Raw genomic sequence first — 111,720 nt, 5'->3', positions numbered from 1 at the left:
CGGCTAATCAGCCTGTCTGAACACCAGCGCCTTCAAGCCGCTTTCAGCATCGATATCTGGAAATTCCGGTGGGTTTTCCAGGCGTTGTTCGAAGTGCAGGCTCGGGGCTTCGCGGGTCACGCCGTCGATGAGAAAGTCCGGGCCGAAGGCCGGGTCGTTCATGCAGGCCAGTACCACACCATCGCTGGTGAGCAGTTCCGGCAGGCGGCGTAACACGCGCTGGTAGTCCTTGGTCAGCAGAAAGCTGCCTTTCTGGAACGATGGTGGATCGACGATCACCAGGTCGTAAGGGCCGCTGTTGATGACCTTGCCCCAGGACTTGAACAGGTCATGGCCGAGAAAGCTGACCTTGCTCAGGTCGTGCCCATTCAGCCGGTGATTGTCGCGTCCGCGGCTCAGGGCGCCGCGGGACATGTCCAGGTTGACCACATGCTCCGCGCCACCCTCGATGGCGGCCACCGAAAACCCGCAGGTGTAGGCGAACAGGTTCAAGACGCGTTTGCCCTGGGCATTGGCGCGCACCCAATTGCGGCCGTAGCGCATGTCGAGAAACAGGCCGCTGTTCTGTTTTTTGCCCAGGTCGATACGATAACGCAGGCCGCCCTCGGTGATCGTCCATTCCTCGACCATTTCCCCCAGCAACCATTCGGTGGTGCTTTGGGGCAGGTAGCGGTGTTGCAGCAGCAACGTATGCGCGCCGGATTTCTCCCACTCAGGCGACTGCGCGATCCCCATCAGCAACTGCTTCAATGCCTCCAGCTGCGCCGGGTCAGGCTCCTTGAACAGCGAGACCAGCACCACGCCCTGCATCCAGTCGACGGTCAGTTGTTCCAACCCCGGCCAGCATCGGCCCCGGCCATGGAACACGCGGCGGGTTTCTTCAGGGACAGTTGTCAGAGCCGTCAGTAAATGCTGGCGGAGGATGGTGAGGGCGTCAGGGTTCATCGGGCAGGGCCGGCAATATGAAAGGGGCGGCATTTTAACCACAATTGTGGCGCCAGGGGTTCTGCGAGGCAAAAGGCGATTGCGCAGGCAAGCTTGCCGTCAAAGCATTTGCGCAAGTACCGGTCCGGATCAACAATGTACCGGCAGTCAGGCAGTGAGGTTTTCACCCGGTCACGTCGTCAGTCGACACGGAGCGCTCATGAACGATCGTTACACCCGCACGGCGATTTGCCTGCACTGGCTGATAGCCCTCGGGCTGATCGGCACCTTCGCGCTCGGCTACTACATGCCTGAACTTGCGTTCTCGCCGACCAAACTGAAGCTGTATTCATGGCACAAGTGGGCCGGGGTGACCTTGTTTTTTCTGGTGCTGCTACGGCTCGGCTGGCGCCTGGGCCATCCTGTTCCGCCCTTGCCGACGACCGTGTCGCCCGTGATGCGGCTCGCGTCCCACCTTTCGCATGGGGTGATGTACGCACTGATGCTGGCGATTCCGCTCAGCGGCTGGCTGATGAGTTCGGCAAAAGGCTTCCAGACGTCATGGTTTGGTGTCTTGCCGCTGCCGGATCTGCTGCCCAAGGACGACGCGCTCGGCGATCGTCTCATCGATGTGCACAAAGTCCTCAACTACACATTGCTGGTGCTGGTGATCATTCATACATGCGCGGCGCTCAAGCACCACTTCATTGATCGCGACAACGTGCTGACGCGCATACTGCCGTCAAAGCGCCAGCCTGACCCTCGGCATCTCAAGCCATGAAGCAGGCCACTGACCGGATAATCCCATGACCCACCGATTTCCACGTTCTGTCATCCTGGCTGCAGCCCTTGTATTCGGTACCACGGCGGGCGCCCAGGCCGTCGAATACAAGAAAGTAAATGCACGCGCGAGCCAGATCAGCTTCACCTATAACCAGATGGGGGCGAGGGTGTATGGCACGTTCGGCAAATTCGAGGCCACCCTCGATTTCAACTCGGCGAACCCCTCGGCGGCCCACGCCACATTGACCATCCAGCTTGACAGCATCGATGCCGGGAACAGCGATGCCAACAGCGAGTTGAAAAAGCCCGCCTGGTTCAACACGGCGGCTTATCCAGAGGCGAAGTTTGTATCGAGCAGCGTGAAGGCGCTCGGCAACAATCGCTACGAGGTCTCTGGCCAGCTCACGCTCAAGGGCATTACCCGCGAGGTCGGCGCACAAATCACCTTGAAGCCTGAGAGCGCCATCGGCGTATTCGATGGCGAGTTCATTCTCAAACGCGGCGACTTCAAGATCGGTGAGGGCGAATGGGCCGATTACGGGGTTGTCTCCAACGAGATCAACATCAAGTTTCGGGTGGTCGCTCCCGAGCAGTAGCCTGTGCTCGAACCTGGATACCTGACGATGGATTGGCCGCGCCGTGAAGGGAAAACACCCAAAAGCGCTACGCCCTCGGCTACACTCCGGCCATGCCGAATAACTCTCATATGCCCTTGAATTTCACCCGAATCTTCAACAGTGTCGTCACTCGGCTGTTGGGATTGGCGCTGTGCATTGTCGTGTTTGGGGCGGTCGTGCGTTATTACGTGCTAACCGACTTTCTGCGTGAGGATTTGAGCGCGGTCGTGGAAGGCCAGCAATTAGCGTTGGCGACCTATGTCGCTCGCGACATCGACGACAAAATCATTCAGCGTCAGCGTTTGCTTGAGCTCCTTGCCACCTCCATTCCTGTTGATTTCCTCAAGCAACCCGAGCGACTGCGTGCCTGGCTGAAAGAGCATTACGCCTACCAGACGTTGTTCTCGACAGATGTGTACATCGTGAACGCCAATGGGGATTTACTCGCAAGCTATCCCGACCTGACACCGCCACTCAATACCCCTTACGCAGAGCGTGATGACATTCAAGCCGGATGGGCAGGACGTTCATTTGTCGGGCGTCCTGCGGTGGATCAAACAACCCAAAAACCGCTGCTGCCGATGTCCGTGCCCATCAGGGATGAACACGGCAGGGTTCAAGCCGTTCTCGTGGGCGTCACGGCACTCGCAGCGCCAGGGTTTCTGGATTCCTTGCTCCAGAGCCGCATGGGGGAGACGACGGGCGGATTCCAGCTGGTTTTCCCGGAAAGTCGATTGTTTGTCGAATCCTCGGCGCTTGATATGACGCTCAAGCCAACGCCGCCTCCCGGCGCCAATGCGCTGCATGATCGGGCCATGGCCGGATTTCGCGGTGCGGGGGTAACGCTCAACGCCGAAGGGGGCGAGGAGGTCTCAGCAATGGCGTCGGTTCCAAGTACCGGCTGGTTCGTCGTTGCCCGTTTGCCCAGCAGTGAGGCTTTTGCAACTGTCGATCGAACACAGCATTTTTTGATCAGGGGGGCGTTTATATCCATTTTGATTTTCGCCGTGTTCTCGTCCATTGGCCTGTACTTTGTCTTTCGTCATCTGTTTCGTGCCGCCGCGCAGGCTGACCGCATGACGCGTGATGAACGACCACTGGCTCCCTTGCCAGTCACTCGCAATGATGAAGTCGGTCACTTGATCTCGGCCTTCAATCGTTTGTTGATCAAGCTGGATGACAAACAGGCCCAGCTTAAAAAAATTGCTCATCACGATATGTTGACGGGTTTGCCCAATAGGCATCATCTCTCGGGCCAGCTTCGTCACGTGCTGGCTCTGGCACAACGCAAAGAGACGAGTGTGGGCCTGTTGTTCATGGACCTCGATGGCTTCAAGCATATCAATGACACCCTTGGCCACGAGGCGGGTGACGAGGTGCTGCGGCAAGTGGCGAGGCGCTTTCGCCGGGTTGTCCGGGAGACCGATACCTTGGCGCGCATCGGGGGTGATGAGTTTGTTGTTCTGCTGAGTGACCTTGGGGACGATGCCGAAGAGATCGTGAGCACCGTCGCGACTAAATGTATTGAAGCACTGGGAGCGCCGTTTTTTATTTCCGGTACGGTCTGCATCGTGGGTGTTTCGATTGGCATTGCACTGGGGAACGGGGAAAGCTCTGCGGATATGCTTCTGCTGGCCGCAGACCGCGTCATGTATCAAGCCAAAAAAACCGGGCGAGGTCGGTATGTGACCTACAAGCTTTAGGCAACAGTGCCCGAGAGCCCGCCTGGGCGTCGAAGTCGTCGCCGAGAAGACAGGGTTGCGTGCATTGATTGCTCCCACACGATGGGGTTGTAAACTGGCCGCGGCTTACACGATCACCCCTTTAGCACTTCAAGCAAGAGATCCTCTCATGGCAAACCAAGACCTGACCTTTATCCCCGACCCGGACCCGGAATCCATCTCCTCCGATGTTGTCGGTTTCGGCGGCCTGCTGGTCTCGACCCAGATCCCCACCCGCGCTGACGGTAGCCTGGAGCTGGGCGGCATCACCGAGCAGAGCGAGTGCACGTTGCAGGCACTCAAGGTCGCGTTGGAACGGGCTGGCAGTTCCATGGACCGGGTCATGCATTTGACCATCTACCTCACCGACATGGCTGATCGCGCCGCCTTCAACGAGGTTTATCAGCGCTTTTTTGCCAAGCCCTGGCCGGTGCGCGCCGCCGTTGGCGTAGCCGCCCTGGCAGTCGAAGGCATGCGCGTGGAAGTCACCGCGATGGCGGCCAAGGGCTGAGTCCGCGGGTCATCGCGACAGATCAAGCATTGCGGCTCATTCTATTGATACAAGGAGAGGTCTTCAGAGGAGTCGACCTCTCCCCATTCTCCTGTGTAAGGAAGGGCGTGTATCGGGACCCGACCCGCATCAATGACTTGCTGAAGGGTGTTCGTCATATGCACTTTGTCACACTGCTCCGGGGTTAATGCTGAGCGAAGCCGGACGACTTCTGCCCAACCCTCAGGCGTGAAGCGCAAAAGCCCCATGTATTGGCCCTGAATATCGTCTGCTGATTCTGGTTTGTTGCCGATTTCAGCCAAAGTGTCAGCGGGTGTCAGGCGGAACGTTTCGGCATCCAGTAATGGATTGCCAAAACGCTGTGTCCAAAGCTCCAGCCAATTCGGGTCATAGGTGACAGCCAGGGAAGCCTTGCATGTCATCAACGACTGGACCGCTGCCGGGCTGTAGAAAATATCGGAATAACTCACGATGCACGGCTCTGCCTGCAACCAGGCTTCAGCACACGCCAATGACGACACCATATTGGTTTGCGCCCAGCGTGAATTATGGAACTCGATCAGCCCTTGGTCTGCCAACAGCTCGCGTTTGTAGCCGGTAACGATGGCTATCTCGCTAACGCCAGCAGCGCGCAGCGCCACAAGCTGCCACTCCAGCAGTGTCTTGCCACGCAACTTGACCATGCACTTCGGACGTTCATCCGTGAGGCTTTTCATGCGGCTGCCACGTCCGGCAGCCAAAATAATGGCTTTCACAACAGTTCTACCTCATGAGTTTTCGAATGGAATTCGTCTCGGCGAGTGGGGTGCCAAGTACCAGCTCTCAGGCCGGGTACAGGTTTTATTCACCGAACAACTTCTTCAATCGTTGAATGTCGTGCGATGCAAAAAACGCCTCTCGTTCCGGGTGCCACATCCAGCCTTCCCAAGGCAGGCTGAGGTGTCGAATGGCTTCGATTTGCCCATCTTCACTTCGCGCCAAGACCTCAAACCCTTTCGGGCAGTCGGCAAGGGCAAAACTGTGATAACTGTTCACCTCGGCAACAATCTGTCCCGACAACTTATGCCGGGTTCGCACATGACCTGTAACCGGTTTTAGTTCGCTGCCTTCCGAGTGCGCGATCATCTGCATTCCCCGGCAAATTCCGAGTACTGGCAAGTTGTGGGATCGTGCATGGTCAAGCAGTCTGCCTTCGGTCAGGTCGCGTGCCGAACACTGACCGATGTCATTTCCGCCCGAAACAACGATGGCCTGTGGTGATACCGCGTTCAGCCAGTCATCCAGGGCATCGTGAATCACTTCTCCATCGGGTGTTTGCAGGTACAGCCCGTTGGGTACCGGCACCGGTATAAATCCGGCAACCAGAAGCAAGGTGACCAGACGCTGATCCAGTGCATCACGGTTTTCGCCGCGCTCAGGAATTACGTCCACGCGCTGGCTGACGGCAACGACCTTCATGCCATCATCTCCACCCAGCGCCCGGGACAGTCCAGATGTAAGCGCTGAGCCGACGACCAGCGGCGGTAGAGCACTTCACCGGCACCGATGACCGCTGGCAGGCCGAGCTCACCGGCACGAATCGCCATGTGCGAGTTAGCGCCGCCCCATGCCGTTATCAACCCGGCAATCGGGTAGGCAAATAACCAATCAAAACCTGGGTCCGCATTGGGAATGCAGACAATCGCCCCGGCGAGCTTTTCCCGGTCGTCGCTGAGCACCACGGGGGCTGTTACCTGCTTCTGGGTGATGAAGTTGGGTGCTGTTTCAGGCCACTCGAAGGACCAGACATCCTCCGGTCGGGTAATCACCGGCGGCAGCGATATCTTGAGGGTCTTTTCGTAGCGGGCCTTGCCCTGTTCAATACTGCGCAAAAGCACATCTTTCGGATCTGCTGCAGCGACGTGCAGCTCCTTCAAGGCGCTGATGTCGCAATAGGCCATCTCTTCGCGTTCAATGCCATGCTGGGCGCCGACTTCAGCAATCAGTGCCAGGGCATCCGAGAGATTGCGGGTGAAGTGGAACTTGGCCAGCTCGCGTAGTTCGATACCGGCTTGCATGAAGTCCAGCAAGCCAACCGGATCAGGCTCCAGGCCGTGTGCCTCCTGCTGCTTCACGATTTCGCGCATTTGTGGAAGGGTCAGCGAAAAGGGTTGTACTGGCTCTGGGGTGGATGGACGCTGGGTCCAGTCAAAGTAGAGTTCCGGTGCTTCATCGTAACGAGGCGAAAGGATGTCGTAGGTGCCCGGGCGCAAGTGTCCGTAGCGCGCGAGGAACGTCGCCTTGTCCAGTGTCGCCCGGTCACGTGCCAACTGGCCGCTGACGGTCGAGACACCCCCCATGAAGCAATCGTAGTCAGCCTGCGAGAACACGCCCACCGTCACCAGCGATCTAAGCATCTGCACCGCGACGAAGCCTGCGCGGGCCAGGCCGGCGAAGGGCAGGGTGCCGTAGCGTTTTGCATCCTCCAGCAACCAGTAAATCCGCTCCAACGGGTCGGCGTTGGAGGCCAGCAATTCTTCGCGTCGCGCATTTAGCATGTCGAGCTTATTGGCATCGGCGCGCCATAAGCCGTCCTTGGGATGAACGATGCGGTTGGTCAGCTTGCGCAAACTGGTGCTGATGGCCTCTAGCTCGTGCTCCAGGAAACCGGCACTGGCCAAGCGCTCCAGTCGCTGCGACAAATCCAATGTGTAGCACGAGAAAACAATCTCGAATTCCACCTTGTCGTGCAGCGTCGGTTCGGCCAGCAGTCGATCGATATAGTGATCGACCAGCCGCCCGGCCAGTCCCTCATCGAGGTCTGCAGGAATGAAGGAGTTGAACGACAAGCGCACATCGATGTACGGCAGCCCGAAGAAATGCGGCATCAGCGGGAAACTGCGTAAGTTGCGATAGCCGTAATTGTGGCGCTGGTAAGCCCAGATTGAGTCGGTCACCAAATCCCGGTACAGCGAGAGCGCCAGCGGTTTGGGACGGATTCCGATAATCTCGGCCGGATTCCAGTCCGGCATTACGCCATAGACGGTACGCTGGCCAATCAGGAAGGGGTGCGGCTGCATGCCTCGCGCCACCTTGCGCTGAATACTTTCCAGCCGGGCGGCCTGCGTTGTTTCGGATTCCGGGCGTGATGGCAAAATTAATGGTCGGGCCTGTAACAGCCACAATACCTCGCCTTCTTCTTCGCGTGTGACAGCGAACTCGCAATCGATCGGCGCGCCATCGAACAACGCCAGCAATTCTTCGAGCAAGGCGATCAAGGGTGCGAATTCTGGTGGCGGCGGCACTTTGCTAAGTGCCGCCTGCTGCCAAAGCCGACCGCCCATGCCGCCGGTGACTGATGCCGTGTCACTGCCTTCCGACCAGTTCACAACCCGGTACGGCGCACAGGTATTCGGGTCGTGGGAAAAGGCAACGCCGGAACGAACCACGTTACCCAGCATCGGTTGAATCAGTACCTCGTCTGCCAGGTGTACTTCGCCATAACTTGCGATCACCTGTTCAACGGCTGATACCAATCCTGCTTCATTGACGCCAGGGATCGAGAGAAAGGCCCCTGCACAGGAAGCTTGCGCGCCATCTTCGCGCAGACAACTGGAGCGCACGATCCAGGGACCGGCTCCCAGCTGTCCCTGGATATCACGAAAACAGGCTTGCCCACCGATTTGCCAGTCCCTCACGGTGAACGACAACAGCGGAGCAATGCGAGCCGACTTGAGCCGCTCTTGTAGGCTGGCCAATGTGCCAGCCTTGGTAGAGAAATGCAGCGCCATCGGCATTATCTCAACTGAGCAACCCAGATATTGGTCGAGTACGGAATCTGGATCGAGGACGTCTGAAGGCTTTTCAGATAGTCATCGATTGCGCTGATCACCTCATGGAAATTCGCACCGGCTTGGCGCTCCAGCGTCGCGTGCGAACGCCAGGCTTCCAGACACTCTTCAATGCTTTGTTCGTGAATGACACGCGCATCAAGATGAACAACAGGGCCGAAAAGCGCACTGGCATCGATCACGGCAGTTTGATCTTCACGACGAGTACCGTAGCCATAACCCTGTACCCGTTCTTTGATGATGGCTTCGATGCGGGCCTGGATCGGATCATCAAGATGACGATGATTCCACATGCAGGCGAACCAGCCTCGAGGCTTGAGAATGCGCGCGGTTTCCTTGAGTGCCTGCTGGCGGTCGCAGACATTGAAGGAACTGCCAAAGGTGACCATGTCGAAAGCGTGCGACGTTTGTCCTGTGACTTCGCCCGTCCCTTCATGCCAGCTTACGTTGGCCAGGTCTGCGGTACGCTTGATGCCATTCGCGCGCATCGCATCATTAGGTTCCACCGCAACAACATCCAGACCACGCGCAGCCAGCATCATGGTCAGGTGTGCGACGCCTGCTCCGACATCGCAAAACCTGTCGCCTTTCTCGGCACCAGCAATCGAGAGCATCGCATCGATCGCGGCGTCAGCGTAATCAGGACGTTTCAAATAAGCATCAGCCAGCGCGGTGTAATCCCATTCGGTTTTCATACCAACTTCCTTTTATAAAAACGATGTAGTAAATCATCTGTCAATGTTTGCAGGGGACGGTCAGGTTCGAACTCAACCACCCAGTCTGCCGCTGTCGGTTCATCAATCGATACATCGAGCCCCGCGACATTCTGCAACTCGCCCGCATAAAACCGGCGATATATATCCTTGGGGTCCCGGCGGCGGAGTTCCTCCACCGGCACCTTCAAGTAAACCTCGAAATAACCAGGCAGGTGGGTACGGTTCCAGGCATGAACTTCGCGGAACAGCGAAATCGTTGCAATCACCACCGTGAGCCCCTGCGCGGCAATCACTTTGCACAGGTGGGCGTATTGCATGGCCAACGCCAATCGCCCCTCACGCCCATGGTTTTGAGAGTTAGCAACTGTAGCGCCAAATACGTCGCGCAATTCATCGCCATCTAACATGACAACCGACTGGCCACGGCTTCGTAGTTCGGCAACGAATTCATGGGCCAAGGTTGATTTGCCAGCACCCGAAAGACCTGTAATCCATACTACCCGCCCGGTGCAATCATCTGTCATATCGACCTGGCTTGTTTTCAGTTTAGAAGTGTTAATCAGCAGAGACTCATGATGGTTGCAGGATGCTTTCTTGATTGCTGATTTCGTTCTTGTCGATTTCTCCAAAAGAATCGATCGAACAGTAGCGGAAATCAGACTCATGCTGTTTCTGAACCAGGTCTTGAAAAACTTCATTCGGGTGATGCAGGTCGCTGTATTCTTCTTCATGGAATTTCTGATACCTGAGAAAATGCTCATCAGGCGTAAGCGATTCGATTTCAATGGCTATTTCTTTAAGGCGGTCGCCACTATTGGCTATTGGCAGCAAACCACTCATTTGTTTCAGCCAGGCCTTGACGATAGGGTTGCTCTCGCTGGCTGCCGGAACATAATAGATTGGCAGTCTGCAGGTGTTCAGCATAAAGGAAACACCACCGCTCGAGGCGTCGGTAATGAGGGTGTCACAGCGTTGGTAGAATTCTTTACTGCTTTCTTTGGATTCATCAATTGAGATCCATTGGTACTGAGAAAGCAGTCCACACAACTCTTTTACATACGGCGCTTCAACGTCAGTCATGTACGGGCGTAAAATAAATGTCGCATGAGGAATAGTGGACTTGACCGAGTTGATAATGGTCTCCATATTTTCATATAGAGTAGCACCGCTCGGGCATATTCCTTTTTGGGTCGGCAGAAGGCCTACGACATACTCATCGGCTGTTCGCAGATAGTCAGGGGGGAACCTGAAAGGCTCGGGGATTTTGACTGGCAGTGTAGATATTGCACTTGTTTTTCGAAGGTCCGAGCGCAATGATCTTCCTTCAAACACTTTACGCAGCGCGTGCCTGTCATGCCGGTAAAGCTGTAGACCTGCTTTAATCAGGTCAAAAAGCGATCGGGATGAAGAAACAATCGCGTCCCAATGTGATGTCCAATCGGAGCAATAGTATTTGTCGTCGATGGGCATGCCGACATTGCCATGCGCAATAAAAATGCCAAAATTTGACTCGTCCAGCAGTCGCCCAATCGAGGCGTCATTTGAGATGACTGTTTGCGATCTAAGCATTGCGATAAACGTCAGTTCCACCTCCTCAACCGGACTGTTGAGGATCTGTTCTGCTTCGTGCTTGCTGATACCGACAGTCTTGGTCTGGAGTACTATGCAGTTGTACTTGTCGCGAAGAGCATTTAGCGCTGGCAGCAAGTATTCAAGGTATGTTTTTCCGCCATTATTGACGTTGCTGATCAAGTAAACGGTTTTCATGATAAAAGATGCACCTTCAATACTTCCCTAGGTAAAACCAGATTTAGACCATGTAAATGCACGAAAGCGGAGAAGCTTTTCGGTCTAACCCTGGCGCTTCTCCTTCAGCGCGTGTACACCCTTGTCGTGATGCAAATCAAACTAAAATCGTATCGGATTTTCTTGGAAAATTAACGACAGCACTTGATCTGTAAATGCGAAGGATTCTCCAATATACCACGCGATTGGCGTATTGCCATCATTTCGAGCGGGCATGATATGGAGCAGGACAGTAAGCTTATCGGCAGTGATCAAGCGGGCTTTACATCGGTAGTCGTTAATTTTGGTGATGCTTGACCACAACAACACCAACCTTCTCTCCGGACACGTCAGTTGCCATTCGCGGTGAGGATGTCGGTCCCCAGATGTGGTCGACAGTTGAGGTAGGCCGAGGCTTTCAGCCAGTGCTGGTCGGGATACCAGGAAAACATGAACTGGCCGTCCTTGAGTTTATCGATCACCTGGCGCGCCACTTGCGGGCGCACTGCCGGGCAACCCTGGCTGCGACCGATACGTCCCTGGCGTTCATTCCATAAGGGATTCACGTAGTCGGCCGCGTGAATCACGATGTCGCGATCACGTGCGCGGTCATTGAAGCCCGGTTCCAGGCCATCCATGCGCAGCGAGTAACCATGGCTGCCCTGATAGCTTTCCTGGGTGCGAAACAGGCCCAGACTGGACTGATAGCTGCCGACGCGATTGGAGAATTGCGTGGCGAAATTTTCCCCGGATTTTTGCCCATGAGCGACCAGATCGCGCAGTACCAGGGACTTTTTGCGCAGATCGAAGATCCAAAGACGACGAGCCGTGGACGGTTGCGAATAGTCGATCACGGCCAGGCGCTCGGCCTGCTTCGCGCCACTGTTGACGGCGCATTGCATGGCGTCCAGGGCACTTTGCAATGCTTGGGGATTGAGTTCCGGAGCGGCGTGCGCGAGGCTGTTATATAACGCTTGATTGTGGGTGTCGGCGGCGAATGCCGGACTGCACATTGCGCCCAGCGTCATAGCTGCCAGACAGTGTCGGCGTAAAAAGGTCAGCATGCGCAGAGAGTCCTGTTGTTATTGTTGGCTCCCGACCTCCTGTTGTTCCCTCGGCAGGCCTGTGCATACGCTGGCCTTGGTGCTTGCCGCGCCTGCTGCAGAGGTTGACCGTCTACTTGACGGCCATGGAGTGGAGTGAAGCAGTTGATCAAAAAGCACGCATGTTACTTGAGCCTTTTCCTGCTCGCTGCGCCATTGGTCGCGACTGCCCAGAACGAGCTGGCTGATCACGACAGCCCATTGAAACTGGCGCTCACTCAATTGCCGGTCGATTGCCCGCGCCTGGCCGCGCACCTGAGTGCGTCGGCGAAAACGCTGTTGCAGGCTTTTTATCAGCAGCAGGACTATGTCCTGATCTGGACGGCCAACGGACGCTTGTCGGCCTTGCAGGCACAGGTGCAGCAGTTGGCCGATGACGGACTGGACCCGAAGCGCTACAGCCTGCCCACGGGTGCTGCCGAAGGGGATGCAGTGTGTGCCGATATCGGCATCAGTCAGCGTTATCTTCAAGCCCTGCAGGACCTGCGTTACGGCCGCTTGCGGCAATCGCGTTTCGAGCCGTTGTGGCATGCACAGGCAGTGCCGTACGACCGACCCGCCGAGGTGCTGGCCATCGCCGGGCCGGGTCTGCAAGACATGGCGACGGCTTTTCAACTGGCGCGTCCAAGCCTTGAGCAATACCAGAGCTTGCGCCGTGTTTATGCCCGACAGCGTCAGCAGCCGTTGCCCCATTGGCAGGTGCTCGCCAGTGGGCCCTTGTTGCAACCCGGCGCACAGGATGCGCGAGTACCTGAACTGGCGACGCGACTCTTCAGTGAAGGCTATCTGGCCAACGTTTCCGCGGGTGTCGGCACGGTCTACAACAAGGAGCTGGTGAGCGCGCTGAAAAGCTTCCAGCTGAGCCATTCGCTGCAAGCGGATGGCGTGCTGGGGGAGGGCACCTTGACCGAGCTGAACGTCAGCCCGGCGCTGCGGCGCGAGCAGTTGCGGATCAACCTCGAGCGTTTTCGCTGGCTGGCGCAGGATCTGGAACCCAATGGTCTGCTGGTCAATGTGGCCGCGGCGACGTTGACCGTCTATCAGGGCGGTACGCCGGTCTGGCAGACGCGCACTCAGGTGGGGCGTGCCGAGCGGCAGACCCCGCTGCTGAAGTCGTCGGTTACGCGCCTGACCCTGAACCCGACCTGGACCGTGCCGCCGACCATCATGCGTGAAGACAAGCTGCCGGAAATTCGCCGGGATCAGGCGTTCCTCGGTAAACAGAACCTGCAGGTACTGGACAGTGACGGCCATCCGTTGGCGGTGGACGAGATCGACTGGGATAACCCCGGCAACATCCTCCTGCGCCAGGACGCGGGGCCGAAGAATCCGCTGGGGCAAATGGCGATCCGCTTCCCCAATCCGTTCGCCGTGTACCTGCACGACACCCCCAGCCAGGCGCTTTTCCAAAAGGCGCCGCGGGCGTTCAGTTCAGGCTGTGTGCGGGTCGAGCAGGCAATGCAGTTGCGCGATCTGTTGTTGAGTCCGGCTGAGCGTCAGCGGACCAATGAGTTGCTGGCAACGGGGCTGACCCACGAATTCAGGCTGGCTACGCCGGTGCCGATCCTGCTCAGTTACTGGACCGTGCAAGCCGACCGGCAAGGCCAGTTGCTGTATGCCCCGGATATTTATGGGCGGGATGCCGCATTGTCGGCCGCGCTCGGCGGCAAGTCCTGAGCGTTACTCGCACTCCAGTCGGGAGGTACACGGCATGAACAATGGACCGCGTGAGCAGGGCGAACCGTTCAAGCGATTGTTTTTCGCGCTGCCCTGCGCCACGGCACAACGTCGAGCGATCGCCCAATGGCGAAGCGCTCTGCGGCTTACTAGCGGACGTCCGGTGCCAGCGGAAAATTTTCATCTGACGCTGATGTTTCTGGGGGCTGTGGCGGTGACGCAGATTCCTGATATCTGCGCGGCTGCCGCGCAAGTCAGAACGCCGGGCGAGCGCTTGACGGTCTCTCTCGACCAGTTGGATGCCTGGCGTCGTGCCGGTGTTTTGTTACTCGCGCCAACGCAGACGTCGTTGCCGTTGCGTCAGTTGGTGTATGCCTTGCAGCAGGCGATGCTGCCGCTTGGGTTTGCCGACGCGCCTCGGGAATATCGTCCTCATTTGACCTTGATGCGTGACTTTCGAGAGCCTGTTCCGGAGTCTGAAACACCCCCGGACTTTCATTTGAGTGCTGGGAATTTTGTGCTGTTCGAGTCGCATAAAGGCCGCTATCGGGCGCTGGCTGAATGGCCTCTGGTGTCGTAGGCTGCGATCTCTTGACCTTGGCGGCCTGGTAGCCGACCTATCTCTTGCGGATGTACACCAATCTACTGTGGGAGCCGGGCTTGTCCGCGATGGCGGCCTGACAGCCGACCAATCTCCCGCTGGTGTACATATTCATTCCTGCGGTAACGGCCACTTACGGTTTCGCTCTTACAGCGACTCCCTTTGGCAGACGCCCCAAAGGAAGCAAAGGTCTTCGCCCCAAGCGTACGGCACCTCGCCTAGGCTCGGCGTCCCCTCGCTCCGGCATTCATCAGGGGGCATCGCCTACGGTCTGCTTCGCGACGACCTCCTCTCGATGTGTTCGACTGCGTCGAACGGCGCTGCGCGCCTTCCCCCTGATGAACGCCTCCACTCGGCCTCCCGATAGGGGCGGGTGGATCAAGATCAACGGCGGCAGGCGAGCTAACGCTCGGCCTGTTGAGTGGTGGGGCGGGTGTATCACTTCGTTGTGGTGGGTGATATCTGTGGAGCTGCCGCAGGCTGCGATCTTTTGGAAGCAGGCATCAAACAATAGCGGGAGAGCGTGCTTGCTTGAACGATCCCACGTAGCCATTTGTCTGTAATGCATCAGCCTTGAATGCTCGCTGTCCGGTCAATTGGTTGTACACCTTGACCCTGCGGTGGTTATTCGCATATCCGCCCATCGCTGAAACCGTCCCGCTTTGAATATGGTCCAGATAACGGAATATCGTGCGTGGCGAAATGAAGCTGATCTTGTAGTTCAGCGCCGCCATTCGATCTTGCAGTTCGTAACCGGGATTGCGCCCATCCATTTGAAAGTGCAGGCCGTGTTTTTTAACCAGGTGCACGTTCCACAGGGTGCAGAAGCTTTTCAAGTGAACTTCCCTGAACGGTTTCGGTGCCCGAGCATTCAATCCCAGGGCCAGCAAGCTGCGCCGGGTGTAGTGCTTGAAAAACCGTGAAGTCAGGCGCCAGGCCGTTCGGGCCACACCTCGGTTTAGCTGTTCCAGGCAGCCGACCGCCGCCACTTCCTGCGGGCCAGCGCACAGGCTGAGCATCAGGCTGAACACGGCCGGGTCGTAAATGAACGTGTCGGTGTGCAACAAAAACAGGTACTCGGTTTCAACCTGCTCCAGGGCAAGATCCAAGGCCCGGCCATGAGCAAAACTCCCGGCTTCAGGAGCGTTGCTTTTGCGTTCGATCAGGTTGATCCAGTCGAGCGTGCGCAGGTATTCGCTGCTCGCATCGTTCGAATAGTTGTCCACCACAAACACCGGCACGCCAGCTGCTTGCACATGCTCGCGCAGCAGTTCCAGGCAGGTCCTGGTCAGTTCAAGCGATTTATAGTTGACCAACACAATGCTGTAGTTGGCCTTGGTCGAAAGTGGGCGCGTCATAGGTTATTTAGCCTCGAATGCTGCCTGAACTTCAGGCGTGCGCTCATCCTAGAGAGGTCAATCTTTCGGCCTGTTCTCGGCGGGATAAATTTTTTGACAGGGTTGTTTCTGATCCCGATAAACGCGGAGGCGCGGGGGCGGAGGGGATGGATCTATTCGCGAGAAGGCGAGGACAGGGCAATGAACCTGTCCTCGCTTGTTTCAAGGCATCACGTTGCGTAGCCGCCGAAACTCAGCGCACCAGGCAGGGTTTCTTGTTATCGAACTTCCAGCCCGGAATCATGAACTGCATCGCCACGCTGTCGTTGCGCGCGCCGAGGCCCATGCCTTTGTAGAGTTCGTGAGCCTTGGCGACCGCGTCCATATCGATGTCGACGCCCAGGCCGGGCCTGGCTGGAACCTTGATATGACCGTCGACGATTTGCAGCGGCTCCTGGGTCAGGCGTTGCCCGTCCTGCCAGATCCAGTGGGTGTCGATTGCGGTGATCTCGCCGGGTGCAGCCGCCGCGACCTGGGTGAACATCGCCAGTGAAATGTCGAAGTGGTTGTTGGAGTGAGAACCCCAGGTCAGTCCCCACTCATGACACATCTGCGCCACGCGTACCGAGCCTTGCATGGTCCAGAAGTGCGGATCGGCCAATGGAATGTCTACCGATTGCAACTGGATGGCATGGCCCATTTCGCGCCAGTCGGTGGCGATCATGTTGGTCGCGGTTTTCAAGCCCGTGGCGCGGCGGAACTCAGCCATGACTTCACGGCCCGAGTAACCGTTTTCTGCACCGCATGGGTCTTCGGCGTAAGCGAGAACATGATGCTGATCGCGGCACAAACGGATGGCTTCTTTAAGCGACCAGGCGCCATTCGGGTCAAGAGTGATACGTGCATCAGGAAAGCGCTCGGCCAAAGCAGTAACGGCTTCAATTTCTTCCTCGCCGCGCAGCACACCGCCTTTGAGCTTGAAGTCGTTGAAACCGTATTTGGCCTTGGTGGCCTCGGCCAGGCGCACGACGGCTTCAGGCGTCATCGCCTGTTCGTGGCGCAAGCGGAACCAGTCATCGGCGTCGGGTTCGCTGCGATACGCCAGATCGGTCTGGTGACGGTCGCCAATGTAGAACAGATAGCCGAGCATCTTCACCGCATCGCGTTGCTGGCCTTCACCGAGCAAGGCCGCCACCGGGACTTCGAGGAACTGACCGAGCAAATCCAGCAGGGCCGCCTCCATGGCGGTCACCGCATGGATGGTGATGCGCAAGTCAAAAGTTTGCTGGCCACGGCCGGCCGAATCGCGGGCAGCGAACGCACTGCGCATGGCGTTGAGGATGCTTTGGTAGTTGCCGATCGGTTGCCCGACCACCAGGCTGCGGGCGTCTTCCAGCGTTTCACGAATGCGCTCGCCGCCGGGGACTTCACCGACGCCGACGTTGCCGGCGTTGTCCTTGAGAATGACGATGTTGCGGGTGAAGAACGGGCCGTGGGCGCCGCTGAGGTTCATCAGCATGCTGTCATGGCCGGCAACCGGGATGACCTGGAGGCTGGTGATCAGCGGGGCTTTGCCGGTGTGGTGCAGGTGTTCAGTGTTCATGTTCAGTTCCTGTCTTGTCAGTTCGAGCCAAGCGCCGATCAGTGCGATTTACCGAGCACGGGCTGGTGAATGTCCGTGTTGGCTGTGTCCGTTACCGTGGGTTTGGTCTTGGCGAAAAACACCAGCAGCGCAGCAATGATCGAGGTGCCTGCCAGGCCATACAGCCCGCCCTGAATGGAGCCGGTGGTTTGCTCCAGAAAGCCGAAGGTGGTGGGGGCGACGAAGCCGCCGAGGTTGCCGATGGAGTTGATCAGGGCGATGACTGCGGCAGCGATCCGGGCATCGAGGTAGCCCTGGGGAATCGGCCAGAACAGCGATGAGGCTGACTTGAAACCGATCGCCGCAAAGCAGATGGCGATAAACGCGAAGATCGGCCCGCCTGTGGTCGACAGGAACATGCCCGCGGCGGCGATCAATAGCGCAGCCGCAACCCAGGCCTGCTGGAACTTGAACTTGCCCGACAGTGCAGCGAAGGCATACATGGCGACAATCGAAATCAGCCAGGGAATCGAGTTGTAGAAACCCACCTGAATGTCGCTGAGGTCGCCCATCTTCTTGATGATGCTGGGCAGCCAGAAGGTCGCGGCGTAGATCGTCAGCTGAATGCAGAAGTACAGCGCGCAAAACAGCATGATCTGACGGTCCTTGAGCAACTTGCCCAAGGTCGGCTTGACCGTGTGGGCGGCGTCGCGCTCACGTTGTTCGCGATCGATTTCGCCCACCAGAGCATCTTGCTCTTCACGGCTCAGCCACTTGGCGTCATGCGGTTTGGAGTCCAGCCAGAACCAGACAAAGAAGCACAGGAACACCGACGCCATGCCTTCAATGATGTACATCCATTGCCAGCCATGCATGCCCAGACCGTTGATTTGCAGCAGCATGCCGGACAGCGGGCCGGAGATCAGCGAGGCGAATGCCGAGCCGCTGAGGAAGATCGCGATGGCTTTACCGCGCTCGACGCCGGGCAACCAGCGAGTGAAGTAGTAGATGACGCCAGGGAAGAACCCGGCTTCGGCCACACCCAGCAGAAATCGCAAGATGTAGAAGTGGGTTTCGTTCTGGATGAAGGCCATCAGCGTGGCGGTGATGCCCCAGGTGAACATGATCCGGGTCAGCCAGAAACGCGCCCCGACTTTTTGCAGCAGTATGTTGGAGGGCACTTCGAACAACGCATAACCAATGAAGAACAAACCGGCACCGAGCCCGTAAGCCGCGGCACCGATGCCCAGGTCGTGTTCCATGTGGGTGCGGACGAAACCGATGTTGACGCGGTCGATGTAATTGACGATGAACATGATGACGAAGAGCGGGAGCACATGGCTCTTCACTTTCGAAATGGCGCGTGCCAGGACAGGATCGTCCGGCGAGACGGCAGGTGCAGCGCTTGAGTTGCTCACGGTTCATGACTCCCACTGATTATTGTTATGCGGGTGTGGTGCTGCAGCGTTGTTTTGCGACTTAAGTTGCCAGTCATCATACAAGTGAGATTTTTGAGTCGCAATACGAGTCTTGTGACCAAATGGCTATAAAAAATTGGTTTGTAAGATTTAAATGGATGAAATTGAGGTGTTTTAGGCGGTTAAGGCTCGATTTTGACTCGGGGTTCAGTTTTTCAAGATAAGCATTTCGCTCGCTATGCAAACGAGATAGTCGAATAAAACCACTGAAACAGCTATGTTGTCTGACATGTTGAAGCGCAAAATCAGCACCAGGGCGAATACCGCTAACCTAAGCCGTCACACATCCCCTGTAGTAGCTGGCGAAGCCGGCGTTCGGCCGCGCAGCGGTCGTAAAATCAGACACCACGTTTTTTCAGGTTAACCGTGGAGGCAGGATTTACGACCGCTGCGCCCGAACGCGGACCGAGCCGAACGCAGGCTTCGCCAGCTGCTGCGGATTGTGTAATGACGGTAGTATTCTGAAGCCTCCTTTGAACGGGTCGGACCACATGCAAAACCAATCCAGCGGTTCAGGCCGCAAGCGTGCGCCAGGCCTGGCGCACGACATTGTTGCCGAGCTGACTCAACGCATCCTGCTTGGGCAGATCGCACCGGGTGAAAAACTGCCTTCCGAGTCGACGATTGTTCGGGAGCACGGAGTCAGTCGCACCGTGGTTCGCGAGGCCATTTCCAAGTTGCAGGCGTCCGGTCTGGTTGAAACCCGGCATGGCGTGGGAACGTTTGCCCTGGAACGTGACTCGCATCAGGGGTTTCGCCTGAGCAGCGACACCGCCATCAGCGTGCGGGGGATTCTCGAACTGCGCATGGGGCTGGAGACGCAAGCCGCAGCCCTGGCCGCGAAGCGCCGAACCGACGATCAGCTTGTCCGGATGCGCCAGGCGCTGGACGACTATCAGAACTCGTTGGCCAATAACGACAGCAGCGTTGAGCCCGACATGCGTTTTCACCGATTGATTGCCGAAGCTACCGGGAATACGTACTTCACCGACATCATCTATCACCTCGGTAACTCGGTCATACCGCGCACGCGGATCAACGCGCAGGAGCGGGGTGACACCGACCTGATGAAGCTGGGTCAATCCGCCAGTCTGGAGCACGAAGCGATCTTCAATGCGATTCGCCGGCAGGACCCCGACGCGGCCAGAGCGGCCATGTTGCTGCATTTGAGCAACAGCCTGGAACGTATGGCGGTTGAGTGACGCGGTGCTGCGTCACCTCACACCAACAACCGCAGCGTTTCAAACAGCTGCCGGTCTTCCTTCTTCGCCGAGCGCGCATGGCGTCGAATCACCTGTAGCAGGCAATCGGTAAAACACAGCGCCGGATTGCTCAGCGAACCGTTGCGGCGAGTGACGATGCTCAGCTGTCTAGGTTCGAACTGCTCGATCAGGTTCACGGACACCAACCGGCCGAGGAAAGGTGAGGCGGTGCTGAGGACGGTCGGGCCCCAGGTACACATGTCGGCCCGTTCCAGCATCATTTGCAGGATTGCCAGTGAATGGGCGCGCACGATGCGTTGCTCATCGATCTGCGCGTTGTGCCTCCAGAACAGCTCCTGCATCAGCGCATCGTGACCGTCTGGCGCGTAGTTCAGGGTCCAGTCCTGGTCCAGCAGCTCGTGAATCGACCGGGCGTTCTGTCGCGGATGACCTTGGCGAACCAGCACCGACGTCTGGTATTCGAGCAGGGTTTCGCAGGCAAATTCCGCGGTCGCTTGTGCCGGATTAAGCTGGCCGATGGCGAAATCCATGCTGCCGTCACGCAGCAGTGGCTGGGCCACCGCCATCAGGCTTTCGAACAACTCCAGATGAATCTCCGGCATGCGTGCCCGAAAAGCCAGGACCACTTCGGGCAGGAAGGTTAACGCGACCCAGGGCGTGACCCCGACGCAGAGCCGCCCCTGGGCCTTGCCGCGCAGGTGATCGAGTTCGGTCTGCGCATGCTCCAGTTGCTTGAGCACCAGCCGGGCGTGCATCAGCAGCACCTTGCCGAACTCGGTGAAATTCAGGCCGCTGGGGGTTCTGACGAACAGCGGCAACTGTTGTTCGGTTTCCAGCTCGCGCAGGGCTTTGGTCACCGCGGCCTGGGAGATGTCCAGCGAACGCGCGGCGGCGCGGATGCTGCCGGTCTCGGCGCTGGCAATCAGGGCTTGTAATTGATGCAGTTTCATCTGCTCACCGTGGTGACAACTGTTGGTTGTCATCATAACCAAACTGCGCCTCCCCAGCCTACGGCCCATTCCCTAAGATCGACCCGACAGCGCCCAGGTTGAATCGCCGGCAGCTGAATATTCTTATCGAGGAGCACACCCATGAATGCTGGCCACGTCCTGCCAGGAGTCGCTGCGCTGCAGGATGAAATGATCACCCTGCGTCAGCGTATTCACGCGCACCCCGAACTTGGCTTTGAAGAGTTCAGCACCAGTGAGCTGGTGGCGCAGTGTTTGACGCAGTGGGGATATGACGTCAGCACCGGCGTGGGTAAGACCGGCGTGGTCGGGACCTTGAAAAATGGCGAGGGCCGATCCCTCGGGCTGCGCGCAGACATGGATGCGCTGCCGATCCAGGAAGCCACCGGGTTGCCTTATGCCAGCCGGATCGACGGCGTGATGCACGCCTGTGGCCACGACGGTCATACCGCAACCTTGCTCGCGGCGGCCAAATACCTGGCGCAAACGCGGGAATTCAACGGCACGCTGAATCTGGTGTTCCAGCCGGCCGAAGAAGGGCTGGGCGGTGCGAAGAAGATGCTCGAGGACGGGCTGTTCGAACGCTTCCCGTGTGATGCGATTTTTGCCATGCACAACATACCGGGCTATTCCGCCGGGCAGTTGGGGTTTTACAGCGGGCCGTTCATGGCCTCTGCCGATACCGTCACGATCAACATCATCGGCACCGGTGGCCATGGCGCGGTGCCGCACAAGGCGGTCGACCCGGTGGTGGTCTGCGCATCGATCGTGATCGCCCTGCAAAGCATCGTCTCGCGCAACGTCAATCCGCAGGAAACGGCAATCATCACGGTCGGTTCGATTCATGCCGGGAACGTTTCAAATGTGATTCCCGCGTCCGCGGAAATGATCCTGAGCGTACGCGCCTTGACGCCTGAGGTTCGCCAGTTGCTCGAACGCAGGATTACCGATCTGGTCAACGGTCAGGCGGCGAGTTTTGGCGCGCGGGCCGAGATCGATTATTACCGTTGCCACCCGGTGTTGATCAACGATCCGGAGCAAACCGCGTTCGCCCGTCAGGTCGCACGGGAGTGGCTGGGTGAAGGGCAACTGATCGAAGACCTGCGGCCCTTCACCGCCAGCGAGGATTTCGCGTTCATCCTGGAACAATGCCCCGGCAGCTATCTGGTGATCGGCAATGGCCAGGGCGATGGCAGCTGTTTGCTGCACAATCCCGGTTACGACTTCAATGATGCTTGCCTGCCAATCGGCGCAAGCTATTGGGTAAAGTTGGCCGAGGGTTTTCTGCGTTGAGGCGCACGGTTTTTTAACATCACGGTTATACAAAAAACGGTCGGTAACCCGACTCGGCGAACCCCTGGAGGACAATAACAATGAATAAGATGATCGCGGCGGTTTCACTGGTCTTCATGACGGCATCCGGCCTGGCCGGTGCGGCCGACTGGTCCGGTAAAGTGTTGAGGTTGGGTATTGACCCGACGTACCCACCGTTGGAATACAAAAACCAGGATGGCACGCTGACCGGTTTTGGCGTCGACATCGCCGACGCGCTGTGTGCAGAGTTGCACGCTAAATGCGTCTGGGTTGAAAGCAGCTGGGACGGGATGATTCCAGGGCTGCTGGCGCGCAAGTTCGACGCTATCGCGTCGTCGATGACTGTCACCCCCAAGCGTCAGGAGCAGATTGCGTTTAGCGACAAGGTATCGAATGCGCCGGCACGTTTGGTGATCAAGCGCGGATCGGACCTGCAGCCGACTGTTGAGTCGCTCAAAGGCAAACGCATCGGCGTGGAGCAGGGCTCGACCCAGGAGGCTTTTGCGAAAGCCGTCTGGGGCAAGCAGGGGGTAGAGATTCTTTCTTATCAGAATCAGGATCAGGTCTACGCTGACCTGGTGGTCGGGCGCCTCGATGCGTCGTTGCAGGGCTCGATTCAGGCCAGCTATGGTTTTCTGAATAAGCCGGTGGGCAAGGATTACGAGTTTGCCGGCGGCACCCTGGACAACCCGGACTTCTTCGGCGTCGGTGACGGCATCGGCGTGCGCAAGAGTGACGTTGAACTGCGTGAAGACCTGAACAAGGCCCTGGCGACCATTCTCGCCAACGGCACGTACGCGAAGATCAACAAAAAGTACTTCGACTTCGACATCTACGGCGCGAAGTAAACCCCGCTCGATACGTTGAATAGAACAGTCGCCTGGACTAACGCCGGCCATTTAAGAAAAAGGTGCGCCGAACGCAATACCTGTGGCGAGGGGGCTTGCCCCCGTTGGGTCGCGAAGCGGCCCTGAAATCGATGATCGTACTGTGTCAATGAGAACGCATCTGCCGGTTTTACGACGGCTTCGCCGCCGAGCGGGGGCAAGCCCCCTCGCCACAAGTTGTCGGTTTGTTCCGGGGCAGACCAACAGCTTATTGATCGTTCCCATGCGTGGGAACGATCAATGATGTGCGTCTTTGCAGGCGCCGACCGTTACTTGCCAAGCGCCGCTGCCAGCAGCGGAGCCGCCTGTTCATCCGTCAATGCAGGGTGAATCTCCATGGCCAGCAGGTCGCTCCATTCGAGCACCCATTTCTGTATCAGTGTGACATCACTGGCCTCTGCCACACCAAAACCGGTCATGCGTCCTACGGCATGCCAGCGTCCCAGCATCTTGACGCCTGCAGGTGGGGCTCCACCTGTTTTGAGAAAACGTTCGATCGCGCTATTACGGCGTTCCGGAGTGATTGACCAACTGACGATGTAGAGCATCTGCCACCTCCTGTCAGGGGCTGGCACCGGTTTTTCTCTGCGCGCACAAGGTAGGTGCCGCGACCCTGGCCACGCATCTGTTTTCAGCGCCTCCCTCGGCTGACTTGATCGACAGCTCCCATGAGAAGGCATAGCAGCCTGCTGAATGCGGCGTATGACCGCTGATCTTCTTTATCGCCTCTGCAACAAATCCCGGGCACTTCAATATTCGGCAAGGCAGGTTTATGTTGAATCATTGAGGCCATTGAAGAGGAGATCCGTCATGCAAGGTTTTCTGGTGATTTTCTTTACTCAGCAAAACCGGCGTCATCACGGAAAAATGCTCGGTGACTGGCTCATCGATCTGGCGAAAGAAATGGGCCTGCACGGGGCCACTCTGGCAACCGGTATCGAAGGCTTCGGGCATTCCGGGAAACTGCATTCCGCGCATTTTTTCGAGATGGGCGATCAGCCCGCCGAGATCCGCCTGGCGATTACCGAAGAAGAGTGCACTCGCCTGTTCGAGCGACTCGAAGCCGAAGACATTGCCTTGTTTTACATCAAGGCACCGGTTGAATTTGGAATCGTGGGCAAAAGAGCCGAGCCGTCCGGCCACCAGGTTTGATAGTGTTGGCCGAGCCAGGAAGGCGCCGACGTCTAAACTCAGCGGTATATCCCGGTCCTGGGGGCATTCGTCGAATGTGCCTTTGCCAGCACCGGTACCAGCCTTCTATTTATCCGTTTTTTTTGATCAGGATGCCCGTGATGCTGCATATCAGAACACCGTTGATACTCCATCCGGGGCTCTCGACGCCCAGCCGGCGCATCTGGCTCAAACTGGAAAACCTGCAACCCAGCGGTTCATTCAAGCTGCGCGGCATGGGCTTGCTCTGTACCCGCGCGGCCGAGCAGGGGATGAAGAAAGTGGTCTGCCCATCCGGCGGCAATGCCGGCTATGCGACGGCAGTGGCCGCCGCGGCGTTGGGGCTGGAAGCGAGCATCATCGTGCCGCACACCACCCCGGAAAGCACCCGGGCGCGAATCGCCAAAACCGGAGCGCAAGTGATCGTGCACGGTCAGGTGTGGGACGAGGCCAACCAGTTGGCGCTGGAACTCGCCAAGGCGCCCGATACCGAATACGTGCCGGCGTTCGACCACCCGACGCTGTGGGAAGGGCACAGCACGATGATCGATGAAATTCTGCAGGACTGCCCTCAGGTCGACACGATAGTGGCGTCGGTGGGCGGCGGTGGTTTGCTGGCCGGGATCCTCACCGGACTGGAACGCCACGCCCGGCTGGATTGCCGGATTATCGCCTGTGAAACCGAAGGCGCAGCGTCATTCGACGCCGCGGTCAAGGCCGGGCATCCGGTCAAACTCTCTGAAATCAGCAGCATTGCCAGCTCACTCGGGGCGCTGCAAGTTGCGCAATGGCCGGTTGAGCACATCCAGCACTTCCCACACACCTGTGTCGTGCTGACGGATGCCGAGGCCATCATGGGCGTCGTCCGTTATGCCGATGACCTGCGTCAACTGGTGGAGCCGGCGTGCGGTGTTTCGCTGGCCGTGGCGTATCTGGATCACCCGGCGATTGCCGGTGCCCATGATGTGGTGATTATCGTGTGTGGCGGGATCAGCATCAGTGCGCAGAAGGTTGCCGGCTGGCAGAACCTTTGACATCACGGGTTCAGGCTGGCGTCAGGCGCAGTCGCCAACGGCCGTTGTAGCGTAGTTCGACGGCGGCCAGCGGTTCGACGTCAATCGTATTGAATAGCGCGGGCGGGCATTGCATCACGTGCATCAGTGCGGCACGAATCACGAACGGGTGAGTGACGGCAAGGAGGTGCCCGGGTTGGTTGACCAGGGTCTCCAGCCAGGCAGCGGTCCGCTCGCAGAGTTGGGCCACCGATTCACCGCCATGTGCAGCATGGGTGCTGTCGCTCAACCAGGCATGCAGCAGCTCGGGTTCGTCTCGTTGCAGGTCATTGATCCGCAGCCCCTTCCAGCGACCCAAATCACAATCGCGCAGCGCCGGGACAATTTCCATGTCCGCGCCAAACAGCGCGGCGGTCTCTCGGGTCCGGGCTTCCGGTGCGCTGAGCAGGCGTGGCGCTCGTTTGAAACGCTTGGCCAATGAGCCTTTTGCGTTCTGCCAGTCCATGTCCACTGATTCATCCTCGGCAAAGCGCGCCAGTTTCTGGGCTGCTGTCCGGGCGTGACAGATCAGGGTCAAACGGGTGCTCTGCACTGGAAATCACTCAGGCTGTGTTGGAGGGAGACGTATCGCGAAAAGGGAAGAAAGACCCGGAACCGCACGGTTCCGAGCCTGTCGACGCGAGGGTTTTTAGCTGATGACCTGATAGCAGGGCACATACTCTGCGCCACCGGGCAGTTTCATCCGGTGTTGCGCGACAAAGGCTTTCAGCAGTTTGTCCAGCGGTTGCATGACCGCTGCGTCGCCGTGGATCTTGTAAGGACCGTATTGCTCGATCAGGCGGATGCCCTTGTCCTTGACGTTACCGGCAACGATGCCGGAAAACGCCCGGCGCAGGTTTGCCGCCAGTTCGTGCGGTGGCAGGTCGTGGCGCAGTTGCAGGCTGGCCATGTTTTCGTGGGTTGGATCGAACGGGCGCTGGAAGCCTTCGTCGATCTTCAGCAGCCAGTTGAAATGGAACGCATCGTTGCGCTCGCGGCGGAACTGCTTGACGTCCTTGAGCCCTTTAGTCATTTGCCGGGCCACCTGGGCCGGGTCGTCGATGATGATCTCGTAGTGACTCTGCGCCTCTTTGCCCAGTGTCGCGCCGACGAACGCGTGCAGTTGCTGCAAGTACGGCTCCGCGCTCTTCGGCCCGGTCAGGATCACCGGGAAGGGCAGGTCACGGTTGTCCGGGTGCATCAGGATCCCGAGCAGGTAAAGGAACTCTTCGGCAGTACCGGCGCCGCCCGGGAAAATGATGATGCCGTGGCCGACGCGGACGAAAGCTTCCAGGCGCTTCTCGATGTCCGGCAGGATCACCAGTTCATTGACGATCGGGTTCGGCGCTTCAGCCGCAATAATCCCGGGCTCCGTCAGCCCCAGGTAGCGACCGTGGGTGATCCGTTGCTTGGCGTGGGAAATGGTTGCGCCCTTCATCGGGCCTTTCATCACCCCGGGCCCACAGCCGGTGCACACATCCAGACTGCGCAGGCCCAGTTCGTGGCCGACTTTCTTGGTGTATTGATATTCCTCAGAGCTGATCGAGTGACCGCCCCAGCACACGACGATTTTCGGCTCCACGCCGGCACGCAGGGTGCGGGCGTTGCGCAGCAGGTGGAAGACGTAATCGCTGATGCCTTGGGATGAGCTCAGGTCGATGCGCTGGCTGTCCAGTTCGTTCTCGGTATAGACGATGTCGCGCAGGGCGCTGAACAGCATCTCGCGGGTGCTGGCGATCATTTCGCCATCGACGAAGGCGTCTGCGGGTGCGTTGAGCAGCTCCAGGCGGACACCGCGATCTTGCTGATGAATGCGAATCTCGAAGTCCCGATAGGCTTCCAGAATGGTCTTGGCGTTGTCGACATGGGCGCCGGTATTGAGGATGGCCAGGGCGCACTGGCGGAAGAGAGAGTAGATGCTGCCTGATCCTGCGGCGCTCAGTTGCTGAACTTCGCGTTGGGACAGCGTCTCCAGGCTGCCTTTTGGGCTCACCGAAGCATTGATAACTTGTCTTGCGGTCATTCGATATTCCCTGAGAACGATGTTATCGAGCCCGACAGGCTCAGTAGCATCAGGATAGTCAGTGCCAGAGCGATCGTGCTGCTTTCATCTTCTCCGGCGACCGGGCATGAATGCAAACATCATGGCCGATGCGCGCCGGATGGTTCGTTTGATGATGAACCGGACAGCCATGAAACAGGATTCCTGGCAGGTGGGCAATTGGGTTTTTTCCTGCGCGTGTCTGGACTTGGCGTAGAGCGGGGGATTTTGGCGAGGACCGGTGTGAGGAGCCGGCTCGCCGTCTTAAGACTTTGCGCAATACTCAGTGGCACGTGAGCGGCAACCACCCTGAAGAGGACGACAACCATCATGAAGAAGGAAAAGCTCGGCGCAATTGACGGGGAGCAGGAGGGCTCTGCCTCTCAGCTGATAGAGGCGAGGATCAAGGAGCTGGGGGATTGGCGCGGCGAAACGCTCGCCCGGGTCCGGGCGCTGATCAAGCAGGCCGTTCCTGACGTGGTCGAGGAATGGAAGTGGAGAGGGGTTCCGGTATGGTCGTGCGGTGGAATCATCTGCACTGGTGAGACGTACAAGCAGGTCGTGAAGATGACCTTCGCCAAGGGCGCTTCGCTGGAGGACCCTTCAGGCCTCTTCAACTCCAGCCTCGAAGGCAACACCCGGCGTGCCATTGATATCCACGAAGGCGACAGGCTTGATGAAAAAGCGCTGACGGCGCTCATTCACGCTGCCGTGGCGCTCAACATGTCGGTGCGGGCGGGCGCTCGCGCCAAATCGGCTGGATGAGCGGTCCTCCGGGATCAGGCTGTGCTCATCTGCACAAAGTGCCAGGGCGAATAATGTAAAACGGTTTCTAAAAGTCGCTGCTAGTCTTGGTAGATATGTCGCCAGATCGGCGCTGTTTGCGACTCCATTGGAGTTGCCGGTTAACCATGGGGGATTGAGCCAACACACGTCGTGGTGGTCGTGGGGATTTTACCGGCGCGTTGCCGGCAGGGCAGGCATCATGAGTAGTTCGCAAACTATTCACCCGATCTGGCTACGGCTGACCCACTGGATCAACGTCATCGCCGTGGTCATCCTGGTGATGAGCGGCTGGCGCATCTATAACGCCTCGCCGATTTTTTCCTTTCAGATTCCCGCCAGTATCACCTTGGGCGGTTGGTTGGCCGGTGCACTGCTGTGGCACTTTGCGGCGATGTGGGTACTGTTCATCAACGGTATTGTCTACCTGCTGCTGAATATCTTTTCCGGGCGTATCGCCCACAAGTTCTTCCCCATACCCCCCCGCGAAGTCCTGCATGATTTCCTCGCCGCCCTCAAAGGCAAGCTCGCCCATGCGGACTTGCGGCACTACAACACCCTGCAAAAGCTCGCCTACCTGTTTGCCGTGCTCGATCTCATTGTGCTGGTGCTGTCGGGGCTGGTGATCTGGAAGTCAGTGCAGTTTCCATTACTGAGGGAGCTGATGGGCGGCTACGACTCGGCGCGCATCGTGCATTTTGTCTGCATGGCGTTGCTGGTCGCTTTTACCGTGGTGCATTTGGTGATGGTGGCGCTTGTGCCACGCACCCTGATTGCCATGCTGCGGGGGCGCTAACTCATGAACAGAACGACTGGTAAAGACCGGATGGATGACCCCGCCATCATCAAATCGGTGGCGCAGGAGCTTGAATTGCCCGCACGCAGGCAATTTCTTCGGCATGCCTGGACGCTGGGTGGGATTGCCTTGCTGACAGGCTGTCGCCTGGACGACAGCAACTCGGTGGAGTCCATGCTGAAAATGGTCTCGCGCTTCAATGACAAGGTTCAGGCAGCGCTGTTCGATCCGGCCCGATTGGCACCGACCTACCCCGAGTCGATGATGACGCGTCCGTTTCCGTTCAATGCCTATTACGACCGCAACGGCATTCCGGACATCGAGGAAGATGAGTTCTCACTCACGGTGGGTGGTCTGGTCCAGGACAAACACAGCTGGACCCTCGCCGAATTGAACCAGTTGCCGCGCACCACTCAGGTCACACGGCTGATTTGCGTGGAGGGCTGGAGCGCCATTGGCAAATGGGGTGGGGTGACCTTTTCGACTTTTCTGCAACGGGTGGGCGCCGATACCGGTGCCAAATATGTCGGGCTCAAATGCGCTGACGACTATTACACCAGCATCGATATGCCGACGGCCCTGCATGCGCAAACGCTGCTGACCCTGAGCTATGACGATCAGGTATTGCCGCCGGAATACGGTTACCCCCTGCGCCTGCGTATGCCGACAAAGCTGGGCTTCAAGAACCCGAAACATGTGGTGGAGATTTTCGTGACCAACGATTACCCCGGTGGATATTGGGAAGATCAGGGTTACAACTGGTTCAGTGGCAGTTGAGCAATCGGCTGTTCTGAAACGCGGCGCATTGCCGCTGTCCTTAACGCGAACTGCACAGGAGTAGTGACATGAAGAAGCTGATTGCTGCGGCGATTGCTGCCGTAGTCCTGGTGGTGGCCGCCCCGTTGTTTGCGGCTGAAGCCAATACGAATGACATGTCCAAGGATCAGATGGACAAGGACACGATGAAAAAGGACACGATGAAAAATGACGAAATGAAAAGTAATGCCACCAAGACCACCAAGCACCACTACAAGACCAAGGGCGAGAAGACCAAGAGTGCCACCATGAAAAAAGAAAGCATGGAGAAAGGTGGCGAGATGAAGAGCGAGGGCATGGAGAAAAAGAGCGATATGGGCACTGACACGATGAAGAAATATTAAGGCGCCCGGTCGCGCCGCCGTGGCGCACAACACGTCGGTGCGGGCGGGCGGACGCTCGCACCCGGCGGTGTGCCGATTACATGTCGCGTCGCCATTGCCGTTGAGCACAGGGAGGCCGTCCTGGTGAACTGATCCGTATTTTCCCGCGCTATCTGCTTCTGTAATGAATCCAGTTCAAGCCTCACAATGGCGCTGCAACCACAGACGTGTAATTTTGGAGGCCAAATGCTGAAGATGGCGATTTTCCTGGGTGGATTTCTGGCATTGACCATCGTGATCGGTGCGCTTGCCACCATCTCTCCGATGTAACCAAAAGACGATAGCGCCGCGTTTTTCCGGATCCTCCCGACCTTGCATACGTGGCGCTTTTCGAACGTTGCCGGCACAGCCTTTGTTGCGGCCTCTAGTGTCCGGTTACGGGCCGGTCAGGTGACGGTGGGAATGTAGTCGATGTACGCCAATCGCTCGCCATTTTGGTAAATGTCGACGGCGGTGTAATGGGGTGCGCTGGGGGGCATTACCCGGTCGTACCTGGCCTGCGTACAGGACAGCATTTGTGCCCAGTTTCCAGGCCGTTGGATCAAGTGCAGATCCAGCATGAGGATCGACGGATTAAAGCCTTGCGGGGCTCGCATGGTCAGATAGGCCTCGATCCCCGGATTGGCAACTTCAACATCACCTACCACGTGGAAGTCATCCGGTTTCGGTGGCATCGCGTTCAGCCATGCATGCCAGTTGTTGCTGCTAGTGGTCATTTTTCTATCCCTTGAGAAATGAAACCCGAAGCTTGAAGTGCTGCCGTTCGGTATGGCGCTTCGTATGCCATCGAATGAAATACCCGGTGTCCAATTGACCGTAAAAGGTCTCCTGTCTAAAGGTGTAGACGAGGAAAGGGCGTTCCCTCTTTAGCTTGGACGAACGGTAGCCATGGGTTCTCAGTGCATGAAGCCTGCGGCTGAACTCAACGTGTGGCGCTCAGGGTTCAAGGAATGAAACGGTAACCGACACCGGTTTCGGTCACGAGATGGCGCGGCTGCGACGGGTCTGCTTCGATCTTCTTGCGTAGGCCGCCCATGAACACCCGAAGGTACGGCGTATCGGTGGTGTGCGAAGGGCCCCATACCGCTTTGAGCAGTTGCAGGTGCGTCAGGACCCGGTCCGGGTGCGAGCACAGATGAACCAGCAAACGGTATTCCAGCGGCGTCAGGTGCAAAGGCACACCGGCGCGCTCCACGACGCGTCGATCCAGATCAATTTGAATGTCGGAGAAGCTCAGTACCGCACGGTTCTCGGCATCTTTCACACGCCTGCGTAACAGGGCACGCACGCGCGCGAGCAGTTCGCCAGTGCCGAAGGGTTTTACCAGGTAATCGTCGGCCCCGGTGTCCAGGGCGAGGATCTTGTCGGATTCGGCGCCACGGGCCGACAAGACAATGATCGGCACCTCTGACCAGGTGCGCAGATCCCGGATGAGGTCAACGCCATCACCGTCAGGCAGGCCGAGATCCAGCACGATCAGGTCCGGCCGACGCGTTCCCGCGTCGATCAGGCCGCGCTGAAAGGTCTCGGCTTCATGCACTTCCAGGCCATCGGCTTGCAGGGCCATCCGCACAAAACGGCGAATGTCCTTTTCGTCTTCAACCAGCAGAACACGCAGCACCGGTTCGCTCATGATGGGTCCTCGTCAGTTTGCGGCGAAAGCGCTTCGATGTTCGGCGGCTCTTCTCGAGGCAGACGCAAGGTGAAGCGCGCACCGCCTTCCGGGCGGGTCACACCGAGCATGGTTCCGCCATGTGCCTGGGCAATCGCCCGGCAGATGGCCAGGCCCAGGCCGACGCCGGGAATCGAACTTTCCTTTTTGCCGCGCATGAATTTGTTGAAGATCGCCTCTTCGTGTCCGCGGGGCAAGCCCGGTCCCTCATCGGCGACCCACAACTCGATGCTCTCGGGCGTGGCGCTGGCGCCCAGGCTGATCGGCGTGCCGGCTGGGGTGTACTTGATGGCGTTTTCGATCAGGTTGATGAGGATACGCTCGATCAGCACCGCATCGATGCGAACCGGTGGCAAGTCCTCCTCGAGTGCGACCTGCACCGAACGCCCGCCCAGAATCGGCTGGATAGCCCTCAGGGCGCTACCGACCACGTCTTCGATGGGCTGCCATTGACGATTCAACACCACGTTGCCGGACTCGAGGCGAGCCATGTCCAGCAGGTTATTGACCAGCGTATTCATGCGCAACGCGGATTCGCCCACCGCCGTGGCGATCTCGGCGGCATCGCCGGTCAGGGGCGGTTTGGTCAGCTTGAGCGCTTCGGCGAGCCCGACCATGACCGACAGCGGGGTGCGCAAATCATGGGAGATGGCCGAGAGCAGCGAGTTGCGCAACCGCTCGGATTCCATCTGAACCGTGGTGTCCTGGGCGACGTTGATGTAGTGAATCCGTTCGAGCGAGATGGCCAGCAATGACGCGCAGGTGTCGAGCAGGCGGCGCTGTTCCGGCACCGCCAGCCGGGTCGTGTCCCGCGGTTGCACGGCCAATACTCCGCGCACCCGCATGGGCGCCGACAAGGGCAGGTAAAGCGTGGAGCTGGAGGGCAGGGTGTCGGTGCCGTATCCGGCCGGTTCGGTTTTGTCGTACGACCACTGGGCAATCGCAACGTCGACTTGCGGTGCGTCCCCCGTGACCATCGGCGCCTGCAGTTTATTGTTGTCGTCAGCCACCAACAGTGCCGACCGGGCGCCAAACTCGGCCGCGAGGAACTGCGCGCCGATTTCCGCAACCTGTTCGGTCAACAGTGCGGCGGACAACAGGCGCGACATCTCGTAAAGCCCGCGCATGCGGTCTTCGCGCCGTTGCGCCACCCGTGCCTGGTAGGTCAGGCTGGCGGTCATTTGCCCGATCACTAGGGCCACCACGAGCATGACGCTAAAGGTCACCAGATACTGGATATCGGCGATGGCGAATGAAAAACGCGGCGCCACAAAGAAAAAGTCGAAGGCGCCGACCGAGACGAAGGCCGCCATGATGGCCGGGCCACGACCAAAGCGCACCGCCACGGCGACGACCGCCAGCAGGAACAGCATGACGATGTTCGCCTGTTCCAGCACCTGGAACAGCGGCATGGCCAGCAGGGTCGTCACCGCACAGATCGCGCCGCTCCAGAGATAGGGGCGCCAGGTGATCGGGCTGTCGCTGGCGGTGGAGGTCGTCTCGGCTGGTGGGCGGCGGCTCTCCGGCAGCGAGATTTGAATCACGTCAAGATCGGCGCCCAGCACACCAATCCGATCCGCAAGCACCCGCCGCCAGAGTCGTTGGCGCGGACGTTCATCACGGCCCAGCACGACTTTTGAAAGGTTGTGCTGCCGGGCGTACTTGACCAGCGTTTCGGCAATGTCCTGGCCCGCCAGGGTGGAGATTTGCGCGCCCATGTCCTGAGCCAGTTTCAAGGTTGCCAGCACCCGACGCCGCTTGACCTCGGGCAGGCGCTGCAAGGCCGGGGTTTCGACATACACGGCGTGCCACGGCACATTGAGCTGAGCGGCCAGGCGCGCCGTCGAGCGTACGGTTTTTTCGGCCTGATCATTGGGGCCGACGCAGGCAAGCAATGACTCGCGGGTGCCCCACACCGGTTTCACCGCGCCGCTTTGGCGATACTGCAACATCTCGCTGTCGACCCGGTCGGCGGTGCGGCGCAACGCCAGTTCGCGCAGCGCGATCAGGTTGCCCTTGCGGAAGAAGTTCTGCACCGCGCGCTCGGCCTGTTGCGCCATATAGACCTTGCCTTCCTTCAAGCGCTGCAACAGATCGTCGGGTGGCAAGTCGACGATGACCACTTCATCGGCGGTGTCGAAGACATGGTCGGGCACGGTCTCCCAGACGCGAATCCCAGTGATGCCGCCGACAATGTCGTTCAGGCTTTCGAGGTGCTGAACATTCATCGTCGACCAGACATCGATACCGGCACTGAGCAGTTCTTCTACGTCCTGCCAGCGCTTTGGATGTCGGGAACCTGCGATATTGGAGTGAGCCAGTTCGTCGATCAGGATCAGGCCCGGTTTGCGCGCGAGCGCGGCGTCCAGATCGAACTCGGTCAACGTACGGTTCTTGTCGACCACCTGCTTGCGAGGCAATAGTTCAAGGCCCTCTGTCAGGGCCTGAGTCTCGGCGCGGCCGTGGGTTTCGATCACGCCGACCAGCACGTCGATGTTTTGCTGTTTTGCAGTCTGGGCCGCCGCGAGCATCGCGTAGGTCTTGCCGACACCGGCGCTGGCGCCGAAAAAAATCTTCAGCCGACCGCGTTTGGCCTGCGCTTCTTCTTCGCGAATCCGGGCCAGTAGCTGGTCCGGATCAGGACGTTCTTCGGCCATCAAGCTCACCGTGTGTTAACGCTCAATGTGCGGCGTCGAGTGCCAGGTTCAGTTGCAGAACGTTGACCCGAGGCTCGCCGAGAAACCCGAGCAGCGTGCTTTCGGCGTGTTGGTTGATCAGCTCGCGAACCTTGTCGACGGGCAGGTTGCGCACCCGCGAAACCCGGCCCGCCTGGTACAGCGCCGCGGCAATGCTGATATGCGGATCAAGGCCACTGGCGGAACTGTAGACCAGGTCGGCGGGCACCGTGGCGGTGTTGCCGGGATCGGCGGCGTGCAACGCGTCGATGCGGCCCTTCAGCGCATCCGCCAGCGCCGGGTTCAGCGGACCGAGGTTCGAGCCGCCCGAGGCCAGCGGGTTGTAGGGCATGGGGCTGGTGGCGGAAGGGCGGCTCCAGAAATACTTCGGATCACTGAAGCCCTGGCCGATCAACAGCGAGCCCACGGTTTTGCCGTCTCTCTCGATCAGGCTACCCGCCGCCTGATGCGGAAAGACCAGCCTGGCAATGCCGGTCGTGACCAGTGGATAGGCCAGGCCGGTAAGCAGTGACAGTGCGATCAGCAGGGTCAACGCCGGACGCAGCAGAGATAACATAGCCATACTCCCTCAAGTCAGACCGACAGCGGACAGCGCCATGTCGATCACTTTGATGCCAATGAATGGAACGATTACCCCACCCAACCCATAGATCAACAGGTTGCGGCGCAACAGCAGCGCGGCACCGACCGGGCGGTACTTCACGCCTCGAAGCGCCAGGGGAATCAGGAAAATGATAATCAGCGCATTGAAAATCACCGCCGACAGCACCGCCGAATTCGGGCTCGTCAGGCCCATGATGTTCAGTGCGGCGAGCTGCGGGTAGGTGCTGACAAAGGCTGCCGGCACGATCGCGAAATACTTGGCGATGTCGTTGGCAATCGAGAAGGTGGTCAGCGAACCCCGGGTCATCAGCATCTGTTTGCCGGTTTCCACCACCTCGATCAACTTGGTCGGGTTGCTGTCGAGGTCGACCATGTTGCCGGCTTCCTTGGCCGCCTGAGTTCCGGAGTTCATCGCCACGGCGACATCCGCCTGCGCCAGCGCCGGGGCATCGTTGGTGCCGTCGCCGGTCATGGCCACCAGCCGGCCTTCGGCCTGGTAGCTGCGGATCAGTTCGAGCTTTTGTTCGGGTGTGGCTTCCGCCAAAAAGTCATCGACACCGGCCTCGGCGGCGATGGCGGCAGCGGTGATCCGGTTGTCCCCGGTCACCATCACGGTCTTGATCCCCATGCGCCGCAGCTCGGAGAAGCGCTCCTTGATGCCGCCCTTGACGATGTCCTTGAGTTCGATGACGCCCAGCACCCTGGCCCCATCGGCGACCACCAGCGGCGTACTGCCGCGCTGAGCCACTTGGTCGACGATGGTTTGCACCGCTTCCGGAAAGTGTCCGCCCAGGCTTTGGACATGCTTGAGGATCGCCTCGCCGGCGCCCTTGCGCAGTTGCCGCTCATCCATGTTGACGCCGCTCATGCGGGTCTGCGCCGAAAAGTGCACGAAGTGCGCATGCAGCGCGCTGATGTCGCGTTCGCGCAGGTTGAACCGTTGTTTGGCCAGGACCACGATGCTGCGCCCTTCAGGCGTTTCGTCGGCCAGTGACGCCAGCTGTGCGATATCCGCCAGCTCCGCTTCCTTGATCCCCGGTGCCGGCAAGAACGCCGAGGCGTGGCGGTTGCCCAAGGTGATGGTCCCGGTCTTGTCGAGCAGCAACACGTCAACATCACCGGCAGCCTCCACGGCCCGCCCGGAAGTGGCAATCACGTTGGCTTCCATCATGCGGCTCATGCCCGCCACACCGACCGCCGACAGCAGCCCGGCAATGGTCGTGGGAATCAGGCACACCAACAACGAGATGAGCACGGTGATCGACACCGGCGAGCCGGATTTGGCGGCTGCGACCCCAAACAGGGAGTAGGGCAGGAGTGTCACCGTCACGCCGAGGAACACGATGGTCAGTGCGACCAGCAGGATCGACAGGGCGATTTCGTTCGGGGTCTTTTGCCGCTTGGCATTTTCGACCATGGCAATCATGCGGTCGACGAAGGTCTCGCCGGGGTTGGCGGTCACGCGGACGACGATCCAGTCCGACAGCACCCGCGTACCGCCGGTCACCGACGAGAAGTCGCCGCCAGACTCGCGAATCACCGGAGCCGATTCGCCGGTAATCGCCGACTCATCCACCGAGGCCGCGCCTTCGATCACCTCGCCGTCGGCGGGGATCACCGAGTTCGCGAGGTCACCGGCTTCAACCACCACCACGTCGCCTTTGCACAGGTCACTCGACTGAGCCAACTGCCACTCGGCGCCGTAGTGCGGTTCGCGCAGTTTCTTGGCCCAGGTTTGCTTTTTCAGGTCGCGCAGGGAGGCCGCCTGGGCCTTGCTGCGACCTTCAGCCAGCGCTTCGGCAAAGTTGGCGAACAGCAGGGTAAACCACAGCCACAAGGCGATGGCGAGGATGAACCCGCTGCTGGCTTCACCCTTGCCGCTGAGGGCCTGCCCCCAGAGGGCGGTGGTGATGATCGCGCCGATGTAGACGACAAACATCACCGGGTTGCGCCACTGGATTCGTGGGCTGAGTTTGCGCACCGACTCGACCATCGCAGGCCTTATCAGTTTCGGGTCGAACAAGGAGAACGCTTTACGTGTCATGTTCGTGGTCTCACTTGATCATCATGAGGTGTTCGACGACGGGCCCCAGCGCGAGCGCCGGTACGTAGTTCAGCAAGCCGACCAGCAACACCGTGCCAATCAGCAGTACAACGAACAGCATCCCGTGGGTCGGCATCGTGCCGCCGGTGACCGCCAGGCGTTTCTTCGCCGCCAGGCTGCCAGCGACGGCGAGCACCGGTACGATCACGCCAAAGCGCCCAAACCAACAGGCGATGGCCAACAGGATGTTGTAGAACGGGGTGTTGGCCGACAGCCCAGCGAAGGCGCTGCCGTTGTTGTTGGCCGCCGAGGTGAAGGCGTAGAGGATTTCCGAAAAGCCATGGGCGCCAGGGTTGGCGATTCCCAGCTTGCCGGCCTCGGCCATCACCGCAATGGCGGTCCCGAACAGCACCAGCAGCGGCGTCACCAGGATCGCGATGGCGACCATTTTCATCTCGAAGGCTTCGATCTTCTTGCCCAGGTATTCAGGCGTACGGCCGATCATCAAACCGGCGATAAACACCGCGAGAATGGCGAATATCAGCATGCCGTACAGACCGGAACCGGTGCCGCCAAACACCACTTCACCGAGTTGCATCAGCACCAGCGGCACCGCACCGCCCAGTGGGGTGAACGAGTCATGCATCGCGTTGACCGCACCGCATGAAGCCGCCGTGGTCACGGCCGCAAACAGGCTGGAGGCGCTGATACCGAAGCGCAGTTCCTTGCCCTCCATATTGCCCGCCGCCGTATCAATGCCCAGCGCTGAAAACTGCGGATTGCCCAGCTGTTCGTAATGGGTCACGGCCACCACCGCAATCACGAAGATGATCGTCATCGTCGCCAGCAGCGCCCAGCCCTGGCGTATGTCACCGACCACATGACCGAACACGAAACACAGCGCGGTCGGGATCAGGAAGATCGCCAGCAACTGGAAGAAGTTGGTGATGGCGGTCGGGTTCTCGTAAGGGTGCGCCGAGTTGGCGTTGAAGAAACCGCCGCCATTGGTGCCGAGCATCTTGATCGCTTCTTGCGAGGCCACCGGCCCCATGGCAATCGTCTGCTTGTCGGTGCTGGCGGCCTTGGTCACCGGGTTACCCTGGGCATCGAGGGTCGGCTGGCCGGCGTCATTCAGCACCGGGTTCTGGTACTGCATGACCTCCAGTGTCGAGACGTCTTTATACGGGTCAAGGTTTTGAATCACACCCTGACTGACAAAGAACAACGCGAGTATCAGCGACAACGGCAACAGCACCCACAAAGTGACGCGGGTGAGGTCAGTCCAGGCGTTGCCGATGCTGTCTGCGCTGTGGCGTGCGAACCCGCGGATCAGCGCCACCGCCACCACAATGCCGGTGGCGGCGGACAGGAAGTTCTGCACCGTCAACGCGAGCATCTGCGTCAGGTAACTCATCGTCGACTCGCCGCTGTAGGCTTGCCAGTTGGTGTTGGTCACAAAGCTGAAAGCGGTGTTGAACGAGGAGTCGGGAGTGACGGCCGCAAACCCCTGCGGGTTGAACGGCAGCACGCCTTGCAACCGTTGCAAGGCATAAACCGCCAGCACCCCCAACGCGTTGAACAGAATCAATGCCAGCGCGTACTGAAGCCAGCCCATCTGCGTTTCAGGCTTGACGCCGGCCAGGCGATACAGCGGCGACTCGATGCGTGAGCCGAAGGCAAACCGGCCCTCCATCACCGTGGTCAGCCAACGCCCCAGTGGCCAGGCCAGAAGGCCCAGCGCCAGGAGAAAGGCTGCGAGTAGAACCCAGGCTTGAATAGTCACAGGAAGTCCTCCGGAAACAGCAGCGCGGCGACGAGGTAAACCAGCAAGCCGGCCGCAATGATGCCGCCGAAAAGATAGAAGCCGGTCATGACCGCCTCCTGTTGAGCGCCGCGCAGCCGTAGGTCAGGCCGACCAGAATGATGAGAAACAGTGCACCGAGTAGCAGATAGAAGAAGTCCATGGCGTTTCCTCCGGGAATGAGGAAAGCCTAAATGGACGCTTAACAAGTTGTTGATAGAAAGGAGGGGCGGGGAATAAAGATTTGATAAAGATGTGGTTCAGGTAGAACAGGCTGTTTAACGGTCCGGGACCGTATCAATACTGTTCGTACATAAACTCAGGAATCCGTCACCTTGCCCCTTGATGGGGTGAGGCTTATAGTTCGCCCCGTCGCCCACATGGCGATTCAGGTTTGGCGACCTGACCACAGAGAATGCGAAGGCTATCCGCTTTATTGCAGGAGCCAACGCACCCGCAAAGCCGCTTTTCATGGCGGCTGTGCGCGGGAGATCTTCGGGTCTGCCGGTCTCTCTGTGCCGGTTCGCCAACCTGCGCACAGCTGCCACCCATTCGTTTGGCGACGACTGTGTGACGGCCTCGAGCCAATCAAACAGAGATCTTCAAAATGAATCGATACATGCCCCTCACCGGAATCGACCTGATCCCGGCCTCCCTGCTCATCGACACCCAAGCCCCACTCGACGTACTGCAAGCCACTGCCGACTACCGAATCCGCACCGTCACTCAGGTGCTGGAAAACATCGCCTTTCGTGCTGATATCGAGAGCGACACGGTGGTGCTGGCCGACTTCGCCAAACTGCTGGCCATTCCGTTGCGCGATGGGTGCGATTTGATGGATGTGATTGGTAGACGCTTGCGGGAGGCGGCGGGGGAGTGAGTGAAGGCGGGTGGTTTGAAGGTGTGATGCCTGTCTGTCTGTTAAGCGTTTAAAAGATTGCGGCCTGCGGATTTACGTACGGACTTGACTGCTTGGCGTAGGAGTCTGCTGTGGGCTGCGATCTTGGCTATTCTGCATGCACCGATGACTGCTATCGGCCGATTCTGTTGAAAAAGTCGGCCATGGTTTGCGCATCAAAAAAGTACGCGTCCGGGATTGAAATCTTTACTTTTGGCAGAGGCTTCCGGACTCGGATTTCACGTAGCAGCGTGCAAAAAAGGCGTTTTCACCGGTCAATGATCGGACAGTTTGGGCAGATCGACTTTTTCAACACAATCGGCCAGAAGCGGTCACTCAGTGTCTCAGCAAGCTTTCCTGGCTAACGCTACGCCACATCAGCAACATGCAAATCGCGTTCGGTCAGTTGCTTGACTGCTTCAATCTTGAATTTTTCCGGGTAACGCCGATTTCTGTTGGCACCTCCTGATGGGCATGATTATGAGGCCTGGAGGTATCTACAAAACCAGGGGAGATTCACAACATCAACGTAAAGACAAAAGAGGGCGGATTAATTTAAGCGACAGCCGACTTAACAACGTAAATAAATCCGTCCCCTTTTCGGTCCCGGCAAATGGTTCTAGCGCTTCAATTCAGACCGACCTTGACAGAACGCTCGGACGACCAGGATTTCTGGCCTGACGGCAATATCGGCTCGGCAGGAATTCGATATTTACCGAATTCGTTGACTACGGCCTGGTCGACGTCAGCGTTGCCCGAACTTTCGACCAATACGATTTGCGGCACATTCGAACCAGATTTTCCTTGCACTTGCAGAGTCACCGGTTTACTGACGCTGCCGTGTTTGACTTGCTGATTTAAGGCAATCTCGGTGTACATTGTCGTGCGATTGAGACTCTTGCGACTGGTATCACTCCAGACCTCGTTATAGCGCTGGATCTGTTCAGTCGTCAGCACCAGCCCTTGGGCGCGGATCCGCTGAATGCCCTTCCAAGAGACATCGCCGGCATTCTGGCTGGCCTCCACGTAATACATCATTGCCCCGAACAAGTCCTGCGAGCCACCGCGACCCTCCTCCATCAATCTGGCCAATGCGAGTTTACTTTTATCGCTGTCGCTGTTGGTCAGTGCCAACTGATAAAGCCGTCGCGCTTCGACGTCGTTATGCGCCTGCCCGTGGCCATTCTCGGCCATGCGTGCCAGTCTCTCGTTACCGACGCCATCCACGGCGGCGACGGACTCATATAGCGATCTAGCCTTGCCAAAATCTTGTGGCAGGCCGCCACGACCGAACTCATACAAACCACCGAGCGTGGTCTTACAGCGCACGTTGCCGTTATCGCTGGCGTTACGAATGTATTGGACCTCGTCCGCAGTGGGGTCTTTAGCGCCCTCAAACAGCATACATTGGACGTTGGCCATACTATTTTCCATGGGGCTTAGTGGCCTGGAGGTTTGACACCCTGCGATGAGCCCGGTGATTGCCATTACAACAATTGCCTTTTTCATGTGATGCATCCGTGGAATCCTGAGGGTTTAAGTATGATCATTATCAAGGCACGCAGCGTCGCTGATAGATCGAATGAGATTGACGTCGCATGGTTTACCAGATCATCTCCTGCATGAACGCAATCACGATCAATTGCGATTGTCCACTAGATCTAACGGCAAATCGCTCAGAAACACTGATCCTCCTTGAGGCCCTACTCACGTATGTGCACCTCGACCAAGCCAGCGCCATAACTTCATTTTGGCTAACCAAAGGCCATCCGGCGTACCCGGTATTCTAGGACTTCTCTTTCGATATTAGAGAAAAAGGGGACAGATTTATTTACCACTGTTGTCGAGGCTGGTGATAGAGAAATAAGACTGTCCCTTTTTCCCCGAGCACAACTACGTAGGCTCATTGAAGGGATCGCCCTTAAACCAAGGTGAGTATCAAGGCCAAATCAAATGAAGCCTCAATGATCACCTCTGCCCACCCTCTTAGGGTTGATAAATCCTCAACGCCTCGGCAGTAGTTAACGCCCGAAAGCATGCCCCTTGGCGATTGGGAAAAAGGGGACGGCTTTATTTTCTGATATTAAATCCGCCCGCCTTTCTCGCTCAGCCAACCTACTCAAACCGCCGCCGCTTCATGAACAATCCCATCCCCATCGCCACGGCAAAAACCGACAGCAACCCCAGATCAAACCCCAACAAGCGGATCTGACCTGCCACAACGCAGCCAACCGCACCCGCTGCCACCAACAACACTCCTAGCCACTTGCGTAGCAGATACGGTTTGAGGAATTGATCGAGCAGAAAGGACAACACCAAGGCAATGACCAATTGAGTAATTACGGACATGTACGTCTCCAGTCAGGTCTTGATGATCAATGTCGAGAGGGTGCGTTGCGGGCCGATACCGCCGTTGACCTGCGCCTCGATGCTGACCAGTACGTCGCCAGCATGGTAGGTGGGTAGGATTTCATTGGCATACGTGCGCACACCGGCCCCTACAGATATCGCCACGTAAGAGGGGGCCACGGCCTTGGCGGCGGCAGTGAAGGCCGTGGCTGCAAGGTTGGCGATCGTGGTGCGCTGGGCGTTGAGGGCATCGCCCTGTTGCCGGGTCAACGGCTTGGAGATGCCGATCATCATCACACACGGCAGGTTTTTGGCCAGCATCTTGTCGTACACCTCGACGACCTTGCTGTTGACCTCATAGTGGGCGTTTTTTGCCTCGCCAAAATGCAGCTCGCGCAGGCGCCCACGTTCGCTGTCGGTGAGGGTGATCTGCGAGATGTTGAAGACAATCCCGTGATTGCCCATGTATTGGAAAGTCCCTTCGAACTTCATCGCTCATTTCCTTTTGAGGTAAAGGTGGCGATTCTCTACAACGAGCGTATTGGATTCAAATCATTTCATCTGGCTGGAGCGGGGAGCGGTGAATGCCGGTCAGTTAAGCAGGCACCCTTGGCGAGCATTTTTTCCAGGGAGTCGAGCATAGCTGCGTCCTTATCAGTTTTGGCAGTGATTGACCGGTTGGGAGTTGGACCGCTATCGCGAGCAAGCCCCAGCTCCAGAGCAGAACAAGCCGCCCGCATCACCAAAAAACCTCTCTCCTACAGCTTCCACCTTTGAGATCGGCGCAATGTGTAGCGAGGATCATATAAAAATAGGGGACAGATTTATTTCCGGAAAAATCAATCCGTCCCCCGTTGTAGGGACTCGCCTGCGACCTGTGACCGCATTCAAGGCAAAATCCGCTGCGGCATAATGGCGACTGTCATTTATTGCAGGGTTCGCCGATGTTGCTCGTCGTCTTCAAGGTTCTGCTGACCCTCCCCGTGGCCTGGGCGTTGGCGTGGCCCTTGGTGCATCCTTCGGTGGCCGGGGGAATCTTCAGCGAACTGGAGGCATTGGGCAGCATCGGGGCGTGGATATTGACGCTGGTGTTCCTGATCGCCGTATTCTTTTATTGCCGCGACCTTCAGCGTTCGCTGACCTTGGTCAAACCTTCATCCAGGGTGGCGTCGCCTCGAAGTGTATGGCTGATGTTTCTGCTACCTTACAACTTCATTGAAGACTTTTTCATTGTCGCTCACGTGGCCCGATCGCTACGGCGTGAAGCCAGGCATAACAAAGCGCTGGGCTCGTTCAAAAGCTTTGGCCTGTTCTCAGGGCTGGGGTGGTGTACCGCGCAGATTGTTTCATTGCTGCCCAACGAACTTGGTTCGCTGGGAGGAGCTTTGGCGTTGCCGCTGTGGATCGTCCACTGGCAGTTGGTGAGGCGGGTAAACAGGCTGATGGCGCTCGCTTGAGCGGTGGCGGATCTAAAGAATGAGCATGGGGCAGACTTATTTATCTGCCATCTGCCTCGACGCAATGAAAAATAATTCTGTCCCCTTTTCGTTAGATGATTGAATCCACAGTCGATTTCGGTCAGTCGTGACAGATAGGAATCGGCCAGAAGCTACCTGTCACGAATCGCCAGTAGCGGAGATTCGGTCTGCGAAATTAAGGGCGGCTCAATCCTCAGTGTATGGCGCGTAAGGTTGGCGTTTATGATCGGTGATTTTCGGCAGGGATGCTCCACATCAGCACGGCCAAAATAGCTGCAACGATGATGCTGGGCGCAAATAACGCGATGCTGACACTAAGAGGATGAACACCGAAAATCATGACCGCAGCTGCAAGCATTCCGCACAACAAGCCAACCATCAGCCTGACCTTGCTTCCGAATCTGGGACGCGACCTCAATAGTCCAAAGTAGATGCGCCACCCCGAATAAACCCCAAGCCAACCGAACACTACCATTGGGAGTGTCAGCGGAGCCGAGAAATCGCCTTGTAACAAACTCGGGATTGAAACCATCAGCCCCATAACACCGAAAAACGCAGCAGCCATTGTCGGTGGAACCATTACAAGCAACGCTATTGCTGTGAGTAAAACTCTACGTTTTGTGAGGGGAGGCATTGACCGACTCCTTTTGGCTCTATGACCGAAAAGAATAGTCACGATATTCGATTGCAGCTATGCGCGACCCAGTTCTCGGCCAGTAATCGGAATATTGTCCGCCATGGGTCGGTTTCAGCCGGGTCGTGAAAGACAGAAATCGGCTGTGGATTCAACCGGTCAATGCAGATAACGAAAACTATGCATGTCAGTCGGAGTATCGGCTTTAATGTCGCTGCAGATTCACCTGCTCACGGCGCTGGATTTCTATAATTTGCGAGATGTGATGCACGCTATCGTTGGGTTTCAGGATTCTGAATCCCTCTCTAAATCAAGGAAGACAACCCCATTGAAAACAGCTCTCGGCGTCCTGCTTTTAACCTGTCTGACGACCAACGCTCTCGCTGACGTAAACTCTGTCGGCTTCCAATCCTCCACCTTGCCGGACCCACACAATGAGCGTCCGCTGGAGATGGTCGTCTGGTATCCCAGTACAACGACCGTCACCCCACAGTTGATCGGCGACGATGTGGTGTTTGTCGGTGCTTCTGCGGTTCGCAACGCGCCACCCTCTGCTGGCGAGCACCCATTGGTGGTGCTCTCCCATGGATTCAGAGGCAATTGGAACAATCAGAACTGGTTGGCGAGTGCATTGGCCCATAAGGGTTACATTGTCGCAGCGGTCAACCACCCCGGCACCACGACCCATGATCGCAGCCCGCAAGCGGCGGCGCAGTTATGGCAGCGGCCCATTGACCTGCATCGGGCTATTGAGGCGGTCACCACTCAACCTGAAAAATTTGGCGTGGTCGCAAAGCGTCAAATTGCTGTAGTGGGCCATTCACTCGGCGGCTGGACTGCAATGGAGATCGCCGGCGCTCGTTTCGACCCGGCCCTGTTTGCCCGTGACTGCAAACTCCATCCGCAGTTATCCAGTTGCACCAATTATCAAAAGATCAACCCTGAGAGTACTCCGGCATTAAAGGCTGGTCTGGCCGGCGATTTGCGCGATCAACGCGTCACCGCTGTGGTTTCTTTGGACCTGGGTCTCTCGCGCGGGATGACCGATGAGAGCCTTGCGGCACTGCCGGTGCCGGTGCTAGTTATCGCTGCCGGCGCACCATCGGTGGAACTGCCTGCTCAGTTGGAGTCCGCCAATCTGGCCACACGCCTGCCCCAAGCGTCCAGCCGCTATGTCGAGATCAGTGACGCCAGCCATTTCAGCTTCTTGTCGATTTGCAAACCAGGTGCAGTGGCATTACTCGAAGAGGACATTCCTGGCGATGGCATCATTTGCGGGGATGGCGACAATGCTCGCCCACGCGAGGTAATCCAACAGCAGGTTACGTCACTGATCACCGAGTTTTTGACGCAGTCCGCGAACAACAAAGTGGAGCTCTAGGAATGCTGGCACTCGGCAACTCAGCAGACCTGAAATTTGCGTAGGAGCGCAATTTTTGTGTCGAATCCAGCGACCTATTACGATCAAAAAAGTTTTTACACAGCCTCGGCCGTAAGCGGTCGCTTTTAAGCGACTGCTATCGGCCAAAAGCTGCAAGTCACGAAAAGCTGCTTTCGACCCAAAGCAAACATCATGTGTCTAGCAAATCCGGAGCAATTCACTGATGTGGAAATCAAATCCGGCCATGGGTTTTCGGGCGTTCAAACTGGCTATTCGCGGGCTCCTTACGCATCGGTACACGTGCGGCTGCGATTATGAGTTTGAACCAGTCGGCACGGCTTAACGGCCATGATCCGTATGCGTATTTAAAGGGCGTGCTCACGCGACTGCCGATGCAGCAGCCGAGCGAGATTATCGAATGGCTGCCGCATAGATGGCGCCCGTTTAACCACGCAAGGTCTTTTGGGCGGACGCTTACTGTCTAGGGCCTGGCCACAAAGTTTGAGAAAATGCGTAAGCGATGGACTTTAAACTGTAAGCAGGCTGCAGCTTCCGTTTCCCGGATGCTGACCGTTCAGTTGGAAGCGTTGTTCAGCTGCTGAAGCTCAAGTTGCCTGGCAGCACTGGCTTCGAGGTTTGCACGCTCTTGATCCAGGTACCGATAAATGCTTTGGAAGTTGGCGATTTTCTGTTTGATTTCTGCCATCTTCTTTTCAATTAGCTTAGCGCCGTCAGCACAATCGATCAGCTTGTTGCGCTGCGCATCCAGAATCTCGCCTATTTCCCCCAGGGAAAATCCCATGCTTTGCGCGCGCTGGATAAAGTCCAGATCCTGCAGAGTTTGCGCTGTATAAACGCGATAGTTGTTAGTTTGCCGCAGCGATGAGATCAGGCCGATTTGCTCGTAGTAACGCAGCGTATGGCGGCTGGCGCCGCTGCGGGCCTCGAGTTCGCCGATTTTCATGAAAACACCGCTTGACTATAGAGTTGGGTCGATAGTTTACGCTTGATTTCTCACCTTGAACAAGGAACAGGGAAATGAGCGTGGAGTGCTTTGTCACAGGGGGTACCGGCTTCGTCGGTCAACATTTGGTGGCGTACCTGAGTGCAAAAGGTCACACCATTCACGTGTTGATGCGTCGCCCAGAGCGACTAGCTGCACTGCGCGAGCAAGTCGATAATTTGGGAGGGTGCGCAACCCGGGTATTTGCCGTAGCTGGCGATCTGGAACGGGACAACCTCGGGCTGAGTCTTGCTGACCGAGAAGTGCTAAGGCACGCCAGAGTCATATTCCACCTGGGCGCCCACTTCGCATGGGGGCTTTCAGTGGAGCATTCTCGTGCGGTGAATGTGGAAGGGGCAAAGCGTGTGGCGCTGTTGGCGGCTGAGCAAAAAAGCCGTTTAGTGATGATCGGCGGCTACATGCTGAAAAATCATGAACATCTGCAACGCATCGGAATTGATCCTCGTTATCCGGAGTCGACGAATTGGCCTGCCGTCTACCGACAGGTCGGTGGTTACGAGGGGAGCAAGCTGGAGGCGCATTTTGCGACCCTGGAGGTCATGTCCGCCAAGGGCGGGGAGATTACCGTTGTCCATCCTGCGACGGTCTGTGGCCACAGCCGCACGGGGCATATCCTTGATGGTCAGCCGCTGGTGGAGCTGATACGCAACCTTGTTCAGGGAAAGCTGACTGCAGTGCCCGGTACCGCCGAGCACTGGCTGCCACTGGTCACCGTGGATTACCTGGTTGAGATAGTGGCGGTTTGCGCTTTTGATCCTGCCATGGTGGGCCAGGAACTGCTGGCGCTTGATGACCAAACTCCCAACTTGCGAGAACTCCTGGTACAGGTGGCACAACCTTTGGGCTTAAAGTCTCCCAGGCATTACATTTCACTCCGATTGCTGAAGTTGCTACTGAGTATTCCTCCCGTCGCGTGGTTTTTGAATACAAAACCCGAAGCCCTGGACTTTATCCAGACCACTCGTTTTGATACAGCGGCGGTCGAGCAATTTGCCAACAGGCATGGAATAGCCAAACCGGATATACGTCAGTCTTTGCAGCACACTGCAACGTTCGTCAACTCATATTGCATAGCCAAGGGCCAGGCCCTCTGACTGCTCGCTTGGCGGCAAGATGAAGGCGAATGGCGTCCTGCTGGGCGATCCAGCTATGCCACAATAAATACTGGAGTTGGTGGGAACTTCGTATCCTCCAACTTTGCGCCGTCGATATAGGGCGGCATTCTATCGAACGACAATTCAGCGACAGGGATCGTCATCAATGCAATCTACTTTCAGCAAAGGCGTCATATTTGCACTCTCTGCTGCGGCACTGAACGCAACGATCGGTGTACTCAGCAAAGTACTCATGAGTCATGGTTTCACCGCTAGCAGTGTCGCTGTCATCAAGACCGTACTGGGTTGCATGCTTCTCTCGATCTTGCTGTTTTTCCTCAAGCGCCCGGCGGCGTCGACTAAATGGACTCAGGCGGCTATTTGCGCATTCCTTGGCATCTTTGTGCTGTTCCATTTCGAAACGTCCGCCTATCGACACTACGCTGCGGCAGGTGTGGTGGTGGTGCTGATGGCCAGTGCCTCAATTTCCTCGATCATTCTGGGGCGCATTTTCCTCAAGGATGCCATCACCGCGAACGCTACCGTTGGCGCTGCACTGGCTATTGCCGGGATCTCGGTGATCTTCGGCGGCGACCTGCAGCAGGGCTTTACCCTGCAAGGTGCTGCGCTCGCCTGCATGGCCGGCTCCGGCTATGGGGCCTTTTCGGTTGCCATGAAGCGTATGGGTGTGTCGGGGGGGCTGCACTTCACACGACAATTGTTGTTCTTTGGCAGCCTGTACCTGCTGATGCCGGCTGCGGCCGATGGTTTCGCGATGGGCGAGTTGTCGCCGTTGGCGATCGCCGCGCTGCTGGCGCTGGCCACGCTGCCGACAATCCTGGGCTTCTTCTGCACCACCAAGGCCATCGAGTATCTCAAGCCATCCCAAGTGCAAGCGCTGGAGCTGACCGAGCCACTGTTCGCCGCGCTGCTGGCTTTTGTGGCGCTCAATGAAGTACCGCGCGAAAGCCTGTACGCGGGAGCGGCACTGATCATCCTCGGCCTGTGTTTCTCCAATGAACTAGTCCGCTTGGGCAGCAAAGCATCCGTCCCTTCGACCGAGTGAGCTATTTTCGGATCCTGATTACTTTAGCAATCAGTGGTTTTTGAGTGTTTTGAGCGACTGACTGCTTCTGGCCGATTGCTGGCTGTCTCGTCCGGCCGGGGGCCGACGCTGGCTTGCGCCCTGTCCACCAGCCGTTGCACCCACTCGGCATCCTGGTTATTGACCACGGCATAGCGGTCCGGGGGGAAAAAGGTCCAGTGATGGGCGACCTCGACAAGGCGCTTGAGTTCATCGGCAGACACCCAATACGGCGTGTCGACCAATGGCATCGGCGCGCCGCCGAAACGCCGGCCGAGAGGGAGGTTGGTGCCGGGGGCAAAGGCGATCGCCAGTTCCTGGCAGGGTTGCATTTGCTTGTCCGGCGTGGGCATTTTCCCAACCCGTCCATAGTTGAAGCTGCCCGGATATTCTTCCTTGAGCACCAGCCAATGGCCCGCAGTAGTCTTGGCCAGGACCCATTGCGACACACCGCTGTCTTGCACGCACTCAAGCTTGCCGTTTGTCCATTGCATGAGGGTGTTGCAGTCCGGATCATAATCGGAGGACCACAGGCTGGTGCCAGATACCAGGCTATGGTGCTCAAGCTCGGCCAACCCTTGGTCCGGCATGGACTGCCAGTAGCGTTTGGTCGGGTCGTGGGCATCGCGCAAGAAGTTGCGTAACCCCCAGGCAGCCATGAATAGCAGCGTCGCGAGGGCAAGCCAGCCAAAGGAGGCTCCGACGATCCGGTCAATGTCCAGGCCGGGGGCGAATAACGAGCGATAGAGCAACAGGCCCAGTAAAAACGCGATACCCGGCAGAACAGGGCCAAAGCACAACGGCGGCACTAACACCTCGATCCAGCTGAAGCGGTGCCTGGACGCGTGCTCCCGCGCCCAGGCTTGCTCCTGGGCGAGCATCGGCGCCTGTTCGCGTGGGGCAATGCCAGGGGCGGGTGTCTGAAAGCGCATGGACAGTGTGTAGGGGGCATCTCTCATGGATCAAATCATGCTCTTGAAGTAATCGCTCTTCGGATACTTGAGTCATTCCTGCAACTCAGATCCAGTGACGTCCGACGCAGAATAAGGCGTAAGAATGAAATGCATACCTTCGAGTGACCGCTTTTGGCCGATAGCAGCCGCTCAGTTGGGGAAGGATCACTTGGGATGCCTCTGTCACACGTCTGGCGGATAGAATGCACCCAGGTCAGACTGGAGATCGCCTGCAAATGCACTGCCCTTACTGCAATTCGAATCTTGTGGATGCCGACGATGGCGCGATGCAGTGTTCTTCGTCAGGAGCCTTGCTCAGCGAACCTGTGAGCAAAATCTTCCGCCTTCGTTACAGCCATTGCGAGACCATAGGTGAGGCCCCCGCGATGCGGGAGCCCGGTAAGTGGTTTTGCCCTGGCTGTGGCATCCCGATGGCGGCAACAGGATGTCGATCATGTGGGCAATCCTTTGAACCGGCGCTTCTGCGACGCATCATAGAACTCAATCCCCATGTCGTATAACTGCGAATAGATCAACTGCCGCCTTCGACCCATCCTGGTCAATCAAACTTTTATCCCGTAGCCGCCGCTTTGCGGCAGGGGATGCGGCGTGTGGCTGAGCCGGGGCGCTCGGGTAGAAGGCAGCTTCTGGCCGACTTCTGCCCGTCGTGAGGGGCAGAAATCGACCCAGAGCTGCCGGTGGCGAACGGCAGAAAACGGCCATTACGGGTACGAGCACGCGCTAACAACTTGGTGGCCCAGTGCATATACCTTTAGCGGGATTTTTCGGGTGATGGCCCGCTGCATAGAACTGTCCCATCCTGCAACGTAAGCGCCAGTGAATGACCTCGACATGAGGATATCCGGGCCATCCTCGTAAAGCCCCAGATCGAGCATAAAGTGAAGGTCTTTTCAAGAATCTTTTGCCAGGATATCGCTCATTTTTCGGGCTTGCGTCCGCAGCGCCTCACTGAACAAATCCACCGCCGCCGAGCCTGGCCGGTGGTTGGGGCGAATCATCATCACCTGGTAACGAACGCAGACACCTAGCTGGCGAATCGACAGCCCACTCTGCGCGGCTTCCAGCCCACTCAGCGGGTTGATAACCGCCACGCCCAGCCCTTGCCTGACCATAGCGCACACTGATGCCGCGTTGGTGGTCTCGATGACCGTGCGCCTGTTGACTCCGGCGATTCTGAAATGCTGATCCAGCTGCTGCCGGTAGGTATCGAGGCTGGATAGGTTGATGAAATCCACCTCGTGAAAATCACTCAGCTCAAGCTGAGTCTTCTGTAACAAGGGGTGCCGGTTCGGCAACACGCAGACCATCCTGGCGCTGAACAGCAATTCGCCGGACGTCCCTCGGGGAATCTGCTCGACTTCGGTCAACCCAAGGTCATGTTGTTGGGCGACCAGCGACTCTTCCAGTAATGGTGACTCCTGAGCCGTAATGCCTACGCTCACGCCTGGGTGATGCTGATGGAATTGCCGACATACCTCGGGTAGGAGAGTCTGGGAGAAGAGTGGCAGGCAGGTGATGGCCAGCCTCCCATGTTCGAAGTTGCGAATGGCCTGAGCGTACCGGTCGATACGTTCTAGGCCAATGTAGGAAAGCTCAACTTCCTCGATCAACAGCAACGCCTGCGCCGTTGGCTTCAAGCGGCCACCCTCGCGATCGAACAAACGTAGCCCAAGCAGCTGTTCCAACCGTGACAGTTCACGGCTGATGGTGGGTTGTGAGGTGAAGAGCAGATGTGCGGCACCCGTGACGCTTCCGGCTGACATGACGGCTCGAAAGATCTCGATATGGCGAAAGGATAGCTTCACAGCGGTACCAGAAAGAATGGAATGGTCATATCAGATATGAATCTATTCCCGAACAAAAGCTATTTTTATGAATGCTCTTCTTGCTCCATCCTCATGGTCCCCCTGAACGAGGACTATTCATGATCGACTCTGCACCGTTCGAAGTATTGGCCGACGCGGTTCGCCGACACGGCTCGCCCCTATGGGCATACGACGCTAAAACCATCATCGATCGTATCGAAAATCTGAAAGACTTCGACACGGTTCGCTACGCGCAGAAGGCCAATCCAAATGTGCATATCCTGCGCTTGATGCGGGCACGAGGCCTGGTCCTCGATGCCGTTTCAATAGGTGAAATCGAACGGGCCCTGGCTGCGGGGGCATCGTTCGATGGCCACCCAGCGGGGGTGGTGCTGACGTGCGATTTGCTGGACCAGGTGACACTGGCCCGGGTGATCGAGTCAAGGATAGAAGTGAACGCGGGCTCAATTGACATGCTCCGGCAGTTGGGCGAGCGCTCCCCAGGACACCGGGTTTGGATTCGGATCAACCCTGGGTTCGGCCATGGACACAGTCGCAAGACCAACACGGGTGGTGAAAACAGCAAACATGGTATTTGGCATGAACAATTGGGCGAGGCGCTTGACTGTATCAGGACCTACGATTTGCATCTGGTAGGCGTGCACATGCACATCGGCTCAGGAGTGGATTACGAGCACTTGGAGCAGGTTGCTCGATCGATGATTGAGCTTGTTGGTCAGCTAGATAGGGATATCGAGGCTTTCTCGATTGGCGGAGGGCTGTCTGTTCCGTATAGACGCACCGACACGCCGGTCGATATCCAGCGCTACGCTCGGACATGGGGGGCGGCCCGGAAGGAAATCGAGGAAGTACTTGGCCATTCCGTGCGAATGGAGATAGAGCCGGGCCGGTATCTGATCGCAGAGTCGGGCTACCTGGTGACCGAGGTCCGCGCCGTGAAACAAATGGGCCGCAATACTTTCATCCTGGTTGATGCCGGCTTTAACGACTTGATGCGGCCGGCCTTGTACGGCAGTTACCACCGCATGACGTTGCTAGACGCTAACGGGATTCCGGTGTCTCGCCCTTTGCAACCCACCATGGTAGCTGGGCCGCTGTGCGAGTCCGGCGATGTTTTCACCCAGGATGAACACGCCCTGGCTGCCCAAGACCTGCCGCAGGCCCATGTCGGTGATCTTCTGGTGATCCATGATTCGGGCGCCTATGGTGCTTCGATGTCTTCAAACTACAACAGTCGGCCTTTGTTGCCCGAGGTCCTGATTGAGAACGAAAGTTTTCGGATGATTAGGCGGCGACAAAATATACAGGACCTTCTGAACATGGAGTTGTGCATATGAGGCGTTCCACCCTGGATCATTTGGTCATCGTGTCACCGACCCTTACGTCAGGCGCGCAACTCGTCGAGCAACAACTGGGGGTGCAGTTGCAGTCGGGAGGTAAGCATGCGCGTATGAGTACACATAACTTGCTGCTGCGGTTAGGGGAGTTTTTTTATCTCGAGGTAATTGCCCCCGACGGTATGGCGCCCTTACCCACTAGACCAAGGTGGTTCGGCCTAGATGAGCTGAGTGCACAAGCAGCTCCATATCTAGCCCATTGGGTCGCGCGTACAGAGCATCTAGATGCCGCAGACGAAAGGCTCAAGAAGGCTTTTGGAATGATCGAGCCGATGAGCAGGGGAGCGCTGTCGTGGAATATTACGATTCAGCCTGACGGCCACTTACCGCTGGGTGGGGTAGTGCCTAGCCTGATCGACTGGGGCGACTCGGAGCATCCAGCACAGAGGCTCGCTGATAAGGGCTGCCAATTGCAACGCTTGGAGATCGTTCATCCCGATCCAGAGGGAGTAGAACACCACCTTGAGACTATCGGCTTTTCCGGCCCGGTCAGTGTCCTGCGGAGTGAGCGATATGGTTTGCAGGCATACATCGAGACTCCCAATGGTCTTAAAGTCCTGTAGCCCTAGCGATGTTCAGGCTGGACCTTACGATTAGGCTCTCCCGGGCGAAACCAACAGCGTCAGCATGTAGTAGAAGCGGACAGGCCAGGGAAGTCCGCTTTGGGTCGTTGACAGCCACTCGCGAACGTCTGCTATTGGCCGATAGCTGCCTGTCGTGAAGGGCTGCATCCGACCCAAAACGGTCATTCGTGACGGCGGAAAACGGCCAAAATCTTCCCGTCACAACAGACCGGAAATGGCCTAAAGCGCTCATCGTAAATCCACAAGAGGAGGGCATGGTTTTCACTGTTTTCAGCGTCGCGCAGACAGCTGTTGCGGCGCCAAAAATGCATCGTGGAAATAGTTACGAAACGCCTGCATCGCCGGGCTGAATTCGCGCTCGCGATGCCACGCCAGTCCGACACTCATCGGCGTCACCTTGTCGGTGACTGTCAGGGTTTCGATGCGTTTTCCTTCCAGTGACCAGGGGCGGTGCACCAAGTCCGAGAGGATTGCCACGCCGCTGCCATTGGCGACCATGCTGCGCACCGCTTCGACTGAACTGGTGCGAACCCGCACGTTTGGCTGCTGTCGCGCGTGTTCCCAGTAGCGCATGGCACTTTGTTCGGCTTCGTCGACGGTCAGCAGAATGTAAGGTTCCTTCGCAACGTCGGCGAGGCTGACTGCCGAACGCTCGCACAGGGGATGGCGGCTGGGCAGCCATAATCGGCGCTCGGAGTTGAAGAGAATCTCCGAGACGATATCCGGGTGGGTGAGGTTCGCGGTGAGCACCACTGCCATGTCGAATCGACCTTCCAGCAGACCCTGCTCGATGGCCGTCCGTTCTTGTTCGTGGACTTCGATGGCCACGTCCGGATGCCAGTGTTCAAGCCGTTGCAGGTGATGCGGCAGGAAGTAACCGATCACCGTGTAACTCGCCGCTAAACGCAATACACCACTGGCGCGGATGTCCGGCAACGGGCTGTTCAACGCGTCATCGACGCTGCGCAAAATCACGTAGGCCCTATTCAAAAAGTGCCGCCCGGCGTCGGTCAGGCTCATACCCTGGGCCGAACGCTGGAACAACAGCGTGCCGAGGATGCTTTCCAGTTCCTTGATCGCCGTGGTCACCGCCGACTGGGAAATATTCAGATGAATCGCGGCTTGAGAGATTTGCCCGATCTCGGCGGTGGCGACGAAATAACGGACTTGGCGCAGGGTCAGGGACATGAGCACTCCGGGTGACGAGGTATCTGTTTTATAGAAGATACCCCATCTGATAATAGATCTTCCCAAGGGGTTAACAGGAATCTAACTTGGCCTGCATGAAGTCACAAGCGTCGGGAGCAAGCATCATGCAGGCAGTAGATTTCAACTCGGACATGGGCGAAGGCTTTGGTCCCTGGACCATCGGCGATGGCGTCGACAATGAGCTGATGGGCTTTATCAGTTCGGCCAACATCGCCACCGGTTTTCATGCCGGCGACCCCAGCACCATGCGTCGCACCGTCGAACAGGCCAAGTGCCTGGGCGTGGCCATCGGCGCGCATCCGGGGTTTCGCGACCTGGTTGGTTTTGGCCGTCGGCACATTAATGCGCCGGCCCAGGAACTGGTCGACGACATGCTCTATCAGTTGGGCGCCTTGCGTGAACTCGCCCGGGTTCAAGGCGTGGCCCTGCAACACATCAAACCCCACGGCGCGCTCTACATGCACCTGGCCCGAGACGAAGAGGCCGCCCGTTTGCTGGTGGAGAACCTCCAACGTCTGGAACCGGAGTTGCTTCTGTATTGCATGCCCGATTCGGTGATCTGGCGGGTTGCCACGGAACTTGGCCAACCGGTGATCCGCGAGTTCTACGCCGACCGAGAGTACGACCTCACCGGCTCCATCGTCTTTACCCGCAACGTGCGGGCTTACGACCCGGTCCACGTCGCCGAGCGAGTGCTGCGTGCTTGCCAACAAGGCGTGGTGCGCACCGTCGAGGGCGAAGACCTGGCGATTGAATTCGATTCCATCTGTTTGCACAGCGACACGCCGGGTGCCCTGGCGTTGGTCGAAGCCACGCGTTATGCACTTGATGGCGCGGGCATAGAGGTCCGACCACCGCGCTGAGAAACGAAAGCACCTGGCACAGAGACGCCAGGGTTTGCCCACCGATTCACTTTTTGCCTGCCTTTCTACAACTATTCCAAGAGGAACAGACATGGCCGAACACACTGTAATCACCCCGTTGCCGGGGACCTTCTACCGCAAAGCCACCCCGGAATCGGCGAACTTCGTAGAGGTCGGCGCGGGGGTCAGCGCCGACACGGTAATTGGCCTGATCGAGGTCATGAAGCAATTCTCCGAACTGACCGCCGGGACGGCCGGTCGCCTCAGTGCCTTTTTGGTAGAAGACGGTGATCCGGTGGAGCCGGGTCAAGTCGTCGCAACACTCGACGACGAGTGAGGGCGCGATCATGACCCAAGCCATTCATAAACTGCTGGTCGCCAACCGTGGCGAGATCGCCGTGCGGATTATCCGCGCCGCCAAAGAACTGGGCATTCCCACCGTTGCTGCGTGCAGCGAGGCGGACGTCGATTCCCAGGCCGCGCGCATGGCCGATGAGGTGCACATTCTTGGCCCGGCCCGTGCCGACAAAAGTTACCTGAACGTCGAGGCCTTGCTCGGCGCCTTGAAAGCCACGGGCGCCAACGCGGTGCATCCCGGTTACGGCTTTCTGTCTGAGAACGCCGATTTCGCCGAAGCGGTGGTGGCTGCCGGCGCCATTTTCGTCGGCCCGAGCGCGGAGACGATCCGGCGCATGGGCGATAAAGCCGAGGCACGGCGTACCGCACAAGCCGCTGGCGTGCCGGTGGTGCCGGGTTCGCCGGGTGAACTGTTCGACGTCGAGTCGGCGCTCAAGGCTGCTGAATCCGTTGGCTTCCCGTTGTTGATCAAAGCTTCGGCCGGGGGCGGCGGGCGCGGTATTCGGCTGGCGGAAAACGCCGAGCAACTGAGCGAAGAATTCCCCCGTTCCCAGCGCGAAGCCCAAGCAGCATTTGGCAATGGCGCGGTGTACCTGGAGCGGTTTATCAGCCGGGCCCGGCATATTGAAGTGCAGGTGCTGGGCGACGGTCAGCACGCCGTGCATTTGTTTGAGCGCGAGTGTTCGCTGCAACGGCGCCGGCAGAAAATCTTCGAAGAAGCGCCGGCGCCAGTCCTTAGCCAGCAGCAACGGGAAACGCTGTGCGCCAGCGCCGTGCGCCTGACCGAATCCCTGGGCTACAAGGGCGCCGGCACCCTGGAATACCTGTATGACGATGCTACCGGTGAGTTCTTCTTTATCGAGATGAATACGCGGATTCAGGTAGAGCACCCAGTCAGCGAACTGATCACGGGCATCGACCTAGTCCAAGCCATGTTGCGCATCGCTGGCGGCGAGCCGCTGGGCTTCAAGCAAAGCGACATCCGACTCAACGGCGCCGCCCTGCAAATGCGCCTGAACGCTGAAGACCCGGCGCGGGATTTCTTCCCGAGTCCAGGCCTGGTCGAGGAACTGATCTGGTCGAACGGCGAGGGCATTCGCGTTGATACGCATCTGTATCAAGGCTACCGCGTGCCGCCGTACTATGACTCGCTGCTAGCCAAACTGATTGTTCACGGTGCGGATCGCGCCGAAGCCTTGGCCCGTGCGCGGGTTGCGGTGAAGCAAACCACGCTCACGGGCATGGCCAGCACCTTATCGTTGCACGGCGAATTGCTGGAACAACCGTGGCTGCACAGCGCCGACTTCCACACCGGCACCCTGGAAACCTGGCTGGCCGAGCGCCGCCTCGGAGGTGAAGCGTGAGCAATCCCATCCGCTACAGCTTTGGCGCCGATGAGCATTTGTTTGCCGAAGTCAGTGACAGCATGTCTCTGGAAGCGTTTTTCAAAGGCATGGCGGTCACCCGTGCGGTAGAACGGCTGGCGCTGGATGGCGTGCTCGATGTGTGCCTGGCCAACGCGTCATTCCAGATTCGTTTCGACCCGGATCGCATCGCCCCTCATACCTTGCTCGAAGCGGTAAAAATCGCCGAAGCCGGGGCCGTCGCCGAGCGCACGTTGCACACGCGGATCATCGAGATTCCCGTGCTCTACAACGACCCCTGGACTCACGAAACCCTGATGCGTTTTCGCGACCGCCATCAAGACCCGAGCGCCACGGACCTGGAGTACGCCGCACGAATCAACGGTCTGGCCGACGTCGATGCATTCATCGCGGCTCACAGTGGCGCGCCGTGGTTTGTCTCGATGGTCGGCTTCGTTGCCGGGTTGCCATTCATGTTCCAGATGGTCGAGCGCGAGCGTCAGTTGCAGGTGCCAAAATACCTGCGTCCGCGCACCGACACACCGAAATTGACCCTCGGTCACGGCGGTTGCTTTGGTTGCATTTACTCAGTGCGCGGCGCCGGCGGCTATCAGATGTTTGGCGTCACGCCTGCGCCGATCTACGACCCGCAACAGAACCTTGCGTACCTGAAAGAACACATGGTGTTTTTCCGTCCAGGCGACATCGTGCAGTTCAAACCGATGGACCGTGAAGCCTACGACCGCGCGGTGGCCGAAGTGGAAGCCGGTTGCTTTGATCTGCGGATTCGGCCGGTGGAGTTTTCGCTGGACGCGTTCCTTGCCGATCCCGTTGGCTATCCCAAGTCGTTGCAGGAGGTATTGGCATGATCAAGGTCCTCAAACCCGGCCTCGCCACTTCGGTACAAGACCTGGGCCGCGAAGGGTATTACCACTTGGGCATTCCGCCGTCCGGCGCGCTTGATCAATACGCTTTGAGCGCGGCCAATCAATTGGTCGGCAACCCAGCAGGTTTGGCGGCGCTGGAATGCACGCTGCTCGGGCCTGAGTTGGAGTTTCAGCAGGATGCATTGGTGGCGGTCAGCGGCGCGCACATGACGCCACGGGTCGATGGCGTGGAAATGCACCACGACACCGCGTTCACCGTGAAGGCCGGGCAAGTGCTGCGCTTTGACTTTCCCAAGGCTGGTGCCCGCGCTTATGTGGCGGTGGCCGGCGGCATTGATGTGCCGGTGGTGCTCGGCAGTCGCTCCACCTATGCGCTGGGCGCGCTCGGCGGTTTTCAGGGGCGACGCCTGATTGCAGGCGACGAATTGCCGGTGGGCATCGCCAGCGGCAAGAGCCGCGCCGGGGCCAGTTTGCCCATGGCGTTACGGCAATCATTGGGTGGCGAAATCACCCTGCGGGTGGTGCCAGGTTTGTACTACCACCGCTTGACCGAATCGGCGGCGAAGAGCTTTTTCGCCGAGCCGTGGACGGTCGGTTCGGAAGCCGACCGCATCGGCTATCGCTTCAAGGGCGGCAGCGCGCTGAGCTTTCAGCCCCGGGAGCAGCCGTTCGGCGCCGGTTCCGATCCGTCGAACATCGTCGACAGTTGCTACCCGATCGGCTCGATCCAGGTGCCCGCCGGGCTCGAACCCATCGTGCTGCACCGTGATGCGGTGTCCGGTGGCGGCTACGCGATGATTGGCACGGTGATCAGCGCTGACCTCGATTTGATCGGCCAGATGCAACCCAACCAGAAGGCCCGCTTTGTCGCGGTAACCCTCGAAGAGGCGCTGGAAGCGCGACGTTCCTATAAGAAAAAACTCAGCTGCCTGAGCAAGCTGTTCCCTTCCTGATTCTGTCCGCCGTCTAGCGCGGGCCATGCCAAACGGTACGCCAACGCCGCACTTCGGTGCGGTGACGGCTGCCCGCGCTTCAACCTTTGACTGGTTTTGGAGTTCACGCATATGGCTGCTTTATCGCAATCGAGTCAAACCGGGCAAGACCCGGCGCATCATCCTGTTCCCACCGAAGCGCGCATGGGTCGACTGTCCCTGACCATGGCCTGGTGGGCCGTGTGCAGTGCGATGTTTTACATCGTGGTGGGTGCTTCATTGGCGTTGTCGTTCGGTGCGCGCAATGCGCTGATCGGCATGGTCCTGTCGGTGATCAGTTATGGACTGGTCAACAGCGTGCTCAGCCGCTTTGCGATTCGCAGCGGTTTGTCGGTGGCGTTGTTTTCACGGCTGTTGTTCGGCAGCACCGGGGCGTGCCTGGCGACGTTGATTTTCTTCTCGACCGCGATCTATTACGCGGTGTTCGAAGGTTCGGTGATCGCCGTCGCGCTCAATCACCTGTACCCGGAACTGGTCTATCCGCTGGCGGCATTGGCGGTGGTGCTCTACAGCGTGCCGATGATCCTGGGCAGCGTGCAGCACTGGCTGGACAAGCTCAACGGCGTGTTGCTGCCGGTGTACCTCGGTGGTTTGCTGGTGGCGGTGGGGCTATCGATCAGCCGTTATGGCTACCAGCCGCAATGGCTGGATTTCGGCCCGGCAAGGCCTAGTGCATTCGGCTGGTGGGATTGTTTTGTCGCCTACATGGGGGTCTGGGTGTTGATGCTGTTCACCTTCGACTATGCGCGTTTCGGCAAGCCTGAAGACGCCGAGTACCACGGTCGCTGGAACTTCGGCATGCCGTTCTACGCGGTGACGTTTCTGCTCAACGGCGCGGCGGGTATTTACCTGGTCAGCAGCATTCCCCACGAAGGCGCGCTGAACGAAGTCTCGGTGGTGATGGCGATTTTGCAGTTGATGGGCCTGTGGGGATTGCTGTTTGTCTGGGCCACGCAAACCCGGATCAACACCGCCAACTATTACTTGGCGACCCTGAACATGCAGGCGTTCTTTGGTCGATTTGGCCTTCGCGGTTCGTACCTGATGTGGGCAGTGGCGGTGGGGGTGATCGTCTACGGCTTGATGCTCGCGGACGTGTTTGCCTACATCCTCAAGGCGTTGGCCTATCAGGGAATTTTCGTGGTGGCCTGGGTGGGTGTGGCGTTGGCGCAGATTGTCTACGGACGTAGTGACGTCGCAGTGCTCGAACGGGTAGTCGCGTTTAACCCTGTGGGCTTGACGGCCTGGTTTGGCGCCACCGCGTTAGGTCTTGCGTTGATGTTTTCCGGCGGCGGACTGAGCAGCTTTTCCGCGCCATCTACCGTGATAGTTGCATTTGCCTTGCAAGCAGGCTTATCCCATCGAAGCCGATTGCAGTTACGGCTGGCAGAGTAGAGTTTTGCAATCACTCATCCCGTACCCGCCTGCTCTAACAAGGTAGAGCGGGCAATGGGAAGCTCATTACGAATTCGCTGATGGGTTTCCAGTGACTGCTTCTGGCCGATTTCTGCCTGCCGCGAAGTACCGTAAACGGCCTGAAGCAGCCGGCGAGTACCAACAAGCGTCGGAGATCAGTGGGGCGTTCGGTTGCGTCTACTAAGCCAGGGGCTATTCAATGCTACGCTTCCTGTGATTCGTACTCGAACCTCATCCAGGGCCAAAAAATGACAGCACTGAGGTTCTTTTTCGTGAAGTACAGATATCGCCTCAAGTCGTCGCTCGATAGCGAGTCCTGGTCCGAAGACACAAGGACGATACGGGCGGATAGCCAAGAAAATGCCAATGACAGTGCTAGGCAAATGCTCCCGCAGGAGATGCCAGATCATGTGGTTGAAATTTTAGACCTCAGAAACGAACCATAGGCCGCATACATGTCAACCGAACACCATCACGCAACATCTGTGTCGCTTCCTCCGGAGTCGGCGATTGCTAAAGCCTACGTATCGATGAATCTCGCCGACGCTTACTCGATCGAGCTTCCCACCGGAGCGTCAACCAATCCCGAATTGTTGGCGAGGTTCATCTTCGCTCACCAAGCGCCTTGGGTCGGCAGCCTCTTGACGGTTCGAGACGCGCTCGTAGCCGGTTTCGGCCTCAAGACAGCTAAGCATCTCGCATCACTGGATGCGGAGAGCGGAGCGGGCCGACTCGGCATCTTTAAGATCTACAGCACAAGTCCAACCGAAGTCGTTCTTGGAGAAGACGACAAGCACCTGGACTTCAGGCTCTCTGTTCTATGTTCCGGTCAGTCGTCGCCGGGAGCTAAACGTCACTTGACTCTGTCGACCGTTGTTCATTGCCACAATCGCTTAGGTCGTCTCTATATTTTTCTCATTGCCCCGTTTCATCGCTTAGTCGTTCAGTCCAATCTTCGTAGTGCGGCACGGATCGGCTGGCCGTCGGCGACGGAGGCGTAAGCCAAAGTCCAAATCATCGTGCGCGGCCAACTGAGGTCTAACCCTTCCCTCAACCCGGACCGCAACCGAAGACTGCCGCTGCGCGGCATAAGGAAAAAGGGGACAGATTTATTTTTCATTGCTGTGTCTAGTCCTGAAATAGGTTCACACCTGTAGGGGCTCGCCTGCGACCCGTGACCGCATTCAAGGCAAAATCCGCTGCGGCATAATGGCGACTGTCATTTATTGCAGGGTTCGCCGATGTTGCTCGTCGTCTTCAAGATTCTGCTGACCATTCCCGTGGCCCGATCGCTACGGCGTGAAGCCAGGCATAACAAAGCTCTGGGCTCGTTTAAAAGCTTTGGCCTTTTCTCAGGGCTAGGGTGGTGTACCGCGCAGATTGTTTCGTTGCTGCCCAACGAACTTGGTTCGCTGGGGGGAGCTATGGCGTTACCGCTGTGGATCGTCCACTGGCGGTTGGTGAGGCGGGTAAACAGGGTGATGACGCTTGCTTGAGCGGTGGCGGATCTAAAAAATGAAAAGGGGGCAGACTTGTTTATCTGTCATCAGCCTCGACGCAATCTGTCCCCTTTTCATTGATTTTCTTATTTCGCGCCGAACAGCATCGTCCAATAGATGCCGTTGTCGCTACGCGAGTTCGCGGCATAGGCCGCGCCGACCTGGGTAAACATCGGGTTCATCAGGATGGCGCAATGCCCGGGGCTGGCCAGCCAGCCTTCCATAGCCTTGTCCGGTGAACGCTGCCCGGCGGCGATGTTCTCTCCGATCTGCCGGCCACCGTAGCCGGCGGCCTTCGCTCGGTCCCACGGCATATCACCGTTGGGGTCCTGGTGCGCGAAGTAATTGTCGTTGGCCATCGCCCGGCTGTGCCCCTGCGCCGCTGTCCCCAGGGCGGCATTCCAGGTCAGCGGCGGTGCAGCGGCGAAGCGCTGTCGACCACACAGGCGCGGTTTCGCCCGTGCCGCGTTGACTTCTGCCAGCAACGTCTTGCCCGCCGCTCGCGGGTCGTCCAGATGCCTATCGAGCAAGGGCCGCGCCAGCACCACCTGCCATTCACTCTCGTCGCGATACACGCCAATATCGGTGAACTGGGTATCGAGCAGGGCCCCACAGTAGCGGCTCTCGAGCATGTCAAAGGCCTCCTCGGCATCTTCAGCGTCGACCAGACGGATAGTCCGCACAGACACCGCCTGATAGCCGGAATCCTTCAACGTCTCCCGCGTAACGCCGCCATAGCCGATCGGCAAGGCCAGGTTCGACTTCAGCGCCAGCGGCGTCAAGGCTCGGACCGTGCGCCCCGCGCAGCGCTGCGGTTGGGCGCGGTAGTCGTTGATGTCCTCCACCAGTTGCCTTTCCTCGCCGGCATGGGCGGGACTGGCGAACAGGGGGAGCAAAGGAATAAGGCAGAGCGAGAAAATGCAGGAGGAGCGAACGGTCTGGCGCATGAGGCGGGCAGCTCTGATGGGATGACGACGGTAATGGCGATAGTGGGCAGAGGAATGACCGCAGAGCGTTTTGCTGTATTGGCTTGCAGATGGATTCCAAGGCTGGGCTAAGACTGTGGGCCTCAACACAAGTTTCACGAGTAAAGGGAGGAATTTATTGTTGGAGTCGTGCGTTGGCTCCTGGCCGTTAACTGCCCGCTGAGAACTGCCATAAGCGCCCCATTCCTGGCTTGAAGGTCGCCTGTTGCTCATGTCCCCAGGACCTGATCCGCGCTTTTTCGCCTCACCTGCCACTTTCGTCACAATCGGCGTGGATCTAAAGTCAGGAGGCGCACCTTCAGGGGACTTCCAGTCATGTACAGCTCGCTTGCCATACCGAGCACCGCTCGCCAATTGCATGACCGGATCTATGCTGGCGAGATCATTCGCTTCACTGACCTGCAGCCCATGACGGCGCTGGTGGAATATACGCGTGCGCTCCTCGAAGACGCGCTGCATCCCTGGTCGCCGCAACAGATCCATCGCCATTTGAGCCACCCTGAGCAGATTGAGCGCTTTGCGAAAATTCAGAACGACTTCGCAGGCTCGGCTGAGGTCCAGCAGCGCTGGCAGGACGTCGTGCAAAGCCTTGGCATCGCCCCCGATACCCTGGCGTGCGATCGCCTGCATTTGCGTTTTCAGCCGCATTGCGAGCCAGAACAGTCGACGCCGCGTGCCCGCACGACGGCCACCATCGCGTTTCACCGCGATACCTGGGGGTCGAATATCTATGCACAAACCAATTGGTGGGCGCCCATCTATCCCATCGCGGCAGGGCGTACCTTCGCCTTGTATCCAGGTCTCTGGCAGCGACCGCTGGGTAATTCGAGCGCAGATTTCGATATGCGCGCCATTTTGCAGCGATCCCATCGAGACGGCCGCAATGCCGTGGATGCCGACGAAGCCATTCCGCATCTGCTGGAAGCGATCGACCCGCAGGAGGGGATTGCCGTCGATATCGCTCCGGGGAGCCTGATCGCTTTTTCCGGGGCTCATGCCCATGCCGGCGTCGGCAATAGCAGCGGGCTGACACGCATCTCTTTCGAGACCCGATCAATACTGATCGCCGACCTGTTGGCGGGATTGGGAGCGCCCAATGTCGATGGTCACGCGCCGTGGAAGACTATTGGACTGTTTCGCCGAATGAGCGATGCGCAACGCCTGAACGAGATCCTTGGCTGCGGCTTTATCGAGCCCTATCTGCGGCCAGCAGAGCCCTGACGCTGGCGCCGGTAGTCGCTTTGGGAAAGACCGGTGTGCTTGCGAAATACATGCCTTTTCGCGTAGTCCGGTGGAATGCTGCGTAAGCGCGCTTCTCCTGGCAACGCGTTGGCATCGCCCACACAAAAAAACTGGCTTGCTGCTCAGTAAGGTTGCAGTACTGCTTTCACTGCTTCCACCGAGCGTTCGACGTCCCTTGTTGTCATGGCATTGAACATCGGCAGCGAAACGATCAGACGGCCAACCCGTTCTGCAATCGGGAACATGCCTTCCTTGAAGCCGCGCGCGCGGTACAAGCTCAATAAGTGAATCGAGGGGTAGTGACAGCCGATGCCGACACCGTGCTTTTGCATCTGCTCCATAAACGTGGCCCGGGCCGGCTTACCGTCCTGACGCTCTGGCAGCACTAGCTGAAACATGTGCCAGTTGCTGTTATCGAAATCGGCGACCGGTAGTTGAGCACCGTATTTCGCTTCGAAATCACTGCCAAGGCACTCGAAATAGTATTTAGCCAACTCTCGACGATGGGCAGTGATCGCCTCGATATGCGCGAACTGGCCCAGGCCGATGGTCGCGGCAATGTCGGTCATATTGTATTTGCCGCCCAGGACATCCACATCCAGACCATCGAAGCCGCTGCGAGTGACACCCTGCAACCGGTGTTTCTCGGCAAGACGTGCCTCTTCGAGATTATTCAGCACCAAGCAACCGCCTTCGGATGAGGTGATGTTCTTGTTGGCTTGGAAGCTGAAGGACACAAAATCACCAAAAGCCCCGATGCGTTCGCCTTTCCAGGACGAGCCCAGCGCTTGGGCAGCATCCTCCACCACCCGCAGGTTGTGTTTTTTCGCCAGCGCATACAAACGATCCATATCCAGCGGCAGACCCGACAGATAGACCGGAATGATCGCCTTGGTCCGTGGTGTGATTGCCGCTTCGACTTGAGCCAGATCGATATTGCGAGTGACTGGATCAACGTCGACAAACACAGGGGTCGCACCCACTTCAATGATCACATTGGCCGTTGCAACCCACGAGATCGGAGTGGTGATGACTTCGTCACCAGCACCGATTCCCGCGATGCGCAAGGCGATCTCCATGGTGCAGGTTCCGGAATTGAACGTCCGTACCGGGCGTCCGCCGAAATAGTCCGAGAGCTGCGCTTCGAATAACTGGACCTTGGGCCCACTGGTAATCCAGCCGGAGCGCAAGACGTCGCCGACGGCTGCGATCGTGGCTTCGTCGATAGCGGGTTTGGTAAACGGCAGGAAGTCTGGATAGTTCATGGTGGTCGTGAAGTCCTTATATATTTGTTGGAGTAATCGACAGCCGGTGAATCAGGAGTTGGCGGGAGCACGTAGACGCTTTCGGTCGCAGCCACGTAGCCGAAGCACTGCAATGTCGGCCATCGGCATCCCGCTAGTGACTCGACAGATTGGTAGCGGGTGCGCCCGGTCGTCCGGGCGCCTTGCCGCGCGCCCGGTTTTTCACCCAACGATGACATCAGCCTGGCGGCGATAGCTCGGGGTAAAAGAATCAACGATAGACAGGATGACGGCGGCAGAGCTCCACCACCTGTTCGCGCACGTGGTGCCCGACCGTCTCGCTGTGGCCGTTTTCCAGGGCGTCCAGTACGTCGCACAACCAGCCCGCCAGTTGTTCGCATTCGAACACGCCGAAACCTCGGGTGGTGATGGCTGGGGTACCGATGCGCAACCCAGAGGTCACGAACGGTGAGCGCGGGTCGTTGGGCACAGAGTTTTTGTTGGCGGTGATGTAGGCGTTGCTCAGGGCCGCATCAGCTTCCTTGCCGGTGTAAGGCCTGTCGGACAGGTCGATTAGCATCATGTGGTTATCGGTGCCACCGGAAACGATCTTGTAACCCCGCCGTTGCAGCACGGCCGCCATGGCCCGGGCGTTGATCACCACTTGCGTCTGATAGGTTTTGAACTCGGGTGCCAGTGCTTCCTTGAAGGCGACGGCCTTGGCGGCGATCTGGTGCATCAGTGGCCCGCCCTGGACACCCGGGAATACCGCAGAGTCGAGCTTTTTGTAGAACGCTTCGTCTTGCCCCTTGGACAAAATCAAGCCACCCCGTGGGCCCCGCAGGGTCTTGTGAGTGGTGCTTGTAACCACGTGGGCGTGCGGCAATGGGTCCGGGTATTCGCCGGCAGCGACCAGACCTGCGACGTGGGCCATGTCGACCCAGAAAATAGCCCCGACCTTGTCGGCAATGGCCCGCATGCGCGCCCAGTCTTTGTACCGGGAGTAGGCAGAAAAACCACCGATCAGCATCTTCGGTCGAGTTTCCAGGGCGATGCGTTCCATCTCGTCGTAGTCGAGAAAGCCCGTCTTTGGGTCAAGGCCATAAGGAACGATCTTGTAATGACGGCCCGAGAAGTTTGAAGGGTTGCCGTGGGTCAGGTGGCCACCTTGGGCCAGGTTCATGCCCATCACTGTGTCACCAGGATTGATCAATGCCAGGAATACCGCGGCGTTCGCCTGGGCACCCGCATGCGGCTGCACGTTGGCGTAGTCGCAGTTGAACAGGGTCTTTACCCGCTCGATGGCCAGGCGCTCGGCCACATCGACATACTCGCAGCCGCTGTAGTAGCGCTTGCCTGGGTAGCCTTCGGCGTATTTGTTGGTGAGCACGGTGCTCTGGATTTTCATGACCAGAGGGCTGGCGTAGTTTTCGGAAGCGATCAGTTCTACGTGGTCTTCCTGACGATGTTCTTCGTTATGAATCGCCTCACACAGCTCGGCGTCGAATGCTTTAAGGGTCAGCGTTGAGTCGTACATAGATGAAGGGGTCCTTGGTTGAGAAAGTAAGCCGGTTTATGACAAGAGCCGAGAGACACGCGCAGCGATGTCGTCGATCTGCGAGTCCTCACAGATCAACGGCGGCAGCAGTCGGAGGGTGGTGCCGCGAGTCACCGTTATCAGCAGGCGTTGTTCGTCCAGCGCCCGGCCGACCAGTTCGGCACACTGACGGTTCAGTTCGATGCCGACCATCAGGCCCAGGCCGCGAATGGAAACGACCTCGCTGTGATTGCCCAGCGCCTCCTGCAGCGCGGCCAGCAGCCGACGGCCAGATGTGGCTGCGCGCTGCGGGATGTGATCGCGCTCCATGATGTCGAGTACGGTGCATCCCACGCGGCAGGCGAGGGGGTTGCCGCCGAAAGTGGAGGCATGATGGCCCGGGGAAAACAGTTCGGCGGCCATGCCTCGTGCCAGGCATGCGCCAACGGGAAAACCATTGCCCAGTGCCTTGGCCAGCGTGATGACATCCGGCACTATCCCCGCGTGTTGGTAGCCAAACCAGGCGCCGGTGCGGCCCATCCCGGTTTGCACTTCATCGACCATCATCAGCCAATCGTGTTCGTCGCACAGTTGCCGCAGGGCCTGTAGATAACCGGCGGACGCCGCATGCACACCGCCTTCACCCTGCACGGGCTCGACCAGTACCGCGACGATGTCGGGTGATTGCGCCGCCACCTTGCGGATCTCCTCGATGTTGTCGTAAGGCACCCGTAGAAAGCCTGGCATCAAGGGCTCAAATCCGCGCTGTACGGCCGGGTTGCCAGTAGCCGCGAGAGTGGCCAGGGTGCGGCCGTGAAAGCTGTTTTCCATCACCAGCACTTGTGGCTGTGCCACGTGCCTGGCGTTGGCGTGCAGTCGGGCCAACTTGAGCGCCGCTTCGTTGGCTTCAGCCCCCGAGTTGCAAAAAAAGGCGCGCTGCATGCCCGATAAGGCGCACAAGCGCTCACTCAATTGCTCCTGCCATTCAATGTGAAACATGTTGGAGGTGTGCAGTAACTGGCCCGCTTGCTCGGCAATGGCGGCGGCAATCTCGGGGTTGGCATGCCCAAGGCTGGTCACCGCCACACCGGCGATTGCATCCAGGTATTCGACCCCGTGCTTGTCCCACAGAGATGCCCCTTGGCCTCGACTGAAGGAGACCGGCTGGCGGGCATAGTTGTGCATGAGGTACGAGGGGGCAGAGGACATCGAAGGGCTTCCTGTAAAGGGTGAATCAAGATGTTAGGTGTTGTCAGCGGCGACTAATCATCACTTCCCGGACGGACATCCGCGGTCGGCCAGTAGTAGGCGTCAGGCATGGCTCGTGCGCCGAAGATGGCCTGACCGACACGCACCACGGTCGCCCCCTCTTCAATGGCGACTTCGAAATCGCCGGACATGCCCATGGACAGTTCCTCTAGCCCGACGCCCGCCGGGGCGTGCTGGCGCAGGCGCTCGCGCAGTTCGCGCAACCGTACAAAGCAAGGGCGGACACGGGCAACGTCGGCCGAAAACAGCGCCAGCGTCATCAGCCCGCGCACCCGTAACGCCGAGAACGCCGGCAGGGCGTACAAGAAGTCCGCGACGGCTTCGGGCGCCAGGCCGTATTTGCTGACTTCGCCGGAGGTATTGACCTGGACGAACACATCCAGTTGGCGCCCCTCGATTTGCAGGCGACGATCCAGAGCCTCGGCCACTCGCAGGCTGTCCAACGCCTGAAATTCACTGGCAAAACGCGCCACCTGCTTGGCCTTGTTGGTTTGCAGGTGGCCGATGACCGACCATTGCAGGTCGGCCAGATCGGTCATGGCCTGCCATTTGCGCTGCGCTTCCTGCACCTTGTTCTCACCCAGTAGCCGGCAGCCGGCGGCGTAGGCCAGACGCAGATGAGCTTCGTCAAAGGTTTTGCTGACCGGCAGCAGGCGCACACTCGCCGGATCACGTCCGACCCGCTGACAGGCATTGGCGATACGCTGCTGCACGGCTGCCAGGTTGCGACGAAAGTCCTCGACGCTGGTGGCCCGTGGGTAACGGCCGTGGCGCTCGTGCAGGGTGGCGGTTTCTTCCAGTTGATCGAACATCAGTGGGTGGCTCCTTTGGTCGTCACAACATCGTCGGCCGCCGGAATGACCACCGCCTCGCGACGCGGCAAGCGGCCATTGAGTAAGGCGTAGGCCGCCAGACCGATCAGCAACCCCCAGAACGCCCCACCGATTCCCAGCAAGGTGATGTTCGCGGCGGACGCCAGAAAGGTGATCAGCGAGGCTTCGCGGGATGTGACGTCAGCCATGGCGCTGGCCAGGCTGGCGCCGATAGTGCCGAGCAGGGCCAGCCCGGCCAGCGTCGTAATGAAGGTGGCCGGGAGGGCCATGAACACTGCGGCGAGGGTCACCCCGAAAATCCCGACGAGGATGTAGAACACGCCCGCGGCAACCCCGGCGATCCAGCGCTTGGACGGATCCTCCGAGGCTTCCTTGCCGGTGCAGATGGCCGCCGTGATGGCGGCGACATTGAAGGCGTGAGAACCGAAAGGTGCCATCAGCAAGGAGCCCAGCCCTGTGACAGTCAGGATAGGGTTGGCGCTGGTCCTGAAGCCATCGTTGCGCAGCACCAGCATGCCCGGCATGTACTGGCCGGTGAGTGTGATCAGAAATAGCGGCAGCGCCACGCTGAGCAATGCATTGATCGAGAATTCGGGCCGGGTAAATACCGGTGCCGCGAATTGCAGCGCCGGCCCGGAAAGATCCACACGGCCCTGCGTTAGAAGAAACGCCAGCCCCAGCACCAGAATGCCCACCACCGCGTAGCGTGCGGTAAAGCGCTTGAACACAACGTAAGCGGCAGTCAGCAACCCGACCAACACTGGATCAATACTCATGCCACCAAACGCGCCGATACCGAACTGCAGCAGGATACCGGCCAGCAGGCCCGCAGCCACGCCCGGCGGAATCAGGCGGATGACTTTTTCGAAGCAGCCGGACAAACCCAGCAGCACGAAGGCGGCGGCCGAAATGATGTACGCACCCACTGCCTCGACATAGGGCGTGGTGGACAGCGCGACGACCAGAAAGGCTGCGGCGGGTGTCGACCAGGCGGTAATAATCGGCTCACGGCTCACCCAGCTGAGAAACAGCCCGGTAATACCCACGCCAATCGACACCGACCATACCCAAGATGCCGTCAGCTCGGGGCTGAGCCCGGCGACTTTGGCGGCCTGAAAGACCAGGATGAACGTGCCGCCATAGTTGACGATGACTGAAATCAGCCCGGCGACAATCGGATGTATAAGGTCGCCTGGACGTAGGGCCGTCGGGGATGCTGAAGAAGACATGATTGCTTTGCTCCTTGCAAAACGAGGTGTTTGGCCTCGGGTGAGGGGGGATTTATAACGCTGAAATGGCATGTTTTGCCCCCGCACTTTTTCGTGGAGGACCAGACCACTTACCGGACCGCCTGCTGTGACTGACGCGATCCCTGCCTCAGCCGTGCACGCGGACAAAACCCTTCATGAAGTCGGTCAATGCCTCGACTGCCTCTAGCGTGACCGCGTTGTAGAGGCTGGCTCGTATCCCGCCGACCGAGGCGTGGCCCTTTAGCCCGTTGAGCCCGGCCTGTTCGGCCAGTTGCACAAAAGTCTTTTCCAGCGCCGCATCGGCGAGCACGAACGGCACGTTATTGATCGAACGAAACGGCGCTTGCACGCTGTTGCGGTAAAACCCGTCACTGTCGTCGATGGTGCGATACAGCAACGCGGCCTTGGCCTGGTTAAGCCGGTGAAGGGCTTCGAGGCCGCCGCGGCGCTTAATCCATTTGAGCGTCAGGCCGGTGAGGTACCAAGGAAAGGTCGCCGGGGTGTTGAGCATCGACTGAGCGTCGGTGATGCGCGCGTAATTGAGGATGTCAGGGGTGAACGCCTGCGCGCCATCCAGCAACGCCGGGTCAACGATGACCACTGTCAGCCCGGCCACTCCCATGTTCTTTTGCGCTGCGGCATACACAAGGCCATGTTTGGCCACGTCAATCGGCTTGGAAAGCAGACTTGAACAGGCATCGCACACCAAAGGCGCCAAGCCATCAGGCGCGTCGACGAATTGCACGCCGTGTACGGTTTCGTTCTCGGTGTAGTGCAGGTAGGCGGCGTTCGGGTTGAGCTTCCAGTCCGAGACGTCGGGGATACGATCAAAGCCAGACTCTTTGCCGCTGGCGACGATGCGAACGTCGCAGTAGCGCCGGGCGGCTTCAATGGCTTTGCCTGACCAGAGGCCGGTATGCAGATAATCGGCCGTGCGTTTATTGCCCAACAGGTTCATCGGCACCTGGGCAAACTGCAGCGAGGCGCCTCCTTGCAGGAAGAGCACCTTGTACTCGCTGGGTACCTGCAGAATGTCCCGCAGGTCGCGTTCGGTCTGGTAGGCAACCTCCATGAATACTTCGCAGCGATGGCTGATCTCCATCACTGACATGCCCGTGCCTGCGAAGTCAAAAAACTCCTCGTGCGCCTGGGTAAGTACTTCCATCGGCAACGCCGTCGGGCCTGCGCTGAAGTTGTGTGACCTGGCCATAGCTGAGTAATCCCTGTGCAAAATCGCTCGCAACACGCGTGCTCACCACGCACAAAGGCAGTGGTGAGGAGTGAATTCTACGGATAGACTGGCCTGCCTTTGCAGGCCAATTTATTAAAGTAAGGCAGACCACATGGCGAAAGCGTTCGAGCTGGAAACGCTGAAAATGCGCCTCAACGATGCTGAGTTTCAATTGCTGGATCTGCACCAACGGATTCAGCGTGCACTGCGTGAGCTGATCCTCAATGGCGCTCTTGACCCCGGTTTGAAGCTGCCTGCGACTCGGGTGTTGGCCAAGTCACTCGGGATTGCCCGTGACACCGTGGAGAACGCCTATGTGCAACTGCACCGGGACGGTTTTATCGTGCGGCGCGGGGGGGCCGGCAGTTATGTCTGCGAAACGGTGGGCACCGAATTGCGAGGCGCGGCACGCCGCCGCATCAAGGCGCAAGAGGTCAAAAGCAGCCAGGCGGTACCAGGGGCGGGCTTGAGCCAGCGCGGGCGGATGATCTTCGACAGTGGTGGTGTAAACGATCAGCAGGTGATCAAGGCATTTGCGACCGGCCTGCCGGAAACCCGCACTTTCCCCACCGATGTCTGGGAGCGCCTGCAACGCCAGGTCATGAAGGACTATCGCGCCAATGTGCTGTTGCATGGCGACCCGCAAGGAGCCGAGCCGCTGCGCAAAGCGATTGCCACCTACTTGAACCTCGAGCGCGGGGCCAAATGCTCCCCTGACCAGATCATGGTGTTGAGCAGCACTCGCCAGGCCCTTTTTCTGTGTGCGCAGCTGTTGGTGGATGTCGGCAAACCGATCCTGCTGGAAAACCCGGGTTACTATGGCGCCAAGAAGGCCTTTGAAACCGCCGAGACCAAGGTTCTGCCCATCGATGTCGATGAACTGGGCATACGCACCGACCTGCTGTACGCCGACCGCAGCGGCGCCAATTGCGTCTATGTCACACCGTCTCATCAATACCCCACCGGCGCGACCTTGCCGCTGGAGCGTCGTCTTGAGTTGATCAACTGGGCAGCGCAGAAGGGCAAGTGGGTCATCGAAGATGACTACGACAGCGAGTTTCACTACGACGGGCAGCCGACCGCCTGTGTACAGGGCCTGGACAAGTACCAGCGTACGCTCTACATCGGCACCTTCAGCAAGACCCTCTACCCAGGGTTGCGAATGGGCTATATGGTACTGCCCCACGAGTTGATCAAAGCCTTCACCTACGCGCGCAGCATGATGGACGGCCACACGCCACAAATCCTGCAACTGACCCTGGCGCGCTTCATGGAGGACGGCCATTACAACGCCCATGTCCGGGCCATGCGCAAGCTGTATGCCGGGCGCCGTTGCGTCATGCTTGACGCAATCGGCAAGCATTTGGACGGCATCGTTACCGCCTTGCGCCCTCCCGGCGGACTACAAATTCCCTGCCTGCTGCACGATGGCTGGTCTGAGGAAAAAACCATCCGCCAAGCGGCCAGCGCGGGCGTACAGCTTTCCGGCCTGAGCCGGTTGTACGCCGGCGAGGAGAAGAAACAAGGCTGGCTATTGGGTTATTCGTCGTTGACCGCTTATGAAATCGAAGCGGCCATGCTGCGCCTGGCCAATGCACTGAAAACCCGGTAGTGATGACGTGGGCGAACGGCACCGGCGACGGATAGGCGCCACCGGCAACCAGGCCGGCCAGATGATTCTCGGATTTATTTTTTATTGCGATCGAGACAGGTGACAGAGAAATAAATCTATCCCCTTTTTATAAGATCTGTCCCGTCCTGAATAAGGTTTACACCTATTTCAGGACTAGACAACATCAAGGGGCTGCATCATTGATCAGTTCGTGCCAGACGATCTTCGCCTCCTCATTCGACGTAAATACTTGTATTTTCGGACTCCAAAATTGCCCCTCATTAACGATGCATTCCAGCGTAGAGTCTTGGAATGTAAAGGCATAGTGGACGGCATCTTTCAGGAATCGTTCTTTATCATGTCTTGGATGAATGGCGTTTCTTTGCTCAAGCTCCGCAACCCAGGGCGAATTATCTATACGATGAACTTGGTAATGCTTGAGGCCGAGCCCGATTAGCGGATGGCCTCCCAGAGCCTCATCGTTTGGTGAGCCAAATTGAAATTTTTTGACTAGCGGAAAATGGATTACAGTAATTTCCTCGCCAGCCGTGCAGTACCGCAAAAACAACTGTGTTTCTGTGGCGAACACGATGGGTTCGGGCGATGTACTTGGCTGTGGCCAAGAGTTGAGTAGCACTACGGTCGCTAATGACATAGGGAAGCCTAGTGAAAAACAGGAACCAAAAATGAGGCGATAACACGCTAGCAAAGCGTTGTAGCCGATATTAGCTGTCCGAGGCAACTGCAATCACAAAAGAATAAATAGGGAAAGACTTATTTGTCTGTCATCAGCCTCGGCACAATGAAAAATAGATCTGTCCACTTTTCATTGCTAGGAGTACACGACGCCGGGCGGCATTTTTATGCCGCACAGAGAGCGGTAGCAAACACCATTTCCATATACCAAGCATTTATCTTGGGTTTGAGCTTTAAGCACTAACTCTCGCAGCATGTGGACAAGCCGAATTGCCCGACACCTGAATAACAGCGGTTGAATGGGCCGCCTTGCTTGCCTTGGGTACTGAATTTCACCGAGGTATTCCCGCCAGCTTGTTGGTTGCTGATTTAGCTCAATTTCGAGATTATTCAAAATTGCCAATGCGTCATTTAGATCGTCACTTCTTAGGCAGCTCATTACATTTATTGATGTAATGCTTATCTGTGCATCTCTTTGAGCATATTTCTCAAAAGCAGGAGCTATAAGGGAGAAATATCCAGACGAATGAAAGCAATCAGATCTGAAAATAATTCGGTCGTGTGGGTCTAGCAGCCACAATCGCTCTGTTTTTCTTGAGGTGTATAAGCCGATTACGTGATGCATGGTGCCTGTACCTAATTAGTGAAATGCTGTGTCGCGTTTTTGCCGTGGGAAAAGGAAACAAAATTATTTTTCATTGCGTCGAGGCTGATGGCAGATAAACAAGTCTGTCCCCTTTTTATTCTCCTGCCTCTAAGCACAAGCTATCTTTTACGTTTATCGTATTCACTGTTGCAATGCCGCTACTGATTCAAGGTGGGCAGTCATTCGGCTCACGGCCAGACTGGTGCCCGCATTCCCTTGGCGCCGCTCAACGATGGAGTAGGCGATTTCCGGCAGTTGCGGCAGCGATATACTTGATATCGCCGGTAAGCCAAATCCTGATTCAGTGCGGCAGGTAATGCCCAATCCTGCCTCGACCGCAGCGCGTAGACCATCAAGGCTCGGGGTGGTGAGCGCCATGCGCCATGGGCGTCCGGCGGCGTCCAGCACTCGCTGCGCGGCCAAAAGAAACGGGCAGGGCAAAGTGATCCCAACCAGCGGAACCACGTCACCGAGTAGTAGATCCGGGTAGCCGAACCACTTCATGGGGAGGCGCGTAACGATGTTTGCGCCGAACGGCTCGCCAGCGCACAGTGCGGCGTCGATCCGGTCCTCGCCTATCGCCTGCAACAGTTCTGCCGTGCTCGCAATGACAATTGAAAAAGCAGTTCCAGGAGCGGCGGCGAGGACGTCGGTGAGAGTCGGGCGCAATACCCCTGCCACGAAATCCTGAACGACACCGATTCGAACCGGCACTACCGTGTCCGGCGCGAGCTCTGCTCGCGCGGCGTCTATTCGGCCCAGAATCGAGCGCGCATGCGCCAGCAAAAGCCCCCCAGTATGGTTAAGCCGCAGTGCCCGGCCATCCCTGTCGAAGAGCGGCTGGCGAACGATGTTTTCAAGACGGGCGATTTGAAGGCTTAGCGCCGACTCGCTGCGCGCGATGCGCCTAGCCGCCGCTGCCAGCGAGCCACAATCGACCACCGCAACGAACGTGCGAAGCAGAGGAGAAGGGATATCCGCAATCATGAGAAAAACTCAAACCTGATACCTAGAATGTCCCAAGTATACTTTTGTTTTTCTCAAATAAACTTCGGTCTTCAACAGTGCTAGGAGAACGAAAATGCCTTTTGCCAGACTTACGCTGTCACTCGATCTTTCCCCCGATGAGGGCCGTCGCCTATGCAATGAATTGACTGACCTGATCGCCGACGAGCTTGGAAAGCGCCAGGAACTCACGTCAGTGCTGATAGATGTGCCGGGGGGCTATCACTGGACTATTGGCGGTAGTGGTCAGCGGACAGCGGCACATCTTGAAGTCTGCGTGACTGCTGGGACGAACTCTGAAGAAGAGAAAGGGGCTTTCATGGCAAGCGCCATGTCGCTGCTTCGTCGAACATTGCCGAATCTCGACCCGGTGACTTATATCGTTGTGAAGGAGAACCCGGCAACCGATTGGGGCTATGACGGAAGAACTCAGGCCGACCGTGCAAGGTGCAAGGCTTAAGTATCCGTTCGGCGAAATCATCTTTCCCGCTCTGCAAAGCCAAGACATGAAAATGGGGGCAGATTTATTTTTCATTGCGTCGAGGCTGACATGGCAGATAAATAAGTCTGTCCCCTTTTCATTTATTACAACGCCCATGTCCGGGCCATGCGCAAGCTGTATGCCGGGCGCCGTTCCGTCATGCTTGACGCAATCGGCAAGCATTTGGACGGCATCGTTACCGCCTTGCGCCCTCCCGGCGGACTACAAATTCCCTGCCTGCTGCACGATGGCTGGTCTGAGGAAAAAACCATCCGCCAAGCGGCCAGCGCGGGCGTACAGCTTTCCGGCCTGAGCCGGTTGTACGCCGGCGAGGAGAAGAAACAAGGCTGGCTATTGGGTTATTCGTCGTTGACCGCTTATGAAATCGAAGCGGCCATGCTGCGCCTGGCCAATGCACTGAAAACCCGGTAGTGATGACGTGGGCGAACGGCACCGGCGACGGATGGGCGCCACCGGCAACCAGGCCGGCCAGATGATTCTCAGATTTATTTTTTATTGCGATCGAGGACAGTGATGAAAAATAAATCCGTCCCCTTTTCAGATTGTGAAGGCTGCTGGCTACGCACCTCAAAAGGTTGTGGCAGATGCTTCGCTCAAATAGTTAAATTAAGTATAGGGAGGCTGTGGAGGTGTCTCTATCTCTGACGTTGCACGGCTTAAGGACGTCCTAACTCGTCTGCCGACGCAGAGGGCGAGTGAAATTGCGGAGCTGCTACCTCATCGATGGACACCCGCTCAATGAGTCGGGTTTTAACGGACTTACCGGAAACTTTTTCCTAGGAGGAATCAAATGGCAGACAAAGCACACGAGTACGAAGTCCAGGTAACTTGGGCTGGCAATGAGGGGACAGGAACGTCGTCTTATCGGGGTTACAGCCGGGCACACGTAATTACAGCCAACGGCAAAATACCAATTGAGGGGTCATCCGATCCTAGTTTTCGGGGAGACTCAACACGCTGGAACCCAGAGGAATTGCTTCTTGCATCTTTATCGGCGTGCCACAAACTTTGGTACCTCGGCCTTTGTGCTGAGGCCGGGGTCGTGGTGGTGGCCTATGAAGACAATGCTCAAGGAACAATGGTCGAGGAGAGTCACGGCGCTGGTCAGTTCACGTCGGTTGTTTTGAGGCCAAAGGTGGTTCTGGCACCGGGGTCTGAAATCGCAAAAGCTCAGACTCTGCACCAGATAGCTCATGAGAAATGCTTCATTGCTCGCTCGGTAAACTTTCCAGTGAGCCATGCACCCGACATATCAATAAGTCTGGACGCCTGAATAGCTAGAGAGGGTGTCCGTGTAGACGGGCACCATCTCTTATTAGCATAGCTGCCTAGATGAAATTGCCGAACGCTTACTCTCCGCGAGCTGAAGCCTGACCCGAATGGCCCAGATATCTCTGACTCGGAGCGCGAAAAGGCGAGCGCGAAAAGGGGACAGATTTATTTTTCATTGCGTCGAGGCTGATGGTAGATAAATAAGTCTGTCCCATTTTCATTGAGGTACATGCCCCTTATTCCTTTGGCGGATAACTATAGTCCCAGCGAAAAAAGCCTTGCTCTTGGAAATGAGCGCCGCGAAGTGACTCTTCTTTGCTTTTAAAGTAGTTAGGTGGTGGGCATGTTACGTTGCGCATAAAGTAACCAGGATGCCAATTTTCTATGCCGGGAAGGCTGTTGATCTCTGCATGAAATGGATTGAGTTCAGGAAGTGAAAAATAAATAAATTCACCAATGGATTCCTTCAGCCATTCTTCTGGATTCTGCTTCTCCGAAAGAGGCATGACGTGTAAGGGGGATTTTGCCAGCTCCACAAAATCTCGAATTTTTGTCATCGACCAACCGCAAAACTCTAAATTTTCTTCTGTGCCATACGCAATGTCACTGAGACGAACAATTGTGTCTTCTGGTGGAGTTGTATAAGTTTTCGGGAAGTGCTCTGTGTTCTTTTCAATGCAAAAAAGAATATACGATGCCGCTAATGATCCTAGTCCGTGGACGACTATTGCCGGATGTTCGCCAGCTCCGCCCCCGATAACCAAATTGTCGGGAGAGCATGAGAAGTTACGGTCTCCCCATCCTCCTGCTTCAATAAGCTCAAGAGGGTGATATATGGCTAAGCCATTGATGTGTCCGACCAGCTCATGTTTTATCGTGTCGATATAACTCATGTTTTCTGTCTCGAATTGTCCAAGGCTAAAGCTGTAGGGCGAAGAAAGATGGGGCGAATTTACTTTTCATTGCGTCGAGGCTGATGGCAGATAAATAAGCCTGTCCTATTTTCATTGTGTTTATAACCAACCCTGAAATGGTTCTTGGATTTTTGTGCCCAATGCCTATCTCAAAATCATCGATTTTTTGAAATCACACCACTCATGTATTGATTTAAATCGCGCAGATCCTTAATGCTCCAAGCGTGTGGCGGAATTTTTACACCATTCTCTCGCAACGTTTTTGGAATCAAGTCTCCATTTGGACGAAGTATTATCGATGACACAATAACGCCCGGATAATCATTTAGCCGTTTTTTGAAAGCGGATGTCGTAAGGTCAGGTGTAGGAGGATTGCTTTTATTAGCCAAAGGTCCTGTTCCTTTGATATCTATTCCGTGGCACATGACGCATCTCTGTAAGTAGAGATTTTTCCCATTGGCATTGTCCGCGAAGGATAGTGGTGATTGAATCAGCGATAAAGTTACTAACGAAGCGATGAATGATACTTTCATTAACATGTGGGTTTTGTCTCGTCCGTGAATGCTAGAGAGCGTCTCTGCTGAGCTAGCGCTAGTTTATCCGAAGCTGCTTTGCCATAGGCAAGTGGTTCTGGGCACGGTAGCTCTTGGCCGACTCCTGCCCGTCCCAACTGACCGAAATCCACCCCCAAAAGCAGCATCCCATGCATCCGCAAATCAAAGTGCACTAAACCAAGAGGCCGACACCCTTCAGCCCTGACCCAAAACCCTTACATCCCCCGACTCCCCGCCACCAGTTTGCCCAGCAACCACCCACTAAAACTCCGCGCCATCGGACTATTCTCACTATCACGATGGGTCAACAACGCCCAGTTGGGGCCGCGAATCGTCTCCTCAACCAAGGGCTGCAACAGCCCATTGGCGCGCGCTGGCTGACTCAGTAACTGGCTGACCAGGGCGATGCCGAGCCCCGCACACGCGGCGTCCAGCAGCAGGCCGGGGTCGGAGAAGTTCAGGCCCTGATCCTTCTGGCCTACATCGATGCCAGCCTCCACCGCCCAGTGGCTCCAGTCCATTTCCCGCTCGCCATGCAGGGTGGTGCGCTGTGCGCTGGGCACTGCCAACAGGCTGGGGTGGCACGCCGGGTAAAGGCGGTCGGCGTGCAGCACTTTGAAGCTGCATTCGGCCTGGGAGCTGATGTCGTCTCGCACGGCGAGGTCGATGGTCTGGGTCGTCATGTCCGGGACTTCGTCGGTGCTGAAGATCCACAGATCAACTTCCGGGTGCTGGCGACGGAAATCTTCCAGGCGTGGCAGTAGCCAGTGTCGGGCGAACGCCGGGGTGGTGTTGAGGACCAGTTGGTTGGGTTTTTGGTACTGCCCAAGGCGACGAACACCGACGGCCAGTTGCTGCAGCAGTGCCTGGGTGGTGCTGAGCAGGTCGTGACCGGCATCGGTCAGGCTGACGCTGCGGCCACTGCGAAAGAACAAGGGCTGTTCCAGGTATGCCTCGAGGCTGCGAATCTGCTGGCTGATCGCCGATTGGGTGAGGTGCAGCTCTTCGGCGGCCTTGTGGAAACTGCCCAGCCGGGCGGCGGCTTCAAAGCCGCGAAGGGTGCCGAGCGGCGGCCAGTGTTTGAGCATGCTGATAAGTTCCTCTAATCATTTATCTACAAAATCCATCGTTTGTTTGCCCGTTTTTGCAGCCGTAGCATGCATGCCAAGACCGCATAAGCAGTTTTCATTGAACACAATGACTTAACTTAAAGGTGCTTGTCATGCAGCAGAATGAAATTCAAAACAATGGTTGGTGGATGCCGGCGGAATGGGTCAGGCACGCAGCAACCTGGATGGTTTGGCCACACAATCAGGCGCTGTGGGAATCGGGTTGGGGTGTCACGTTGGCACTGGTGCAAGAGGATTTCGCTCGTGTGGCCAACGCCATTGCCCGTTTTGAACCGGTGAAGATGGTCGTTGATCCTTCTGCTGTCACGAGTGCCAAAGCATTGTGCGGGCCCAACATCGAACTGATCGAGCTGGCGGTGAATGACAGCTGGTGCCGGGACTCCGGCCCGAGCTTCATCTGCCACCCGCAACAGGGGCTGGCCGGTGTGAGCTGGCGTTTCAACGCGTGGGGCGGGAAGTCGGCCCATGACCTGGACGAAAGCCTGGCTCGCCGCGCACTCAATCACTTGGGCTTGGCGTGCTTCGGTACTCCATTGAGTAACGAAGGCGGCGCGATTCATGTGGACGGCGAGGGCACGCTGATCACCACCGAGTCGGTATTGCTCAACCCCAACCGCAACCCGGGCATGAGCAAGGCCGAGATGGAGGAGATATTCAAGCGTCTGCTCGGCGTGAAGAAGACCGTCTGGCTGCCGGGCGATCCCGACTACGTGACCGGCGACATGACCGACGGCCATGTCGATGGCGTGTGCGCTTTCGCCCGCCCGGGTGTGTTGCTGGTGGACGCCACTCACGACAAGCACTCGGTGTATGCCGAGGTGGTACGAGAAAACCGTCGCGCGTTGGCGCTGGCAACCGATGCCCACGGTCGACCGTTTGAGCTGATCGAACTGTATGAAGCTACCGATGCTGTGGACACCGAGGCTGACGTGTTTTGTGCTTCCTACACCAACTTCTACATCGCCAACAACGCCATCATCATGCCGGCCTATGGCATCGATGCCGACAACGCGGCTGCCGAAGTGTTGGCTCAGGCGTTCCCCGGACGCGAGGTGGTGCCGGTGCGGATCAATCATCTGGCGCATGGCGGTGGCGGGGTGCATTGCATCACCCAGCAACAGCCGGCCTGGCCACTGAAGGGGTAATGCCATGACCATTTTGACTGTTGCTACCACCCAGATGTCCTGCACCTGGGATCTGAAACACAACCTCGATCAGGCTGAGCAGTTGGTACGTGAAGCGGCGGCGAAGGGCGCCCAGGTCATCCTGTTGCAGGAGCTGTTTGCCTCGCCATATTTCTGCATCGAGCAACATCACAAACACCTGGCGCTGGCTGAGGAATATCAGCACAGCGCCGTGCTCAAACGCTTTGCCGCGCTGGCCAGGGAGTTGGGGGTGGTGCTGCCGCTGAGCTGGTTCGAGAAGGCCGGCAATGCCTACTTCAATTCGTTGAGCGTGGCCGATGCCGATGGGCAATTGCTGGGTGTGTATCGCAAGACGCACATACCCAACGCCATCGGTTATCAGGAGAAGGAATACTTCAGCCCCGGCGATACCGGCTTTCGTGTCTGGGACACTGCGTTCGGGCGTATCGGTGTGGGCATTTGTTGGGATCAGTGGTTCCCCGAGACCGCCCGCTGCCTGGCGTTGATGGGCGCCGAAGTCTTGCTGTTTCCCACCGCCATCGGCTCTGAACCCGGCTGCGTTGCACTGGATTCACGTGACCACTGGCAGATGACCATGCGCGGCCATGCCGCCGCCAACCTCCTGCCGGTGGTGGCCGCCAACCGCATCGGCCGAGAAGTGGCGACCACCGATCCAACGCTGCAGATGAACTTCTACGGCTCGTCCTTTATCTGCAACCACAAGGGCAAGCTCCTTGCCGAAGCCGACCGCGACAGCCTTGGCGTGCTGGTACACAGCCTGGACTTGTCCGCTATGCGCGAAGAACGTCTGACCTGGGGCATTTACCGTGACCGCCGTCCCGACATGTACGGGGCGCTGTTGAGTCTGGATGGTCGTTACATTAATGCTCGCTGGAATACTCAAGGGGTTTGACATGAACGTGACCAAAAAGCTTTTGCTCTGCTCCTTGGGATTGGTTCTAGGCGGTGCCTTGTCGTCGGTGCAGGCAGAGGAGAAGACCCTGCGGTTGTACAACTGGGCCGATTACTTCGCCGAGGACACCCTGTCCAGATTCACCGCCGAAACCGGGATCAAGGTGATCTACGACGTCATGGATGGCAGTGAAACACTGGAAGCCAAGCTGATGGCCGGCGGCAGTGGTTATGACCTGATCTTTCCGGGCGACACTGTTGGCGAGCGTCTGATGCACGCCGGCAGTTTGCAGCCGCTGGACAAGTCAAAGCTCACCGCCCTGGATGACATCGAGCCGGGTTTGCAGAAACTACGGACGCATTATCTCTACTCGAGCAAGGCCACCGTCCCCTATACGTGGGGCACCATCGGCCTGACCTACAACGCCGAACAGATCAAAAAGCGCATGCCGGATGCGCCGGTGAATAGCCTCGACATGCTGTTCAAACCGGAGTTGGCCGCCAAATTTGCGGACTGCGGTATCTCCCTGATCGACTCGCCGGACGAAGTGCTGGCGGTCGCGCTCAATTACCTCGGCCGTGAACCGCGCAGCGCCAAGCCGGAGGACTTGGCAGCGGCCAGTGAACTGTTGCTCAAACTGCGGCCGTACATCCGCAAGTTCCAGTCGCAACCAGTGACCGATCTGGTGAACGGCAACTTGTGCCTGTCACTCGGTTACAGCGGCGATATGACCCAGGCGCAACGGGCTGCAGATGCCGCCGGCAAGAAAACCACGTTCCAGTATCACATCCCGCGCGAGGGCACTACGGTGTGGATGGACACCATGGCAATCCCCGTCGACGCGAGGCATCCAGAGTACGCCTACGCGTTCATCAACTTCGTCATGCGCCCGGAGAACATGGCCGCCATCAGTAACTTCACCGGTTACCCCACCTCCAACGCCAAGGCGCGTCCGAGCGTCGATGCAATGATGCGTAACAACCCGGATATCTACCTCGATGACGCCACTTACCAACGACTGATTCCGGGCAAGGACATTCCCCAGGTGGACATGCGTGCGCGGATGCGGGCGTGGACCAAATTCAAGACAGCTTCCGTTAAATGAACAGAGAGATATGCATGTCGACACGTCGAGAGTTCATTAAGCAGGTATCGGTGGTTGCCGGTCTTGGCGTCGCCGCGTCCATGGGACTGGGCCTGAATGCTCCCCGGGTGCAAGCAGCCATCAAGGGCAGTTGGCATATGCCGGACGAGGGCGAAAAACATCGGCGAGCCTTTATCGCCTTTGGTGCACAGGAGGTCATCCACGAGGACTTCACGCCTGACGTGCAAGATACCTTGGGCCGGATCGCCCGCACTATTGCCAGCTATGAGCCGGTCACCGTGTTCTGCCGCGAGAGCGAGCGGGATCTGGCTGAAGAAAAATGCGGTACGAGCAACATCACCTTTGTTGTCACGGAGCTGGACGATATCTGGATGCGCGATATCGGGGCCAACTTCGTTATCGATAGCGAAGGAGGGCTCGGCGCGGTGGATTTCAACTTCAACGGCTGGGGCAATAAACAGCAGCATGCCGATGATGCGCAGCTGGCCGCTTCGTTCGCCCGGACCGCTGGCGCCAGCTACATCCGCAGCCGGCTGGTGGGCGAGGGCGGCGCCATCGAAGTGGATGGCCACGGCACGGGGATCATGACCGAAAGCAGCTGGATCAATACCAACCGCAATCCCGGCTGGAGCAAGGCCGATGTAGAGGAAGAACTGAAGAACAGGCTTGGCTTGCGCAAAATCATCTGGCTGCCGGGCATCAAAGACAAGGACATCACCGACGCCCATGTCGACTTCTACGCCCGCTTCGTCAAGCCGGGAGTGGTGATCGCCAACCTCGACAACGACCCCGAGTCCTATGACCACGCAGTGACGCTCGCCCATCTGGACATTCTCAGGAAGGCCACGGATGCCGATGGCCGCGCGCTGCACGTGCACACCGTGTCGCCTCCGCTCAATCCACGGAAAAGTCGGTTCAGCAAAAACAATCCAGACTTCGCGCCAGGCTATATCAACTACTTCGTGATCAATGGAGCGGTCATTGCCCCCGAGTTCGGCGACAAGGCGGCAGATACAAAAGCCTTTGACCTGTTGTCCGAGCTCTACCCGGACCGAGAGGTGGTGCAGCTCAACATCGACGCCATCGCCGCGGGTGGTGGGGGTATCCACTGCGTGACCAGTCACCAGCCTTTGGTTTAGCCTGGGTCAACTCGTTGCCGTTGATAAAAGCTAGCTCCAGAAATGGATCAGGCGCCCAAGGCGCCTGATTTGTTATTTGAAGTCGATCCGCGCGCAGGCCCTGCGAATGTGCTGTCCATCGCGTGTCGGTCGTAATCCAGCAGGTATGTATGATGCTGACGATACAGCTGTGAAAGCAGATCTTTGTTAGGGCCAACTACATCCATACCCCTGTCGTCATATGGGAAAACCATGACCCGCTTCTTCAAATTGAAGAGGTACAAAGCACACTTGGGTTTAGGCTCAATTGCAGCCAAATCTCTAGCCAATGCACACCAAAGAAATGCTTGAAGCAGGGCCACAGGCGCTTCAAATGCGATATTGATCCAATATTCCGGTTCGCTTTCGCAATACCAATCCTCTGGATCTATCTCCTCGCTCCAGACTGACCGTTCAGTGGGGATGTCAATGCCAGCAAATCGAAGGGCGTAAATCGAGGCCCGATGAGCAAAATGGCTGCTGCCAGAGTGAACGCGCAGACAAGCAACAAGTGTCGTTTCATCAAGGAAGACATCGCCGCAGATCTGTGTTGATTTTCGTAGTGCTGATAGGAACTGCTCAATCACCCCACCCGTTTCGGAGAGTTCAAAGCGCAGACCTCCTGGATAGGAATAGAAAAGAGGTCTGGCAAATGCTTTGCCGCCAAAAATTCTCTCGATTTCAACCTGTAGATTCACTTGTTCCCTTCGTGGCTATTAGCCCGACTTCGTGCTTGGGCGCTGGAGACGGATTCTACTGTAGACATAAGATTTGAGCTAAACCGAGCAGCCAGCGATTTCATTTTGCCGATTTTCTCCGGTGTAGACCGGCAGCTACCGATCCAAATTTGATCGTAGACGTCAAGAACTGATAGAGGAGAACGGTGCTACGGCTAAACACCCAATCCGAGTTCCGTGTAGGGGATTTGATCTTGTTCGGGAAAGTCTGTCTGGTATTCGCCCCAGTCCATATACGAATAGTATTTGGTCATCGCTACGAAGTGACTTTCAGCTTCAACCTCCCAGATAAGTTTGGCTTTTTCGTGAAGAAGCCTGCGCGCTCCATCTCCGTGAGCATCGGCTAGGCAGAAAGTCTGGCAGCCATCCGGTTCCAGCCAAAGTTCATGTTTCATATCCACTACTCGTTATTGCTTGGTTTTATGGTGCCCGAAAATCTTGATCAAGTGTCCGCTCTTGGGTCACGCTCTACCCATTTCCTCGTACGAAGCATCGACGACTGTGATGCGCTCACCCCAAGCAGTTTCAGCGACCTCCCGGATAATTTCCGCTAGCGTCTCAACATCCACACCCTGGGCCCTGATGCAGGCCAAACGTCCGAGCGACCAATCGATAACGGTGCACTGTGGGTACTTCCCTAGCAATTCGGACAGGGCTTTCTGAGGCGGCTCTTTGCTGGTGTACATGAAGTCAAAGTACGGGGCACTGGTATCCTGAAGCGAGTACACCAGAGCCCAAGCATTTGATGGGCCGGGAAACCAGATGGTGACATTACGATGCGCCCATTCAGGCCCGCCGCGCTTGATGCAGCGAAGTACTTCGATGATCGAATGACAATCGGGTATTCGGATCATGCGATCAGGGGAAAACGTCCAGCCAAGCACGGGCTCGGCGGCTGCTTTACTGGCCAGAAGTGCAGTCATACTTGCTTTTTTCTTCATCGCATTCCCTAGGGTTCGAACGTCCACTGTTGGCTGATTGCTGTCTGAAAGCAAGGGATGCTATCGACACATTGCGGACGTCATTGCCGAATATCAGTTTATGGTGGCTGGGAGATTTTAGGCGGCAAAGGTAAGCAATCTTGTCTCTTGAGTATCCGTTATGAACGCAGTGACTTGCTCTTTTGGATGAGGGGAAAGATCGGGGTATTCATCTGCTAGGTATTCGATAATCGCATCTTGATCCCAGGGACCGAGCGAACTCATGTAGTCAGGGTACTGATTTTGAATCTCTCTCCACGATGGGTAAGGGGGCTTGGAGAGCAACATGTCTGTTCGGGTGTAAATAATCTGAATCTGCACGAGTCTATTTTCCATGAGTAGACAGAAGTCTGAGCAGCAGTCGAGCGAGTGTACTTCCTTTGCGTGATTGACCTCTTGCCTACGGCTTCTGGCCGAGACTGTGTAAAAACGCATCCATCTCGTGGAAAAAGGCGGGCAGATTTATTCTTCATTGCTGTTGAGGCTGGTGACAGAGAAACAAGTCTGTCCTGTTTTCATTGCAGACTGTCACACAGGCGGAAAGTCTTCATACGATTTTGGGATGTACCCCCAAATTCTCAGAACGTCAGCGCGCACGTCAAACTCGAATCCAATGTGTGCGACGACCTTCGATATTTCGTCTGTATGGTCAATGGTTGTACGTGCAAGCAGCCTTCCTTTTGAGGGGGTTGCTTCCCACAAGCCAATGTCGAACCATTCGACGGACGCAAATGGAAACGGCAGATGGTAAAACCACTCGACATCCCACCCTGAGATGTATCCAGTGACGGACTTGAATCGGTATGACGGACGCCAACCCTGAAGCTGGCGGAAATGGTTGATCAGCTCATCCCACTTGGTATTGTTCGATGCGCTGCCAAGTTTCTCGCCGCTACGGCAGCATGGATTTTCTTCCGTGTTACATCATCATGGCCCGTGCCGGACTTCGGTAGCTCGCTCATATTCAGTCCTATCGATTTTTGGTGTTCAAGAATGAATGACCGCTATTGGCTGTCAGTCACGAATGACCCCGCAGAGGTCCCTTGAACCTCTTTTCATCTTTAGGGTGATCGCCTTTACAGACGCATTCCCATCTCGAAAGCACGAGTCTCAAACCCGAACTCTGTGTACATGCGAGCAGCACGTGCATTGAACGGCCAGACAGACAACCTCAAGTCCTGAGCGTCATGTTCGATTGCCCAGTTTTTAACGAGTTGAATAAGCCTGCGTCCAATACCTTTCCCCCAAAATTGCTCGGCAACACATACCGATCCGATGCGAACAACATTCAGCGGTTGCATCAGCGGCCCAGAACTTGCCGACAGGCTGGCAGTAATGAAGGCTGCGGTCTGGTGACCGACATTCGCGATGAATACAACCTGACCCGGTTTCTCGAAAAGGCCTGACCAGTGAGGAAGGTCGCGCGAAAAGTCTTGGGTGGCAGCCGCGTAAATATCGGGACGGGCAGCGTGGTGCACCGCGTTAAGCAATTGTCCCAACTCACACATGCTAAGTGCGTCTTCTACCGTTGCAGTTCGGTAAGTAATGGCTTCGTCCATGATGTGCAACTCTCCTTGATTGGGTAGGTGGTTCGCAGGGCTCCCGGTCTTTGTCTCATGGCCGGGAGGATATTCCAATGGCTGCTTTTGGCTGATATTTGCCCGACACCTGCACTAACGACCTCACATATCCACGCAGCTGTACCGGACTTACTCCAAGGCGTTGCCTGAACGTGGTTGCCATGTGCGCCTGGGAGTTAAAACCGCAGGTGTGGGCGATCTCTGCCAGGCTTGCTGTCGAATCGCGTATCAGTGCGCGGGCCTTGGCAAGGCGTCGGTCGATCAGGTAACTGTGCGGGCTCTTGCCCGTCGCGTTCTTGAATGCCCGCATGAAGTAGCCTTCGGACAATCCAAGTAAGCCCGCCATTGCCGGTATGCCCAGCGGCCCGTCGAGGCCAGCGTCGATGAACTCATCGAGCAGACGCATCCGGCTGCCGGTGATAGAGCCTTGGGGTGGGGCCGAAAATGTTTGATCGCCCGTCGCCCGTTCAGCCAATGCGAGTGCCCAGGCCTCCCAATCGTCGTCCACGGAGGCGTGCAACAACGCGCCGCGCATTCGCAGGGCGAGGGTAATGGCCTGCTGATCAATGCGATTGTTGAATGCACTATCCCCGACCAACGCATTACCGTCAGTGCGCATTACCCGCAGGTATTCACCGCCCATGGGGGACTCGGACAGCACGTCACAGCCGGCGGGGACGAACGCCAGACCGTTGGGCATGGCATCGAAGGGCAGCACTCGGTCGCTGCCAATGGCGTGAAGGCCGCGCTGGCTGTCGAAGGCAAAGCCAATCGCTGCCTGGGGCGCTACATACCGGGTCGCGTAGGCGGCGCCGGGTAACAATTCAATCGCCCATGGCCCTGCCTCGACTCGACGGACCGGTTCGGGGCGGGGCGTTGGCTGAAGGCGGCTTCGATGGTTCATGAACACCATAGTAGTGAAGCGGGGGCACAAAAGTCAGGTCAGTTTTTTGAAAGCCTGCGTGATGCGCCCGTATCTAGACTGGGCAAAACCTCAGGGAGACGACTCATGCTCAGACTGACTCGCGACGATATCGAACACGCTGCTCACCACGTGTACCAGGTCATGCCCGCTACCGCTCAATACCCTTGGCCCTTATTGGCCGAGCGCTTGGGTTGCACCGTTTGGGTCAAGCACGAAAACCACACACCGACAGGTGCTTTCAAGGTGCGTGGCGGCATTACTTTCATGCACTGGCTAAAGCGCGAGCACCCGGGCATCAAGGGTATTGTCTCCGCCACTCGCGGCAACCATGGCCAGAGCCTGGCGCTGGCAGCCAGCGCGCTGGGTTTGAGGGCGCTGATTGTAGTGCCGGAGGGTAACTCGGTAGAAAAGAACAATGCCATGCGCGCCTTTGGCGGTGAAGTGGTCGAGTGTGGCCGCGATTTCGATGAAGCCCGTGAAGAGGCCGCGCGCCTGGCGCAAGCGCATGGCCTCTATCTGGTTCCACCGTTCCATGCCGAGTTGGTCAAAGGCGTGGCCACTTACGCGCTGGAGCTGTTCAAGGCTGCGCCGGATCTGGATACGGTCTACGTGCCGATTGGCTGTGGCTCGGGGATTTGTGGGGTGATCGCCGCCCGCGACGCGCTTGGCCTGAACACCCGGGTGGTGGGCGTGGTTTCCACTAATGCCGAGGCCGCAAAGTTGTCGTTTGACACAGGAGCCATATGCGAAACCGCTTCGGCGAATACCTTTGCTGACGGCCTTGCCGTGCGTAAGCCAATTCCGGAAGCCTTTGCCATCTACGCGCAAGGTGCGCAGCGAATCGTATCGGTCAGTGAGGCGCAGATTGCCGAGGCCATGTGCGTGTATTACACCGATACCCACAATCTTGCTGAAGGGGCGGGTGCGGCGGCCCTTGCTGCGCTGATTCAGGAGCGTGAAGCAATGGCTGGAAGAAGGGTGGGGGTGATTCTGTCCGGTGGGAATGTGGACCGCTCGGTGTATGCGAGAGTGATTGCGTGAAGTAAGTCGATGGGGTAGATGACTGCTTCTGGCCGATTTCTGCCTGACTGTCATCGGCAAGAGCAGACATTGACGTGAAATAAAGCTGCCCGTTACTCCTGTGCTTAGGACAGAATGAGATCTTTCCTTAGACCATTCGGCCTTGTACACCATGGACGACTCTCGTTTCACCCCGGAGCAAGTGGCATCGCGATCTGGTATTGCTCAGACGGATAGGCATGTGAGGCAATGGCTATTGAGTCTTCCAATCGCTGAGAGACTCGATTTTCTAAAGCGACTATGGCGACTGAACTACCGATACTCGCTCAAACTACTCCAAGCGGCACAGCTACCGAGGCAGGAAAACGAGTACATATTCAGGTACTGGTTGCGTACTGGCAATCACAATACGGCGCAGGAACTAATCAAACGGTTACGGCCGGTTCTGGGGGAAAGAAAGTTCTGGCGGATTGCTTCACAAGAAAAGCTTTCACCGACCATGCGGGACTTCATGAATTACCACGGCCATGGACGCCTGGATTCTCAACCCGACGAAAAATAAATTTTTAGCCTTTTTTAGCAGTTTTTTCGGCGTACCCAGCTAACACGTCCATGGGTGTTGACTGTTTTCTGCGGGTCGATTTTTGCTCTTGGTGACAGGTGGAAGACGGCTAAAAACGGACGATAAATAAAGACCACTTTGGGTCGAGAGCTGCCTCTTGGAATACGGAACGTCGCCATTACAATCGGGGGGGAGAAGATGAACGAAGAATTCAGCTATGTCTGGTTGTTGCCACTGCTTGAGAAACCTTTCGAAACAGCTGCACTCGATTTGCCAGATGCGGTAAGAGCCCTTAGCGAAAAATATACACTGCCTGCCGATATAGTGTTGCAGCCGCTGGTGATCACAGCCTTGACGTCGCATTCCGAATATTGGTCGGGGCTGGCGCTTAAATGGCTTGAGGATGGTTTTCCTATAGACGTTGAGCTGACTGCGCTCTTGGCGCATTGCGCCGAGGACAAAACGTTGTCCCAGTCTCGCCGTCATAGGGCACGTAAGCTTGTTGGTCGGAAAAAATCAGGGAGCTGAATCCTATGTCTGGCTGTTATCGGTCAAAATCGGACAACTCGCTAACTGCTCGTTCCGCCGACGCTGAATGGAATCCGCTGAATCTCCGCTTCGCTCATTGCTCGCCAATCATTGGGCAAAATTCCATACTCCAATTCGGCGCTTTCCAATGCTTCTTCTAATCCGAGCATCAAGTGATCACCTTCAATCTGCATTTTTTCATAATCCCGAAAGCGAATTTCCAGATATACCGGATCACCGCCTTCCGCCTGTAAACCAAACAGTACGATAGCGGTTACATCTGGCCGGCCCTCGCTCACTTTGCGAACATAAGCAAATAGGTAACTCGTGGGTTTTGGCATGACGTCACTCGTATTGATGATGTGTAGAGGCCTTCTATGCGTCCGCTGTACGGCCAGAAGCGGACGGTCACCAAGGGCCTAAAACTGGCCAGAAACGAGTATCTAGTCACTGCCAATCGGGCCCGTCCTAGTGAGCAAGGCGAGCGGTTTGAACCATTTACTAGCTGGAGGTAATCGCAAATAGATTTTTACACAAGTAAGCATCCTCTCTTGGGATGAAATCTTCAGGGCTTTCATTGCAGGAAAATGCTTCGAAAACGTGGTTGATAATTTTCTTTGCTTGGTCCGTAGTAAGGGCTCGCGTGTCTATCAGCTCAAGAAGAGCATCAGCTATCTCGTTTAAACTAAAGCAGTATTCTTCAGCAGCAATCCTAAGCAGTGCTCGCATCTCCCTATATTTACAACCCGGATTTACGTCATTTGTCAAAAACTCAAGTGGCTCTTCCAGAGTTTCAAAAGGATAAATCGCTTGATACCTGCAGCAGTACTCTATAAGGGTCCGTCTAACCTTCACGCCATCAAGTTTTTGAGAGTTAGCCTCTAATAGTGCATTAATTTTCGTATTGGCTATCCAGCTCTTCATTGCGATGTCCACCTTAGTTAGTGCTTATTTAAGGGAAGTCGCCCAGCAGCTTCTGCCGATGGCAACGCTTCATGACAGGCCACTACCGGCCCTGAGTGTGTAAAAACGCTCATAGCTTCATCATCTTGGATCATTAACATTCTTGGCGGAACGATCACAAGGCAAATGCTGCGTGTCGCATCAGTCGCGACCTGGAACACGTCAACGCCGTTTTTACCGTTTTTACCGTCTTTGGGATGAGCAAAAATCAGCCTTTTTTAGGCCAGCAGCGCTTTCATCAAACCGTTGGCACCGATGATTTTCATGACCCGTTTCAGGTTGTAGGCGAGCACATTCAAGCTCATCTCCGCACTCACCCCGGCCAGCTTCCGCGTCAGGAAGTGCGTCGTACCCATCCGTTGTTTGAGCGTCCCGAAGGGATGCTCAACCGTCCGTTTTCGGACTCGCATCATCTCCGGGGACTTGCTCAGTCGAAGCTGCATTTCCTCCAGTATGGCTTCATGTTCCCAGCGTCGAATTCGTCGCTCCGTGCTCGGCGTGCACTGAGCTTTCAGCGCGCAGCCCTGGCATTTCGAACTCCAGTAACGGTGCAACTTCAGGCCTTTTTCAACGTAGGAATAGTGCCAGATCAGCGCCTCTCCAGCCGGGCAAATGTATTCATTTTTTGCCGCGTCATAGACGAAGGCATCGTTATTGAAACGCCCGTCAGCCTTGGCTCCAGAGGTCATCGGCTTGGGCACGTAGGCGGTGATGCCTGCATCGTGATAAGCCAGGATTTGTTCGCTTTTGAAGTAACCTCGGTCAGCCACTACCGACAACGTATCTGACGCTATCGCCTCGCGGGCCTGCCTAGCCATTGATCTGAGTTGGTCGCGGTCGGAACCGACGTTGGTCACCTCGTGCGCAACGATCAAATGGTGCTGAGTATCGACCGCTGTCTGCACGTTGTAGCCGACGATTTCTGTGCCGCGCGTCATCATGGAGCGGCTGTCTGGATCGGTCAGTGAGGCCTGTTTATCCGGCGATTCATTGAGCTGGATTTCGATCGCTTGAAGCTCCTTCATTTGCGTCTTCAGCTTGGCTATCTTCTCTTCCAACCGCGCTGTTTTTGGCTCAGAGGATGTGGGTTCTTGCCGATCGGCAGCATCGAGTGCCGCTAGGTAACGGTTGATGCTCGATTCAATTTCTTCCATTCGCCGCTTCAGTTTGGCGCTGGTGAAGTTGCGGTCACGATTGTTGACGGCCTTGAATTTACTGCCGTCGATGGCAACCAGATTTTCTCCGAACAATCCTAGCTGCTGACAGAGTACGACGAACTGACGGCAGGCTCCTCGGATGGCCTTGCTGTTGTCTTTTCGGAAGTTGGCGATGGTCTTGAAATCCGGCGTCAATCGCCCGGTCAGCCACATCAATTCGACATTGCGCTGCGTCTCTCGCTCAAGGCGCCTGCTCGATTGAATGCGGTTGAGATAGCCGTAGATGTAAATCTTCAGCAGGATCGCGGGATGATAAGCTGGCCGGCCCATATCTGCCGGTATGACACCGTCAAAACCCAGCTTGACCAGGTTGAGTTCATCGACGAAAACGTCAACTACGCGCACCGCATTGGTATCGCTGACGTAGTCGTCAAGGCTCTCGGGAAGCAAGGTGCTTTGGCCGCGATGTTCGCCTTGGATGAAGCGCTTCATTGACGATCCCTGAGTTACTCCCTCGGAAATCATAGCAAAGGTGCGCGGAGGTATAGGCTCCATGGCAGAAGCAGACTTCAGTTACCCCTCTCACCGGTGAACAATTTTTGAGGTGCTGACGATGACCCGCTTACAGGTTGTAAAGATTGACTTAAGTGGGGTGGCGAGTTCCGATGAACTCCATTCCACCTTGAGGGTTGCGCTCGGATTCCCCGGCTGGTACGGCTGTAATTGGGATGCTTTCTGGGACGCAATTACAGGACTTGTGCAAATGCCCGCGCAACTGAAAATTTCAGGGTGGGATACTTTATCCAGACGTTTGCCGAGGGATGCGAAGCTCATGCAAAAATGCCTTGCAGACATGAAGATTGAGTATCCGGAACTCGCATCAGATGTGGAGTTCGACTAAACGATTTTTCAAGTCTACCTTCGGCCGGGGCCACTTAAAAACGCCAGCTTCAGTCAGGGAAACTTTTAGCAGATCCAGCAACGAGATCCTTGGTTGAGTGCCGTTGGCTGATCTGTTTTTACACACTATGGGCCGGTTGCTGCCTGTCACGAAGGGCAGCAAACGACTCAAAACAGACGTCTTGGACCATAGTTTTATACCGCTCAGAAAACGATTTCGCACCGTGCTTCAGCGGCCTGTACTCGTAATATCAAACCAGACTCGAAGCACATGACAAGGTGATGATCTGGTTGGATGTTATCCGTGAGGTAGAAGGCTTGTGTCTCGGCGTAGGACTCCACCGCTCCAATCGAATGAATAACACCACCGCCTTCGTCAACTGGGTTTTCGTCCCGGCCACTCGCTGAAAAGTAGTCGACCTCATGGAAGCTGATAGTAATCTTGTTTGCTTCTTCGATCGGCACCCAAGCTTCAGTCCGTCGAGTAAAACTAAGCACAAGCGACCGATCCACGATGTCGTAATTGATGGCGCTGGCTTGGTAGAAGTTATGCAGATCGTACGCACGGTCGTGAATCTCAACCTCGATATGTCCGAACGCAAAGCCATGGAACTGCATGGGTTAGCCCTAATGATCTATCGGTGGGCGAGCATCGTACTGCATCGTCGAAATGACCGCCTCTGGCCGATTTCTGCCTGCCACCACCGGTTGAATCCACAGCCAGAAGCAGCCCTTCGAAGGTGCCTGCCAATCCAGGGGCGATTCACAGTGTCGATCCGCTGTTTGCACGTTAATCACTGACTCCGCCCCCCGCACGCTCTTGGATTTTCAAATGCCAACTGGTAGCGTGCAGCACCTCGCTGTATTGCCCGATCCCTTTCGTCATCGTTGCCAGTCCAAGGCAGACGCACGCGGATACGCGCTGCCCCACTCAAAGGCGCTGCGCAGGACGCATCGGGCGATGCACAGTCATTCGCAAATGGAGTTCACAATGACGCAAAACAGCACCGTGCTGTCCGGTATCCAGCTGGATCAATTCATGGACCGTCTTGAGGTCGAGCATCAGGAACACGGTGCCGACTACCTGCTGGGCCAGCTGCGCGCCCAGCCGCTCAAGGCGGCCTCGCTGGAGTCGATCGACCGTCTGCACGTGCTGTGGGTCAACGCCGGTGACGCTGATGCGGCCAAGGCGGTACTGGCCGACGACGGCCAGGCACTGATCGAGGCTACGCCTGACGACGCGCGCAATGAACTCAAGGTCAATCTGCTGATCTGTCAACTGCGGCTGGGCAACTACCTCAAAGACGAGCAGGGCCTGCTGCAGGTGCTCGACACCCTGCAGCAATTGACCAACGAGCCGCTGACGTTCGACATCGAGCAGTACCGGCGCTACCGCATTTTCGACGATCTGCAGCACACCACCCTCGACGTCGCCCTCAAGGTTATCGAGGTGCGTCGCACCCTGGCCCTGATCAACCCCGGCCGTCACGCCCTGCGGGCCTGGGACGATGCCGATCAACACCGGCGCCGGGCCCGGGTGCTGGCCGCCCATGAACGTGACGAAGAGGCTCGCGAAGCCGCGCTGGCGGCAATTGCCGCGTTGCGCAACGCCGGCGAAGATCAGGATGTCGACGGTAACGACTGGCTGTGGCTGGGTGATGCGCTGATCGAAATCGTGCCGTTGCGCCTGGCGATGTTCGAGCAACCGGTGGTGCGGTTGATCGCCGAATTGTCGCTGCCCCGGCGCCGGGAATGGGAAGTACGCCTGGCGCGTCTGGCCGCCCGTTCACTGAAGGCCCAGGGCGACCTGGCCGGCGCATTGAAAATCTGTGAAGTGGCGACCCTGAGCCTGGAGTCCGGCGGCGGTGACAACTTCGTTGATTTCCATTTGCCCTGGCTGCTTGAGAACGGCCAGATCGACGAGGCCGGGCAACGTGCGTTCATGGAAATCTATGAAGTGCGCGACGAAATGTGGCCGGGCACGGCCTACTGGGTACACGATCGCCTGCTCGATGCCGAGGACCAGTCCGCGTGGTGGCCGTTGTGCGTGATGCGTGCCTGTGACGATCAAGCGGTGCTGGAGCGGTTCATTTCCGGCCTGCCGTGGCGTGACGAGTCGACGCCGTCCCAGGGCCCGCTGCTCGATGCACTGCATGCTGCGCGCGATGACCTTGAGCAAATCGACAACGTCTTCGCCCAGGCCCTTGCAGAAGCTCGGCGCCGCGCGCCGAACCACCCGTGGATCAGCCGCCTGATGGTGGTGCGTGAACGCCAGGCCGGGCGCATCGACGTCAACACCGAACTGACGATGCTGCGCGAGGCCGTCCCGGCCGGCGATATGCAGGACAACCGCAGCGCCTACAGCCTGGTCAGCGCCCATGCCAGTGTGTTCGGCATTATCGATGCCCTGCGCCAACCCTTGCCGCCAATGGCCAGTGGCATGTACTACTACCAGTTTGCGAACGCCATCGAAGACCTGGTCGAAGCGCAAGTCGAGAAGCTCTCGAGCGAGGAGACAGATCGGGCCTGGTCGCTGCTGCGCGAAGTACAAAAAGTTGCCTATGAACACGGCCAGGTCCGTATGGAGCAATGCTTCGCCAGCGGCCGCGGGCACCGCTTCGATGCCTGCGCGCACCTGTATTCGATGCTGTGCAACAACCTGGCGATCAACTACCGCTGCTACAACGACCAGCGCATGTATGAACAGGCCCTTGAGTTGCATACCCGCGGTATCGCCGCCAGCTCGTTCGCAGAACATTATCAGGGCATCCTCCAAAACCGCATTCTGCTGGAGGATAACCCGGGCATCGCCGAAGCCGCCGAACAGCTCTGGCACTACGCAGCCGACTATGGCTACAGCCGCCACGACCCGGAAGAATACCTGCAGGACGTCGCCCGCGCCCTGTACCGCCTGGACCGCGAACGCGAGATTCTGATCTGGCTGGAGCGTATTCTCAAATGGCAGGAAGAGCGCGGAATCAGCGACAAGGAGCTGAAGTACTCGCCGCTGTTCGCACGGATAAAAGTTGCCATGTACCTGTCGTACAGCCTGCCGGAGGCGGCCACCAGCCTGTGGCTGCGTTACGCGCCGCATATCAACGAACGCGACGAATCCTCCCTGCTGGGCTGCGCCGGCGATGTGCTCAAGGGCCTCGGGCGCAAGGAAGAGGCCCTGGCCTATTACCAGCGTTCCATCCTGCGCAGTGATCCGAACAACGACGTTGACCAGAGCAACAATGAAATCTTCCGCCAGAGCATCGCCGAGCTGCAGGCTTCGGAAAAACCGGCCGGCAAGGCCTGGTGGCAGATATGGAAGTGACACCAGAGCTGCGACAATCCGGTTACGCCCCGCGCAACGCACTCAATGCCGATCAACTCAAGCGCGGCATTGCCGAGCGCAGCAAGGCCCGCGGTGATGCGCCAGAGGTGGGCAAATGGTTGCTCAACCATTTCTACCGTCATCTGGTCGGCAACTTCGAGCCTGCGCGGCGGATCCTGACCCTGGAGCAGGCTGTCGAGGCACTGGGAACCGAGCCGCCGTCATGGGTGGCCAGGCATTTAAGCGACGCCGGCAAAGATTCGCAGCAGGCGCTTGCGCCGCTGGTCTGGGTCGATCCGCAGCAGGCGCCACTGCTGGCCCAGGAGGCCTTGCTGGTGGAGTTCCTGACCTCGCGTCAGGGCACGGCGCTGGCCGGCAAGCTCGACCGTATCAACTGCCCGCAGGCGCTGGCGCTGTGGCAAAAGGAACACGTGCAGATGACTGCGCGGGTCGAGCAGGGCTGGCGCCAGAGCCAGACCGAGGCCTTGCTCACGCGGGTGACCACCGCTGAGCACGTATTGCAGGAGCTGCGCCCCGAGAGTTCTTTGCTGCGCGCGGAAATGGCCTTTGAAAGCTACGTGATGCGCCACTGCCTGGGCCAATTCGCCGATCGCCGCGCCTTGACCGGCGGCTACGGCGAGCGCTATGCCGAAGCGGTGGAGCAGCGGCGCATGCGCGTGTTCAGTTTTCGCGATGGCCAGGGCCAGCCACACATCACCATCAGCCTGATCGTCCAGGCCGACGGCACCTTGACCGTCGAGCAGGTCAAGGGCAAGCAGAACCGGCCGCCGGTCGAGCGCTATTACCAGGACCTGCTGCAGTGCCTGAATGCCCTGGGCACCGACCAGCAGACGCCCGCCGACTGCATCGCCATCGGCATCGTGCGCACCGAAGCCGGCTGGCTGCGCATCGAAGAGGTCAGCGACCCGACCGCCCAGACTCGTCTGGTGGCCCGTTATCCGCAACTGTACGAGCGCCTCGATGCGCCTTCGGCCATGGTCGAATGGCTGGTGGCCGGGCGTCAGCCGCAGCAGTTCTTGCAGGTTGCCCCGCAAGCGGTGTCGGTCAAGTACGCCACCCGGCATATTTTCAGTAAACGCATTGAGCGTCAGCCTAATGACCCGCTGTACCTGACCGAAGGTGTGCCGTGGCCTGACATGACCTCGCCCCAGGCCGAGGAAATCCAGGCCTGGCAGGCCCGGGCAAGGTAAGGAGAACGGCATGTTTTTGTTTATCGCAGTTGTTGTTTCAGCCTGGTTGCTGTGGCGAGCATTCAGACCACGCGGCGCCACGCCATTGTTCAGCCAGCGCAAGCACTGGTCGCTACTGCTGGCCAGGCCCATGGTCGATGCGATGGAAGTCGAGGGCTTCTACTCGCCGGCGTGTGATCACTTCACCGAGCAAGCGCAGACGATCATGCGCGCAGCGTTGCTGCACCAGGCGGGGGTACGCAGCAATAGCAATGACGAGGCGGTGCGGGCGCACTTCAGTGCGACCCTCGAACAGCAATGGTACAGCCTCGACCTGCAGGCGCTGACGGCCGGCGATGAGCCGCGTGCGGCCATGGCCTTTGCCTGCGCGCGGGTGGCGTTTCTGGTCCGTTGTGCGCTGCTGATGCGTTGGCTCGAGCCCGATCTCGCCTGGCGTGTGCTGCTGCTCAATGCGCAGCGGGCGCAGGACTGTTTCGACGGTTGGGAAGATTTCGGCAAAGCCTATAAGCTGGGGCGGGAGCAGTGGGTTGCGGCGTTTCGCGTCGACTCGCTGGGCGAAGCGTTCCACGAGCAGCATCTGCACCAGTTGCTGGCGCCCGGCGGCGGTGCCTGGGCCGATATACCCTGGCGTACGCCAGCGGCGTTGAACCCGGCTCTGGCGGGGTAGCGGCGCAGCTGTTGGTTCAAGTATCCGAGAGGGGGCATTGCGATGATCGGCTTCACCTTCCGCCAGTTGGAGTATTTCATCGCCGCCGAGCAGGGCAGTGTCAGTGTTGCGGCGCGCATCAAGCGTCGAGGCTGATGGCAGATAATTAAGTCTGTCTCCTTATCAGATGCTTATCACTGTAATGCCAATCGAGTCAGCTGGTTCTAGATCGATGACGACTCAGACATCTCCACCAGCAGGTGCCCAAATGCGTCGGCCGCAGGTGTCTTTCCTGTGACACTCCAAATCAGTCTGAAATCTGCAGCCAGCAGCGGTGGCAGGCCATGCTGACCGTCAATCACCACCATACCAGGCTCCAGATCACCCAGCGGTAGAGCGGTGACGGCAAGCCCTGCCAATACTGCCGCTCGCAGTCCTTGTTGACTGGGGGAGGTAAAGGCGACTCTCCAATCTACAGTGGAATGCTCCAATGCCTCTACGGCCACATGGCGGTGCAAGCAGGGCGCTGGTGCAAACGCCAGCGGCAAAGGGGCATCGCCGGTGAAGTCGAAACTCTGCGCCGCCGCCCACACAAACCGGGTTTCACGCAGCACGGTACCGTCGGCCTGACTTCCCGGCAATGTCAGGATCACGGCCAGATCGAGCCCATCGACATCGACCAGCGCGCGCAGATCGAGGTAGGTGCCGACGGTTACATCCAGGCGTACTGCGGGAAATTGTCTGGCGAACCGAGTCAGCAACGGCGGTAGACCATCGCCGATAAAGTTTTCTGGCACACCGAAGCGCACAGCCCCGGATACCGATGATTTTTTGAAACGCCGGGAGAGGGCGTTTTGCGCTCTGAGGACGTTTTCGGCATGGCGCAGAAAATCTTCGCCATCTTCTGTAAGCGTCAAACGTCGGGTGGTGCGCATCAGTAGCGTGGTACCGGCTTGTTCTTCCAAACGCCGGATCTGATGACTGATCGCCGACTGGCTCAGGTGCAGCCGCTCTGCGGCACGAGTGAAACTACCGGCCTCCTTGATCGCAACAAAGGCACGCAACAGAGTTGGGTCGAAGTCCATTAAGTCGACTCATGATAGATATTAATAAAACTTACGAAATTAAATCATTTCTGTCATTTTTTAATTGCTTCCAGAATGCGCCCGGTCACCTGGACTTGTGCCAGGTGACCCTGGCAAGACTATCGCGTCTCTTCCCTGATGGCGTTCGGGGTGGTCTTGCCAGCACCCATCAACTTGATCTGGAAGATCATGATGCCGTTCACTTCTTCGCAAAAAGATGTTTTCACACTAGCCGCCGTTTGTTTGGCCTCGTTGATGTTCGGCCTGGAGATCTCGAGCGTGCCGGCAATCCTGCCCACTCTTGAATCGGTTCTGGGCAGCGATTTCAAAGATATGCAGTGGATCATGAATGCCTACACCATCGCCTGCACCACGGTACTAATGGCCACCGGCATACTGGCGGATCGGTATGGGCGCAAGCGAGTGTTTGTCATTAGCCTGGTGCTTTTCGGCATTACCTCTCTGGGCTGTGGATGGGCGCCCAGCCCCGGTGTGTTGATCGCCAGTCGATGCCTGCAAGGTATGTCCGGTGGTGCCATGCTGATCTGTCAGGTGGCAGTGCTGTCTCACCGATTCCAGTCGGGAGCTGCGCGCGGCAAAGCTTTCAGTGCGTGGGGGATCGTGTTTGGCATCGGTTTGGGGTTCGGTCCGATTATTGGCGCAGCTATCGTAGCGTTGTCGAGTTGGGAATGGGTGTTCCTGGTGCATGCGCCAATTGCTGTGCTCGCGCTGGTGCTGGTGATCGCCGGTGTCGATGAATCACGCGATCCGCAGCGTCGCCGGCTTGATGTGTTGGGTATTATTTCACTGTCGCTGGCGGTGCTGGGCCTTTCCTGGTTCATCACTCAGGGAGCGGGGGTGGGGTTCTCCAGTGGCTCGGCGATCGCCAGTCTGGTTGTGGCAATGGTCAGCTTCATCGTCTTTGTCGTCGCACAGCGACGCAATGTCGATCCGATGTTCGACTTTTCAGTGTTCCGCATTCGCCGCTTCTCGGGTGCATTGCTGGGGGCGGCGGCCATGAACTTCAGCTTCTGGCCATTCATGATCTACCTGCCTCTGTACTTTCAAAATGGCCTGGGCTACGCCAGTGTGGGCACTGGTCTGGCACTGCTGGCCTATACGCTGCCGACGCTGGTTGTCCCCCCGTTGAGCGAGCGGCTGGCGCTTCGCTATCGACCTGACGTGGTGATTCCCGCAGGCTTGTTCACCATAGGTTTGGGATTCTTGCTGATGAAATGGGGCAGCAGTGTCGCGCATGCCAGCTGGCTGACGATGCTTCCGGGCTGCCTGATCGCCGGGATCGGGCTGGGGCTGACCAATACACCTGTTACCAATACCACCACCGGATCGGTGCCTAATGAGCGCGCCGGCATGGCATCGGGCATCGATATCAGCGCTCGTATGATCAGCCTTGCAATCAATATCGCGCTGATGGGATTCATCTTGGTGGAAGGTATTTTGTCTTCTCTACGCAACCAGTTATCTGGCTTGTCCGATGATGTTCAACTGAGGTTGCTGGCGGAAAATATTTCAGCCGGCAACTCTACCGTGTTGGCGCAGACTGGCCGGGGAACCACGATTGCGGTCGATGTCGCCAACGCAGCGTTGGCGCATGGGTTTGGCTGGGTGATGCTCTATGGCGGGGTTGCGGCATGGGTGCTGGTGGCAGCGAGCTGCTTGGTCTTTCGTTCGAGTAAAGCCGTTCATTTTCAGCGGTGACTGTCATCCGAAGGGCTGCTTTCAGCCGGTCGCGACTGGCAAAAAAACCAAAGCTGACATTAGACTTAAAACAGCCGTTCGCCTCGGTCAGCTACCGGTTGAGAGCCGCCCGGTGTCACACAACGCTAGCACGATGAAGGCTGCTCATATGTCCGACGCCCGCAGCCTTCAAACGGACCACCAGATCCTCGCGTGCCTCTCGCCCGCCAGAACGGACGTATTCAAGCTCCGACGCTGTGATCAATACCACTGGAACCAATCTGACCGGGGATAAAGGCATGTCATCCAGTTGGGTAGGGAAATCCGGTTCAGGGGCTCCCAGCAAGACGCCGGTAGAGTCGTCATCGGTCACGAAGAGTCTGGGGAGTTGATCACTCATGTGGTGCGACAGGCTGAACCCGGGAATTTCAAGAGATAGCGCACCGTACTGCTCGAGACGGTGGGTGATTCCTCCAGCATCTGCCACCGTTTTGGCAACGTGTTCCACCAGCTCGAATGCCCAACTGCGCTTGAAAGGATCGACCTCACCCAAGGGGCCACGGGCGTGCTCGGGTATATCTGCTGTTTCTATGAACAACTCCATCTCGAAACCATTGCCCATCCCTTCAGCGTCATCGAATGGATCTGACAGGCCTTCGGTGGCGATGATAACTGAGTCGCCACGGCGAACCACTCGGTAAGCCTGACGGGTCGAGGGCCAGTAAGGGCCAACCGAAAAGCTCGGACTAATGATATAGGAAAGAACATCCCGCTCGACTGTGCCGACGGATCCCCAATGACGATCCAGGCACGCTTCGCTAGCTTGTCGGGCTGCCTGATTTACCACTTCAGACTCAGTCAAGCTGCCGGGAGTAACAGGCTCGCGCAATTCGAGGGGTTGCGGTGTAGGTTGGACGTCTTGGGTCAAAGGAGTTTTCAATGAGACGAGAAGTTTCTTGAAGAAATTCATGTGCGTTCCTTGCTGGCTATCGGCTCAGCCCCACAAGTGTCAGCACTCGCTGATCTGATGGCAGGCGTTGAACGCATTCTGGCGTATTGGCTTCGATATGAAAACGCAAAAGCACATTTCGCTCCTGCATCGCCATGGTGCAAAGTTGTGAGTCACTGTTGGTTTCGTAGACGCTCAACGGCAGCTCCTGGCCGTTATCTGACCTTCGCGATGGGCATAAATCGGTCAGTAGCAGTCGTTCCCTCGCGTTAGGATTGATACAGAAAGCTGCCATGAGTAGCGATCGAGTCTGTAGATTTAGTGACGTCGGGGCTATAAGAGGCCCCGACACATTTGGTTTTTTTCGTCGCCCGGGGGGGGAAGCAGAGGTGATCGTTCACCCATCTGAGATGCGACGCAAGCAGTCACTCCGCGCTCGCTGACCCACCGCATTCGTCACTAAGCCGGCTCTCCTGCTACGGCATGGAAATCCTGTACTCGGCGAGCTTGGCCTTGTGCTCCTCCAGCACGTACTTCTTGTTGGCGATCTGCGAGAACTTCATGAAGTCGGCCTTGGCGTCGTCCTTGTTTCCCAAATGGTCGTACGCGATCGCGCGCGCGTAATAGGCCCAGGCATAGTCCGGCTGGCGCTGAAGGCCGGTGCTGAATGCTTCAGCGGCCTCTCGGTACTGACCCAGGTCTGTCAGCGCTAGGCCCAGATGATAGTAGGTCGGCATGTGGAAGCCGGAACCCTTTCCGGCTTCTCCCATCCCGTTGTCAAGGTTGTACTGCACGAGTTCAAGGGCTTTTTTCGGGTTGCCAGCGTCGCGATACATGGCGCTCAAGTCCAGGTTGGCGCGCGGATCAGGCTTGACCGCCAGTTGCATGGATTTTTCCTTGGCGGCCACGGCATCGGGAAAGTGCTTGAGGTTGCTGTAGGCGTCGGCCTGCACCGCGTAAATCAAACTTTTCAGCGAGGCGGGCAGCGTATTTTTCTGCAGGCATAGATCACCTTCCTGCAGCGCCAGAGAGTAGTTTTCGGCTTTGGACGCTTTAAACTGATTAGTGCAGTGGACAAGGTTGGCTTTTTGCGGGTTCTGCATCCCTGCACAACCTGTGAAGATGACGGAGCAGGCGATCAGTGCGGGCCAGCGAGTATTCATGATAAGCATCCTTGTCAGTCGAGCAGATGAGCGTTGAGGTCAGGGCGATAGACCTGCAAGAGCGGCGCGGTCACGGTGCCTTGTAGCGAGCAGAACACGGTGGTGTGTCCCGCGAGCGGCGGTGTCGTGTCGCCCGTGTCGACGATCAGCACGCGGTCTACGAAACCAAATGGCGTGGCGACGCCGGGGCCGGTCAGTCCTTCGGTGCGCCATTGACCGATCGGGTCACCGATGCGGCGAATTTCGGCGCGGGTAATGGCTTTGCCCTGACTGACAAAGCGTGCGTTGTCGACGATCAGCGGCTTGAGTTTTGCGGCCACCTCTTGCGGCAAGCCATCGGCTACGAAACCCCAGAACAGAAAATTGCCGACGTTCTTGATGGTTTCGGCCTGGTTGTAATAACCGACCATACGCACGCCGTTAACGATCAGGGGCGTTTCGAAGTGTTGGTAAGTGCCACCTTCCTGCAGCGGACTCATGATGGTCGGTGCCTTGACCGAGCCGTAGTCACTCAGGCGCAAGGTACCTGCTGGCAGGCGGGCATCGCGCAGGCTCTCGAAGAAATGCGCATCGCAACGAGAGAATTCGGTCAGCAGTTGTTCGGGCGTGGTGGCGGTCTGGGCTTGGGCAGTGCAGGCGGCGCCGACGGCGAGCAAAGCAATGCCGAAAAAAAGAGAGCGGGACATTAAAATCATCCGTGAAGTGGGAACGAAGACTGTCGGCTGGTGAGCCGGGAACTTGAGCAATACGGGCCTGCGGGAGAAGGCCTGCTTCTCTTTTTTGGCTGAAAGCAGGCATGGATCGAACGTCCGCTTTTGTCCGCTATCCGAGATGTCTTGAAACGCACGGGGCGGCACAATCAGTCCGACGCGTTGGCAACAAGTGCTCCGCTCACCAGCAAGCCAGATGTTTCTCGATCAAGCTCGCCACCTCGGCCGCGTGAGTAAAGCCCAGACTGTGATCGGCGCCAGGGAAAACGTGTAGTTCCGCGCGGGGTAACAGTTGAGCAAGGCGCTGGCCGACGCTAACGGGGCTGATCGGATCGGAATCCCCCCAGAGGAGCAGGACTGGCATGCGCAACTCGACCAGCCGGAGCGTGAGGTCGGTGCGGTCGTCGAGAAACCACCTCGGCAGTGTCGGGTTGTCGGCAGCAAAATCCGGGCGCCAGTCATGCGCGTCCAGAGCAGACATATCTACCCCGCCAGAGGTGACGGTCAGCGTCAGGTGCGTGATCAACTCAGGGCGTTCAAGCGCTGCAAGCACCGCGACTATGCCGCCCATGGATTGCGCCACCAGCGCTGTGGGCCGGTCGATTTCGGCCAGCACGCGAGTCACCAGATCATCCATACCGGTCACGCTGGGCAAGGGCGGAGTGTCTCCAAAGCCGGGCCAGCCGATATGGACCTGCTGCGCCGGGTGGGCCAGGCGCTCAGCAACCGGGCACCAAAATTGGGTGTTACCTGAGGCTCCGGGCAGGAAGAGGAGTTTGGCGGGGGATGCGATCACAAATTCGGTCCTTGAAGGTGGGATTGAAAGAGTCAGCAGGAGGGCAAAATGGATGCCGCAAGGTTCGATGACCACTTCGGAGCGAAAGCCGCCGGTAGTGGAGGGCCGCTCGCGACCTGAAGCAGTCAGTCGACCTGGGGACAACATTTGGATGGCGTGTACCAATCGACTGCGGAGTCGACATGAAGGTGTTTTTGCTTTTGAGGCAAGAAGGGCGTGTCGAGCGTGCCCAGTGCTATCGAAACCCAGTCGGCAAATTCGCCTTGAAATCGTGACCAGAACAACGTCGAACCACAGTGCGCGCAGAACTCGCGTAACACCGTCGCTGAGGACGTATAGGTTTTGATGCTGGTGGCGCCACCAAGTATCCGTAGCGCGTTGCGGGGAACGCTGCCGTACGAAGCGAATGCTGCCCCGTGACCTTTGCGACACTGGCTGCAATGACAATGACTCACTGCTTTTGGTGGCGTGAGTAGCTCGTAACTGACTGCTGCACATAGGCAGCTTCCTTGGTATACCTCTGTCATGCACCCAACCCTGCACGTGAAAACACGCCAGCTTATCCATCTCAGTCAAGACAGTCGACTGACTGCTATTGGCAATAGCGGTCAGTCGGATCGGCGGCCGACACCTTCAACCGATCGCCAAAAAACCCTGGGGACAATCATTACCTTGCCTAATTCCCTCCTCTTTAGACTCTCGTATTGACATATCGATAAATCTCGATATCCTCAGCTCATGGAATTACTCGAAATATTCAAAGCCCTCTCCAACCCTACACGCCTTGAAATCCTGAAAGGCCTGAAGGACCCCGTTAAGAACTTCCCTCCGCAGGATGAAGGAGACGTTCTGACGGTGGGGGTCTGCGTAAGTAGTATTCAAGAAGGCATCGGGCTATCGCAGTCAACGGTGTCTGGTTATCTTACGACACTGCAACGAGTGGGCCTGGTCGAGGTCAGGCGCATTGGTCAGTGGACCTACTACAAGCGCAATGAAGCCACTATCAGTGCGCTTGCCGAGATCATAGGGACAGATCTCTAATTTTTTTACCGCATGATATTGAGATATCTCGATATCCCTTTTTATCGATACGAGGATTCACAATGAAAGCGTTGATGCTTAAGTCATTTGGCGGCCCGGAATCGTTCGAACTCTGCGACGTGCCCAAACCGGTACCGGGTGCGGGACAAGTCCTGGTGCGGGTACACGCAACCTCCATCAACCCCTTGGATTATCAGGTTCGACGTGGCGACTATTCCGACCTGGTGCAACTACCGGCCATTACCGGACACGACGTTTCGGGGGTTGTCGAGGAAGTCGGGCCGGGGGTGACGTCCTTCGCTCCGGGAGACGAAGTCTGGTACACCCCGCAGATATTTGAAGGGCCAGGCAGTTATGCCGAATACCACGTTGCGGCCGAAAGCATTATCGGGAAGAAGCCGCGATCGCTGAGCCATCTCGAAGCGGCAAGTCTGACCCTGGTTGGCGGGACGGTTTGGGAAGCACTGACCGGGCGTGCAGCGCTCAGAGTGGGAGAAAGCATCCTGATCCACGGCGGTGCGGGAGGCGTAGGTCATATCGCGATCCAGGTGGCTAAGGCCATTGGAGCGCGGGTCTTCACGACCGTGCGCGAAGCACACTTCGAGTTCGCACGAGGCATGGGGGCCGATGTGGTCATCGACTACGAAAAGGAGGATTACGTCGACGTCGTCAATCGGGAAACGGATGGCCGCGGAGTCGATGTGGTGTTCGACACCATCGGCGGCAACACGTTGTCGCGCAGCCCCGACGTGCTCGCTCAACTCGGCCGCGTGGTCTCGATTGTGGACATTGCCCAGCCGCAGAACCTTGTTCAGGCCTGGGGCAAGAACGCGAGTTATCACTTCGTTTTCACCAGACAGAACCGGGGCAAACTTGATGAGCTGAGCGCATTGGTAGAGCGCGGTCAGCTGCGGCCACACGTTGGCGCTGTCTATTCGCTAGCCGACACGGCGCTCGCCCATGCCCGGCTGGAAAGCCCCAACAACGGCATTCAAGGAAAAATCGCGATTGCAGTCGAGCCATCGCTCATGTCGTAAGTGCGTACTTTTAACCGTTCAAGTCATATGAGAGGAACGCCATGATTTATGAAATCGCTCTGCTCCCCGTCCACAAAGAACGCATTCAAAGTTTCAGACGTGCATTTGCCGAGGTCGCTCCCCTGCTCACCCGTGCAAAGGGTTACGGCGGCCACTTGCTCGCGCAAGGGATTGAAAGCCCCGAGCAGTTCAACCTGATAGTGCGCTGGGCTTCACTTGAAGATCACACGCCGGGCTTCGAAGAGAGTGAAGACCATCGGATATTCATGATGGGCCTGGAGGAATATTTTTCGGAAGAACCGAGGGTCTACCACATTGAAGGGGCTGCTTTTTCTGCTGGCGAACAGGTAGTTGCCGATATCGTAGGCTAGAGCGACTGGCTGCTTTTGGCCGACGGGCTTCTGTCGTGCCCCCTACGGGTTGTTTTCTACTTTTCGCGATGGGCAGAAAACGACCGATTCTGTCGAAAAAGTAGCTCCCCTGTCTGGCCTGCGGCAAAATCTCTGCATTGGCCAGCAGGGAAGCACACAGCATGATGGGACAGTTATCGAGTGGGCAGGATCGACTGTTTTACTCGTTCAACCTCGAAGATCACATCCCCGCCAATCACCTTCTGCGCAGCATTGATCGGTGTCTCGATCTGAACGACCTGCGCCATTACCTAGCCGACTTCTACAGCCCAATTGGGCGTCCTTCGATTGATCCTGAGCTGATGATCCGCATGCTGATCGTGGGCTATTGCTACGGCATTCGCTCAGAACGGCGGCTGTGCGAAGAAACCCATCTGAACCTGGCGTATCGCTGGTTCTGCCGGTTGAGCCTTGAAGATGAAGTCCCTAATCACTCGACCTTTTCCAAGAATCGACACGGCCGTTTTCGGGACAGCGATCTGTTTCGCTGGTTGTTCAATGAGGTGCTGCGCCGCTGCATGGACGCGGGGTTGGTCAAGGGCGAAGGCTTCGCCGTGGACGCCAGCATCATCAAAGCGGATGCGAGTCGGCAGCGCGGCGTACCGGGTGATGAACAGGTCAACTGGAGCGATCCGGCCCTGAGCACCCGCGCCGTGCGTGAGTACCTTGAAGCCCTCGATGAAGAGGCTTTGGCCGAAACGCTACCGAAGCGTTTATCACTGACTGATCCTCAGGCTCGCTGGACCGCTGCTCCAGGCGGCCCAGCGTTCTACGCTTACTCCACGAATTATCTGATCAATACCGAGCACGGCGTAATCGTGGATGTGGAGCCTACACCCGCTCATCGAACGGCCGAAGTCGAGAGCACCAAGACGATGATCGAGCACGTTGAAGCGCAGTTCGACATCAAACCGGAACGCCTCATCGGCGATACCGCGTACGGTACAGCGCCGATGTTGGCCTGGATGGTGGAGGAAAAAGACATCGAACCTCACGTGCCGGTGTGGGACAAAACCGAGCGCAAGAACGACAGTTTTTCGAGCAACGATTTCCACTGGAATGAAGAGGTCGAGGAATACCGCTGCCCGGCCGGCAACGCATTGCGCAGCGAATGGCGAGCCTTCAAGAACGAGCGTTCACACGTCACCAAGGCCAACACCATCATCTTCCGATCCCGGCAGACCGACTGCGTTGCCTGTCCGATGAAAGCCAAGTGCTGCCCGAACACTGCGTTCCGCAAGATCGCTCGCAGCGTCCATGAAGCCGCGCGCGATGTGGCGCGGCGCATTGCAGCAACGCCGGCATATCAGCGCTCTCGCCACGAACGTAAAAAGGTCGAAATGTTGTTTGCCCACCTCAAGCGCATCCTGAAATTGGATCGCCTGCGGCTACGTGGCATGAGTGGTGCTACCGATGAGTTCACGCTGGCCGCTGCGGTGCAGAACCTGCGACGGCTGGCCAAATTTACCTCTCAAGGGCCACCGGTCCCGGGATAGGTGCGTCTGCACTAAGCAAAAAACCTCAAACCAACCCAATAACCGAGCAGCAAAGGTCAACGAAGGGCCGAGAAACCACTCAATGTGGTGAGTAGGTTCTCCGATGGTAGTCGTGCCTGCGTTCGGGCCAGCTGAAAATCCGACTTTTTCAACAGAATCGGCCGATCGCTGCCTATCGAGAAAGGCTGCAATCAGCCTGGAGGTTAATCACGGCCAGGTGGGGATGTCGCCATCAGCGCTTGCTAAAGGCCAGACCAGCTGCGAACAGCACAAAGACCATGCCTGTGGTGTGATCCATCCACTTGATCACTTTCTCACGCCGCAGAACGCCGGCAAGGGATTGGGTCGCGCCAATCAACGTCGAAGACCACATCAAACCCAGCACCACGTGAATGCTGACCAAACCAAATGTCCAGGCAACCAGGCTGTGCCCGTGGGGGATAAATTGAGGGAGAAAAGAGACGTAGAAAATGCCGATTTTGGGATTGAGGACGTTCCCCATCATGCCCTTCAGGAACCAGTTTGCATTTGGCTTGCCGTCATCTTCGACGGGCGACAGTGAGCTACGCGGGCGCAGCAACATGTTCAATCCGAGCCATGCCAGATAAGCGGCGCCGCAGTATTTCAACAGACTGTACGCCAGCTCCGATACCGCAATCAGAGCACCCAGGCCAAAGGCGACAGCGGCGCCCCACAGTAAGCAGCCAGCATTGATACCCAGCGCAGCGCGAAACGCCTGTTGCTTACCTTCCACCGTTGCGGTTCTCAAAACCAGAGCGGTATCGAGGCCGGGCGTCAGCGTTAGCAGAGTGGCTGCGAAGGTAAAGGCGAGGAGATTATCTGCAATAGACATCGGCGTATGACTTCAAAGTGACGACGCGCGAACGTTAGCACATGGCGGGTTGTCTTCTGCGACTACACGATCTTCCGGTCTTTTTACGAACGCTTCGGCTTCTGCATGGCTGCGAAATTTGATGCACCCTGCGTCCATCCAGACAACCCAGCCTTTCGGAGGTGGCTAGGCGGCGTCAGGGCGGGTGTGCCGGGAGGTCTGGGGCGTCCAGACAGGTTGGTCTGGTGCCTGTTGCATTGAAAATGGAGAGTGGGTGTCATCTTGGCGTCATCGAACCGATGGCAAGATCCTCGCAAACCGTCTTGAGCGCTCAGCAGTGCTCCGCCTGATGGCTGATGAATTTGCGAGGAATACCCGTATGAAAGGAGACGCCTCCCTGTTTGCGGCCATTGACCTGGGTTCCAATGCGTTCCGCATGATGATTGGCCAGTCGGTCAAACGGAACCAGCAATTCGTTATCCAAGAGGTGAAAACCCTGCGTGAGCCTGTCCGCTTGGCGGAGGGATTTCAGGGCGGGTCGCTGAACGAATTGGCGCTGGATCGGGGATGGCAGGCACTCGCGCGATTTGGCAAAAAGTTACGCGGCTTTGAGGCCGGTCGTGTACGTGCGGTGGCGACCAGTGCCGTCCGCGAAGCTGATAATGCTCAATTGTTTCTGGGCAGTGCGGAGCGGCATTTAGGTTTTCGTATTGATGTCATCTCCGGGCATGAAGAGGCCCAACTGGTGTACGCCGGGGTTGCCCACACGATACCGGGTACCGAGAGTATGCGACTGGTCGTGGACATCGGCGGTGGTTCAACTGAATTGATTCTGGGGCAGGGTGCTCACCCCCTGTTGACCGAGAGTATTGCCATCGGCAGCGGCACCTTTGGTGCACGTTACTTTCAGGGCGGTGATATCACGGCTCAAGCGCTCCTCGAGGCTGAGCGGGTGGCCACTCTACAGTTTGAGAAAGTTGCACGTCGTTATCGCGCACTCGGTTGGCAGCAGACTATCGGTTCTTCAGGTACCGCAAGGATGCTGGCCAAAGTGCTCAAGGCCAATGGATTGAACGACTACGGCCAAAGCGGTATCACCTACGGCGGTCTGTTGCGTCTGTCATTGCGTCTGCTGGAAGCGGGGCATGTGAAACGACTCAAATTAGCGGGTTTGCCAACCCATCGCCTGAGCGCCTTGCCCGGCGGCCTGGTGCTCATGCTGGCGGCGTTCAAGGTATTTGGTATCCCGCATATGATTCCTTCTGAGCCAGGCTTACGGTTCGGGGTTCTTCATGGCCTGATGTGTAAACACTAGTGGAAACCGAAGCCGACTTTTTCAACACGGTCGGCCGATTTCTGCCTGTCGCCAAGGGCATGAAAAGGGCATCGATATATTTTTCATTGCTGCGGCCCTTGCTGCTGAGACGGATGCTGCTGGCGTTGCGGTTTCTGTTGCGGCAGCGGCTGCGGTTGTTGCTGCGGCTGATGCGGTAACTGTCCCGCCTCGT

At 57.6% G+C, this 111,720-nt stretch carries 109 protein-coding genes and 3 pseudogenes; 51 read left to right on the top strand and 61 right to left on the bottom strand.

Annotation, left to right across the window (positions count from 1 at the left end):
* Positions 1 to 3: 3 nt before the first annotated feature.
* The gene (locus AC3WK5_RS15875; protein WP_103316036.1) at positions 4 to 945 is read right to left on the bottom strand and encodes a class I SAM-dependent methyltransferase; all 942 of its coding nucleotides are present in this window, start codon (positions 943 to 945) and stop codon (positions 4 to 6) included.
* A 199-nt stretch (positions 946 to 1,144) separates the two neighbouring features.
* Between AC3WK5_RS15875 and AC3WK5_RS15870 the strand changes: the two genes are divergently transcribed.
* The 4 genes from AC3WK5_RS15870 to AC3WK5_RS15855 all read left to right on the top strand — a co-directional run bounded on the left by AC3WK5_RS15870 (position 1,145) and on the right by AC3WK5_RS15855 (position 4,556).
* Entirely contained in the window at positions 1,145 to 1,705 is a 561-nt protein-coding gene (locus AC3WK5_RS15870; RefSeq protein WP_103316035.1) for a cytochrome b, read from the top strand.
* Between the two features lie 25 nt (positions 1,706 to 1,730).
* Positions 1,731 to 2,303, top strand: coding sequence for a YceI family protein (locus AC3WK5_RS15865; RefSeq protein WP_054598085.1), 573 nt, complete (start codon positions 1,731 to 1,733; stop codon positions 2,301 to 2,303).
* 110 nt (positions 2,304 to 2,413) lie between these two features.
* Positions 2,414 to 4,027, top strand: a complete 1,614-nt coding sequence (locus AC3WK5_RS15860) for a sensor domain-containing diguanylate cyclase (RefSeq protein ID WP_256585165.1) — start codon at positions 2,414 to 2,416, stop codon at positions 4,025 to 4,027.
* 148 nt (positions 4,028 to 4,175) lie between these two features.
* Entirely contained in the window at positions 4,176 to 4,556 is a 381-nt protein-coding gene (locus tag AC3WK5_RS15855; protein ID WP_103316033.1) for a RidA family protein, read from the top strand.
* Between the two features lie 41 nt (positions 4,557 to 4,597).
* Here AC3WK5_RS15855 and AC3WK5_RS15850 read toward each other — a convergent pair whose 3' ends face one another.
* From AC3WK5_RS15850 to AC3WK5_RS15820, 7 genes are all read right to left on the bottom strand, one after another.
* Positions 4,598 to 5,311: a phosphocholine cytidylyltransferase family protein gene (locus tag AC3WK5_RS15850; protein WP_103316032.1), complete on the bottom strand. Its 714-nt coding sequence runs from the start codon at positions 5,309 to 5,311 to the stop codon at positions 4,598 to 4,600.
* An 85-nt stretch (positions 5,312 to 5,396) separates the two neighbouring features.
* Entirely contained in the window at positions 5,397 to 6,014 is a 618-nt protein-coding gene (locus AC3WK5_RS15845; RefSeq protein ID WP_103316031.1) for a gamma-glutamyl-gamma-aminobutyrate hydrolase family protein, read from the bottom strand.
* Complete coding sequence (locus tag AC3WK5_RS15840) at positions 6,011 to 8,326, bottom strand: PEP-utilizing enzyme (protein ID WP_103316074.1); 2,316 nt, start codon at positions 8,324 to 8,326, stop codon at positions 6,011 to 6,013. The genes AC3WK5_RS15845 and AC3WK5_RS15840 overlap by 4 nt, the downstream gene beginning before the upstream one ends.
* A gap of 5 nt (positions 8,327 to 8,331) precedes the next feature.
* Positions 8,332 to 9,081, bottom strand: a complete 750-nt coding sequence (locus tag AC3WK5_RS15835) for a class I SAM-dependent methyltransferase (protein WP_103316030.1) — start codon at positions 9,079 to 9,081, stop codon at positions 8,332 to 8,334.
* Positions 9,078 to 9,767: an adenylyl-sulfate kinase gene (locus AC3WK5_RS15830; RefSeq protein WP_256585164.1), complete on the bottom strand. Its 690-nt coding sequence runs from the start codon at positions 9,765 to 9,767 to the stop codon at positions 9,078 to 9,080. The genes AC3WK5_RS15835 and AC3WK5_RS15830 overlap by 4 nt, the downstream gene beginning before the upstream one ends.
* The gene (locus AC3WK5_RS15825; RefSeq protein ID WP_103316028.1) at positions 9,673 to 10,869 is read right to left on the bottom strand and encodes a hypothetical protein; all 1,197 of its coding nucleotides are present in this window, start codon (positions 10,867 to 10,869) and stop codon (positions 9,673 to 9,675) included. The genes AC3WK5_RS15830 and AC3WK5_RS15825 overlap by 95 nt, the downstream gene beginning before the upstream one ends.
* A 368-nt stretch (positions 10,870 to 11,237) precedes the next feature.
* Positions 11,238 to 11,951 carry a murein L,D-transpeptidase catalytic domain family protein gene (locus AC3WK5_RS15820; RefSeq protein ID WP_103316027.1) on the bottom strand — a complete coding sequence of 238 codons (714 nt, stop codon included), beginning with the start codon at positions 11,949 to 11,951 and terminating at the stop codon, positions 11,238 to 11,240.
* 144 nt (positions 11,952 to 12,095) lie between these two features.
* Here AC3WK5_RS15820 and AC3WK5_RS15815 point away from each other — a divergent pair, with 144 nt between their 5' ends.
* Positions 12,096 to 13,667, top strand: coding sequence for a L,D-transpeptidase family protein (locus AC3WK5_RS15815; protein WP_103316073.1), 1,572 nt, complete (start codon positions 12,096 to 12,098; stop codon positions 13,665 to 13,667).
* 34 nt (positions 13,668 to 13,701) lie between these two features.
* Positions 13,702 to 14,247: an RNA 2',3'-cyclic phosphodiesterase gene (gene thpR / locus AC3WK5_RS15810; RefSeq protein ID WP_103316026.1), complete on the top strand. Its 546-nt coding sequence runs from the start codon at positions 13,702 to 13,704 to the stop codon at positions 14,245 to 14,247.
* Positions 14,248 to 14,771: 524 nt separating this feature from the next.
* Here thpR and AC3WK5_RS15805 read toward each other — a convergent pair.
* The 3 genes from AC3WK5_RS15805 to AC3WK5_RS15795 form a co-directional block, all read right to left on the bottom strand.
* Positions 14,772 to 15,626, bottom strand: coding sequence for a glycosyltransferase (locus AC3WK5_RS15805; protein ID WP_103316025.1), 855 nt, complete (start codon positions 15,624 to 15,626; stop codon positions 14,772 to 14,774).
* 232 nt (positions 15,627 to 15,858) lie between these two features.
* A complete protein-coding gene (gene gudD / locus AC3WK5_RS15800) occupies positions 15,859 to 17,208 on the bottom strand; it encodes a glucarate dehydratase (protein WP_103316024.1) in 1,350 nt (449 codons plus the stop codon).
* Positions 17,209 to 17,246: 38 nt separating this feature from the next.
* Positions 17,247 to 18,605 carry an MFS transporter gene (locus AC3WK5_RS15795; protein ID WP_103316023.1) on the bottom strand — a complete coding sequence of 453 codons (1,359 nt, stop codon included), beginning with the start codon at positions 18,603 to 18,605 and terminating at the stop codon, positions 17,247 to 17,249.
* 551 nt (positions 18,606 to 19,156) lie between these two features.
* Between AC3WK5_RS15795 and AC3WK5_RS15790 the strand changes: the two genes are divergently transcribed.
* Positions 19,157 to 19,867, top strand: a complete 711-nt coding sequence (locus tag AC3WK5_RS15790) for a FadR/GntR family transcriptional regulator (protein WP_103316022.1) — start codon at positions 19,157 to 19,159, stop codon at positions 19,865 to 19,867.
* Between the two features lie 17 nt (positions 19,868 to 19,884).
* On the opposite strand, the gene AC3WK5_RS15785 is transcribed toward AC3WK5_RS15790, so the two are convergent.
* Positions 19,885 to 20,874, bottom strand: coding sequence for a LysR substrate-binding domain-containing protein (locus AC3WK5_RS15785; protein WP_177474808.1), 990 nt, complete (start codon positions 20,872 to 20,874; stop codon positions 19,885 to 19,887).
* A gap of 105 nt (positions 20,875 to 20,979) precedes the next feature.
* Between AC3WK5_RS15785 and AC3WK5_RS15780 the strand changes: the two genes are divergently transcribed.
* Both AC3WK5_RS15780 and AC3WK5_RS15775 read left to right on the top strand, forming a co-directional pair.
* Entirely contained in the window at positions 20,980 to 22,149 is a 1,170-nt protein-coding gene (locus AC3WK5_RS15780) for a M20 aminoacylase family protein (RefSeq protein WP_103316021.1), read from the top strand.
* A gap of 80 nt (positions 22,150 to 22,229) precedes the next feature.
* Positions 22,230 to 23,018, top strand: coding sequence for an ABC transporter substrate-binding protein (locus AC3WK5_RS15775; protein WP_103316020.1), 789 nt, complete (start codon positions 22,230 to 22,232; stop codon positions 23,016 to 23,018).
* 308 nt (positions 23,019 to 23,326) lie between these two features.
* On the opposite strand, the gene AC3WK5_RS15770 is transcribed toward AC3WK5_RS15775, so the two are convergent.
* A complete protein-coding gene (locus tag AC3WK5_RS15770; RefSeq protein WP_103316019.1) occupies positions 23,327 to 23,605 on the bottom strand; it encodes a DUF3303 domain-containing protein in 279 nt (92 codons plus the stop codon).
* Between the two features lie 262 nt (positions 23,606 to 23,867).
* On the opposite strand from AC3WK5_RS15770, the gene AC3WK5_RS15765 reads away from it, so the two are divergent.
* Together AC3WK5_RS15765 and AC3WK5_RS15760 are read left to right on the top strand one after the other, a co-directional pair.
* Positions 23,868 to 24,209, top strand: a complete 342-nt coding sequence (locus AC3WK5_RS15765) for a DUF190 domain-containing protein (protein WP_103316018.1) — start codon at positions 23,868 to 23,870, stop codon at positions 24,207 to 24,209.
* Between the two features lie 140 nt (positions 24,210 to 24,349).
* Positions 24,350 to 25,261, top strand: coding sequence for a pyridoxal-phosphate dependent enzyme (locus tag AC3WK5_RS15760; protein ID WP_103316017.1), 912 nt, complete (start codon positions 24,350 to 24,352; stop codon positions 25,259 to 25,261).
* Positions 25,262 to 25,271: 10 nt separating this feature from the next.
* Here the strand turns inward: AC3WK5_RS15760 and AC3WK5_RS15755 are convergent, their stop codons facing one another.
* Together AC3WK5_RS15755 and ppnN are read right to left on the bottom strand one after the other, a co-directional pair.
* On the bottom strand, positions 25,272 to 25,832 hold the full coding sequence (locus tag AC3WK5_RS15755; RefSeq protein ID WP_103316016.1) for a histidine phosphatase family protein: 561 nt from the start codon (positions 25,830 to 25,832) through the stop codon (positions 25,272 to 25,274).
* A 96-nt stretch (positions 25,833 to 25,928) separates the two neighbouring features.
* Positions 25,929 to 27,302: a nucleotide 5'-monophosphate nucleosidase PpnN gene (ppnN, locus tag AC3WK5_RS15750; RefSeq protein WP_103316015.1), complete on the bottom strand. Its 1,374-nt coding sequence runs from the start codon at positions 27,300 to 27,302 to the stop codon at positions 25,929 to 25,931.
* A 348-nt stretch (positions 27,303 to 27,650) separates the two neighbouring features.
* Here ppnN and AC3WK5_RS15745 point away from each other — a divergent pair, with 348 nt between their 5' ends.
* From AC3WK5_RS15745 to AC3WK5_RS15730, 4 genes are all read left to right on the top strand, one after another.
* Positions 27,651 to 28,085 (top strand): DUF1801 domain-containing protein, encoded by a 435-nt coding sequence (locus tag AC3WK5_RS15745; protein ID WP_103316014.1) that lies wholly within the window; start codon positions 27,651 to 27,653, stop codon positions 28,083 to 28,085.
* A 220-nt stretch (positions 28,086 to 28,305) separates the two neighbouring features.
* Positions 28,306 to 28,899, top strand: a complete 594-nt coding sequence (locus AC3WK5_RS15740) for a cytochrome b/b6 domain-containing protein (RefSeq protein ID WP_103316013.1) — start codon at positions 28,306 to 28,308, stop codon at positions 28,897 to 28,899.
* Positions 28,900 to 28,929: 30 nt separating this feature from the next.
* Positions 28,930 to 29,676, top strand: a complete 747-nt coding sequence (locus AC3WK5_RS15735) for a molybdopterin-dependent oxidoreductase (protein WP_103316012.1) — start codon at positions 28,930 to 28,932, stop codon at positions 29,674 to 29,676.
* Between the two features lie 68 nt (positions 29,677 to 29,744).
* Positions 29,745 to 30,059, top strand: a complete 315-nt coding sequence (locus AC3WK5_RS15730) for a hypothetical protein (RefSeq protein ID WP_103316011.1) — start codon at positions 29,745 to 29,747, stop codon at positions 30,057 to 30,059.
* A 425-nt stretch (positions 30,060 to 30,484) separates the two neighbouring features.
* Here AC3WK5_RS15730 and AC3WK5_RS15725 read toward each other — a convergent pair whose 3' ends face one another.
* The 7 genes from AC3WK5_RS15725 to kdpF all read right to left on the bottom strand — a co-directional run bounded on the left by AC3WK5_RS15725 (position 30,485) and on the right by kdpF (position 38,985).
* Entirely contained in the window at positions 30,485 to 30,814 is a 330-nt protein-coding gene (locus tag AC3WK5_RS15725; RefSeq protein ID WP_019689674.1) for a hypothetical protein, read from the bottom strand.
* Positions 30,815 to 31,041: 227 nt separating this feature from the next.
* Positions 31,042 to 31,731 carry a two-component system response regulator KdpE gene (gene kdpE, locus AC3WK5_RS15720; protein ID WP_103316010.1) on the bottom strand — a complete coding sequence of 230 codons (690 nt, stop codon included), beginning with the start codon at positions 31,729 to 31,731 and terminating at the stop codon, positions 31,042 to 31,044.
* Entirely contained in the window at positions 31,728 to 34,427 is a 2,700-nt protein-coding gene (gene kdpD, locus AC3WK5_RS15715; RefSeq protein ID WP_103316009.1) for a two-component system sensor histidine kinase KdpD, read from the bottom strand. The genes kdpE and kdpD overlap by 4 nt, the downstream gene beginning before the upstream one ends.
* Before the next feature lie 22 nt (positions 34,428 to 34,449).
* On the bottom strand, positions 34,450 to 35,022 hold the full coding sequence (gene kdpC, locus AC3WK5_RS15710; RefSeq protein ID WP_103316008.1) for a potassium-transporting ATPase subunit KdpC: 573 nt from the start codon (positions 35,020 to 35,022) through the stop codon (positions 34,450 to 34,452).
* A 12-nt stretch (positions 35,023 to 35,034) separates the two neighbouring features.
* Positions 35,035 to 37,113, bottom strand: coding sequence for a potassium-transporting ATPase subunit KdpB (gene kdpB / locus AC3WK5_RS15705; RefSeq protein WP_103316007.1), 2,079 nt, complete (start codon positions 37,111 to 37,113; stop codon positions 35,035 to 35,037).
* Positions 37,114 to 37,123: 10 nt separating this feature from the next.
* Positions 37,124 to 38,896, bottom strand: coding sequence for a potassium-transporting ATPase subunit KdpA (gene kdpA / locus AC3WK5_RS15700; protein ID WP_103316006.1), 1,773 nt, complete (start codon positions 38,894 to 38,896; stop codon positions 37,124 to 37,126).
* Positions 38,893 to 38,985, bottom strand: a complete 93-nt coding sequence (gene kdpF / locus AC3WK5_RS15695; RefSeq protein WP_103316005.1) for a K(+)-transporting ATPase subunit F — start codon at positions 38,983 to 38,985, stop codon at positions 38,893 to 38,895. The genes kdpA and kdpF overlap by 4 nt, the downstream gene beginning before the upstream one ends.
* A 536-nt stretch (positions 38,986 to 39,521) precedes the next feature.
* Between kdpF and AC3WK5_RS15690 the strand changes: the two genes are divergently transcribed.
* Positions 39,522 to 39,794, top strand: coding sequence for a hypothetical protein (locus AC3WK5_RS15690; protein ID WP_103316004.1), 273 nt, complete (start codon positions 39,522 to 39,524; stop codon positions 39,792 to 39,794).
* Between the two features lie 388 nt (positions 39,795 to 40,182).
* Here the strand turns inward: AC3WK5_RS15690 and AC3WK5_RS15685 are convergent.
* The 4 genes and pseudogenes from AC3WK5_RS15685 to AC3WK5_RS15670 all read right to left on the bottom strand — a co-directional run.
* Positions 40,183 to 40,260 (bottom strand): annotated as a pseudogene (locus AC3WK5_RS15685) (transposase); the annotation flags it as partial.
* A gap of 179 nt (positions 40,261 to 40,439) precedes the next feature.
* Entirely contained in the window at positions 40,440 to 41,321 is an 882-nt protein-coding gene (locus AC3WK5_RS15680; RefSeq protein ID WP_146039808.1) for a tetratricopeptide repeat protein, read from the bottom strand.
* A gap of 606 nt (positions 41,322 to 41,927) precedes the next feature.
* Positions 41,928 to 42,161 carry a hypothetical protein gene (locus tag AC3WK5_RS15675; RefSeq protein WP_054598058.1) on the bottom strand — a complete coding sequence of 78 codons (234 nt, stop codon included), beginning with the start codon at positions 42,159 to 42,161 and terminating at the stop codon, positions 41,928 to 41,930.
* A gap of 12 nt (positions 42,162 to 42,173) precedes the next feature.
* A complete protein-coding gene (locus AC3WK5_RS15670) occupies positions 42,174 to 42,653 on the bottom strand; it encodes a hypothetical protein (protein WP_054598057.1) in 480 nt (159 codons plus the stop codon).
* A 452-nt stretch (positions 42,654 to 43,105) separates the two neighbouring features.
* Here AC3WK5_RS15670 and AC3WK5_RS15665 point away from each other — a divergent pair, with 452 nt between their 5' ends.
* Positions 43,106 to 43,618, top strand: a complete 513-nt coding sequence (locus AC3WK5_RS15665) for a hypothetical protein (protein WP_103316001.1) — start codon at positions 43,106 to 43,108, stop codon at positions 43,616 to 43,618.
* A gap of 241 nt (positions 43,619 to 43,859) precedes the next feature.
* Here the strand turns inward: AC3WK5_RS15665 and AC3WK5_RS15660 are convergent, their stop codons facing one another.
* Positions 43,860 to 44,273, bottom strand: a complete 414-nt coding sequence (locus AC3WK5_RS15660; protein ID WP_103316000.1) for a hypothetical protein — start codon at positions 44,271 to 44,273, stop codon at positions 43,860 to 43,862.
* A gap of 328 nt (positions 44,274 to 44,601) precedes the next feature.
* Here AC3WK5_RS15660 and AC3WK5_RS15655 point away from each other — a divergent pair, with 328 nt between their 5' ends.
* On the top strand, positions 44,602 to 45,654 hold the full coding sequence (locus AC3WK5_RS15655) for an alpha/beta hydrolase family protein (protein ID WP_103315999.1): 1,053 nt from the start codon (positions 44,602 to 44,604) through the stop codon (positions 45,652 to 45,654).
* Between the two features lie 230 nt (positions 45,655 to 45,884).
* A pseudogene (locus AC3WK5_RS15650) lies at positions 45,885 to 46,139 on the top strand (transposase domain-containing protein); the annotation flags it as partial.
* 89 nt (positions 46,140 to 46,228) lie between these two features.
* Here the strand turns inward: AC3WK5_RS15650 and AC3WK5_RS15645 are convergent.
* Positions 46,229 to 46,618: a MerR family transcriptional regulator gene (locus tag AC3WK5_RS15645; protein WP_103315998.1), complete on the bottom strand. Its 390-nt coding sequence runs from the start codon at positions 46,616 to 46,618 to the stop codon at positions 46,229 to 46,231.
* A gap of 74 nt (positions 46,619 to 46,692) precedes the next feature.
* Here AC3WK5_RS15645 and AC3WK5_RS15640 point away from each other — a divergent pair, with 74 nt between their 5' ends.
* Both AC3WK5_RS15640 and AC3WK5_RS15635 read left to right on the top strand, forming a co-directional pair.
* On the top strand, positions 46,693 to 47,772 hold the full coding sequence (locus AC3WK5_RS15640) for an SDR family oxidoreductase (protein ID WP_103315997.1): 1,080 nt from the start codon (positions 46,693 to 46,695) through the stop codon (positions 47,770 to 47,772).
* Positions 47,773 to 47,938: 166 nt separating this feature from the next.
* On the top strand, positions 47,939 to 48,838 hold the full coding sequence (locus AC3WK5_RS15635) for a DMT family transporter (RefSeq protein WP_103315996.1): 900 nt from the start codon (positions 47,939 to 47,941) through the stop codon (positions 48,836 to 48,838).
* 23 nt (positions 48,839 to 48,861) lie between these two features.
* On the opposite strand, the gene AC3WK5_RS15630 is transcribed toward AC3WK5_RS15635, so the two are convergent.
* Entirely contained in the window at positions 48,862 to 49,815 is a 954-nt protein-coding gene (locus tag AC3WK5_RS15630; RefSeq protein WP_256585163.1) for a hypothetical protein, read from the bottom strand.
* 905 nt (positions 49,816 to 50,720) lie between these two features.
* Entirely contained in the window at positions 50,721 to 51,635 is a 915-nt protein-coding gene (locus AC3WK5_RS15625; RefSeq protein ID WP_103315995.1) for a LysR family transcriptional regulator, read from the bottom strand.
* A gap of 119 nt (positions 51,636 to 51,754) precedes the next feature.
* Here AC3WK5_RS15625 and lysA point away from each other — a divergent pair, with 119 nt between their 5' ends.
* Entirely contained in the window at positions 51,755 to 52,993 is a 1,239-nt protein-coding gene (gene lysA, locus AC3WK5_RS15620; protein WP_103315994.1) for a diaminopimelate decarboxylase, read from the top strand.
* A complete protein-coding gene (locus tag AC3WK5_RS15615; RefSeq protein ID WP_103315993.1) occupies positions 52,990 to 53,616 on the top strand; it encodes a VOC family protein in 627 nt (208 codons plus the stop codon). The genes lysA and AC3WK5_RS15615 overlap by 4 nt, the downstream gene beginning before the upstream one ends.
* Before the next feature lie 291 nt (positions 53,617 to 53,907).
* Here the strand turns inward: AC3WK5_RS15615 and AC3WK5_RS15610 are convergent, their stop codons facing one another.
* A complete protein-coding gene (locus AC3WK5_RS15610) occupies positions 53,908 to 54,825 on the bottom strand; it encodes a LysR family transcriptional regulator (protein ID WP_054598044.1) in 918 nt (305 codons plus the stop codon).
* Between the two features lie 125 nt (positions 54,826 to 54,950).
* On the opposite strand from AC3WK5_RS15610, the gene AC3WK5_RS15605 reads away from it, so the two are divergent.
* The 7 genes from AC3WK5_RS15605 (at position 54,951) to AC3WK5_RS15575 (ending at position 61,726) form a co-directional block, all read left to right on the top strand.
* Entirely contained in the window at positions 54,951 to 55,709 is a 759-nt protein-coding gene (locus tag AC3WK5_RS15605; RefSeq protein WP_054598043.1) for a 5-oxoprolinase subunit PxpA, read from the top strand.
* Between the two features lie 91 nt (positions 55,710 to 55,800).
* On the top strand, positions 55,801 to 56,046 hold the full coding sequence (locus tag AC3WK5_RS15600; protein ID WP_054598042.1) for an acetyl-CoA carboxylase: 246 nt from the start codon (positions 55,801 to 55,803) through the stop codon (positions 56,044 to 56,046).
* A 10-nt stretch (positions 56,047 to 56,056) separates the two neighbouring features.
* Positions 56,057 to 57,430 carry an acetyl-CoA carboxylase biotin carboxylase subunit gene (locus AC3WK5_RS15595; RefSeq protein ID WP_103315992.1) on the top strand — a complete coding sequence of 458 codons (1,374 nt, stop codon included), beginning with the start codon at positions 56,057 to 56,059 and terminating at the stop codon, positions 57,428 to 57,430.
* Complete coding sequence (locus tag AC3WK5_RS15590; RefSeq protein ID WP_103315991.1) at positions 57,427 to 58,299, top strand: 5-oxoprolinase subunit B family protein; 873 nt, start codon at positions 57,427 to 57,429, stop codon at positions 58,297 to 58,299. Before AC3WK5_RS15595 ends, AC3WK5_RS15590 begins: the two co-directional genes overlap by 4 nt.
* Positions 58,296 to 59,270, top strand: coding sequence for a 5-oxoprolinase subunit C family protein (locus AC3WK5_RS15585; RefSeq protein WP_103315990.1), 975 nt, complete (start codon positions 58,296 to 58,298; stop codon positions 59,268 to 59,270). The genes AC3WK5_RS15590 and AC3WK5_RS15585 overlap by 4 nt, the downstream gene beginning before the upstream one ends.
* Before the next feature lie 111 nt (positions 59,271 to 59,381).
* Positions 59,382 to 60,704 carry a purine-cytosine permease family protein gene (locus AC3WK5_RS15580; protein WP_103315989.1) on the top strand — a complete coding sequence of 441 codons (1,323 nt, stop codon included), beginning with the start codon at positions 59,382 to 59,384 and terminating at the stop codon, positions 60,702 to 60,704.
* Between the two features lie 476 nt (positions 60,705 to 61,180).
* The gene (locus AC3WK5_RS15575) at positions 61,181 to 61,726 is read left to right on the top strand and encodes a DUF2867 domain-containing protein (protein ID WP_103315987.1); all 546 of its coding nucleotides are present in this window, start codon (positions 61,181 to 61,183) and stop codon (positions 61,724 to 61,726) included.
* A gap of 584 nt (positions 61,727 to 62,310) precedes the next feature.
* On the opposite strand, the gene AC3WK5_RS15570 is transcribed toward AC3WK5_RS15575, so the two are convergent.
* Positions 62,311 to 63,171 (bottom strand): CAP domain-containing protein, encoded by an 861-nt coding sequence (locus AC3WK5_RS15570; RefSeq protein WP_103315985.1) that lies wholly within the window; start codon positions 63,169 to 63,171, stop codon positions 62,311 to 62,313.
* 354 nt (positions 63,172 to 63,525) lie between these two features.
* Between AC3WK5_RS15570 and AC3WK5_RS15565 the strand changes: the two genes are divergently transcribed.
* Entirely contained in the window at positions 63,526 to 64,431 is a 906-nt protein-coding gene (locus AC3WK5_RS15565) for a hypothetical protein (RefSeq protein WP_103315984.1), read from the top strand.
* A 143-nt stretch (positions 64,432 to 64,574) separates the two neighbouring features.
* Here the strand turns inward: AC3WK5_RS15565 and AC3WK5_RS15560 are convergent, their stop codons facing one another.
* From AC3WK5_RS15560 to serC, 6 genes are all read right to left on the bottom strand, one after another.
* The gene (locus AC3WK5_RS15560; protein WP_103315983.1) at positions 64,575 to 65,717 is read right to left on the bottom strand and encodes a DegT/DnrJ/EryC1/StrS family aminotransferase; all 1,143 of its coding nucleotides are present in this window, start codon (positions 65,715 to 65,717) and stop codon (positions 64,575 to 64,577) included.
* A gap of 250 nt (positions 65,718 to 65,967) precedes the next feature.
* A complete protein-coding gene (gene glyA, locus AC3WK5_RS15555) occupies positions 65,968 to 67,233 on the bottom strand; it encodes a serine hydroxymethyltransferase (protein WP_103315982.1) in 1,266 nt (421 codons plus the stop codon).
* Between the two features lie 36 nt (positions 67,234 to 67,269).
* Complete coding sequence (locus AC3WK5_RS15550; protein WP_103315981.1) at positions 67,270 to 68,442, bottom strand: aspartate aminotransferase family protein; 1,173 nt, start codon at positions 68,440 to 68,442, stop codon at positions 67,270 to 67,272.
* Positions 68,443 to 68,495: 53 nt separating this feature from the next.
* The gene (locus tag AC3WK5_RS15545; RefSeq protein WP_103315980.1) at positions 68,496 to 69,314 is read right to left on the bottom strand and encodes a YggS family pyridoxal phosphate-dependent enzyme; all 819 of its coding nucleotides are present in this window, start codon (positions 69,312 to 69,314) and stop codon (positions 68,496 to 68,498) included.
* Positions 69,314 to 70,564, bottom strand: coding sequence for a benzoate/H(+) symporter BenE family transporter (locus AC3WK5_RS15540; RefSeq protein ID WP_103315979.1), 1,251 nt, complete (start codon positions 70,562 to 70,564; stop codon positions 69,314 to 69,316). Before AC3WK5_RS15540 ends, AC3WK5_RS15545 begins: the two co-directional genes overlap by 1 nt.
* Positions 70,565 to 70,712: 148 nt before the next feature.
* Positions 70,713 to 71,795: a 3-phosphoserine/phosphohydroxythreonine transaminase gene (gene serC, locus AC3WK5_RS15535; RefSeq protein WP_103315978.1), complete on the bottom strand. Its 1,083-nt coding sequence runs from the start codon at positions 71,793 to 71,795 to the stop codon at positions 70,713 to 70,715.
* Between the two features lie 133 nt (positions 71,796 to 71,928).
* On the opposite strand from serC, the gene pdxR reads away from it, so the two are divergent.
* Entirely contained in the window at positions 71,929 to 73,428 is a 1,500-nt protein-coding gene (gene pdxR, locus AC3WK5_RS15530) for a MocR-like pyridoxine biosynthesis transcription factor PdxR (RefSeq protein WP_103315977.1), read from the top strand.
* Between the two features lie 184 nt (positions 73,429 to 73,612).
* Here the strand turns inward: pdxR and AC3WK5_RS15525 are convergent, their stop codons facing one another.
* Positions 73,613 to 74,017: a hypothetical protein gene (locus tag AC3WK5_RS15525; RefSeq protein WP_256585162.1), complete on the bottom strand. Its 405-nt coding sequence runs from the start codon at positions 74,015 to 74,017 to the stop codon at positions 73,613 to 73,615.
* Positions 74,018 to 74,911: 894 nt separating this feature from the next.
* Positions 74,912 to 75,757 carry a LysR family transcriptional regulator gene (locus tag AC3WK5_RS15520; RefSeq protein WP_103315974.1) on the bottom strand — a complete coding sequence of 282 codons (846 nt, stop codon included), beginning with the start codon at positions 75,755 to 75,757 and terminating at the stop codon, positions 74,912 to 74,914.
* A 94-nt stretch (positions 75,758 to 75,851) separates the two neighbouring features.
* Here AC3WK5_RS15520 and AC3WK5_RS15515 point away from each other — a divergent pair, with 94 nt between their 5' ends.
* The 3 genes and pseudogenes from AC3WK5_RS15515 to AC3WK5_RS15505 all read left to right on the top strand — a co-directional run bounded on the left by AC3WK5_RS15515 (position 75,852) and on the right by AC3WK5_RS15505 (position 77,550).
* Positions 75,852 to 76,235: a tautomerase family protein gene (locus AC3WK5_RS15515; protein ID WP_103315973.1), complete on the top strand. Its 384-nt coding sequence runs from the start codon at positions 75,852 to 75,854 to the stop codon at positions 76,233 to 76,235.
* A 123-nt stretch (positions 76,236 to 76,358) separates the two neighbouring features.
* Positions 76,359 to 76,688, top strand: a pseudogene (locus AC3WK5_RS15510) (MocR-like pyridoxine biosynthesis transcription factor PdxR); the annotation flags it as partial.
* 379 nt (positions 76,689 to 77,067) lie between these two features.
* Positions 77,068 to 77,550: an OsmC family protein gene (locus AC3WK5_RS15505; RefSeq protein ID WP_103315972.1), complete on the top strand. Its 483-nt coding sequence runs from the start codon at positions 77,068 to 77,070 to the stop codon at positions 77,548 to 77,550.
* Between the two features lie 235 nt (positions 77,551 to 77,785).
* On the opposite strand, the gene AC3WK5_RS15500 is transcribed toward AC3WK5_RS15505, so the two are convergent.
* The 3 genes from AC3WK5_RS15500 to AC3WK5_RS15490 all read right to left on the bottom strand — a co-directional run bounded on the left by AC3WK5_RS15500 (position 77,786) and on the right by AC3WK5_RS15490 (position 80,105).
* Positions 77,786 to 78,442 carry a hypothetical protein gene (locus tag AC3WK5_RS15500; protein WP_103315971.1) on the bottom strand — a complete coding sequence of 219 codons (657 nt, stop codon included), beginning with the start codon at positions 78,440 to 78,442 and terminating at the stop codon, positions 77,786 to 77,788.
* Positions 78,443 to 78,618: 176 nt separating this feature from the next.
* Positions 78,619 to 78,996 (bottom strand): c-type cytochrome, encoded by a 378-nt coding sequence (locus tag AC3WK5_RS15495; protein ID WP_371919127.1) that lies wholly within the window; start codon positions 78,994 to 78,996, stop codon positions 78,619 to 78,621.
* Between the two features lie 236 nt (positions 78,997 to 79,232).
* The gene (locus tag AC3WK5_RS15490) at positions 79,233 to 80,105 is read right to left on the bottom strand and encodes a LysR substrate-binding domain-containing protein (protein WP_103315969.1); all 873 of its coding nucleotides are present in this window, start codon (positions 80,103 to 80,105) and stop codon (positions 79,233 to 79,235) included.
* A gap of 134 nt (positions 80,106 to 80,239) precedes the next feature.
* Here AC3WK5_RS15490 and AC3WK5_RS15485 point away from each other — a divergent pair, with 134 nt between their 5' ends.
* From AC3WK5_RS15485 to AC3WK5_RS15470, 4 genes are read left to right on the top strand one after another with little or no spacing between them, the layout of a single operon-like run.
* Complete coding sequence (locus AC3WK5_RS15485) at positions 80,240 to 81,292, top strand: agmatine deiminase family protein (protein WP_103315968.1); 1,053 nt, start codon at positions 80,240 to 80,242, stop codon at positions 81,290 to 81,292.
* Between the two features lie 4 nt (positions 81,293 to 81,296).
* Complete coding sequence (gene aguB, locus AC3WK5_RS15480; protein ID WP_103315967.1) at positions 81,297 to 82,205, top strand: N-carbamoylputrescine amidase; 909 nt, start codon at positions 81,297 to 81,299, stop codon at positions 82,203 to 82,205.
* Between the two features lies 1 nt (position 82,206).
* A complete protein-coding gene (locus AC3WK5_RS15475; protein ID WP_103315966.1) occupies positions 82,207 to 83,310 on the top strand; it encodes an extracellular solute-binding protein in 1,104 nt (367 codons plus the stop codon).
* Between the two features lie 14 nt (positions 83,311 to 83,324).
* Positions 83,325 to 84,449, top strand: coding sequence for an agmatine deiminase family protein (locus tag AC3WK5_RS15470; RefSeq protein WP_103315965.1), 1,125 nt, complete (start codon positions 83,325 to 83,327; stop codon positions 84,447 to 84,449).
* A gap of 47 nt (positions 84,450 to 84,496) precedes the next feature.
* On the opposite strand, the gene AC3WK5_RS15465 is transcribed toward AC3WK5_RS15470, so the two are convergent.
* The 7 genes from AC3WK5_RS15465 to AC3WK5_RS15435 all read right to left on the bottom strand — a co-directional run bounded on the left by AC3WK5_RS15465 (position 84,497) and on the right by AC3WK5_RS15435 (position 88,677).
* On the bottom strand, positions 84,497 to 85,165 hold the full coding sequence (locus AC3WK5_RS15465) for a DUF3885 domain-containing protein (RefSeq protein ID WP_103315964.1): 669 nt from the start codon (positions 85,163 to 85,165) through the stop codon (positions 84,497 to 84,499).
* Positions 85,166 to 85,359: 194 nt separating this feature from the next.
* Positions 85,360 to 85,599: a hypothetical protein gene (locus tag AC3WK5_RS15460; RefSeq protein WP_103315963.1), complete on the bottom strand. Its 240-nt coding sequence runs from the start codon at positions 85,597 to 85,599 to the stop codon at positions 85,360 to 85,362.
* Between the two features lie 66 nt (positions 85,600 to 85,665).
* Positions 85,666 to 86,145: a hypothetical protein gene (locus tag AC3WK5_RS15455; RefSeq protein ID WP_177474806.1), complete on the bottom strand. Its 480-nt coding sequence runs from the start codon at positions 86,143 to 86,145 to the stop codon at positions 85,666 to 85,668.
* 117 nt (positions 86,146 to 86,262) lie between these two features.
* The gene (locus AC3WK5_RS15450) at positions 86,263 to 86,505 is read right to left on the bottom strand and encodes a hypothetical protein (protein ID WP_103316069.1); all 243 of its coding nucleotides are present in this window, start codon (positions 86,503 to 86,505) and stop codon (positions 86,263 to 86,265) included.
* A gap of 207 nt (positions 86,506 to 86,712) precedes the next feature.
* On the bottom strand, positions 86,713 to 87,027 hold the full coding sequence (locus AC3WK5_RS15445) for a DUF6678 family protein (protein WP_371919126.1): 315 nt from the start codon (positions 87,025 to 87,027) through the stop codon (positions 86,713 to 86,715).
* A 233-nt stretch (positions 87,028 to 87,260) separates the two neighbouring features.
* On the bottom strand, positions 87,261 to 87,743 hold the full coding sequence (locus AC3WK5_RS15440) for a GNAT family N-acetyltransferase (protein ID WP_103315962.1): 483 nt from the start codon (positions 87,741 to 87,743) through the stop codon (positions 87,261 to 87,263).
* A 55-nt stretch (positions 87,744 to 87,798) separates the two neighbouring features.
* Complete coding sequence (locus tag AC3WK5_RS15435) at positions 87,799 to 88,677, bottom strand: helix-turn-helix transcriptional regulator (protein WP_256585161.1); 879 nt, start codon at positions 88,675 to 88,677, stop codon at positions 87,799 to 87,801.
* Between the two features lie 96 nt (positions 88,678 to 88,773).
* Here AC3WK5_RS15435 and AC3WK5_RS15430 point away from each other — a divergent pair, with 96 nt between their 5' ends.
* The gene (locus AC3WK5_RS15430) at positions 88,774 to 89,730 is read left to right on the top strand and encodes a threonine dehydratase (protein ID WP_103315961.1); all 957 of its coding nucleotides are present in this window, start codon (positions 88,774 to 88,776) and stop codon (positions 89,728 to 89,730) included.
* 739 nt (positions 89,731 to 90,469) lie between these two features.
* A complete protein-coding gene (locus AC3WK5_RS15425; protein ID WP_103315959.1) occupies positions 90,470 to 90,799 on the top strand; it encodes a hypothetical protein in 330 nt (109 codons plus the stop codon).
* A 41-nt stretch (positions 90,800 to 90,840) separates the two neighbouring features.
* Here AC3WK5_RS15425 and AC3WK5_RS15420 read toward each other — a convergent pair whose 3' ends face one another.
* The 3 genes from AC3WK5_RS15420 to AC3WK5_RS15410 all read right to left on the bottom strand — a co-directional run bounded on the left by AC3WK5_RS15420 (position 90,841) and on the right by AC3WK5_RS15410 (position 93,411).
* On the bottom strand, positions 90,841 to 91,140 hold the full coding sequence (locus tag AC3WK5_RS15420) for a hypothetical protein (RefSeq protein ID WP_103315958.1): 300 nt from the start codon (positions 91,138 to 91,140) through the stop codon (positions 90,841 to 90,843).
* A gap of 160 nt (positions 91,141 to 91,300) precedes the next feature.
* Positions 91,301 to 91,723 carry a hypothetical protein gene (locus AC3WK5_RS15415; RefSeq protein WP_103315957.1) on the bottom strand — a complete coding sequence of 141 codons (423 nt, stop codon included), beginning with the start codon at positions 91,721 to 91,723 and terminating at the stop codon, positions 91,301 to 91,303.
* A gap of 257 nt (positions 91,724 to 91,980) precedes the next feature.
* Positions 91,981 to 93,411: an IS1182 family transposase gene (locus tag AC3WK5_RS15410; protein WP_103315956.1), complete on the bottom strand. Its 1,431-nt coding sequence runs from the start codon at positions 93,409 to 93,411 to the stop codon at positions 91,981 to 91,983.
* A 121-nt stretch (positions 93,412 to 93,532) separates the two neighbouring features.
* On the opposite strand from AC3WK5_RS15410, the gene AC3WK5_RS15405 reads away from it, so the two are divergent.
* On the top strand, positions 93,533 to 93,820 hold the full coding sequence (locus AC3WK5_RS15405; RefSeq protein ID WP_103315955.1) for a barstar family protein: 288 nt from the start codon (positions 93,533 to 93,535) through the stop codon (positions 93,818 to 93,820).
* 203 nt (positions 93,821 to 94,023) lie between these two features.
* Here the strand turns inward: AC3WK5_RS15405 and AC3WK5_RS15400 are convergent, their stop codons facing one another.
* Positions 94,024 to 94,437, bottom strand: coding sequence for a hypothetical protein (locus tag AC3WK5_RS15400; protein WP_103315954.1), 414 nt, complete (start codon positions 94,435 to 94,437; stop codon positions 94,024 to 94,026).
* A 373-nt stretch (positions 94,438 to 94,810) separates the two neighbouring features.
* Here AC3WK5_RS15400 and AC3WK5_RS15395 point away from each other — a divergent pair, with 373 nt between their 5' ends.
* Genes AC3WK5_RS15395 through AC3WK5_RS15385 form a run of 3 tightly spaced genes read left to right on the top strand, consistent with a single transcriptional unit; the run spans position 94,811 to position 99,016 of the window.
* Entirely contained in the window at positions 94,811 to 97,138 is a 2,328-nt protein-coding gene (locus tag AC3WK5_RS15395) for a hypothetical protein (protein ID WP_103315953.1), read from the top strand.
* The gene (locus AC3WK5_RS15390; protein WP_103315952.1) at positions 97,129 to 98,349 is read left to right on the top strand and encodes a hypothetical protein; all 1,221 of its coding nucleotides are present in this window, start codon (positions 97,129 to 97,131) and stop codon (positions 98,347 to 98,349) included. Before AC3WK5_RS15395 ends, AC3WK5_RS15390 begins: the two co-directional genes overlap by 10 nt.
* A 10-nt stretch (positions 98,350 to 98,359) precedes the next feature.
* A complete protein-coding gene (locus AC3WK5_RS15385) occupies positions 98,360 to 99,016 on the top strand; it encodes a DUF1266 domain-containing protein (protein WP_103315951.1) in 657 nt (218 codons plus the stop codon).
* Positions 99,017 to 99,219: 203 nt separating this feature from the next.
* Here AC3WK5_RS15385 and AC3WK5_RS15380 read toward each other — a convergent pair whose 3' ends face one another.
* Complete coding sequence (locus AC3WK5_RS15380) at positions 99,220 to 100,080, bottom strand: LysR family transcriptional regulator (protein ID WP_103315950.1); 861 nt, start codon at positions 100,078 to 100,080, stop codon at positions 99,220 to 99,222.
* A gap of 192 nt (positions 100,081 to 100,272) precedes the next feature.
* Between AC3WK5_RS15380 and AC3WK5_RS15375 the strand changes: the two genes are divergently transcribed.
* A complete protein-coding gene (locus AC3WK5_RS15375; RefSeq protein WP_103316068.1) occupies positions 100,273 to 101,799 on the top strand; it encodes an MFS transporter in 1,527 nt (508 codons plus the stop codon).
* A gap of 115 nt (positions 101,800 to 101,914) precedes the next feature.
* Here AC3WK5_RS15375 and AC3WK5_RS15370 read toward each other — a convergent pair whose 3' ends face one another.
* From AC3WK5_RS15370 to AC3WK5_RS15350, 5 genes are all read right to left on the bottom strand, one after another.
* Complete coding sequence (locus AC3WK5_RS15370; protein WP_103315949.1) at positions 101,915 to 102,748, bottom strand: suppressor of fused domain protein; 834 nt, start codon at positions 102,746 to 102,748, stop codon at positions 101,915 to 101,917.
* A gap of 455 nt (positions 102,749 to 103,203) precedes the next feature.
* Complete coding sequence (locus AC3WK5_RS15365; protein ID WP_177474804.1) at positions 103,204 to 103,890, bottom strand: tetratricopeptide repeat protein; 687 nt, start codon at positions 103,888 to 103,890, stop codon at positions 103,204 to 103,206.
* 14 nt (positions 103,891 to 103,904) lie between these two features.
* A complete protein-coding gene (locus AC3WK5_RS15360) occupies positions 103,905 to 104,576 on the bottom strand; it encodes a hypothetical protein (protein WP_103315947.1) in 672 nt (223 codons plus the stop codon).
* A 205-nt stretch (positions 104,577 to 104,781) separates the two neighbouring features.
* The gene (locus AC3WK5_RS15355) at positions 104,782 to 105,396 is read right to left on the bottom strand and encodes an alpha/beta fold hydrolase (protein WP_103315946.1); all 615 of its coding nucleotides are present in this window, start codon (positions 105,394 to 105,396) and stop codon (positions 104,782 to 104,784) included.
* 125 nt (positions 105,397 to 105,521) lie between these two features.
* Complete coding sequence (locus tag AC3WK5_RS15350; RefSeq protein ID WP_103315945.1) at positions 105,522 to 105,923, bottom strand: GFA family protein; 402 nt, start codon at positions 105,921 to 105,923, stop codon at positions 105,522 to 105,524.
* Between the two features lie 211 nt (positions 105,924 to 106,134).
* Between AC3WK5_RS15350 and AC3WK5_RS15345 the strand changes: the two genes are divergently transcribed.
* The 4 genes from AC3WK5_RS15345 to AC3WK5_RS15330 all read left to right on the top strand — a co-directional run bounded on the left by AC3WK5_RS15345 (position 106,135) and on the right by AC3WK5_RS15330 (position 109,380).
* Complete coding sequence (locus AC3WK5_RS15345; RefSeq protein WP_103315944.1) at positions 106,135 to 106,437, top strand: ArsR/SmtB family transcription factor; 303 nt, start codon at positions 106,135 to 106,137, stop codon at positions 106,435 to 106,437.
* Between the two features lie 62 nt (positions 106,438 to 106,499).
* Positions 106,500 to 107,474, top strand: a complete 975-nt coding sequence (locus AC3WK5_RS15340; RefSeq protein ID WP_103315943.1) for a zinc-dependent alcohol dehydrogenase family protein — start codon at positions 106,500 to 106,502, stop codon at positions 107,472 to 107,474.
* 41 nt (positions 107,475 to 107,515) lie between these two features.
* A complete protein-coding gene (locus tag AC3WK5_RS15335) occupies positions 107,516 to 107,845 on the top strand; it encodes an antibiotic biosynthesis monooxygenase family protein (RefSeq protein ID WP_103315942.1) in 330 nt (109 codons plus the stop codon).
* A gap of 161 nt (positions 107,846 to 108,006) precedes the next feature.
* Complete coding sequence (locus tag AC3WK5_RS15330; protein ID WP_103315941.1) at positions 108,007 to 109,380, top strand: transposase; 1,374 nt, start codon at positions 108,007 to 108,009, stop codon at positions 109,378 to 109,380.
* Positions 109,381 to 109,612: 232 nt separating this feature from the next.
* Here the strand turns inward: AC3WK5_RS15330 and AC3WK5_RS15325 are convergent, their stop codons facing one another.
* Positions 109,613 to 110,233, bottom strand: coding sequence for a LysE family translocator (locus tag AC3WK5_RS15325; protein WP_103315940.1), 621 nt, complete (start codon positions 110,231 to 110,233; stop codon positions 109,613 to 109,615).
* 358 nt (positions 110,234 to 110,591) lie between these two features.
* Between AC3WK5_RS15325 and AC3WK5_RS15320 the strand changes: the two genes are divergently transcribed.
* Positions 110,592 to 111,527: a Ppx/GppA phosphatase family protein gene (locus tag AC3WK5_RS15320; RefSeq protein WP_103315939.1), complete on the top strand. Its 936-nt coding sequence runs from the start codon at positions 110,592 to 110,594 to the stop codon at positions 111,525 to 111,527.
* Positions 111,528 to 111,720: the final 193 nt, after the last annotated feature.

The organism is Pseudomonas sp. FW306-02-D09B (assembly GCF_058782685.1).
This window is presented reverse-complemented; position numbering and strand designations above follow the sequence as displayed.

Excerpts from the sequence above, each read along its gene's own strand:
- AC3WK5_RS15875 (WP_103316036.1), bottom strand. The coding sequence starts at position 945 with ATGAACCCTGACGCCCTCACCATCCTCCGCCAGCATTTACTGACGGCT.
- AC3WK5_RS15870 (WP_103316035.1), top strand. The coding sequence starts at position 1,145 with ATGAACGATCGTTACACCCGCACGGCGATTTGCCTGCACTGGCTGATA.
- AC3WK5_RS15865 (WP_054598085.1), top strand. The coding sequence starts at position 1,731 with ATGACCCACCGATTTCCACGTTCTGTCATCCTGGCTGCAGCCCTTGTA.
- AC3WK5_RS15860 (WP_256585165.1), top strand. The coding sequence starts at position 2,414 with ATGCCCTTGAATTTCACCCGAATCTTCAACAGTGTCGTCACTCGGCTG.
- AC3WK5_RS15855 (WP_103316033.1), top strand. The coding sequence starts at position 4,176 with ATGGCAAACCAAGACCTGACCTTTATCCCCGACCCGGACCCGGAATCC.
- AC3WK5_RS15845 (WP_103316031.1), bottom strand. The coding sequence starts at position 6,014 with ATGAAGGTCGTTGCCGTCAGCCAGCGCGTGGACGTAATTCCTGAGCGC.
- AC3WK5_RS15840 (WP_103316074.1), bottom strand. The coding sequence starts at position 8,326 with ATGGCGCTGCATTTCTCTACCAAGGCTGGCACATTGGCCAGCCTACAA.
- AC3WK5_RS15835 (WP_103316030.1), bottom strand. The coding sequence starts at position 9,081 with ATGAAAACCGAATGGGATTACACCGCGCTGGCTGATGCTTATTTGAAA.
- AC3WK5_RS15830 (WP_256585164.1), bottom strand. The coding sequence starts at position 9,767 with ATGAGTCTGATTTCCGCTACTGTTCGATCGATTCTTTTGGAGAAATCG.
- AC3WK5_RS15825 (WP_103316028.1), bottom strand. The coding sequence starts at position 10,869 with ATGAAAACCGTTTACTTGATCAGCAACGTCAATAATGGCGGAAAAACA.
- AC3WK5_RS15820 (WP_103316027.1), bottom strand. The coding sequence starts at position 11,951 with ATGCTGACCTTTTTACGCCGACACTGTCTGGCAGCTATGACGCTGGGC.
- thpR (WP_103316026.1), top strand. The coding sequence starts at position 13,702 with ATGAACAATGGACCGCGTGAGCAGGGCGAACCGTTCAAGCGATTGTTT.
- AC3WK5_RS15805 (WP_103316025.1), bottom strand. The coding sequence starts at position 15,626 with ATGACGCGCCCACTTTCGACCAAGGCCAACTACAGCATTGTGTTGGTC.
- gudD (WP_103316024.1), bottom strand. The coding sequence starts at position 17,208 with ATGAACACTGAACACCTGCACCACACCGGCAAAGCCCCGCTGATCACC.
- AC3WK5_RS15790 (WP_103316022.1), top strand. The coding sequence starts at position 19,157 with ATGCAAAACCAATCCAGCGGTTCAGGCCGCAAGCGTGCGCCAGGCCTG.
- AC3WK5_RS15785 (WP_177474808.1), bottom strand. The coding sequence starts at position 20,874 with ATGATGACAACCAACAGTTGTCACCACGGTGAGCAGATGAAACTGCAT.
- AC3WK5_RS15780 (WP_103316021.1), top strand. The coding sequence starts at position 20,980 with ATGAATGCTGGCCACGTCCTGCCAGGAGTCGCTGCGCTGCAGGATGAA.
- AC3WK5_RS15775 (WP_103316020.1), top strand. The coding sequence starts at position 22,230 with ATGAATAAGATGATCGCGGCGGTTTCACTGGTCTTCATGACGGCATCC.
- AC3WK5_RS15770 (WP_103316019.1), bottom strand. The coding sequence starts at position 23,605 with ATGCTCTACATCGTCAGTTGGTCAATCACTCCGGAACGCCGTAATAGC.
- AC3WK5_RS15765 (WP_103316018.1), top strand. The coding sequence starts at position 23,868 with ATGCAAGGTTTTCTGGTGATTTTCTTTACTCAGCAAAACCGGCGTCAT.
- AC3WK5_RS15760 (WP_103316017.1), top strand. The coding sequence starts at position 24,350 with ATGCTGCATATCAGAACACCGTTGATACTCCATCCGGGGCTCTCGACG.
- ppnN (WP_103316015.1), bottom strand. The coding sequence starts at position 27,302 with ATGACCGCAAGACAAGTTATCAATGCTTCGGTGAGCCCAAAAGGCAGC.
- AC3WK5_RS15745 (WP_103316014.1), top strand. The coding sequence starts at position 27,651 with ATGAAGAAGGAAAAGCTCGGCGCAATTGACGGGGAGCAGGAGGGCTCT.
- AC3WK5_RS15740 (WP_103316013.1), top strand. The coding sequence starts at position 28,306 with ATGAGTAGTTCGCAAACTATTCACCCGATCTGGCTACGGCTGACCCAC.
- AC3WK5_RS15735 (WP_103316012.1), top strand. The coding sequence starts at position 28,930 with ATGGATGACCCCGCCATCATCAAATCGGTGGCGCAGGAGCTTGAATTG.
- AC3WK5_RS15730 (WP_103316011.1), top strand. The coding sequence starts at position 29,745 with ATGAAGAAGCTGATTGCTGCGGCGATTGCTGCCGTAGTCCTGGTGGTG.
- AC3WK5_RS15725 (WP_019689674.1), bottom strand. The coding sequence starts at position 30,814 with ATGACCACTAGCAGCAACAACTGGCATGCATGGCTGAACGCGATGCCA.
- kdpE (WP_103316010.1), bottom strand. The coding sequence starts at position 31,731 with ATGAGCGAACCGGTGCTGCGTGTTCTGCTGGTTGAAGACGAAAAGGAC.
- kdpD (WP_103316009.1), bottom strand. The coding sequence starts at position 34,427 with ATGGCCGAAGAACGTCCTGATCCGGACCAGCTACTGGCCCGGATTCGC.
- kdpC (WP_103316008.1), bottom strand. The coding sequence starts at position 35,022 with ATGTTATCTCTGCTGCGTCCGGCGTTGACCCTGCTGATCGCACTGTCA.
- kdpB (WP_103316007.1), bottom strand. The coding sequence starts at position 37,113 with ATGACACGTAAAGCGTTCTCCTTGTTCGACCCGAAACTGATAAGGCCT.
- kdpF (WP_103316005.1), bottom strand. The coding sequence starts at position 38,985 with ATGACCGGCTTCTATCTTTTCGGCGGCATCATTGCGGCCGGCTTGCTG.
- AC3WK5_RS15690 (WP_103316004.1), top strand. The coding sequence starts at position 39,522 with ATGAATCGATACATGCCCCTCACCGGAATCGACCTGATCCCGGCCTCC.
- AC3WK5_RS15680 (WP_146039808.1), bottom strand. The coding sequence starts at position 41,321 with ATGAAAAAGGCAATTGTTGTAATGGCAATCACCGGGCTCATCGCAGGG.
- AC3WK5_RS15675 (WP_054598058.1), bottom strand. The coding sequence starts at position 42,161 with ATGTCCGTAATTACTCAATTGGTCATTGCCTTGGTGTTGTCCTTTCTG.
- AC3WK5_RS15670 (WP_054598057.1), bottom strand. The coding sequence starts at position 42,653 with ATGAAGTTCGAAGGGACTTTCCAATACATGGGCAATCACGGGATTGTC.
- AC3WK5_RS15665 (WP_103316001.1), top strand. The coding sequence starts at position 43,106 with ATGTTGCTCGTCGTCTTCAAGGTTCTGCTGACCCTCCCCGTGGCCTGG.
- AC3WK5_RS15660 (WP_103316000.1), bottom strand. The coding sequence starts at position 44,273 with ATGCCTCCCCTCACAAAACGTAGAGTTTTACTCACAGCAATAGCGTTG.
- AC3WK5_RS15645 (WP_103315998.1), bottom strand. The coding sequence starts at position 46,618 with ATGAAAATCGGCGAACTCGAGGCCCGCAGCGGCGCCAGCCGCCATACG.
- AC3WK5_RS15640 (WP_103315997.1), top strand. The coding sequence starts at position 46,693 with ATGAGCGTGGAGTGCTTTGTCACAGGGGGTACCGGCTTCGTCGGTCAA.
- AC3WK5_RS15635 (WP_103315996.1), top strand. The coding sequence starts at position 47,939 with ATGCAATCTACTTTCAGCAAAGGCGTCATATTTGCACTCTCTGCTGCG.
- AC3WK5_RS15630 (WP_256585163.1), bottom strand. The coding sequence starts at position 49,815 with ATGAGAGATGCCCCCTACACACTGTCCATGCGCTTTCAGACACCCGCC.
- lysA (WP_103315994.1), top strand. The coding sequence starts at position 51,755 with ATGATCGACTCTGCACCGTTCGAAGTATTGGCCGACGCGGTTCGCCGA.
- AC3WK5_RS15615 (WP_103315993.1), top strand. The coding sequence starts at position 52,990 with ATGAGGCGTTCCACCCTGGATCATTTGGTCATCGTGTCACCGACCCTT.
- AC3WK5_RS15610 (WP_054598044.1), bottom strand. The coding sequence starts at position 54,825 with ATGTCCCTGACCCTGCGCCAAGTCCGTTATTTCGTCGCCACCGCCGAG.
- AC3WK5_RS15605 (WP_054598043.1), top strand. The coding sequence starts at position 54,951 with ATGCAGGCAGTAGATTTCAACTCGGACATGGGCGAAGGCTTTGGTCCC.
- AC3WK5_RS15600 (WP_054598042.1), top strand. The coding sequence starts at position 55,801 with ATGGCCGAACACACTGTAATCACCCCGTTGCCGGGGACCTTCTACCGC.
- AC3WK5_RS15595 (WP_103315992.1), top strand. The coding sequence starts at position 56,057 with ATGACCCAAGCCATTCATAAACTGCTGGTCGCCAACCGTGGCGAGATC.
- AC3WK5_RS15585 (WP_103315990.1), top strand. The coding sequence starts at position 58,296 with ATGATCAAGGTCCTCAAACCCGGCCTCGCCACTTCGGTACAAGACCTG.
- AC3WK5_RS15580 (WP_103315989.1), top strand. The coding sequence starts at position 59,382 with ATGGCTGCTTTATCGCAATCGAGTCAAACCGGGCAAGACCCGGCGCAT.
- AC3WK5_RS15575 (WP_103315987.1), top strand. The coding sequence starts at position 61,181 with ATGTCAACCGAACACCATCACGCAACATCTGTGTCGCTTCCTCCGGAG.
- AC3WK5_RS15570 (WP_103315985.1), bottom strand. The coding sequence starts at position 63,171 with ATGCGCCAGACCGTTCGCTCCTCCTGCATTTTCTCGCTCTGCCTTATT.
- AC3WK5_RS15565 (WP_103315984.1), top strand. The coding sequence starts at position 63,526 with ATGTACAGCTCGCTTGCCATACCGAGCACCGCTCGCCAATTGCATGAC.
- AC3WK5_RS15560 (WP_103315983.1), bottom strand. The coding sequence starts at position 65,717 with ATGAACTATCCAGACTTCCTGCCGTTTACCAAACCCGCTATCGACGAA.
- glyA (WP_103315982.1), bottom strand. The coding sequence starts at position 67,233 with ATGTACGACTCAACGCTGACCCTTAAAGCATTCGACGCCGAGCTGTGT.
- AC3WK5_RS15550 (WP_103315981.1), bottom strand. The coding sequence starts at position 68,442 with ATGTCCTCTGCCCCCTCGTACCTCATGCACAACTATGCCCGCCAGCCG.
- AC3WK5_RS15545 (WP_103315980.1), bottom strand. The coding sequence starts at position 69,314 with ATGTTCGATCAACTGGAAGAAACCGCCACCCTGCACGAGCGCCACGGC.
- AC3WK5_RS15540 (WP_103315979.1), bottom strand. The coding sequence starts at position 70,564 with ATGTCTTCTTCAGCATCCCCGACGGCCCTACGTCCAGGCGACCTTATA.
- serC (WP_103315978.1), bottom strand. The coding sequence starts at position 71,795 with ATGGCCAGGTCACACAACTTCAGCGCAGGCCCGACGGCGTTGCCGATG.
- pdxR (WP_103315977.1), top strand. The coding sequence starts at position 71,929 with ATGGCGAAAGCGTTCGAGCTGGAAACGCTGAAAATGCGCCTCAACGAT.
- AC3WK5_RS15520 (WP_103315974.1), bottom strand. The coding sequence starts at position 75,757 with ATGATTGCGGATATCCCTTCTCCTCTGCTTCGCACGTTCGTTGCGGTG.
- AC3WK5_RS15515 (WP_103315973.1), top strand. The coding sequence starts at position 75,852 with ATGCCTTTTGCCAGACTTACGCTGTCACTCGATCTTTCCCCCGATGAG.
- AC3WK5_RS15505 (WP_103315972.1), top strand. The coding sequence starts at position 77,068 with ATGGCAGACAAAGCACACGAGTACGAAGTCCAGGTAACTTGGGCTGGC.
- AC3WK5_RS15500 (WP_103315971.1), bottom strand. The coding sequence starts at position 78,442 with ATGAGTTATATCGACACGATAAAACATGAGCTGGTCGGACACATCAAT.
- AC3WK5_RS15495 (WP_371919127.1), bottom strand. The coding sequence starts at position 78,996 with ATGAAAGTATCATTCATCGCTTCGTTAGTAACTTTATCGCTGATTCAA.
- AC3WK5_RS15490 (WP_103315969.1), bottom strand. The coding sequence starts at position 80,105 with ATGCTCAAACACTGGCCGCCGCTCGGCACCCTTCGCGGCTTTGAAGCC.
- AC3WK5_RS15485 (WP_103315968.1), top strand. The coding sequence starts at position 80,240 with ATGCAGCAGAATGAAATTCAAAACAATGGTTGGTGGATGCCGGCGGAA.
- aguB (WP_103315967.1), top strand. The coding sequence starts at position 81,297 with ATGACCATTTTGACTGTTGCTACCACCCAGATGTCCTGCACCTGGGAT.
- AC3WK5_RS15475 (WP_103315966.1), top strand. The coding sequence starts at position 82,207 with ATGAACGTGACCAAAAAGCTTTTGCTCTGCTCCTTGGGATTGGTTCTA.
- AC3WK5_RS15470 (WP_103315965.1), top strand. The coding sequence starts at position 83,325 with ATGTCGACACGTCGAGAGTTCATTAAGCAGGTATCGGTGGTTGCCGGT.
- AC3WK5_RS15460 (WP_103315963.1), bottom strand. The coding sequence starts at position 85,599 with ATGAAACATGAACTTTGGCTGGAACCGGATGGCTGCCAGACTTTCTGC.
- AC3WK5_RS15455 (WP_177474806.1), bottom strand. The coding sequence starts at position 86,145 with ATGAAGAAAAAAGCAAGTATGACTGCACTTCTGGCCAGTAAAGCAGCC.
- AC3WK5_RS15440 (WP_103315962.1), bottom strand. The coding sequence starts at position 87,743 with ATGGACGAAGCCATTACTTACCGAACTGCAACGGTAGAAGACGCACTT.
- AC3WK5_RS15435 (WP_256585161.1), bottom strand. The coding sequence starts at position 88,677 with ATGGTGTTCATGAACCATCGAAGCCGCCTTCAGCCAACGCCCCGCCCC.
- AC3WK5_RS15430 (WP_103315961.1), top strand. The coding sequence starts at position 88,774 with ATGCTCAGACTGACTCGCGACGATATCGAACACGCTGCTCACCACGTG.
- AC3WK5_RS15425 (WP_103315959.1), top strand. The coding sequence starts at position 90,470 with ATGAACGAAGAATTCAGCTATGTCTGGTTGTTGCCACTGCTTGAGAAA.
- AC3WK5_RS15420 (WP_103315958.1), bottom strand. The coding sequence starts at position 91,140 with ATGCCAAAACCCACGAGTTACCTATTTGCTTATGTTCGCAAAGTGAGC.
- AC3WK5_RS15415 (WP_103315957.1), bottom strand. The coding sequence starts at position 91,723 with ATGAAGAGCTGGATAGCCAATACGAAAATTAATGCACTATTAGAGGCT.
- AC3WK5_RS15410 (WP_103315956.1), bottom strand. The coding sequence starts at position 93,411 with ATGAAGCGCTTCATCCAAGGCGAACATCGCGGCCAAAGCACCTTGCTT.
- AC3WK5_RS15405 (WP_103315955.1), top strand. The coding sequence starts at position 93,533 with ATGACCCGCTTACAGGTTGTAAAGATTGACTTAAGTGGGGTGGCGAGT.
- AC3WK5_RS15400 (WP_103315954.1), bottom strand. The coding sequence starts at position 94,437 with ATGCAGTTCCATGGCTTTGCGTTCGGACATATCGAGGTTGAGATTCAC.
- AC3WK5_RS15395 (WP_103315953.1), top strand. The coding sequence starts at position 94,811 with ATGACGCAAAACAGCACCGTGCTGTCCGGTATCCAGCTGGATCAATTC.
- AC3WK5_RS15390 (WP_103315952.1), top strand. The coding sequence starts at position 97,129 with ATGGAAGTGACACCAGAGCTGCGACAATCCGGTTACGCCCCGCGCAAC.
- AC3WK5_RS15385 (WP_103315951.1), top strand. The coding sequence starts at position 98,360 with ATGTTTTTGTTTATCGCAGTTGTTGTTTCAGCCTGGTTGCTGTGGCGA.
- AC3WK5_RS15380 (WP_103315950.1), bottom strand. The coding sequence starts at position 100,080 with ATGGACTTCGACCCAACTCTGTTGCGTGCCTTTGTTGCGATCAAGGAG.
- AC3WK5_RS15375 (WP_103316068.1), top strand. The coding sequence starts at position 100,273 with ATGCCGTTCACTTCTTCGCAAAAAGATGTTTTCACACTAGCCGCCGTT.
- AC3WK5_RS15370 (WP_103315949.1), bottom strand. The coding sequence starts at position 102,748 with ATGAATTTCTTCAAGAAACTTCTCGTCTCATTGAAAACTCCTTTGACC.
- AC3WK5_RS15365 (WP_177474804.1), bottom strand. The coding sequence starts at position 103,890 with ATGAATACTCGCTGGCCCGCACTGATCGCCTGCTCCGTCATCTTCACA.
- AC3WK5_RS15360 (WP_103315947.1), bottom strand. The coding sequence starts at position 104,576 with ATGTCCCGCTCTCTTTTTTTCGGCATTGCTTTGCTCGCCGTCGGCGCC.
- AC3WK5_RS15350 (WP_103315945.1), bottom strand. The coding sequence starts at position 105,923 with ATGACAGAGGTATACCAAGGAAGCTGCCTATGTGCAGCAGTCAGTTAC.
- AC3WK5_RS15345 (WP_103315944.1), top strand. The coding sequence starts at position 106,135 with ATGGAATTACTCGAAATATTCAAAGCCCTCTCCAACCCTACACGCCTT.
- AC3WK5_RS15340 (WP_103315943.1), top strand. The coding sequence starts at position 106,500 with ATGAAAGCGTTGATGCTTAAGTCATTTGGCGGCCCGGAATCGTTCGAA.
- AC3WK5_RS15335 (WP_103315942.1), top strand. The coding sequence starts at position 107,516 with ATGATTTATGAAATCGCTCTGCTCCCCGTCCACAAAGAACGCATTCAA.
- AC3WK5_RS15330 (WP_103315941.1), top strand. The coding sequence starts at position 108,007 with ATGATGGGACAGTTATCGAGTGGGCAGGATCGACTGTTTTACTCGTTC.
- AC3WK5_RS15325 (WP_103315940.1), bottom strand. The coding sequence starts at position 110,233 with ATGTCTATTGCAGATAATCTCCTCGCCTTTACCTTCGCAGCCACTCTG.
- AC3WK5_RS15320 (WP_103315939.1), top strand. The coding sequence starts at position 110,592 with ATGAAAGGAGACGCCTCCCTGTTTGCGGCCATTGACCTGGGTTCCAAT.